Genomic DNA, 112,920 nt, shown 5'->3' with positions numbered 1-112,920 from the left:
CTGGCGCTGCTGCGGCACCCCGAGCAGATCGACGCGTTGCGCGGCGACGATCAGTCGGCGGACCGGGCTGTCGACGAATTGCTCCGCTACCTGACGGTCCCGTATGCGCCGACACCCCGGACCGCGATGGAGGACGTCACCATCGCGGACAAGGTGATCAAGGCGGGGGAGTCGGTCATCTGCTCCCTCCCGGCGGCGAACCGTGACCCCGCACTGCAACCGGATGTCGACCGCCTCGACGTCACGCGTGAGCCCATTGCTCATGTCGCGTTCGGGCACGGCATCCACCATTGCCTGGGAGCCGCGCTGGCCCGCCTCGAACTGCGAGCGGTCTATACCGCCCTGTGGCGACGTTTTCCCGCGTTGAGGCTCGCGGATCCCGACCAGGAAACGACGTTCCGCCTGACCACCCCCGCGTATGGCTTGACCAGCCTGATGGTCGCCTGGTGACCGCATTCCAAGGGAGACACAAATGGTAATCGTGATGGCGCCCGGAGCCTCGGCGCACGAGATCGACGCGCTCGTCTCGTTGGTGGAGAGAGCGGGCGGTACGGCGTCCGTCAGCCGAGGCGTCAGCCGGACGATCATCGGGCTGGTCGGTGACATCGAGCGGTTCGAGACGCTCGGCCTGCTCGGCAAACCGGGTGTCGCCGACGTGCTGCGCGTTTCGGTGCCCTACAAGCTGGTGAGCCGTGAGAACCATCCGGCGCGTTCGGTGGTCCGCGTCGCGGGGGTGCCCATCGGCCCCGGCACGATGACCTTGATCGCCGGACCGTGCGCGGTCGAGACGCCGCGGCAAACCCTTGCCGCCGCACGAATGGCACAGCAGGCGGGCGCGTCTCTGCTGCGTGGCGGCGCCTACAAGCCGCGCACTTCGCCGTATGCCTTCCAGGGGCTCGGCGAGGACGGCCTGCGCATCCTGGCCGACGTCCGGGAGACGACGGGGATGCCGGTGGTCACCGAGGTCGTCAGCGCGCACGACGTGTCCCTCGTGACCGAGTACGCGGACATGCTTCAGGTCGGCACGCGGAACATGCAGAACTTCGCGCTCCTGCAAGCGGTCGGTGACTGCGGCAAGCCGGTGATGCTCAAACGGGGCATGAACGCCACGATCGAAGAGTGGCTGATGGCCGCCGAGTACATCGCCCAGCGGGGCAACCTCGACATCGTGCTCTGCGAACGCGGTATCCGGACGTTCGAAACGGCCACCCGCAACACCCTCGACGTCTCCGCGGTCCCGGTCGCGCAGGGGCTGACCCACCTGCCGGTGATCATCGACCCGTCGCATTCCGGCGGACGGCGCGAACTGGTGCTGCCACTGTCCCGCGCGGCGATGGCGGCGGACGCGGACGGCCTGATCATCGATGTGCATCCCACGCCGGAAGAGGCGCTCTGCGACGGTCCCCAAGCGCTGGTCGCCGACGACCTCGCCGAGCTGGGCCGGGCCGTCCGCGAGTTCCCGCCGCTGGTCGGCCGCCACCTCACCGCGGGAGCCAGCCTCATGGCGTGATCGCCCGCCCGGCGCCGAACACGCGTGCTTGGAGCCGGAACTCGCGTGCTTGGAGCCGGAACTCGCGAGTTCCGGCTCCAAGCACGTGAGATCCGGCGGGAAGCACGTGAGATCCGGCTTTATCGAGGGGTGTGTGGAAATAGGGACGTTGAGTGTCCCTATTTCCACACACCCCCTCCGGATCCGGTGGTCACAGGGACTTTCGTGCGGGACTGTGTGGATTTCGGGTCAACTAACGCCCCAAAATCCACACAGTGAGGGCGCGGTCCGGCCTCGGGGCCGGTCATCGGCGCCGCACCGTGAGATCCAGCGAGTGTCGCGTGATCAGACGGCGGTTACGCGTGATCAGACGGAGATCTCGCGTGATAGGACGGATGACATCCGGCGGAATCCGGCCGCGGGTGTGTCCTCCCTCCAATCACGCGAGATCTCCGCTCAAGCACGGGAGATCGCCGTCCAATCACGCGTAAGGCCCGCAGGATCACGCGACAACGGAAGCACGCGAGTTCCGGGGCCGGTCATCGCCACCGCGCCGCCCCGTTCCGAAGGCCCCCGTTGTCCATGTGCGGTGCTGGACCTGCTGTCTGATTGCGGGTGGAATTGGGTCGCCAGAGTGTCCGGGCCGGTTGCGCCGGTGTCCATCCGGTGTCGTTCTCAGAACGCCACTCCTGGTCAGTGAAGGAGCTTCAGCTCGGTATGGATCACGTTATCGATGAGGTCGCGCCGATTTTGCGGCCGACGGCGAACTACATGATGAGAACGCTTTGCGATCCGCATGAGGACATGTTCGAACTCAGGGCGCACGGCCCGTTGTTCCGGACGGTCGGGGAAGCGAGCACTCAGCTGGGCGTCGACTTCGTCTGGCAGGCAATGGGCTATGACGTGGTGCGAAAGATCCTCGGTGATCACGAGAACTTCACGACGCGGCCCCGCCTGACCCAGTCGGAATCGGTGACCGGAAAAGGGAATCACGTGGCTTCCCAATTCGTCGGGCAGATCTCGACTTATGATCCTCCCGAGCACACCCGCCTGCGGAAAATGCTGACGCCGGAATTCACCGTCCGGCGGATCCGGCGGCTGGAGCCCGCGATCCAGGACCTTATCGACGAGCGGCTCGAGGCGATGGAGGCGGAGGGGCCGTCCGCGGACCTCCAGGGATTGTTCGCCGATCCGGTCGGCGGGGGTGTCCTGTGCGAACTGCTCGGCATCCCGCGTGACGACCGGCACGAGTTCATCCGCCGGATCAGGCGGAACGTCGATTTCAACCGCGGGTTCAAGGAGCGGGCGAACGACAGCGCGGCGTTCAACCGGTACCTGACCGGTCTCATCACCCGCCAGCGGAAGGATCCCGACGAGGGGTTCATCGGCATGCTCGTGCGAGAGCACGGGGACAACGTCTCGGACGAGGAACTCAAGGGCCTGTGCACGGCACTGATCCTCGGTGGCGTCGAGACCGTCGCCGGGATGATCGGTTTCGGGGTTCTCGCGCTCCTCGGCAATCCCGGGCAGATCGAAATGCTCCTCGCCGGTCGCGAGGAGGCGGATCGCGTGGTCACCGAACTGGTGCGTTATCTGTCGCCCGTGCAGCAGCCGAATCCCCGGATGGCCGTGAAAGACGTCGTCGTCGACGGGCAGTTGATCAAAGCCGGGGACTATGTCCTGTGCTCGATTCTCATGGCCAACCGGGATGAAGCGCTGACGCCGAATCCCAACGTCCTCGACGCGACCCGGCCGCCGATTTCGGACGTCGGATTCGGGCATGGAATCCATTACTGCATCGGCGCGGCGGTGGCGAAGGTGATGCTGCGGATGTCCTATCAGACCCTGTGGCGCCGGTTCCCCGGGCTGCGCCTGACGGTGCCCATCGAGGAGATCAAGCACCGCAACGCTTTCGTCGATTGCCCGGACCGGTTACCGGTCACCTGGTAGCGGACCGCAGGCCAAGTTCAACGACCACGACGAATTGACACTCGAACGAGGAATGGTGGGATATGTCGGCGGAAGAGTTCGATGTAGTGGTGGCCGGTGGCGGGCCTGGCGGCTCGACCGTCGCCACCTTGGTGGCCATGCAGGGGCACCGCGTCCTGCTGCTGGAGAAAGAGGTCTTTCCCCGCTATCAGATCGGTGAGTCGCTGCTGCCCGCCACGGTGCACGGGGTGTGCCGGATCCTCGGTGTCTCGGACGAACTGGCCAACGCCGGATTCCCGATCAAGCGCGGCGGCACGTTCCGCTGGGGTGCCCGCCCGGAGCCGTGGACGTTCCACTTCGGCATCTCGGCCAAGATGACCGGCTCGACGTCGCACGCCTATCAGGTCGAGCGGGCGAAGTTCGACCAGATCCTGTTGAACAACGCCAAGAGCAAGGGCGTCGTCGTGCGCGAGGGGTGCTCGGTCAACGACGTGGTGGAAGAGGGCGAACGCGTCACCGGGCTGCGGTACACCGATCCCGACGGCAACGAGCGTGAGGTGTCGGCGCGCTTCGTGATCGACGCGTCGGGCAACAAGAGCCGGCTGTATTCCAAGGTCGGCGGTACGCGGAACTACTCGGAGTTCTTCCGCAGCCTGGCGCTGTTCGGCTATTTCGAGGGCGGAAAGCGGCTGCCCGCGCCGGTGTCGGGCAACATCCTGAGCGTGGCCTTCGACAGCGGCTGGTTCTGGTACATCCCGCTGAGCGACACGCTGACCAGTGTCGGCGCGGTGGTGCGCCGGGAGGACGCCGACAAGATCCAGGGTGACCGCGAGAAGGCACTCATGGACCTGATCGGCGAATGCCCGTTGATCTCGGAGTATCTGTCCAACGCGACCAGGGTGACGACCGGCAAGTACGGGGAGTTGCGGGTCCGCAAGGACTATTCGTACCAGCAGACGACTTTCTGGCGCCCGGGGATGGTCCTGGTCGGCGACGCCGCGTGCTTCGTGGACCCGGTGTTCTCCTCTGGTGTGCACCTGGCGACCTACAGCGCGCTGCTCGCGGCCAGGTCGATCAACAGTGTCCTCGCGGGCGATCTGGACGAGAAGACCGTACTGACCGAGTACGAGGCGCGGTATCGCCGCGAATACGGCGTGTTCTACGAATTCCTCGTGTCGTTCTATCAGATGAACGTGAACGAGGAATCGTATTTCTGGCAGGCCAAGAAGGTCACGAAGAACGAGAACACCGACATCGAGTCGTTCGTCGAGCTGATCGGTGGCGTGTCCTCCGGTGAGACGGCGCTGACGGCCGCGGACCGGATCGCCGAGCGCAGTGCCGAATTCGCCGCGGCCGTGGATCAGATGGCCGGCGGCGACGGGGACAACATGGTGCCGATGTTCAAGTCGCAGGTGGTCAAGCAGGCGATGCAGGAAGCGGGCCAGGTGCAGATGAAGGCGATCCTCGGTGAGGACGCCGAGCCTGAAATGCCCCTGTTCCCCGGCGGGCTGGTGACCTCGCCCGACGGGATGAAGTGGCTGCCGTACCACCCGGCTTGAGCGGCCTAGCGGAGAGGGAACGCACATGCGTGTGCTGATTTCGGGCTGTGGATCACGCGGCGATGTCGAACCGCTGGTGGCCTTGGCCGTGCGGTTGCGGGAACTCGGTGCGGAGGTGCAGGTGTGCGCACCGCCGGATTACGTGGAGCGGTGCGCCGCTGTCGGGGTGCCGATGGTGTCCATCGGACGGCCGGTGCGCGCGGGGGCACGTGAGCCGGGAGTCCTGCCGCCCGGGGCGCCCGAGGTCGCGGCCGAGGTGATCGCCGAGCAGTTCGACCGGCTCCCGGAGGCCGCCGAGGGATGTGACGTGGTGCTGGCGACCGGTTTGCTGCCCACCGCGGTCGCCGCCCGGTCGGTGGCCGAGAAGCTGGGCATCCCCTACTTCTACACCGTTCTCTGCCCGGACCATCTGCCGACGGCGCACACTCCGGCGCGGCGGGCCCAGTACAACGAGGGCGCCGACAGGTTCGCCGGTGGCGCGGTCAACGAGCAGCGGGCCTTGATCGGCCTGCCACCGGTGAAGAACCTTTTCGACTACGGCTACACCGATCGGCCGTGGCTGGCGGCGGATCCGACCCTTGCCCCGCTGCGGCCGGGCGAGGAAGCGGTGCAGACCGGCGCGTGGATCCTGCCCGACGAGCGGCCCCTTCCGGCGGAGCTGGAGGCGTTCCTGAACGCCGGGCCGGCACCGGTGTACGTCGGTTTCGGCAGTTCGCTCAAAACCGCCGACGCCGACAAGGTGGCCATCGAGGCGATCCGAGCACAGGGCCGCCGGGTACTTCTTTCGCGTGGCTGGGCGGATTTGGCCCTGCCCGACGACGGGGACGACTGCTTCGCGGTCGGCGAAGTGAACCTTCAGGCGTTGTTCGGCCGGGTGGCCGCCACCATCCACCACGATGGCGCGGGCACGACGCACGTGGCCACGCGGGCGGGTGCCCCGCAGATCGTGGTGCGCCACATCATCGAGCAGGTCTACTACGCCGGGCAGGTGGCGGAACTCGGTATCGGTGCGGCACTCGACGGTCCGACTCCGACGTTCGAGTCCTTGTCGGCGGCGCTCGACACGGCTTTGTCGCCGGAAACCCGCGCGCGGGCGAAGGAAGTGGCCGCCGCGATCCGTACCGACGGGACCTCGGTGGCCGCGAACCTGTTGTTCCGCGCAGTCCGGGAAAAACCGTCCGTTTCCGTGTGAACCCTACTGAACTGAGGGCACGTAATGCGTGTGTTGTTGTCGACGTCCGGCAGTCGCGGGGATGTCGAACCGTTGGTGGCCTTGGCGGTTCGGTTGCGGGAACGCGGCGCCCAGGTGCGGATGTGCGCGCCGCCGGACGCCGCCGAGCGGCTGGCCGAGGTCGACGTGCCGCTGGTGCCGATCGGCCGTCCGGCGCGCCCGAAGGCGGACGGGGCGGCACGGCCGTCGCGCGAGGAGATGGCCCGGTTCATGACCGAGGCGATCACCTTGCAGTTCGACCAGGTCCCCGCGGCCGCCGAGGGATGTGACGCGGTGGTGACGACCGGCCTGCTGCCCGCGGCGGTCGGCGTCCGGTCGGTGGCCGAGAAGCTGGGCATTCCGTACTTTTACGCCTTCTACTGCCCGATCTACGTGCCGTCACCGCACTACGCGCCGCCGCCGCCGATCGGCGAGCCACCCGCGCCGGACGGAACCGAGATCCGGGCGCTGTGGGACCGGAACAACCAGAGTGCCCACAACCGGTACGGGGAGACGCTCAACAGCAGGCGGGCCGCGGTCGGCCTGCCGCCGGTGGAGGACATTTTCGGTTTCTGCTACACCGATCAGCCTTGGGTGGCGGCGGATCCGGTGCTGGCCCCGGCGCAGCCGACGGACCTCGACGTCGTGCAGACCGGCGCGTGGCTCCTGCCCGACGAACGGCCGCTTCCGGCCGAGCTGAAGGCGTTTCTGGACGACGGCCCGCCGCCGGTGTACGTGAGTTTCGGCAGTATGCGCGCGCAGGCCGACGCCGCCCAGTCGGCCATCGAGGCCGTCCGCGCACAGGGCCGCCGGGTGATCCTCGGTCGCGGCTGGGCCGAGTTGGCCCTGCCCGACGACCGGGACGACTGCCTCGCCGTCGGCGAGGTGAACCACCAGGCGTTGTTCGGCCGGGTGGCCGCCGTCGTCCACCACGGCGGTGCGGGTACGACGACCGTGGCCGCCGGTGCGGGCGTCCCCCAGGTGCTGGTGCCCCAGATCGCGGACCAGCCGTACTACGCCGGCCGGGTGGCGGAACTCGGTATCGGTGCGGCACTCGACGGTCCGGCTCCGACGTTCGAATCCTTGTCGGCGGCGCTCGCCACGGCCTTGGCCCCGGAAACCCGCACGCGGGCGAAGGAAGTGGCCGGGACGATCCGCACTGACGGGGCGTCGGTGGCCGCGGACTTGCTCCTCGACGCGGTCAGCCGGGAAAAGCCGTCTGTTCCCGCCTGAACCCAACCTACGGAACTGGGGATACGTAATGCGCGTGTTGTTGTCGACGTCCGGCAGTCGCGGGGACGTCGAACCGTTGGTGGCACTGGCGGTTCGGCTACGGGAACGCGGCGCGGAGGTGCGGATGTGCGCGCCGCCCGCCGCCGCCGAGCGATTGGCCGAGGTCGGGGTGCCGCTGGTGCCGGTCGGCATGCCGCAGCGCGTGATGTTGCAGGACGGGATGCCGCCGCCGTCGCCCGAGGACGAGCGACGGCTCGAGGCCGGGTTGGTCGCCATGCAGTTCGACCGGGTCCCGGCGGCCGCCGAAGGGTGCGACGCGGTGGTGACGACCGGAGAGCTGGCCGCCGCGGCCGCCGTACGGTCGGTCGCCGAGAAGGCGGGCATCCCCTACTTCTACGCCGCCTACAGCCCGGTTTATCTGCCCTCGGCGCATTTCCAGCCACCTCTGGACGAGCGAACCGAACCGGGCGTGACCGACAACCGGGTGCTGTGGGAGCAGCGGCACCAACGTTTCTACAAACGCTTCGGTGGCCCGCTCAACAGCCAGCGGGCCTCGATCGGCCTGCCGCCGGTGGAGAACCTCTTCGACTACGCCTACACCGATCAGCCATGGCTGGCGGCGGATCCGGTGCTGGCCCCGGTGCAGCCGGATCTCGACGCCGTCCAGACCGGAGTGTGGGGCCTGCCTGACGAACGGCCTCTTTCGCCTGAGCTGGCGGCGTTCCTGGACGCCGGGTCGGCGCCGGTCTACGTGGGTTTCGGCAGCGCGACCGGAACCGCTGACGCCGCGAGTGTGGCCATCGAGGCGATCCGTGCCGAGGGCCGCCGGGTGATCCTCTCCCAAGGCTGGGCCGACCTGGCCCTGCCCGACGACCGGGACGACTGCTTCGCCGTCGAGGAAACGAACCTTCAGGTGCTGTTCGGCCGAGTGGCCGCCGTCATCCACCCCGGCAGCGCGGGCACGACGCACGTGGCCGCGCGAGCCGCCGTTCCCCAGCTCGTGATCCCCCGGTACACGGACCAGCCGTACTTCGCCGGACGGGTGGCCGAGCTGGGCATCGGTGCGGCACATGAGGTCGCGGACCCGACGTTCGACTCCCTGTCGGCCGCGCTCGCCACGGCTTTGGCCCCGGAAACCCGCACGCGGGCGAAGGCCGTGGCCGCCACGATCCGCGCCGACGGGGCGGCGGTGGCCGCGGAACTGCTTCTCGACGCGGTCGGCCGGTAAGCCGCACGTTCTTTGGTGGGTACCGGCGCGATCTCGTGACGATGGAGGAACCGGGACACTGAGTGATGCTGTTGGTGAATTCGTGGCCACGCGAAAGGGGCCCCGGGTCGTCGCGTGATCTTAGGGAGGACACGCGTGACTGGATGGAGATCACGCGGCCCAGTCCGACCGCGGCCGAGTTCTCCGTCCAAACACACGTGATCTCCGTCCAGTCACGCGTGATCTCCCTAAGAACACGCCAGGAGAGCTTCGCGTGGCCACGAATTCGCCAACAGCATCACTGAACGTCCCGATTCCCACATCGTCAGCCTTCGGGCCGGTCCGGCGTAGGTAGGGAACCACGCCTTTGCTGTGCCGGGGTTTGTCCAGACTTCGCCGTTGTAACGTGGCACCGTTGTCGCCAAAGTTATCGCTATGTCTCACGACCCTGACGCGACCCGGCTACTGGCGATCTCCGCCCATTTGGACGACGCGGCCCTGTCCTTCGGGGCCGGGCTCGCCCAGGCGGTGCAGGACGGTGCGAAGGCGACCGTATATACGGTATTCGCCGGTACAGCAGCGCCCCCTTACTCCCCGGCGGCGGAGCGGATGCACTCGCTCTGGGGCCTCTCACCGGACCAGGACGCACCGCTACATCGCCGAAATGAAGATATCGCCGCGCTCGATCACCTGGAGGTCGACTACCGGCATGGCCCGTTCCTTGATTCCATCTATCGCAAGTTGCCGGACGGCCGGTGGTTGGCCGACAACGTGGAAGGCCGCCAGAAGCTGGCAATCAGCCGGCAATCGCCACAGAGCGATCCGGTTCTCTTTTCCGCGGTCAAGGATGACATCAAGTCGGTTGTCGAAGAGTGTGCCCCGACGCTGATCGTCACTTGTGCGGCTATCAGTAATCATATCGACAACGAGATCACGCGAGACGCCGCACTGTTCGTCGCATACGAGAAGGACATTCCGATACGACTGTGGGAAGACCTTCCTCATGCGACGTTCGGCTTGGGCGCGGCCGAACTGCCGGAGGGTTTTCATCTCGGCCCTCCCGATTTCGGCTCCGTCAAGCAGGAGGCGCGGACGCGGAAATTCGCCGCGCTGAAGCTCTATCCGTCACAGATGCTGATGCTCAGCGGACCCGACAAGGATCTGTTCGCCCAGTTGGAAGGGCACGCACGGAAAAGCTCGCCGTCCGGCGGATACGGTGAAACGACCTGGCCGGTGCTCCGCGGCGAAGACAAGTCCTGAGATCATGTCCGGAGGTACAGGCGTGTCCGTAACACTTGATTATCTGCCGTCGCCGTCTCAGGAATCCGTTCCCGACGACAGATCCACTCGGTGGGCGGTCTGGCGTTCGCCGTCGGGTCAGCCACCGTGGGCCAGGCCCGCGCTGTTGGGCATCGCGTTCGTGGCGGCGGTGCTTTACGCCTGGAACCTGTCGCTGGTCGACTACGCGCCGCTGTACTCGGAAGCTGTCAAAAGCATGTCCGGGAGCTGGAAAGCATTCTTGTTCGGCGCCATCGACATGGAGGCGACGTACACGCTCGACAAGCTCGCCGGGTCTTTTGTGCCCCAGGTCATCTCGGCCAAGATCTTTGGTTTTCACGCTTGGTCGCTGGCGTTGCCGCAGGTGATCGAGGGTGTCATCTCGGTGCTGGTGATGTACCGGGTGGTGCGGCGGTGGGCGGGCGTGGTTCCCGGTCTACTCGCCGCGGGTATTTTCACCCTGACTCCGGTCGCCGCGTCCATGTTCGGGCACAGCATGCACGACGGTCTCCTGACGATGTGCCTGGTGCTCGCCGTCGACGCGTATCAGCGCGCGGTGCTGGAAGGACGACTGCGGTCACTGGTGTGGGCCGGTGTCTGGGTCGGGATCGGCTTCCAGGCCAAGATGTTGCAGGCGTGGATGGTCCTGCCCGCCTTGGCGGTCGGGTACCTGCTGACAGCGCCGATCGAGCTGCGCCGCCGGGTGAAGCATCTGGGGATCGCCGGGGTGACGACGCTGGCGGTGTCGCTGTCGTGGATCGCGCTCTACACCTTCACCCCGGCCGACGACCGGCCCTACATCGATGGCAGCACGAACAACAGCGCCGCCGCCATGGTCTTCGGCTACAACGGTCTCGGGCGCGTGGGCATCGACCTGCCAGGGGCCAGGACAGTCTCCGACAGCGACATCCCGACGGCCAACCCGGACATGCCGCCTCCTCCGCTGGTGGACATTCGCCCCACCATCAGGGGGAATCCGTGGGAGGACCCGACGAAGGTCAAGAGCCGGGAGAGCCCGAGCGGGTGGGGCAAGCTGTTCGACGGTCACCTCGGCGTCGCGATCGCCTGGCTGCTCCCGCTCACGCTGCTGTCCCTGTTGTGCGGGCTCTGGTGGTGGCGCCGGGCCGAACGCACCGACCCGGTGCGTGGCGGGTTGGTGATGTGGGGAGTGTGGCTGGTGACATTCGGCTTGGTCTTCAGCGCCGGCGAAGTCGCGCATACCGCGTATGTGGCCTCGTTCGCGCCCGCGGTCGCCGCCCTTTCCGCGCTGGGCATCGTGATGTTCTGGCGGGCGTTCCGGCGTGGCGGCGGGCAGGCTTGGATACTGCCGGTCGCGGTCGCGGCCGAAGTGGCTTGGGGTGCCTGGCTGTGGTCCCATTACCCCAACTTTCTGCCAGGGGCGAGATGGGGCGCGCTCACGCTCGGCGTGATCGCCGTCGTCGTGCTGGTTTTGGCGCGAGTGCTCAGGACCGCTTCCACCGCACTGGTCACCGGCGCGCTCGCGCTCGGTGTCGCGGCCATGCTGGCCGCACCCGCCACGTATGCCGTCTCCGTCCTCGACCCCGATTACGCCGGTGCCTCCTACGACGCCAACGCCGGACCGGAGTCGGGCAAGATTCCCAGTGGACCGGGGGCAGGCAGACTGCCGGCCGGCCCGGGGCCGGGCGAACCGCCGCCTGGACCGGGCCCAGGCGGCACCCCAGGAGATGGTGGCGGTGGGTGAGCCGGTGCCTTACTTGTCCTTTGTGGACACGCCGGCTCCGTCCATCTTCCGCTCATGCCGGAGGCGACCGGCTGCCCGTATTCTGGCCTTATGAGTGAACGAATCCGGACCACCCGCTCGGACACCTTGCTCGCCTCGGTCGGCGGGCGAGGTGTCCTGTGCGGCATCTATGACGAGGACGCCGCGGACACTTATCACGATTTGATGCGGGATTCGGACGGCACCTCGGAAGCACAGGAGTTCGCGACCCTGATCCGCCCGGCGTCCGGGCCGGTGCTGGAACTCGCCGCCGGAACGGGACGGGTGACCTTCCCCCTCCTGGAACTGGGCTTCGAGGTGACGGCGCTCGAACTGTCGACCGCGATGATCGCCACTTTCCGGGAACTGCTGGAAAACGCGACGGTGGACGTCCGGAAACGGTGCACTGTGGTGCAAGGGGACATGACCGCCTTCGCGTTGGACGAACGCTTCGAAAGGGTGGTCGTCAGCTCGGGCTCGATCAATGTCCTGGACGCCGCGGACAGGCCTGGCCTGTACGCCTCCGTTCGCGAGCATCTCGCGCCCGGCGGGCGATTCCTGCTCGGCGTGGCCGTGGCGGAGGCCGTCAAGCCGGGGCAAGGGGAACGCCAGCAGGAGCTGCCTGGTCTCAGTGGCCGGCGGTATGTACTGCACGCGGCGCTGTTGCCGTCCGAGGAGATCCACGAAATCACCATTTACCCCGCCGAAGAAACGGCCGATCCCTTCGTCGTCTGCACGAACCGGATCAGGCTGCTGAAAGCGGAACAGGTCGTGCGGGAACTCGAAGAAGCCGGATTCGACATGGTCACGCGGACCCCGTTCGCGTCCGCCGGACAGAGTTCTCCGGACGTGTTGTTGTTGGAGGCCAAGGTGAGTGGGGCGTAGTGAGTCGGCGTCGTCCAGCTCGCGCTCGTGCCGGAGACAACCGCCCGGCCGTATTGTGGCCGTATGACCGAAAATTTCGTGTACGAACCGGTCCGGACCGCCTACGCGGACACCCTGCTTGCCTCGGTGGGCGAGCGAGGTGTGCTGTGCGACTACTACGCCGAGGAAGCCAAGGACATTTATCAGGACTTGATGGATGACGAAGACGAGTCGGCCATCGCGGAGGCGAAGGAGTACTCGACCCGTATCCGCCCGGGATCCGGACCGGTGCTGGAACTCGCGGTCGGAACGGGGCGGGTGACCTTCCCTCTCCTGGAGCTGGGCTTCGAGGTGACCGCGCTCGAACTGTCGGACACGATGCTCGACGTCCTCCGGAGGCGGCTGAGGAACGCGCCGAAGGACGTGCGGGATCGGTGCACCGTGGTGCAAGGGGATATGGGCGCTTTCAAGTTGGACAAGCGTTTCGGAACGGTGATCATCAGCCCCGGAACGCTGTCGGTCTTGGACGATGACGGCCGGGCCGGTTTGTACGCCTCGGTTCGTGAGCATCTCGCGCCCGGCGGACGATTCCTGGTCGGCGTCGGCCAGCAGGATCCCGCGAAGTCGGAGCCGGAGGAGCGCTCTCAAGAATTGTCGGGCAAGAGTGGCCGGGAATATGTGCTGCACCACGCGAGACTGTTCTCGGGGGGCGACGAGATCAACGACATCACCATTTACCCCGCCGACAAAACGGCCGATCCCTTCGTCGTCTGTACCCATCGCATGCGGATTCCCCCGATGGATCCGATCGTGCGGGAATTCGAACAGGCAGGTTTCGCCGTGACCGTGCGGCCGTTCACCGGCAAGCGTCCGGAAGACGTGTTGATGCTGGAGGCGTCGTTGTGAGGGGTTAAGGCGAGCGTGGCGTGTCGCGAAAGCCACTTTCGGGACGTCTGGTGTCCCGAAAGTGGCTTTCGCGACACGAGCATCGCATTCCCGTGGCGGTCAGGGCAGCCGTGAGGTGATCAGGTCAGCGAGCCGCGACACGCCCTCTTCGATCAGTTCCGGGGTGAGCAGGCTGATCGACAGCCGGAGCTGGTTGAACCCACCCTTGCCGCCGTAGAAGTGATGCATCGGGGTGAACAACACGCCGTGGTCGCGGGCGGCGTGCGCCAGCAGTTCGTCGTCGACGACGAAAGGCACCGTGACGGTGACGAAGAACCCGCCCGTCGGGGTGTTCCAGCCGACGCCCTCGCACGCGCCGAGCCTGCGGTCGAGTTCGCCGAGGGTGAGGCGCAGGTTGCGCTGGTAGATGTCGATCTCCCGCACGTTGGCCTTGACCAGGCTGAAGCCGTTGAGAAGGAGCTTCCCGGCGATCACCGCCTGCGCGATGGGGGAGGTGTTCACCGTGAGCATGCCTTTGAGCTTCGAAAGCTGGTCGGCGAACAGGCCGCCGTCCGCCATCCGCTGATCCGCCACCGCGTAGCCGACCCGGGCGCCGGGCATGCCGGTCTTGGCGAAGGAACCGAGATAGACCACGGTGCCCGACCGGTCGAGGGACTTCAGCGTGGGGAGCCGCTCGGAGCCGAAGAGCCCGTACGCGTTGTCCTCCAGGAGAAGGATGCCGTGCGCCTCGGCCACCTCGAGGAGACGGCGACGGGACGGCAGATCCATGCTGGTGCCGGTGGGGTTGGCGAAGTTCGGTGTCACGTAACAGGCCCGGACCCGTTTGCCCTGTTCGTCGGCACGCTTCAGCTGGAGCACGAGGTCTTCGGGGTCGATGCCGTTCTCGGTGGACCGGACCGGCCAAACCGGGGTGTCGGTGAGCAGTGCCGCGCCGGTCAGTCCGACGTAGGTGGGAGCGGGCGCGAGCAGCACGTCCCGGTCACTCGCCCGCAGTGTGCGGAGAACCAGGAACATGGCCTCTTGGGCGCCGACGGTGACGACCACGGACTCGGGGGCGGCGTCGATGTCCTCGTCTTCGGCGAGATTCCGCGCGATGAGATCGGCGATGACACCCTTCGTGGTGCCGTATTGAAAGATAGTGCGGGTGACCCCCGCCTCGTCCATTTTCCGATCGGTGCGGAGATGGTCGCAATAGGCGTCGATGTACTCGTGAACGAGACGGATGTCGAAGAACTCTTCGTACGGCCGTCCCGCCGCCATGGAAATGGCCACAGGGTATTCGTCGATCAACTCGTTGAGCAGGTTCATCGAAGAGATGGCCGGATCGGTGAGCGATCCGTGCAGCGTTTCCACGTTCAACTGGGTGGACAGACCGTTTGAATCCATGAATACTAGGATTTCCATAGGCCGTTGAGGTGTCAAGAATGGACCGTGGACGTCCGGGATGATTTCCCGGCGCTCCGGGGCGTCCATCGCCGAATACTCCGGACACTCGATCTCTGAAGGTACGGTCAGCCCAAACCGCACTCCCGGAGGAGCCTCATGCTGATGACGACCGAGAACGGGATCCGGTTGTCCTACAACGACTGTGGCGACGGTCCGCCGGTACTGTTGCTGACCGGCACCGGCGCACCGAGTTCGGTGTGGGACCTGCACCAGGTACCCGCGCTCCGCGCCGCCGGATTCCGGGTGATCACCATGGACAATCGCGGAATCCCGCCGAGCGACGACGGTACCGGCGGGTTCACGATCGACGACCTCGTCGCGGACGTGGCCGCCCTGATCGACTACCTCGACGCGATGCCGTGCCGCGTGATCGGCACCTCGATGGGCTCGTACATCGCGCAGGAACTGGCGCTCGCCCATCCGGAGCTGCTGCATTCGGTCGTGTTGATGGCCGCCTGCGGCAAGAGCAGTCTCGTCCAGCGGGAGCTCGCGGAGGGTGAAGCGAAACTCATCGAGCAGGGCATCGAGCTGCCACCGGGTTTCCTCGCCGCCGTTCGCGCCATGCACAACCTGGGGCCCGCGACGCTCGCCGACGACGACCTCGCCGGCGACTGGCTCGACCTGTTCGCGGCGACGGGGTCCTGGGGGCCGGGCGTCCGGGCGCAGCTGCTGCTGAGCGCGTTGCCCGACCGGATCGACGCCTACCGCGCGATCAAGGTGCCCAGCCACGTCGTCTCGTTCGAGCACGACCTCGTGGCGCCACCGGCGGCCGGGCAGGAACTGGCCGCCGCGATTCCCGGCGCGACCCACCGCACGATTCCCGGGTGCGGACATTTCGGCTACCTGGAGAACCCGGAGCCGGTGAACCGCGAGCTGATCCGGTTCCTCCGCACCGAATCCCGCGAGACACTGGGGGAAACCGCATGACCGTCCTTTCGGCGGCCACGACACCTGCCCTGTTCGAGGCGACCGCGGCCGTGCTGCCGGATCGGCCCGCGGTGGCGATGGACACCACGACGCTCACCTACGCCGAGCTGAACGGTGAAGCCAATCGGCTCGCGCGACGGCTCGTGGCGCACGGAGTCGGCCCGGAGCGGCTGGTCGCGCTGGCGATGCCGAGGTCGATCGAATTCGTCATCGCGATCCTGGCCGTGCACAAGGCGGGTGCCGCGTATGTGCCCGTCGACCCGGATTATCCGGAGGAACGCAAGCGGCACATGCTGGAAGACACGGCGGCGCACTGCCTGTTGTGCCTGCCAGGTCAGGATGTGGACGGCGCTCCCGTCGTCATGAGTGTGGAACGGGAGCCGGGCCGGACCGAACCGAACCTGGACGACCAAGACCGGCTCAGCCCGCTGCTTCCCGACCATCCCGCGTACGTCATCTACACCTCGGGCTCGACCGGGAAGCCGAAAGGCGTGCTGGTCACGCACCGCGGGATCCCGAATCTGGCCGACGACTACGTGCGCCGCCAGAAACTGGGGCCGGAGAGCAAGTTGCTCGCTTTCGCGTCGCCCAGTTTCGACGCCGCCGTCGCCGAGTTCTGGCCGATCTGGCAGGCCGGTGGTTGCCTGGTGCTGGCTTCCGCGCCGGATCTGGTCCCCGGCGAGCCGCTCGGCAGGCTGGTGCGTGAGCAGGGCATCACCCACGTCACGCTGCCGCCGTCCGCGCTGGCACCGCTGGAGGAGTCCGGCGGCCTGCCCGCGGGGCTGACCCTCCTGGTCGCGGGCGAGGCGTGCCCCGCCCCGGTCGCGAAACGCTGGGCCATGGACCGCGTGATGATCAACGCGTACGGCCCGACCGAGGTCACCGTCGCGGTGACCGCGAGCGAGCCGCTGACCGGTGAGGACACGCCGCCGATCGGCAGGCCGATCACCGGTGTCCGCACCTACGTCCTGGACGAGCGGCTGCGGCCGGTCCCGGACGGGGACGTGGGCGAGTTGTACACGGTCGGCCCCGGCCTGGCCCGCGGCTACCTTCGAAGAGCGGCCGCGACCGCGGAGCGTTTTCTGGCGGATCCGTTCGGAGAGCCGGGTGGCCGCATGTACCGCACCGGTGACCGGGTGCGGATGCGCCCGGACGGCCAGTACGTCTTCGTCGGCCGCGCCGACGATCAGCTGAAGGTGCGTGGCCACCGGATCGAGCCGGGTGAGGTCGAGGCCGCGTTGCTCGCGGTGGGCGGGGTGGCCCAGGCCGTGGTGACCATGCACGACAACAGGCTCGTCGCCTATGTGGTCGGCACCGTGGGGGCCGAAAACCTGCTTCCTCCGTTGCGGGAACGGATGCCGTCGTACCTGGTACCCGACGTGGTCGTCGGCCTGCCGCGCCTGCCGACCTCGCCGAACGGCAAGGTCGACCGGACCGCCCTGCCCGATCCCGACGGGGAGAGCGCCGGACGGGTGACCACGGGACGGGCGCCGAGCACGCCGACGGAGATCCTGCTCGCGGAACTGTTCGCCGAAGTGCTCGGCGTCGGCAGCGTCGGCGTCGACGACAGCTTCTTCGAGATCGGCGGCCATTCGCTGCTCGCGACCCGGCTGGTGAGCCGGATCCGTGAACGACTGAAGATCCGGCTGCGGGTGCAGGCCTTCTTCGACGCGCCGACCGTGGCCCGGCTCGCCAAGGTGCTCGACGGCGCCCTCACCTGATCTGGAGACCCTTTCATGCGGACGACGAACGCCGTCGATCTCGGCGACCCCGATCTGTACACGACCTTGGAGCGCCACGCCCGCTGGCGTGAACTCGCGCTGGAAGACGCGATGGTGTGGAGCGAGCCGGGCAGTTCACCCACCGGTTTCTGGTCCGTGTTCTCGCATCAGGCGTGCGCCGCGGTCCTCGCGCCCTCCGCGCCGTTCACCTCCGAGTACGGGATGATGATCGGCTTCGACCGCGACAACCCGGACAAGTCGGGTGGCCAGATGATGGTGGTCTCCGAACAGGAGCAGCACCGCAAATTGCGCAAGCTGGTCGGCCCGCTGCTTTCGAGGGCGGCCGCGCGGAAACTCTCGGAGCGGGTGCGGACCGAGGTGCGCGGCGTGCTCGACCGCGTGCTCGACGGCGAGGTGTGCGACGTCGCCGCGGCGATCGGCCCGCGTATCCCCGCCGCGGTCGTCTGCGAAATCCTCGGTGTGCCGGCCGAGGACGAGGACATGCTCATCGACCTGACCAACCACGCGTTCGGCGGTGAGGACGAACTGTTCGACGGGATGACGCCGCGGCAGGCGCACACCGAGATCCTCGTCTACTTCGACGAGCTGATCTCCGTGCGCCGCGCGAGCCCCGGCGACGACCTCGTCAGCACGCTGCTGACCGACGACGACCTCACGATCGACGACGTGGTGCTCAACTGCGACAACGTGCTGATCGGCGGCAACGAGACCACGCGGCACGCGATCACCGGTGCGGTGCACGCGTTCGCCACGGTGCCCGGCCTGCTGGAGGAGGTGCGGGACGGGAGCGCCGACGTCGACACCGTCGTGGACGAGGTGCTGCGCTGGACCTCGCCCGCGATGCACGTGCTCCGGGTGTCGACCGGCGAGGTCACGGTCAACGGCCATGACCTGCCGCCCGGCACACCGGTGGTCGCGTGGCTGCCCGCCGCGAACCGGGATCCCGCCGTATTCGACGACCCCGACACGTTCCGCCCCGGGCGGAAACCCAATCGGCACATCACCTTCGGGCACGGCATGCACCACTGCCTCGGGTCCGCGCTCGCGCGGATCGAGCTGGCCGTCGTGCTGCAAGAGGTGGCGGAGCGGGTGTCGCGGGTGGAACTGGTGAAGGAGCCGGCCTGGTTGCGCGCGGTCGTCGTGCAGGGCTACCGGGAACTTCAGGTGCGGTTCACCGGCCGCTGACCTGTCTGTCCGATGTGGACACCAACTGTCAACCGGACAACGTTGATGCGATATGGGGTTCGCGTCATCCTGTGAATGAGGATTACATCTATTCCACGGAGGAATGTCTTGTCTTCTCAAGAAACCACGCAGAATTTCGAGATCGACTATGTGGAAATGTATGTGGCCGACCTCGAGGTGGCCGCGTCCGGCTGGATGGACAAGTACGGCTTCTCCGTCGCCTCCACCGACCGCTCGGCCGACCACCGGAGTGTGACGCTGCGGCAGGGACCGATCGCGCTGGTCCTCACCGAACCGACGTCCGACCGCCACCCGGGGGCGACCTACCTGCAGACCCACGGCGAAGGGGTGGCCGACATCGCGCTGCGTACTCCGGACGTGGCCGCCGCTTTCGCGACCGCGGTGGCGGCGGGGGCCCAGCCCATCCGTGAACCGGGTGAGCGCGCGGAGGCGGTCATCACGGCCACCGTCAGCGGTTTCGGCGATGTCGTGCACACCCTGATCCAGCGCGACGGCGCGAGTGAAGCGCCGGAAGCCTTCCGCGGCAAGGGAGACCTGGAGCTGCTCGCGATCGATCACTTCGCGGTCTGCCTGAACGCGGGGGATCTCGGCCCCACGGTGGCGTTCTACGAGCGCGCCCTCGGGTTCAAGCAGATCTTCGAGGAGCACATCGTCGTCGGTGCCCAGGCGATGAACTCCACCGTCGTGCAGAGCGCGTCGGGCGAGGTCACCCTCACCCTGATCGAGCCCGACAAGAACGCCGACCCCGGCCAGATCGATGACTTCATCAAGGAACACCACGGTGCGGGCGTCCAGCACATCGCCTTCACCAGCCCGGACGCGGTCCGTGCGGTCGAGGAGCTTTCCGCGCGAGGGGTGGAATTCCTGAAGACCCCGGACACCTACTACGACCTGCTCGGCGAGCGGATCGAGCTGGAGACGCATTCGCTGGACGACCTGCGGAAGACGAAGCTGCTCGCCGACGAGGACCACGGCGGCCAGCTGTTCCAGATCTTCACCGCTTCCACGCACCCGCGTAAGACCATCTTCTTCGAGATCATCGAGAGGCAGGGCGCGGGTACCTTCGGCAGCTCCAACATCAAGGCCCTGTACGAGGCCGTGGAGCTGGAACGGACCGGGCAGAGCAAGCTCGGCCCCGCCCGTCGATGACACACCTCTGCCTCGACGACCTCGAACGTGCCGCCCGGGACGTTCTCCCCGGCGAGATCTGGGACTTTCTCGCCGGGGGCAGTGGCGCGGAGGCCGCTCTGGAGGCCAACCGCGCCGCGCTCGAGCGGATCTTCCTGGTCCCGCGGATGCTGCGTGACCTGACCGGCGGCACGGTCGAGGCCGAGGTGCTCGGACGGCGTGCCGCGCTGCCGATGGCGGTCGCACCGGTGGCGTACCAGCGGTTGTTCCACCCCGATGGCGAACTCGCGGCGGCCCGCGCGGCCAGGGACGCCGGCGTGCCGTACACCATCTGCACCCTGAGCAGTGTTCCGCTGGAGGAGATCGCGGCCGTCGGTGGACGGCCGTGGTTCCAGCTGTACTGGCTGCGTGACGAGAAACGATCGCTGGAACTCGTGCGCCGCGCGGAAGACGCCGGTTGCGAGGCGATCGTGTTCACCGTCGACGTGCCGTGGATGGGGCGGCGGTTGCGGGACATGCGGAACGGTTTCGCGCTGCCGGAGCAGGTGACGGCGGCCAACTTCGATGCCGGAGCGGCCGCGCACCGTCGTACTCGGGGGCACTCGGCCGTGGCGGACCACACCGCGCGCGAATTCGCCCCGGCCACTTGGGAATCCGTGGAAGCTGTCCGTGCGCATACGGACCTTCCGGTGGTGCTCAAGGGGATCCTCGCGGCCGAGGACGCGAGCCGTGCCGTCGACGCGGGTGTCGCCGGAATCGTGGTGTCCAACCACGGAGGCCGACAGTTGGACACCGCCGTACCGGGCATCGAGATGCTGGGTGAGATCGCCGACGCCGTCTCCGGGAGCTGCGAAGTGCTGCTGGACGGAGGGATCCGGAACGGCGGCGACATCCTCAAGGCGATCGCGCTGGGGGCGTCGGCCGTACTGGTCGGGCGGCCCGTGATGTGGGGGCTCGCCGCGGGCGGCGAGGACGGCGCCCGGCAGCTGTTCGACCTGCTCACCGTCGAATTCCGGAACGCGCTGGGCCTCGCGGGCTGCGACTCGGTGAGCGCGGCCCGGCGGCTGAGCACGAGAGTGAGTGGCGGGTAGTGAAGGACTCTTTCCCTACCTTCAGGGTAGGCAAGGAGACCTTCACGGCGAAGTCCCGGTCACGCCACAGGTGAATTGACCCTTAAAGACGCTGAAGGAGGAAAGTGCTTCTCTCGCTTCCCGCGCCGGTCGCCCCGATCGCCGCCCACAGTCTCCTGATCTTCTTGCTCCAGGCCGGCCTGCTGCTCCTGCTCGCCGTCGTCTTCGGACGGCTGGCCGCCCGGTTCGGGATGCCCTCGGTGGTCGGCGAGCTGTTCGTCGGGGTGCTCCTCGGCCCGTCGCTACTGGCGTGGGCGGTACCGGGGCTACACGGCTGGCTGTTCCCCTCCGCAGCCGAGCAGTACCACCTTCTCGACGGCGTCGGTCAGATCGGGGTACTGCTGCTGGTCGGTCTCACCGGTATGCAGATGGACATGCGCATGGTCCGGCGTCGCTTCGGCGCCGCCGCGGGAGTCGGCTTCGGCGGCCTTGTCATCCCTCTCGGCCTCGGTATCGGCGCGGGCTTCGTCCTGCCGAAGATGCTGATCCCCGAGGGCACCGACGTCACCGTCTTCGCGTTGTTCCTCGGCGTGGCGATGTGCGTCAGCGCCATCCCGGTCATCGCCAAGACCCTCATCGACATGAACCTGTTGCACCGCAACGTCGGGCAGCTCACGCTCGCCGCGGGCATGATCGACGACGTGTTCGGCTGGCTGCTGCTGTCCGTTGTCAGCGCGATGGCGGTCCACGCCGTGACCGCGGGCACCGTGCTCCTCTCACTGGCCTACCTGATCGCCATCGTCGCCTTCGCGTTCACCCTCGGCAGGCCGCTGGTCCGGGGAGCGCTGCGCGTCGCAGGCAAGTCCGACGGCCCTAGCGCCACCGTCGGCGCCGTCGTCGCCCTACTTCTCCTCGCCTCGGCCGGTACGCACGCCCTCGGACTGGAAGCCCTCTTCGGGGCTTTCGTCTGCGGCATCCTGATCGGCACCGCGGGCAAAGTGGACCCGGTCAAGCTCGCCCCGCTGCGCACGGTCGTCCTGGCGGTCTTCGCGCCGATCTTCTTCGCCACGGCGGGGTTGCGCATGGATCTCACCGCGCTGATCCGGCCACAGGTCCTGCTCACCGGCCTGGCGGTGCTCGCCTTGGCCATCGTCGGCAAGTTCGTCGGCGTGTACGCCGGCGCGCGGTTCAGTGGCCTGAACAAATGGGAAGGGCTGGCGCTCGGCGCCGGGCTGAACGCGCGAGGGGTCATCGGGATCATGGTGGCCACGGTCGGCCTGCGGCTGGGCATTCTCGGCGTGGAGATCTACACGATCGTCATCCTCGTCGCCATCGTCACTCCGTTGATGGCCCCGCCGATCCTGCGGTTCGCGATGAAGAGGATCGATCAGACCGCCGAGGAAGAAGTACGCGAGAACGAGCATCGGGCGTGGACGTCGCAACCGGCGACGAACCAGCAGGATCGGATTCCCTAGGGGACACGTCCCGCTCTTTCGCGCGCCACTACCCGACCGCAAGTAGAGGACTACTTGCGGTCGGGCACCGCGACACGACGACCCGAATTCCGTCCGCTAGGGGAATTGGACGATCTGGACCGGCGAGATCGGCCGAAGCTACCTTTCACGGTGTTCTCCGCTGCGCCCCGCGAAGGGGAGGTATCAGTGCCGGCCAATGCCCACTCAACGACCTGGAGCAGTGCGATGACCACCTACGTCCGGGACCAGCTCGGCGAGTACGACGAGGAACGACAACGCGTCCTCGAGGGCGTCGGTAGCCTGCCCATCCCCGCGGTACGCCCTCGTGACGACCGCGGCCACGCGGAGCGCATCGCGTTGTCGGCCGCGACGACCGACGGGGTGCACATGCGGACCGAGGACGTCCGTGCCTGGATCGCCGAACGCCGTGAGGCCAACGTCTTCCACGTCGAACGCATCCCTTTCGCGGATCTGGACCAGTGGGGGTTCGAGGACGCGACCGGCAATCTCGTGCACCGGAGCGGGCGGTTCTTCACCATCGAGGGTCTGCACGTGGTCGAGGCAGACGGCCCCCACGGCGACGGCCCCTACCGTGAGTGGCAGCAGCCGGTCATCAAACAGCCCGAAGTGGGCATCCTCGGCATCCTCGGCAAGGAGTTCGACGGAGTCCTGCACTTCCTGATGCAGGCCAAGATGGAACCGGGAAACCCCAACCTGGTGCAGCTGTCGCCGACCGTGCAGGCCACCCGCAGCAACTACACCAAGGCGCACGGCGGGACGAACGTCAAGCTGATCGAGTACTTCGCCCCACCCGACCCCGAGCGGGTCATCGTCGACGTTCTCCAGGCGGAGCAAGGGTCATGGTTCTTCCACAAGTCCAATCGCAACATGATCGTCGAGACCGTCGACGACGTGCCGATGTGGGACGACTTCTGCTGGCTCACGCTCGGCCAGATCGCGGAATTGATGCACGAAGACGAGACGATCAACATGAACGCCAGGAGCGTGTTGTCGTGTCTTCCTTACCAGGACACGGCTCCCGGCGCGCTGTTCTCCGACATCCAGCTCCTCTCATGGTTCACGAACGAGCGTTCCCGCCACGACGTGCGTGCCCGCCGCATCCCGCTCACGGACGTTCACGGCTGGAAGCAGAACGTCGAAGTGATCGAGCACGAGGACGGCCGTTACTTCAAGGTCCTCGCGGTCGCCGTGAAAGGCAGTAACCGCGAGAAGATCAGCTGGACACAGCCGTTGCTCGAATCCGTCGGTCTCGGCGTCGTCGCGTTCCTCGTCCGCGAGATCGACGGCGTGCCCCACGTTCTGGTGCATGCCCGCGCCGACGGTGGTTTCCTGGACACAGTGGAGTTGGCGCCGACCGTCCAGTGCACCCCCCACAACTACGCGCACCTGCCGCCGGAGAACCGGCCGCCCTTCCTCGACGCCGTCCTGGCCGCGCCGCGGTCGAGGATCCGTTACGAGGCAATACATTCCGAAGAAGGCGGCCGTTTCCTCAACGTCAGGGCCCGTTATCTCGCGGTCGACACGGACGAAACCGGCGATCCGCCACCCGGCTACGCCTGGGTCACCCCGGCCCAGCTGACCGCGCTCACCCGGCACGGGCATTACGTCAACGTCGAGGCGCGCACGCTTCTCGCCTGTATCAACGCCGCGACCGCACAGCCTCAAGGAAGTGCATGAAATGAAGCAGATCACCGTCCTCGGCGCGTCGGGCTTCGTCGGCTCGGCTGTCACGCGCGCACTGGCGCGGCAGCCGATCCGGCTGCGAGCGGTGGCGCGACGGCGGTTCACGCCCGCGCCCGGTCAAGCCGAAATCACCGTCGCCGCCGCCGATCTCACCGACCGTGCCGCGCTCGCCGACGCGGTCGCGGGATCGGACGCGGTCGTGTTCCTGCTCCTGGCGGACGGCGGCTGGCGCGCGGCCGAGACCGAAGAGGCCGAACGCGTCAACGTGGGGGTGATGCGGGACCTCATCGACGTCATCGGCGGCACCGGCGGTACGCCGCCGTTGGTCGTGTACGGCGGTGCCGCCTCGCAGGTCGGTGTGCCGCCTCGGGAGCCGATCGACGGGAGCGAGCCCGACCACCCGGCGACTCCCTACGACAAGCAGAAACTGACCGCGGAACAGCTCCTCAAGGACGCCACGACCGACGGCCGGGTGCGCGGCATCAGCCTGCGGCTGCCAACGGTGTTCGGTGAGGCCACGGCGCCGGACGCGAACCACGACCGCGGTGTCGTGTCCGCCATGGCGCGGCGAGCGCTCGAAGGCCAGGCACTCACCATCTGGGGCGACGGCACGGTGCGGCGCGACCTGGTCCACGTCGAGGACATCGCGGCGGCGTTCACGGCGGCATTGGCCACCCCGGATCCGCTGGTGGGCGGCCATTGGCTGCTCGGCGCCGGCCGGGGCGATCAGCTGGGCGAGGTGTTCCGGCTCGTGGCGAGGGAATTGTCCGAGCGCACCGGACAGGACCCGGTGGACGTGACCTGTGTGGAGCCACCGTCGCACGCGCCCGAGACGGATCTCCGGAGCGTCACCATCGATTCCACGCCGTTCCGGGCGATCACCGGATGGCGCCCGGAGATCTCGCTGTCCGAAGGAGTGCGTCGCACCGTCGCCGCATTGACGCCATCAGTTCAGGGAAAGGTTCGCACATGACCACGCGTGTTTGGGACTACCTGGTCGAATACGAGGCCGAGCGGCTCGACCTGCTGGACGCGGTCGAGACGGTCTTCAATTCGGGACAGCTCGTACTCGGCGCGAGCCTGCGCGGCTTCGAGTCGGAATTCGCCGCGTACCATGGGGTCGAGCATTGCGTCGGCGTCGACAACGGGACGAACGCGATCAAACTCGGTCTGCAGGCGCTGGGCATCGGGCCGGGCGACGAGGTGATCACGGTGTCGAATACCGCCGCCCCGACCGTGGTCGCCATCGACGGCACGGGCGCCACCCCGGTCTTCGTCGACGTCCGCGAGGACGACTTCCTGATGGACACCGGCCAGGTCGAGGCCGCGATCACCGAGCGCACCAAATGCCTGCTGCCCGTGCACCTGTACGGCCAGTGCGTGGACATGGCCCCGCTCAAGGAACTCGCCGCGAAGCATGGACTGTCCATTTTGGAGGATTGCGCCCAGGCGCACGGGGCCAGGCAGAACGGGACGGTCGCGGGTTCGACCGGCGACGCGGCCGCGTTCTCCTTCTACCCCACCAAGGTGCTTGGCGCGTACGGCGACGGCGGCGCGGTCATCACGTCCGCGGAATCCGTGGAGCGCCGGCTGCGGAGGTTGCGTTACTACGGCATGGACGAGCGTTACTACACGCTGGAAACGCCCGCCCACAACAGCAGGCTGGACGAGGTCCAGGCCGAGATCCTGCGGCGCAAGCTCAAGCGGCTCGACACCTACACCGCCGCCCGCCGGGCCGTCGCCCAGCGCTATGTGGACGGCCTCGGTGACACCGACCTGAAACTCCCGCGGACCGTCCCCGGCAACGAGCACGTGTACTACGTGTACGTGGTGCGGCATCCGCGGCGCGACGAGATCCTCGAGCGCCTCAAGGCGTACGACATCCAGTTGAACATCAGCTATCCGTGGCCCGTGCACACCATGACCGGGTTCGCCCACCTCGGTTACGAGACCGGCGCGCTCCCGGTCACCGAGAAGCTGGCCACCGAGATCTTCTCGCTGCCGATGTATCCCGCGCTCACCGCGGACCTTCAGGACAAGGTCATCCACGCGGTCCGCGAAGTGCTGTCCAACCTCTGACCAGTCCAACCTCAGGAGCAGCTGTGCAAGCACGTAAACTCGCCGTCGAGGGCGCGATCGAGTTCACCCCTCGCGTCTTTCCCGACGACCGGGGCCTGTTCGTCTCGCCGTTCCAGGAAGAGGCCTTCGTCGAGGCCCACGGCGGCCCGCTTTTCCCGGTGGCACAGACGAACCACAGCATGTCCAAGCGCGGCGTGGTACGGGGTATCCACTACACCGTGACGCCGCCGGGAATCGCGAAGTACGTTTACTGCGCACGCGGCAAGGCCCTGGACATAGTGGTCGACATCCGGGTCGGGTCGCCGACGTTCGGCAAATGGGACGCGGTCCTGATGGACCAGCAGGACTACCGGACGATGTACTTCCCCGTCGGCGTCGGCCACGCCTTCGTGGCACTCGAGGACGACACTGTCATGTCGTACATGCTCTCCGCGGGCTATGTGGCGCAGAACGAACTCGCCCTCTCGGCCCTGGATCCCGCACTGGGCCTGCCCATCGACGCCGGCGTCGAACCGATCCTGTCCGATCGGGACGGGGTGGCCATCACGCTCGCCGAGGCGGAACGGCAGGGCCTGCTGCCGGACTACGCCACCAGTGTGGAGCTTGAGCGGCAACTGTCCGGAACTCCTTTGTCCGCCTGATCTGGGTGTCGCGAAAGCCACTTTCGGGACGTCTGATGTCCCGAAAGTGGCTTTCGCGACATGCCCGGTGCGACACCTTTGCCTTACCTCTCAAGAGAATCGCCCTTACCGACCGGAAAGGTGAGATCAATGCCCGCTGCGAAGTTCAAGCAGCTGCTCCGAAGCAAGCTCAGAACATGGGGGTGGATGTATCGATGACTACCGTGGCCGAACCCGCTGAGGACCTTTCCGTCCTCACCGGACTCACCGAGATCACCAGGTTCGCCGGCGTCGGAACCGCGGTTTCCGAAACGTCTTACTCGCAATCCGACCTCCTCGAAATCCTCGACGTCGAGGATCCCAAGATCCGGTCGGTCTTCCTCAACAGCGCGATCGACCGGCGTTTCCTCACCCTGCCGCCGGAGGGTCCCGGCGGCGGCCGTGTAACGGAACCGCAAGGCGATCTCCTCGACAAACACAAGAAGATCGCCGTCGACATGGGATGCCGGGCCCTCGAAGCCTGCCTGAAGTCGGCGGGAGCGACGCTTTCGGACCTGCGGCATTTGTGCTGCGTCACCTCGACCGGTTTCCTGACCCCCGGCCTGAGCGCGCTGGTCATCCGTGAACTGGGGATCGACCCGCATTGCAGCCGGTCGGACATCGTGGGCATGGGCTGCAACGCCGGCCTGAACGCGCTCAACGTGGTCTCGGGCTGGTCCGCGGCGCATCCGGGTGAACTCGGTGTCGTCCTATGCAGCGAAGCCTGTTCCGCCGCTTACGCGCTGGACGGCACGATGCGGACCGCGGTGGTCAACAGTCTTTTCGGTGACGGCTCCGCCGCCCTCGCCGTCATCTCCGGCGACGGGCGCGTGCCCGGCCCTCGGGTCCTGAAATTCGCGAGCTACATCATCACCGACGCGGTCGACGCGATGCGGTACGACTGGGACCGTGACCAGGACCGGTTCAGTTTCTTCCTCGACCCGCAGATCCCTTACGTGGTGGGCGCGCATGCCGAGATCGTCATCGACAGGCTGCTGTCCGGGACGGGGCTGCGCCGCAGCGACGTCGGTCATTGGCTGGTGCACTCCGGCGGCAAGAAGGTGGTCGACGCGGTCGTCGTCAATCTCGGCCTGAGCCGGTACGACGTCCGCCACACCACCGGTGTGCTCCGCGATTACGGGAACCTCTCCAGCGGCTCCTTCCTCTTCTCCTACGAGCGCCTCGTCGACGAGGACGTCGCCCGGCCAGGGGAGTATGGCGTGCTCATGACCATGGGGCCCGGCTCCACAATCGAAATGGCGCTTGTCCAATGGTGAGGCAGAACGAAGTGAACGGCGGACTGGTGCTGCGGATCGACGGCTCTCGCCCGCTTTCGGCCGCGTCGGTCGAGGAGATCGACGGACTCTGCGATCGCGCCGAGGACCATCGGGGAGCGGGCCCGGTCACCGTCCACGTGACGGGGGTCCCGGCCGACGGCTGGGCGAAGGGGCTGACCGTCGGCCTGGTGTCCAAATGGGAACGAGCGGTGCGCCGGTTCGAACGGCTGGGCAGGCTCACGGTCGCGGTGGCGTCGGGTGACTGCGCCGGAGCGGCACTGGACCTCCTGCTCGCCGCGGATCTCCGGATCGCCGATCCGGGGACCCGGTTGCTGCTCGCCTCGGCGGGCGGCGGTTCCTGGCCGGGGATGACCCTTTACCGGCTCACTCAGCAGGCCGGTGCGGCGGGTATCCGGCGGGCCGTCCTGCTCGGAACCCCGATCGACGCCGATCGCGCGTTCGCGCTCAAGTTGGTCGACGAGGTATCCGAGGATCCGGCGAAAACGCTCGCCGAGCTCGCCGACGTCACGGACGGTGCCGAGACGGCGATCCGACGGCAGCTGATCTTCGAAGCGGGCTCGACCACTTTCGAAGAGGCGCTCGGTTCTCACCTGGCCGCGGCGGACCGGGCCCTGCGACGGGAAGCCAAGCCGTGACAACGGATTCCACGACTCTCTCGCCAGGGCTCGACCTTCGAGCCCTGGCGGGGGAGGCCCGCCGAGCCGACGACCTGCTCGCCGGACTGCCGTCACCTCCCGCCCGGGACGCCGAGCAGCGCGCGGCCGCGTTTTCGGCGCTGGACGGGATCAGGACGATGCGCGCGGACTTCGTGGAGGCGCACGCGGAGGAGATCTACGACGAACTCACCGACGGCCGGACCCGGTACCTGCGCATCGACGAACTCGTCCGTGCCGCCGCACTCGCCTATCCCGGCCTGGTGCCGACGGAAGAGCAGATGGCGGCCGAGCTTTCGTTGCCGCAGGTGGAAAAGGAAGGGCGCGAGATCGACCAGGGCATCTTCCTGCGCGGGATCCTGCGTGCCTCGAAGGCAGGTCCGCACTTGCTCGACGCCATGCTCCGGCCCACTGACAGGGCATTGAGACTGCTCCCCGAGTTCGTGGAGACCGGCGTCGTGCAGATGGAGGCCGTCCGGCTGGAGCGTCGTGACGGCGTCGCGCATCTGACCCTGTGCCGGGACGACTGCCTGAACGCCGAAGACGCCCAGCAGGTCGATGACATGGAGACCGCGGTCGACCTGGTGCTGCTCGACCCGTCCGTCCGGGTGGCGCTGCTGCGGGGCGGCGTGATGAGCCATCGGCGGTACGAGGGGCGCCGGGTGTTCTGCGCGGGGATCAATCTCAAGAAGCTGAGTTCGGGCGACATCCCTCTAGTCGATTTCCTGTTGCGGCGGGAACTGGGCTATATCCACAAAATCGTGCGCGGCGTGCGGACAGATGGTTCGTGGCAGTCGCGATTCGCCGACAAGCCGTGGATGGCGGCCGTCGATTCCTTCGCCATCGGCGGCGGAACCCAGCTACTGCTGGTCTTCGATCACGTCCTGGCGGCGTCCGACTCCTACCTCAGCCTGCCCGCGGCGACCGAGGGGATCATCCCCGGTGCGGCGAACTTCCGGCTTTCCCGGATCGCCGGGCCAAGGCTGGCCAGGCAGGTGATCCTCGGCGGCCGCCGGATCCAGGCGGACGAGTCCGCCGCGCGGCTGATCGTCGACGAGGTCGTCCCGCCGGAGGAGATGGACGCGGCGATCGACGCCGCGCTGGCCCGGCTCGACGGCGACGCGGTGCTGGCCAACCGGCGCATGATGAACCTCGCCGAGGAACCACCGGAGGAGTTTCGCCGGTATATGGCGGAGTTCGCGTTACAGCAGGCTTTGCGCATCTACGGCGCGGACGTGATCGGCAAGGTCGGCGGGTTCGCGGTGGGAGCGCGATGAGCGAAACCCGGGTGCGGTACGAAAAGAAGGATCACGTCGCCTACGTGACGATGGACCGGCCCGAAGTGCTGAACGCGATGGACCGGCGGATGCACGCGGAACTCGCCGCCATCTGGGACGACGTCGAGGCCGACGACGACGTCAGAGCGGTGGTCCTGACCGGCGCGGGGGACCGCGCTTTCTCGGTCGGCCAGGACCTCAAGGAACGCGCGCGGCTGACCGAAACAGGCGTGGAAGCCTCGACGTTCGGCAGCGCGGGTCAGCCAGGTCATCCCCGGCTGACCGACCGGTTCAGCTTGTCCAAACCGGTGGTCGCCAGGGTGCACGGGTACGCGCTGGGCGGCGGTTTCGAGCTGGTGCTCGCCTGCGACATCGTCATCGCCTCCGAGGAGGCGGTGTTCGCCCTTCCGGAGGTCCAGCTCGGCCTGATCGCGGGGGCCGGAGGTGTGTTCCGGCTGCCACGGCAGCTGCCGCAGAAGGTGGCGATGGGCTATCTGCTGACCGGGCGCCGGATGGACGCGGCGACCGCGCTGCGCCACGGACTGGTGAACGAGGTCGTCCCGGTGGCCGAGCTGGATCAGTGCGTCGCCGGATGGACCGACAGCCTCGTGCGCGCCGCTCCGCTTTCGGTTCGCGCGATCAAGGAGGCCGCACTGCGGTCGCTCGACCTCCCGCTCGAAGAAGCGTTCAAGGCTTCGTATCACTGGGAAGAACGCCGTCGCCGGAGCGCGGACGCGAGCGAGGGCCCCCGTGCCTTCGCCGAAAAACGGCCTCCGATCTGGACAGGGCACTAGTGCCTTTTCCGGATATTGTTGATGCATGCGGATGATATTCACGGCCCTCGGGGGCTACGGACACGCTTTTCCGCTCATCCCGCTCGCCGTCGCCGCGCGCGACGCCGGGCACGATGTCAGTTTCGCGACCGCCGCGTCCTTCCTGCCGAACATCGAAAGAGCGGGTATCACCGGTCTCCGGGCCGGAATCACCCCGCAGGAAGCGTTCATCGAGGAGTTGAACAAGGTCGACGGGGACCCGAGAGGGCTTCCGCCGGACGCGCTGCACCAGATCACCGGCCGGGTGTTCGGCGAGATCCTGCCACGGGCCGTCGTCGCCGACCTCGAGCCGGTCTTGGCCGAGCGGCCGGACCTGGTGATCTACGAGACGATGAACGCCGGTGGCGCGTTCGCGGCCAAACTCGCCGGGATCCCTTCCGCCAGCCACAACTTCGGTCGCGTGGCGGAATACGACTCCGGCAAGGAGATCCGCGAGCAGGTTCGGGCGACCGCCGCCACATTCGGTGTCGAGGGCGAACTGGAGACCGCGTTCGGCGACCCTGTCTTCGACATCTGCCCGGAGTCGGTGCAGTCACAGGAATTCCTCGCCACGGCGAAGCGGATCCCGCTGAGGCCGACCGGCTGGAGCACGCCGGGTGACCTGCCCGCCGGGATCGCCGACCGCGACCGGAGCCGCCCGCTCGCGTACCTGACACTGGGCACCCAGTACGGGAACACCGACGTGCTGACCGCGGCGATCACCGGCCTGGCCGCGCTCGACCTCGACGTACTGGTCGCCACCGGCCCGACCGTCGAGGTCGAATTGCTGGGAGACGTGCCGGGGAACGTGCGGCTCGAGAGGTGGGTGCCGCAGAGCGAACTGCTGCCGCATCTGGACCTCGTCGTACACCACGGCGGGAGCGGGACGACGATGGGCGCGTTCGGCGCCGGGCTGCCGCAGCTGTTCCTGCCGCAGGGTGCCGACCAGCTCGCCAACGCCGAGGCGTCGGTCAAGGCAGGCGTCGCCGCCCAGCTCGTCGATGAGGAGCTGACGGCCGAAGCCGTCACGGAGAAAGCCCGCACCCTGCTGACGGACACCGCGGTCCGCGACGCCACTCGCGCCCTCGCCAAGGAGGTCGCCGCCATGCCGGCCCCCGCCGAGGTCGTCACCACCCTGCCCGACTACTTCTAGCCGGGGTAACGCGACTGGACCATCCACAATGGACTGAGCGTCCCGGTTGACACCTTGCCCCCGTGTCCAGCCACCTGCGACCGTAAAAGAATGACACGGGTGGCGGGGGAAACCCGCGCGGCGATCGCTCAGCTCGTGCTGCGTCACGGCGAGGACGCAGTCTCATCGCATCTGCCGGGCGAACCCTCCGGAGCGGCGCCGGACGCCGTCGTCGAGCAGTCGCTGGCCGAGGTCGTGAGCGCACATCTACTGGCCTCCTTCGAGGCTCTTTTCCCCATGCTGCGTGATGGCGGCCTCGTGTTCGACGATCCGGCGACGAGCGTCGGCTTCCTCAAACAGCTTGTGGACGGGCTGAACCACGAGGACATCGAGAGGCGGCGGCCACGGTCGACGGACGCCACGATCGGCGGGCTGCACTTTTACCACAATCTGTGCTTCATCGAGAAAGCCACGAACCTGGACGGCAGGCCACCCGCGTGGATCTCGCGCTCCTGAGGACCTACGGGATCGCGTCGGCGCAGCCCATCGCCGGATCCGGCGCGGTCTCACCGGGAGTACGCCGGAGGTGTGCCTCGCCCCAGACCCTGACGCCTTCGACGACGGGCAGGACCGTGGTCCCGTAGGACGTGAGCCGGTAGAGGACGCGCGCCGGGACGGGGCCGGTCACCACCCGTTCGACGAGACCGTCGGCCTCGAGTTCGCGCAGTTGCTCGGCCAGCACCTTGGGTGTGATCGGCGTGCCCCGGCGGCGGAGGCCCGCGAAATGGGATTCGCCGTTGGCGAGCCAGTACAGCAGGGTCAGCTTCCATTTCCCGCCGATCGCGGCGAACGCCGCGGCCATCGGGCAGCCGGGCAGCGGGTTGGGGCGCGAGAGGTTACCTACAGGTGCCTTCTTGTCCATGGCCGTGCTCCACTCGGATAGTCGGACCATGACCGTGCCATACAGAAGGATCCTGATAGCGGGCCTTTCGGCTCTCATGCTGCTCGCGACGGCGGTGTCGGGCGACGCCTCGACGACCACCGACGGCCAACGTGCCTTCGACTGGGAAATCGGCACCTGGCGCTCCTCGGTGCGGGTCCTGGCCGAGCCGCTGTCGGAAACCGCGGACGAGTGGCTCCAGTTCACCGGCACCAGCACCGTGCGACCACTCCTGGACCGGCGCTCGAACGTCCTCGAATTCGAGGTCTCGGGGCCGAACGGGCGCATCGAAGCCCTCAACCTGAGGCTGTACGAGCCTCAGGCACAGCGATGGAGCCTGACCTTCGTCAACATCCGCGACGGTCTGCTCACCCCGGCGGTGTACGGCGGTTTCCGTGGCGGCGCAGGCGAGTTCTACGGCGACGACCAGCTCGGCGGTCGTCCGATCAAGGTGCGTTTCCTCATTTTCCGCCAGGGCCCGGACGAGGCGAGATTCGAGCAGGCGTTCTCGGCCGACGACGGAAAGACCTGGGAAACGAACTGGGTCGCGGTGGATCGCCGGATCCGCCGCTGACGGTCACCGGACCGAATCGGGGGAGTCTTCCCGGGTTTCGACGACCTCGGTCGCGCCTCGTTCGCTGAACGCCGCCCAGAGATTGAAGCCGATGATGGCGACCCCGCCTGCCACCCAAAGCCAGATGAAACCGTTGTTGCGGCCGATTCCGCTGAAAATGCCGAAGAGTAGAATCGCCGCACCGAATACGGCACCGAAAATCGCGACAGGCTTTGACGGTTTCACCTTGTAAGAGGCCATTCGCTGAATCTCCGATCACATCGAATCCGACGAGAGCGGACTGCCCGTGAAGTGGTCACGTCAAACCGGGGCCGCGAGCCCGGCGGCGATGTTGCGCCGAGTGGCGCAACGGGAAAGCCGCCAAAGGGACCAATAAAGCGGGTGGCGGGGCCCGGTCAGTGGCCGAACGGGTCGGGGACGTCGCCGGGCAGCCACGTGTGTCCAGGCGCCGTCCACCCGTTCCTCTTGAGCATGCGCTTCGCGCCTCGCGCGTGCCTGCCGACGAGGCGCTCCAGGTAGAGCTTTCCGGCCAGGTGGTCCGCCTCGTGCTGAAGGCAGCGCGCGAAGAACCCGGTGCCCTCGACGGTGATCGGCCGGCCGTGTCCATCGAAGCCGTCGACGGCCGCCCATCGCGCGCGGCCGGTGGGGAAGACCTCGCCGGGTACCGAAAGACAACCCTCGAGGTCGTCGTCCGGATGGGGCATGGTCTCGGGGATTTCGGACGTCCGCAGGACCGGATTGACGATGTGGCCACGGTAGCGGGTCCCGGTGTCGTCCGGACAGTCGTAGATGAAGACACTTCGGCCGTCCCCGACCTGATTCGCCGCCAGACCGGCCCCGTTGGCGGCGGTGTTGGTCTCGTGGAGATCCGCGATGAGCAGGCGGAGGTCGTCGTCGAACTCGGTGACGGGAACCGCCACCCTGGCCAGCGCCGGCTCGCCGCGGATGAGGATGGGGCGGATGGTCATGCGACGAGAGTACTCAAACGCGAGTACTCGTGTTGTACTAGGGACGTGAACCCGACAAGACTGTTCATCCTCGGCGCGCTGGCCAAACGCGGCCCCATGCACGGCCACCAGCTCCGGCGCGAGGCGCGGATGGACCGCACCGAGCTGTGGTCGCAGGTCAAACCGGGTTCGCTCTACGGCGCGTTGCACCGGCTCGAAGGCGAGAAACTGATCGAACCCGTCCGGACCGAGCAGCTCGGCGCGCTACCCGCGCGCACCGTCTACTCCATCACCGCCGAAGGCCACCGCGAGCTTCGCGCGTTGCGCGACGAGGCCTTCGCGGAAGTGGGCCTCAAACCCGATCCCGTCGACCTCGCGCTGGTCGTCAGCGGCGATCTCGATCGTGAGATGGTGCGGGGCTATCTCGAAGACCGGCTCGCCGCGCTCACGGCACAGGCGACCCAGTTCGGTCACCTGGGCGAGCGCCGGTGGCCCGATCAGTCCGTCGCCGACGACCTGGTCCTGGAGCACGCGCGCCTGCGGATCGAAGCCGAGCTGAAGTGGCATGAGCTGGTGCTCGCACGACTGGACAAACTGTCCGAAGTGGACAAAAGCTAGTCCCCGTGATCTTGTCTTCTCCCTCTAATCACGCGTGTTCTCCTTCCAATCACGCGTGTTCGCCCTTCAATCACGCGAGATCCGGGTTGGGTGCGATCCCGTCGAGCAAGGCCAGCTCGTCGTCGCTGAGCCGGAGGGCGCCCGCCGCGACTTTCTCCTCCAGATGTCCGGGGTGCCGGGGATGGCGAGAATCCGCGGTATTCGGCACCCCCCGCAGTTTTGGAAATGTAAATGTTTCCGCACCGGGTTTCGATTCCTGTGTGCGGCCCGCCGCGTCCGTCGTGAACAAAACATCAGTGCTTTTCGAATTCGAGTCGTCAACGCGATGAGCGCGGTCGAGCACACCTGCGGCGTCGCCGAGATCGCCGCACCACGTGCTCCGTGGCCGGCGCCAGGACATCGCAGATCAGGCTTCACCGCGCCGCTCCGACGTCCTCCTGGCCGGTACCGTCCCCGCCGCGCCGCCATCCAGGGCGTCGCGAAAGCCACTTTCGCGACGTCTGACGTCCCGAAAGTGGCTTTCGCGACACGGCCACCAGGCAGTCGCGAGGAGACTCCCTTCGGTGCCCAGCCAGGAGAGCAAATCTGCTCATGGCCGACCGGGGTGAGGTTCTGGAACACCGGCATCGCCTTGCGGGACGCGCTGGCCCGTGGTCCCCGGCCTGCACTCCGGCGGGTGGCAATCACCCGGCAAGCTCAGCCGGTACGGTCGAAGACCATGGCGCGCATGGCGTAGAACCGCTCGAAGTCCTCGTCCTCCACGCGGGCGCCGTGTTGACTACCTGAGCTGAACCCCGATGGATTGTTGATGTACAGCCCCGATTCGTCCACGGCGGTGACCAGGACCAAATGCCCGCCCCGGGCAGGAGGACTGCTCTTCGGCTCCCTGATCGTTTGATGCACCGACGCGATCACCGGATGCCCCTGTGAGACAAGATTCCGTAGCTCGGGCACACCGAAATCGACCCGCACTTCACCGGTGAGCCCGAACCGGTCCGCGACCCAGCTCAGAAAAGGCGCGTAGATCAAGCCCCGCACACCGTTCTCATGCTGCACGTACCCGCCGAAGCGTTCGCACTCCTTGGCCAGCTCGACACTCGGTGGTACCGCCTGCCCGCGCTGGGCCAGCAACATCCGCAGGCACGCCATCCCGCAGATCCGCCACGACCAGAACTCGTACTCCCGCGCGGAAACGGCCCCGGACTCGGGCCACCGCGGATCGTCGGCCGCGGACATCGCGCCGGTGACGATCGCCTTGACCAGGTCGGGGGATTCCCATTGGGAGAAATATGGAACGGGCGGAGCGGACATGAGCGCAGTATTCCACACCAAAATCGACGGGCAAGAGCGTCGCCGAGGGGTGGTGACCCACCGTACGCCGGGCCGGCACGCATTCCGCCTTTTCGGTGCGTTTCGTATGTGATCGGCCGTACGAATACGAAACATGTCGCGATAGTGCTCGTTGACACCGGATGATTTAGTGACAGTGCCCGGCGGGTAAATCGCAGTGCTCGCTTAATGTCGCCGCGAAGCATGAATGCGCATTCGAGAACAATCTTCGGGACAGTGACATGCTGTCACTCATCCGGCGGATGGTGCTCCGCAATCGTCCGCGACACCCTGGATGCCAGGCGAAACTGGGGATTCAATCGGCGTGTAGCAGATCGGCGCACGCCGTCGTCGAATCAAGGGGAATTCATGGAAATGGCGCGATCTGAAAGAGTGTCCGATCCTGCGAGAACTGATTGGCCAGGGGATGACCAGCAGTGGTGGGACTGGTACATGACACTGGCATCCCAGGCTCCGGCCGAGTCCGCGGCCGTGGCACCGGACCCCGAGCGTTCCGTCGAAATCGAGGCACCCGAATACGAGGTACATGCCAGCCTCGCCGCGCCGTACGCGCTGACCGAGGAAAGCATCTCCTTTTTCCGGCGGAACGGTTATGTGAGACTCCGGAACATGGTGCCGCCCTCGGTGGTCGCGGCGCTTTCCCGGCGAGTCGACGAACTCCTGGACGCGATGCACGGAACCGGGAATGACGGCCGTTTCCTGGCGGTGGAGCAGGTCTGGCTGACCGACCCGTTGGTGCGCGGCGTGACCCTGTCGCGCCGGCTCGGCGACGTCGCCGCACAGCTCATGGGCGTCGAGGGCGTTCGTCTGTATCACGACAACATCCTCTCGAAAGAGCCTGGCTGTGGCCGGACGCCATGGCACCGCGACCACGATCACTATCCGCTGGCTTCTCCCGCGGTCTGTACGTCGTGGTTCCCCCTCCAGCGCATCCCTGCCGCCATGGGCACCTTGACCTGCCTTCCGCGCACTTCGGTCCCCGGCTCGGTGCTGAAGATCCCGGTCTCCGTGGAAAACAGCTCCTATGACGAGCGAGTGGAGGCCGAACTGCGGGCAAACGGGGTGGTCCCGGATTCGAGCCCGTTCGAGCTGGGCGAAGTGTCCTTCCATGCCGCGGATTGCTTCCACACGGCAGGACCCAACCGGACCGGCATCCCTCGCCGCGTCCTGTCGTCCACCTACTATGCCGACGGGACCAACGTCGTCGACAGCCCCACCGTGCTGAGCGGAAAGTGGAAAGACTTCCTGCCGGGCGTCGCGCCGGGGACCCCGGCCGTATCCACCTTGAATCCCTTGGTCGGTTCGACGGCCGCCTTGGCCTCCGCGCGCCGATAGCTCGCGGGTCATGGCAAGCGCGGTAAGAATCGGACTGCTCGCCCTACTGTGGGGATCGACCTTCCTGTGGATCAAGATCTCGCTGAGAGGCTTCACCGCCGTTCAGGTCACCTTTCTGAGGATGGTCATCGGCGCCGCTTTCCTGCTGGTGGTTCTGTGGATCCTCCGCCGACGGCGGATGGCGCCGAGGTCCCTTCCTTGGAGACATATCCTGGTATCCGCCGCACTGGCGAACGCGATTCCGTATCTGCTGTTCACCATGGCGGAAAAGGAAATCGGCTCCTCATCGGCGGGAGTCATCAACGCCTCGACCCCCATGTGGACTTTCCTCGCCGCGTGGGCCTTCGACCGAGGGCAGCGCGATAGCCACGTTCGGCAGACACCAGGTCTGGTGATCGGATTCCTGGGCTGCGTACTCATCTTCAGTCCGTGGAAAGAAGATTCCGACTTGATGAGCTGGGGCGGACTCGAGTGCCTGATCGGGGCCATGTTCCTCGGAGTCAGCTACGTCTACATGTCACGTTTCCTGACGAACAGGGGAATTTCGCCACTGATCCTGTCGGCCGGGCAGCTCTCGGCCGCAAGCGTGCTGCTCGTGCCCGCTCTCGCCGTCGAAGGGGCGCCTATGCTCGAACCGCGAGCAGATGCTTTGATCGCCTTGGCGATTCTCGGTCTCTTCGGTACCGGAGTGGCGTACATTCTCAATTACCGCATCATCTCCGACGACGGCACCGTGAAGGCCTCGACGGTGACGTACCTGCTCCCGGTCGTCTCCATAATCCTGGGCGCGGCAGTGCTCGACGAGCGGCCCACCCCGACGATGCTGATGGGCGTGGTGACCGTCCTCGCCGGCGTGGCGCTGACCCGCCGGAACGAGGACAAGACCCATCGGCGCCTCGGAAAGGAAGTGGATTCCGTCGAGATGGCTCTACGACGTCCGGGGAAGTGAACTGTTCTGGCTCCACCGGATCATCGGCTCAACGGTGGCCTTCAGGACACGGGAAACGCCCCGCGGTCAGGGTTCCGACTCCGCCAGGTGATCCAGGATGGCGGCGGGTTCCGGCATCGCCGCGATCCGCGTGGCGAGGGACGCGGCCGAGTCGCGGTAGGCGGGGTCGGCGAGCACCGTGCGGACGGCGTCGCGGATCCCGTTCCGGGTGGGGGAGCCCGCATCGGTGAGCACACCTGCCCGGGCGCCGTCGACCTGGGCTGCCATGTCGAACTGGGCGAGTATCTCCCCCAAGCCTGACGGGCGGCGGCCTCGTCGACCGGTCCGTCCACGCCGATCGTCGGCCAGCCACTCGCCCGTGAGTGCTCGACCGCGTTCGACCCGGTCGCGAACACGACGTCGTGGCCATGGTCCCGTGCGGCGACGGCCAACGGCAGCAGCGGAACGATATGGCTGTAACCCGCACCGGCGGAGAAGAACAGACGCATTGCCGAAGGGTACCGATGTTCGGGCGACGAAGTGGTCCGGTGACTGATGAAGCAGGTATCCCGACGGGCTTGATCCTTTTGCCGCACTACGGATTTCGGAGCTGCCGCAGGTGCGACATGGCCGCTGTCGGCGCGGGTATCCGTATGTAGCGGGACCGAATTCTGTGGAATTCACAGAAGGCCGGGTAATTGATCTTTCGGGGGAGAATCCGGGTCTTGACACGGTGACATTCGCTGGGTAGACAAAGGTGTGTCAGTGGTCTCGACCATTAGGCGGCTGGGGCGAGAATCTGAAAATAAAGGGGGACTGGGGGAGCGAGTCTTTCTGACGGGATTCGTTTTGCGGCCATAGGTCGTTCTCTGGGGACTTCTTTCGTTCGATCCTGCTGGATCATTTCCGTGTCTCATGGGTTTTCGTTATCCGTCATTCCTCTCGACAAGGAGCTGTCATGGGCAAAATCGCTGTCATCACCAACGATCTTCAGGGTGACGTGGTCTACCTGACCCCCGAGCGCACCGCGGTGATGACCGACGCGCAGCCCCACTACATCGCCTTCCTCGACGAGATGCGGCGGCGGGGACACACGGTCTACCACCTGCAGCTGATCAACCTGCCCGACGACCCGAACGCGAACCGTCGCGCGGACGGAACCCTGCCGCTGCAACGCGAAACCGAGGGCGCTGCGATTCTTCCCGCGTTCCTCGGCGAGGGTGACGTCGTCGTGGAGAAGAACAAGGACAGCGGTTTCTACGAGACGAAATTGCACGATCTGCTCCAGGCGGAGGGCGTCGAGACCGTCGTGGTCACCGGATTGCAGACCCAGATCTGTGTCCAGACCACCGCCGCCGACGCGTTCTTCCGCGGTTACAACGTCTGGGTGCCCGCCGAATGCGTCGTTTCCGACAAGACAGAGGATCGCGATCGCTCTCTCGCCTGGCTGGCCGGTTATTGCGCCACGGTCGCGAGCTCGAAAGAGATCTTGGAAACCCTCGACGTCAAGGGTGAACTGCCCCGAATGGTCGTCAAGACCCTTCCTTGAGCCCTGTCCGAAAGGGCTTCCGGCCCTCGCTCGAAGAAAGGTAGGACGCCCGATGGCGAACTCGGTGACCGGCCTCGACGAGGTCGTCCTCGACCACGGAAGTGGAGCCAAACTCAGCGGCGAGTTGATCTCCTTCGTCGTCGAGACACTCGGGGAGGTGTACATCGGCGAGATGGAGGACAGCGCGATGCTCTCCATTCCCGCCGGGAAGATCGCGATGACCACGGACTCGTTCGTGGCCGACCCGCCGTTCTTCGGCAATGGGGACATCGGCAAGATCTCGGTCTGTGGCACGGTGAACGACCTCGCCGTGGTCGGCGCGCGGCCGCTCTACCTGACACTCGGGATGATCCTGGAGACGGGGTTGCCGATGGCCCGTCTCCACCAGGTGTGCACGTCGATCCGGGAGACGGCGCTCGAGGCAGGTGTCCAGATCGTCTGCGGTGACACCAAAGTGGTCCGTAAGGGTGAGGTCGACCAGATCTACCTCAACACCGCGGGTATCGGCGTCTTCGAGCGCGCGCCGCTGCGGATGCGTGACGTCCGGCCCGGTGACCGGGTGATCCTCAGCGGACCGATCGGCAATCACACGGTGCATCTGCTGTCGATCCGAGAGGGCCTCGGATTCGAGCAGCGGGTGCTGAGTGATTGCGCGCCGCTCAACGGGCTCATGGACGCGTTGTTGACGACGGTCGGCGAGGGTGCGGTGCATTCGGTCCGGGACGTCACCCGCGGTGGGCTGGCCGCCGTCCTGCACGAGTACGCCAGGGCGTCCGGGCACACCGTCCGGTTCGAGCAGAACCGGCTGCCCATTCAGTTCGAGACCGTGATGGCCGCGGACATGCTGGGAATCAACGCGATTCACGCCGCGAACGAGGGTTGTCTGTGCCTGTTCGTCGATCCCGCGGCGGAGCAGGACGTGCTGGCCGTGCTCCGCTCGCACAAGTACGGCGCCGAGGCGACGACGATCGGCGAGGTGACGGGGGACGCGGATCCGATCGTGCTCAGGCGCGACGCGGACGGGCGGGATTCCGTGGTCGAGGAACTTCAGGGTGCCGAGCTGCCGCGTCTGTGCTGATCAGTGAAGTGCTGAGCGGGGAGGTGACGAGATGCCGAGTAGCGATCTGAGTGTCCGGCGAAGTATTCGCGTGGCAGGGGTGGTCCAGGGCGTGGGGTACCGGCCCTTCGTCTACAAGCTCGCGTTGAACTGCGACCTGACCGGCTGGGTGCTCAACGACCCGGAGGGCGTGCTGATCGAGGTCACCGGCAGGCCGGAGGAGGTGCACCGCTTCACCGAAGGCCTCAGCACACAGGCACCGCCCCAGGCCAGGGTCACGGCGGTGCAGGTGAACGACCTGCCCGAGGCCGAGGCGCGGCCGGAAGGGTTTACCATCCGGGAAAGCAGGCACGGCGGCCTCCGGACCACGGTCGTGCCCGCCGACTCCTACGTCTGCGCCGACTGCCGCGCCGAGCTGCGTGATCCGGCCGACCGTCGCTACCGGTATCCGTTCATCAACTGCACCAACTGCGGCCCGCGGTACTCGATCATCCGCGAGCTGCCCTACGACCGGGCCGTCACCACGATGGCGAGCTTCACCATGTGCCGCCCATGTGCCACCGAGTACGGGGACCCGTTGGACCGTCGCTATCACGCCCAGCCCAACGCCTGCCCCGACTGCGGTCCCCGGCTGTTGCTGGCCGGCTCCGGCGGTGAGACGGCTTCGGGGGAGGAAGCGCTGGCCGCGGCCACGGCGGCGCTTACCGAGGGCGGGATCGTCGCGGTCAAGAGCGTCGGCGGATTCCACCTCGCGGTCAACGCCCGTGACGGCGAGGCGGTCGCCCGGCTCCGGACTCGCAAACGGCGCGATTCCAAGCCGTTCGCGGTGATGGCACGCGATCTGGGCACGGTCGAGGGTTTCGCCGAGGTCCGTCCGGCCGAGGCCGAACTACTGCTCTCCCCCGCCCGCCCGATCGTGTTGCTGCGTAAGCGTTCCCCGGGACTGCCGGGGCAGATCGCCCCCCGCAATCCCAATCTCGGCGTCATGCTCCCGTCCGCGCCGGTGCACCATCTGCTGCTCGACCACGCCGGACTGGACACCCTGGTCATGACCAGCGGCAACATTTCCGGCTATCCGATCGTGTTCCGCAACGAGGACGCGCTGGCGCAGCTCTTCGCCGTCGCCGACCTGATCCTCTACAACGACCGTGACATCGAAGTCCGGGTCGACGACTCGATCGTCCGGTACTCCGAGCATCCCGAACTCGGCGAGCCACTGGTCGGTTTCATCCGCCGGTCCCGCGGCTACGCGCCGTATCCCGTGGAGGTCGGCAGGCAGCTGGCGCCGCTGGTGGCCTACGGCGCCGAGCTGAAGACGACCGTCGCGTTGAGCAGCGGCTCACGCGTCTATGTCAGCCAGCACATCGGCGACATCAAGAACGACGAGACGTTCGGGGCGCATCGAGAGGCCGTCCGTCATCTCGCCGACCTGCACGAGCTGCGCCCGCGGCACGCCGCCGTTGACCTGCATCCGCAGTTCCGCGCGACCCGGTACGCCTTTCAGGAGCAGGGCGAATCCTTCGAACAGGTCGTCCCGGTCCAGCACCATCACGCGCATATGGCTTCCTGTATGGCGGAGAACCGGCTCGACGGCGAGACCATCGGTGTCATCTTCGACGGCACCGGATACGGCGACGACGGCACCATCTGGGGTGGCGAGTTCCTCGTCGGCGGCTATCGCGACGCACGCCGCGTCGCGCATCTGCGGACCGTGCCGCTCCTGGGCGGCGACAAGGCGGTCACCGAACCGATCAGGACGGGTTTCGCGCTCGCGCTGGACGCGTTCGGCGAGACTTCCGCCGCGGTCACCGCCTTCCCGGTGCTGGAGACCCTCGACGAGCAGCAGCGGCACGTCTTCGCCACCATGGCGCGGCGCGGGATCAACGCTCCACCCGCGTCCAGTATGGGCCGGTTGTTCGACGGCGTCGCCGCGTTGCTGGCCATCACCACGCACGCCGAATACGAGGCGCAGGGCCCGATCGAGCTGGAGGGTCTGCTCGAACGCGACTTCACCATGGCCGAGCAGCGGTACCGATTCGGCCTGAACGACCAGGAAATCGACCCTCGGCCGGTGATCCGGGCGCTCGCCGCGGACCGGGAGGCCGGGCTGGACTCCGCCACGTTGAGCCGTCGGTTCCACTCGGCCGTGGTCGACATGGTCGTCGACCGATGCCAGGCGCTGCGGGAGCCCGGAACGCACCGGGTGGTGCTCTCCGGCGGGGTCTTCCTGAACGAGTTCCTGCTGGTCAACTGCATGGTGGAGCTGCGGAAGGCGGGATTCGACCCGTACTGCCACCAGCAGGTGCCGACCAACGACGGCGGCATTTCGCTCGGTCAGATCGTGGTGGCCGACGCCAGGCTGGGAGACGACGCGCGATGAAGAAGTACCTGATCACCGGCGGACGGGGCTATATCGGATCGGTGCTGACCAGGAGACTCTGCCAAGCCGGGGCGGAGGTCGTGGTCATCGACAACGGTCTGGTCGCCGGTCCGGAACTCGAACTGCCCGGGGTCACCTACATCGACGGCGACGTCCTCGACACGGGGGCCTGGGACAAGGCCCTCGACGGCGTGGCCGCGGTGGTGCACCTGGCGGCGATCGTGGGCGATCCGGCCTGCGGTGTCGACACGGACACCGCGTGGGACGTCAACTATCTCGGCACCATCCGCGTCGCCGAGGCGTGCCGGCGGGCCGGGATCCGGTCGCTGGTCTTCGCTTCCACTTGCAGCAACTACGGCTTCACGGCGGACGCGGAGGTGGGCGTCCTGTCACCCATGTCGCCCCAGTCGGTCTACGCCGAATCCAAGGTGCTGTCCGAGCACTATCTGCTCTCCCTGCCCCGCGACGAGCTTTCCCCTCGCCTGCTGCGGTTCGCCACCATCCACGGCCTGTCCCCGCGGATGCGGTTCGACCTCGCCGTCAACATCATGACGGCGAACGCCGTGGAACACGGCAGGGTCACCGTGCACGGCGGGACCCAGTGGCGGCCCTTCCTGCACGTCGAGGACGCGGCCGCGGCGGTGCACCTGGTCTTGCGGGACGACCGGAGTGCCGCCCCGAGCATCTACAACTGTGGCTTCGGCGAAGAGAACTACCGCATGGACTCCATCGGCAAGCTGATCGCCGAGGAGATCGACGGCGTCCGCATGGAGATCCTCGAAGAGCACACCGATCCACGGAACTACCGGGTGAACTTCGATCCCATCCGGCGGGAGCTGGGCTTCACCCCGAGCCGCCGGGTCGTCGACACCGCCCGGGAAATCCGGGACGCCATGCGCGAAGGGAAGTACTCGGACTTCGCCTCCGCTCGCTACAGCAACTACCTGACCGCGGTGGCCCAGCGCGTGGACCCGGTCTCGGCGTGAGTTTCCGTCCTCCACCCTCAGGAGCCCGACCATGACCGACCTCAGCCCGAGACGTTTTCCCGAACTCGTCCCCATGGCCCGCCCGACCGTGGAAGCCGACGCCGAGATGGAGCTGGCCATCAAGGAGATCCTCCAGTCGGGGATGCTCACCAACGGGCGGTACGTAAGGGAATTCGAGGAAGCCGCGGGCGCGTACCTGGGTGTCGGCCACGTGGTCGCGGTCAGCAGCTGCACCACCGGGTTGATGCTCGTGCTCCGCTGCCTGGAGCTGACCGGTGACGTCGTCGTCCCGAGCTTCACCTTCATGGCTTCCGGCCATGCCATCGACTGGGCGGGACACGGGATCCGGTTCGCCGACTCGGATCCCCGCACCTGGACTCTCGACCCCGATGCCGTGGCCCCGCTCCTGCCGGGGGCGGCCGCCGTGCTGGGGGTGCACACCTTCGGGGTCCCGTGCGACACCGGCCCGCTGCGGGAATTGTGCGACTCGCGGGGGATTCCGCTGATCTTCGACGCCGCGCACGGCTTCGGCAGCCGCTACCCCGACGGGAGCATGGTCGGCGGCAACGGGGTGGCCGAGGTGTTCAGCCTCAGCCCGACCAAAACCCTCAGCACCGGTGAGGGCGGGCTGATCACGACGAACGACGCCGCTCTCGCCGCCAAGCTGAGGATGGCACGCGAATACGGCAATCCCGGCGATTACGACAGCCGCTTCGTCGGACTCAACGGCCGGATGACGGAGGTCTCCGGGTTCATGGGCGTGCACGCGCTCAAACGGTTCTCCCACTGGCTCGGCGTCCGGCGTTCCCTGGCGGAACACTATCGCTCCCGATTGGACGGACTGCCCGGCCTCGAATTCCAGACGGTTCCGGAGGGCGCCGCGAGTTCGTACAAGGATCTGGGGATCCGTGTCGACGCCACCCGCTTCGGGATGACCCGCGACGCGCTGGCCGAGCGGCTGGGGCGGGAGAACGTCAGCACTCGCAAGTACTTCAGCCCGGCCATGCACCAGCAGACCGCCTATCGGGGCGTCCCCGCCGTCACGGAACTGCCCGTGACCGAGGAACTGGCTTCGAGCATGATCACGCTGCCGCTCTACTCTCATATGCCCGCGCGGGTCGTCGACGAGATCTGCGACCTCATCCGCGAAATACACGCGACAGCACAGAAAGCAGGCGGTAGAGCATCGTGAACGACTACGTGGCGGAACTGCGGAAACTGGTCGGAACCCGGCCGCTGATCCTTCCCGGGACCTCGGTCGTGATCACCGATCCGGCCGACCGCGTCCTGCTGCTGGAGCGGGTCGACACCGGCGGCTGGGGACTGCCCGGCGGTCTGATGGAGCCGGGGGAGTCGTTCGAGGAGACCGGGCGGCGGGAGGTCAAGGAGGAGATCGGGCTGGACATCGGCGAGCTGAACCTGCTGGGGCTCTTTTCCGGCGCGGAGTACTACTACCGCTATCCGAACGGCGACGAGATCTACAACATCACCGCCGCGTACGTGGCCCGCCTGCCGGAAACCGCCACCATCGTCCTGGACACCGCGGAGAACAGCACGTGGCGGTTCTTCGGGCTGGACGAGATCCCGGACACCGTGATTTCTCCGGAACAGCCCATCATCGCGGAATACGCCAAGGTCGCGTCATGACCGGTTTCGCGGAGTTCATCGAAACCTGCTTTCGCGAAGCGTCCAAAGTGGCCGTGGGAATGCGGGGCACCGGCGAAGCGACGGTCAAACCGTCGGACGTCAACCAGATCGTGACCGACACGGACCTCGCCATCGGCGCGCTGCTGACCGGGCGGATCAGGGAACGGTATCCGCGGCACGCGATCCTGGAAGAGGAGAGCGGGCCGACGCCCGGCGACGACGAGGTCACCTGGATCGTGGACCCGTTGGACGGCACGAGCAATTACGCCGCGGGCAGCCCGCTCTACGGCGTGATGATGGCGGCGGTCGGCGCCGGGGGAGTCCTCGCGGGCGGCCTCGCGCTGCCGGCGTTCGACACCGTTTACGTCGCCGAATCCGGCAACGGGGCCACGCGCAACGGACAGCCACTCGGACCGCTCCCGGCCACCGGCCCGGAGAGGTCGTTGGTGGCCTTCGGCATGGACAAGGGCCCGCCCGGCCTGATGGCCGCCGAAGGCAGGATCGCCGCGGCACTCGGGACGGCGTGCCTCGGCGTCCGCATGAGCAACAGCGTCTTCGACATCTGCATGGTGGCCGACGGTGCCTACGGGGCGTTCGTGCATCGCGGCTGCCGGATCTGGGACGTGGCGGCCGCGTTGTGCGTACTCGGGGAGTGCGGCGGTGTGTGCACCGATCTCGACGGGCGGCCGCTGGATCTCACCGACCCGCTGACGAAGGCGGATCAGGTCTTCGAAGTCTGCTTGGCCTCGGCCAGCGTGCATCCGGCCGTGATGACCGCGCTGAAAGCGGTGGCCCCCGCGTGAGGGGCCGTTCGCAGGACACCAAGGTGAGTGTCTTCGCCCTGATCCTGGGGCTGACCTGCGGATACGATGCCACCGCGATGGCGGGCGCGCTGCTGCTGGTCACCGACCATTTCGGACTCACGACGACACAGCAGGGTTCGCTGTACGCCGCCACGGCCGCGGGCTGGATCGCCGGCGCCCTCCTGGGCAGCAGGCTCGTCAACGCACTCGGCCGCCGCAAGACCCTGCTCGGCTTGACCTTCCTGTACCTGGTGGCCACCGGCCTCGCCGTCACGGCGGCGAATCCGCTGTGGCTGGGCGCGGGCCGGTTCGGGCAGGGCACCGCGATCGGCATCGCCATCGTGACGACCCCGATCTTCATCGCCGAATCGGCCACGACGCGTGCTCGCGGCCGCATCGCGGTCCTCTACCAGGTGGCGACCTCCGTCGGGATCGCGATGGGCTATTTCGGCGGCTATTTCCTCGCGGACAGCGGGCAGTGGCGGCTGATGCTCGCCATTCCCGGCGTCCTCGCCCTCGCCACCGCGTTGTGGCTGCTGGGGTTGCCCGAGACCGAACGCTGGCGGCAGTTCCGGCAGGAGGGGGCAGCACGCCAGGTGGGCGTCGTGCGCGCGCTGTTCGGGCCCCGCTACCGGAGGCTCACGCTTTTCGTTGTCACGCTCGGGTTTTTCGTCCAGGCCACGGGTATCAACGCGATGGTCTTCTTCAGCCCGCGGATCTTTCAGCACATCGGCTACACCGACGACTTCGGCCTGCTCGTCCTGCCCGGTTTCGTCCAGCTCGCCGGTGCGGCCGCGGCACTCGTCTGCGCGCTGACGATCGACCGGTTCGGCAGGCGGCCGGTGCTGCTCACCGGCACCACCTTGATGGGACTGGGACACGCGCTGCTGGTGATCGGCTTCGCCGCCGATTCTCCCGGTGTGATCGGCTTTCTCGGTCTGATCGCCTTCATCGTCGGCTTCAACTCGGGCTTCGGGGCCCTGGTGTGGGTCTTCGCTGCCGAAGGATTCCCGGATCACCTTCGAGGCGCCGGGGCGTCGGTGATGCTTCTGACGAACCTCACGACGAACCTGTTCGTGGCCCAGTTCTTCCTCGACGTGCTCAACGCCATCGGCGGTTTGCTGACCTTCCTCGTCCTCTTCGCCATCACGGCTTTGGCCTGGATCTTCGTGTTCTTTCTCGCTCCGGAGACGAAGGGCCGGTCACTGGACGAGGTCCAGTCCTATTGGGAAGCGGGCAGACGCTGGCCCGTCTCCGACGACACCCATGCCGCGGCGTCCTGAGCGGCGGTCGGTGCTGGTGATCGGCTCCGGTCGGATCGTGCTCCGCGATACCGCCGCGGCGTGCCGGGTGCTCAAGGCGGAGGGCTTGCGGGTCACAATGGTCGACAGCGACCTGACGACGATGACGACCGACCCGGAGTTCGCCGATTCCACTTACCTGGAGCCGATCGACCCCGGCACGGTCGAGCAGGTCATCGCCAGGGAACGGCCGGACGCCCTGCTCCCGACCGTCGGCGGGCAGGCCGCGCTCGACACCACGGTCGCCCTGTACGAATCCGGTGTGCTGAGCCGGTACGGCGTCGAGCTGATCGGCACCGGTATCGACGCGATCCTGGCGGGTGAGAACCCCGAGGAACTCGCCCGGATCGTCGGGCGAGCGGGTGCCGAGATGGTGCCGGAAGCGTCCGTGCCCGGCTGGAAGAAGTTCGAGTTCGAACTCGTGCATGACCATGAAGGCAAGGTGGCTGTCGCCTGCTCGTCCGGCTCGCTGACCGACCAGGCGTACCGGCGGATATGCGACGTCGCCGTCGCGGTGACCCGGGCGGCCGGTGTGGGCCCCGGTGGCTGCACCGTCCGGCTCGCGGCCGACCCGTCCGGCGGCCGCGTGGTCGTGACCGGGTTCGACGCCCGGGTGGCCAGGTCCAGTGCACTCGCCGTCAAACTGGCCGTCGGTCACACACTGGACGACCTCGGTTTCGTGACGGCGACGCGGCGGCCGTCCGCTACGGGCGACGTGCTCGAGATCGACGTCGACGCCCTCTACGACGGCCACGAGTTGTATCTGGGCGGGGTCATGGAGCGCTTCGAAGCCCCCGGCGACCCGGCCTGCGTGCTGCCGCCGATCACCCTCGGCCGCGCTGATCTCGCCAGGATCCGTGAGTCCACCCGCGTCCTCGCCGAGAGCACCGGACTGCGTGGGCCACTGAACGTCCGGTACGCGCTCACGGCGGGTGCTTTGTCCGTCCTGGAAGCGAATCCGCGGGAAGACCGCACCATCCCGTTCGTGTCGAGGGCCACCGGCGTGCCGCTGGCCAAAGCCGCCGCACGGGTGCTCCTCGGAGCCTGCATCGCCGACCTGCGCGCCGAGGGTCTCCTGCCGCCCACCGGGGACGGCGGCATGCTCCCGCCGGACGCCGCCGTCGCGGTCAAACAGGGTGCGGTGATGGGGATCGACTCGGATTTCGGCACCGCCTACGCCAAGGCGCAGGCCGCCGCGTCCGGCCCGTTGCCCACCAAGGGCCGGGTCTTCGCCGCGTTCGCCGCCCGCGACAACCGGGCGATGATCTTCCCGGTGAAAGCACTAGCGGACAACGGTTTCGAAATCCTGGCCGCCGAAGGAACCGGCACCATCCTCCAGTATCTCGGTGTACCGGTCACGATCGCCCGCGAACACTCCATTGTGGACCTCGTGATGGCGGGTGAGATCGTTTTGGTCGTCGACACCCTGTCCGGGACACCGCGAGACGAGGTCCGTACCGCCGCGGCAGCCCGCGGAATCCCGTACCTCACGACGGTTCAAGGACTGGCCGCCGCGGTGCAAGGCATCGAAGCCGTCAACCGCGGGCACTCGAGTGTCGTCTCGCTTCAGGAGCACATCGCCGCTCTGTGGCCGGCTCGTTCCTGGTAGTGACAGACGCTCGCACGTCGACTACAAGGAGTTGCTCACGCGAGAGTTCTTCGGCGACGAAGACCTCGGCTACCTGCGAGGACGAGTGGCCGGTCGTCCACCACGATCGGGATGCCTGGCATGAGGAGTATCCCGGGTCGATGACAAGTGCCCTCCGCGATCTGCTGGTGAGTACCGGGGAAGACAACATCTTCGGCTGGAGCATCGCGGAAAAACCGGTGGATTTCAGCGGCTACTGGGGAAACCGGTTCATCGCCCATCCTGGCTGAGGCCCCGTTGCCGGAACCAGCACGGGGCGCCGAGCGTCGAATCACCGAAGGGTCGGCAGACCGCTCGACCCGGTGGACCCGGCGCCTTGCGCCGTGAAATAGGGAGGACGTGTCGATGCGCGAAAGCATCAGCAAGATCGGCCTGACCAAAGGAGCGGTGGTCATGATCGGAGCGTTCACCGTCGCGAGTCTTGCGCTACCCGCCACCGCGAACGCCGCACCCGCCGCAGGGTGCTCGGCGTTCATGAACTCTCCGGTCACCGGCGGCTACGAAGCCACCCTCACCTGCAACGGCATCGGGCTTTCCTTCATCGACGGTCTCGGCACCAACCTCACCGATGCCAGTAAGGAGGCACGTGCCCTGGCACAGATCGCGCTCGGCGGTGGCGACACCTGTAGCGCCTTCATGCACGCCACGACTCCAGGCGGCTACAAAGTCACCCTCACCTGCGTCGACACCGGGCTGGTATCCGGTGTGGGCACCACACTGACCGACGCCTCACGGGCTGCCCGCGCGTCCATCTAGTGAGGGAGTCCACCGTGGCGGGTGGCTGCCGGGGACAGCGGCTCTCGTCGGGGCGTGAGGGGTAAGGCAAAGGTGTCGTGTTCGGGCGCGGTCCTGATGCCGGACCGCGCCCCTCTTACCGTGGCCGCGTGATCCGAAACTGTCGGTGGCTGGTTGTAGGTTCCTTTGCGTGGACATTCACAAAGCCGCGTCTGTGGCACTACTTGAAAACACAACCGACCCGAGAGTCTTGGAGGAAATCAATACATCGTTGAAGTTCTTGGATGACACGGATTCTGTTGCTGTGGCGGTTGCGGCGTCGGAGGGGATCGCGCGTTTGGAAGCGGTCCGGTTCCGGGCTTTGGCGCAGCTGAACCGGCATCGTGAGGGCGCGCGGAGTGTCACACAGGAGGTCGCTTTCGCGTTGTCTCTTGTGGACAGTCATGCGGGTGAGATGGTCGCTGCCGCCGAGGCGTTGACCACCCGCCTGCCCCGCACCCTGAACCTGATGGACCAGGGGAAGGTGAGTGGTTTCGGGGCGATGAAAGTCGCCGCCGCCACCGCGTGGCTGTCGGACGAGAACGCCCTCGCCGCGGATGCTCTGCTGGAGGAACGGTTGCCGAGGAAGAATTCCGAGCAGATCCGGAAAGCGGCGAGTCACGCGGCGTCCACGGTGGACCGTGAGGGTGCGGATAAGCGGTGTGAACACCATCGCGAAGGCCGTCGGTTGGCAGTGCGGCAGGGTGAGACCGGGGTGGCGTCGATCGAGATCGAAGACGGCCCCGTCGAAAAGGTCACCGCCGCCTACCGTCGGATCGACCGTCAAGCCAGGGCGCTCAAAACCGGTGGCGAGACTCGCACTCTGGATCAGTTGCGTGCCGATGTCGCGCTCGATCTCCTGCTCGGTGGCCAGGGTGGGGTGAGTGAACGTACGGAGGTGTTCCTCTATATGGATCTGTTCACCTACCTCGGGTTGAATGATGATCCGGCGGAACTGGCCGGGCACGGCCACCTCCCCGCCTCACTCGCCCGCCATATCGCGACCGGCCCGAACACGGTGTTGCGCCGGATCATCACTGACCCGTTGTCAGGGCAAGTGCTGGATCTCGGCCGGGACCGGTACCGGCCCACCGCGGGACTCGATGAGTTCGTCCGGGTGCGGGATCGTGAGTGCCGAAGACCCGGCGTGCGCCACCCCGCCCAGGCCTGCGACCTCGACCATGCGGTGCCGTGGCAGTACGGCGGCCACACCGATGCCGACGACCTCGTCAGCTTCTGCCGCCGCGACCACCGGTTGAAAGACGAACCCGGCTGGACCTACCACCTCACCCCCGACGGCACCTTGACCGTCACCACCCCGACCGGACAGGCCTACGACAGCACACCACCGCCTCTTCACGAACCCCGCACAAGGACGCTCCTCGCCGACGAACCACCACCGTTCTGAACCCCGTCGCCAAAAAACGGCTACAGGATTCATCCGTGCGACTCAAGCCAGGGCTCGGGCACAGCCACCGTGTTGCCGAAAGTCGGCCACGCGTTCTTCCTCGTCACGCAAGGACCCGGTGCTGCCAGTTGCGCGGTTGTCGGGCTTCCGGTCGTTCTGACCCTATTGCCGAGAACCGACCACGCGTTCTTCTGCGCCGCTTGCGGACCCAGTGCCTCCGGCTACGCGGGCGTCGGTCGTCCGCCAGCGGAATCGTTGTCGGTGGATCGGCGCTCAACGTCCTATTGCCACACACCCCTTCCCCTCACTAAGCGACCGTGACCCGTTCGGCGAGGAACAGGTCGACGTTCGGGGCGACGGGTGCGCCGTCCGGCATGGTGTCGGGGGCGGCGGTGTGCACCGGTGGGATCCGTAACCGCATGTCGAGGTAGTGGATCTCACCAGTGCCGACGTCGCGGGCGAACGGCAGGAACGGGAAGCCGTCACCGTGGCCGGTGCGTTCGGCCAGGCCGCCGGGTGCGTAGAGCCGGTCCACCAGCGCGCGTGCCGCGCGGGTGTCGAGCAGTTCGGACGGCGCGCCCGGCACACGCGCGCCGTCGTGTACTCGCCACACCTCGAAAAGTGTCGCGGCGCGCTGACTGTCCACTGTGTCCAGTTGACCCTGGACGTCGTACCGGAGATAAGTGGCACGCAGGTAGTCCAGGTCTTCGTGGCTCGCGGGCCCGCTCCCGGCGAGGCCGTCGAGGATGTCCTTCAGCGGCGGGCAGTCACCGGGGTGGATCGCCGGGGGCTCGGCGACGAACACGAACCGGGGCGGCAGCGATTCCCTGATGTCGTCGGCCGTCGCGTCGATGAGATGCACTGGCAGCGGACCGCTCATCCTGCCATCCCGGTCGAACGCGGCCTGTTCGGCGGGCCAGGTCCAGAACCAGCCGAGCGGGAAGTCCGCGGTGGCCGCGAGCGTACGGGTGCGGTCCGGGGCCGTGCGCAGCGTCGTGGGCTGGCTGCCGAGCTGCCAGTGGTCCGCGGCCAGCTCGCGCAGCCGGGCACGGTCGCCGGCGATCACCGGCGCGTCCTGGCCGGCAGGCAGGTAGGCGCTGAAGGGGCGCGGTCCGAGCACGCGGACGGTGTCGAGCCGGTCCGCGAGATGCTCGTGCCCGCCGAGCGAGTCGACGACGGAAACCGCCAGCCCGCGCCAGAAAAGCGGCAACCGTTCGTCGCCCGCGAGGTCGAGCAGCCGGGCTGGAGCGACGTCGCGGTGGGCGCCGCCGTACAACCGCGACGCGAGCAGCCCGACTACTTCCTCCACAGTGGACAGTAGGTGTTCCCGCCGGAGCCACGGCGCCACCGCGGCGACGGCCTCGCCGGTGTCACGTGCCTGCCACAGTCGAGCAGCGGTGACCGCGAGCGCGTCGTCCGCGTCGGTGTCCAAGTCGGCGACGGGCTCTCCGAGAACGGCGGCGGCCAACGGATGCGCGGCGTACGGTGCCACGAGATCGGCCAATGCCTCGGGATCGACCTGCGTCACCGCGGTGAGCCACAGCCACGTGCCCGCCAGGTCCTCGTCGTCGGGCCCCGGCCAGTCCGCGAGGCGCGCGGTCACCAGGTCGCGGGTGAGCACGCCCAGGTCGCACGCCACCGCGAACGCGTCCTCGGCGACGTCGCCCGTCCCCGCCGCGACCGCGAGCAGCCAATCCCGCTCGTCGCCGGTGACGTCCTTGCCGACGGCGACCGTCCGCACCAGCCGCCGGATCGTGGGGCCGGTGGCGCGCCGGTCGCCGGTCGCCGGGAGTGGGAAGGGTTTGGTCATCACGAACGCCTGATCCGCGCCCGCGTCCACCACCGTGAAGGGCGCCGGTGCCGAGGCCAGCCGCCGCGCCACGTCGTCGTGCGGCCCTTGCCAGTGCACGAGCAGGTCGTCCACCAGCTCACCTTTGCTCGTGAACGCCCGCTGGTGGGACTGCCAGTGCCAGAACGCGTACGGGGTCGCCGCCGGCATGGCGCGGTCCGCCAGTTCCGCGACCGCGTCCTCTCGGCCGTCGGACTGGGTGAAGCGGCTCCGGGACGGCGGGGCCAGCGCGAGGAAGTCCGCGTCGTCGAGTGCGGCGAACCATTTCTTCAGCACCGTGAGGTCACTGGCGGGTCGTTTGGCCATGCCGCAGTATTCCCGGCTTCGGCGCGACGGCGTGCACCACCGTGCTGTTGGCGGGCCGATAGGGTTGACGGATGAGCGAAACGCTGGATGAGGCCGTCGCGAACATCATGGTGGGAGTGAGCACCACGATCGCCGACGGCGACAGCATGTTCGCCGGCAACAACACCGAGCACTACATGAGCGTGTCCAGGGACGCGTTGCGCGCGGTGCTCGCCGCGCTGCAGGTCACCGGACGGCCGGAACCCCAGCGGCTGCTGGACTTCGGGTGCGGCTACGGCCGAGTGCTGCGCTCGCTGCGTGCCGCTTTCCCATCGGCCGACCTGATCGCGTGCGACATGGACCAGGCGGCGCTGGCCAGCTGCGCCGAGGCGTTCGGCGCGCGGGCGGTCGTCGGCGCCCCGGACGTCGATGACATCGAGCAGGTCACCGATGTGGACCTGCTGTGGTGCGGTTCGGTGCTGACCCATCTCGATGCCCCGAATTGGGGCCCGCTGCTGCGCTACTTTTCGCGCGCGCTGGCTCCCGGCGGGGTCGCGGTGGTCACCACGCACGGCCGCCGGATGGCGATGCGCGCCGAGGCGGGCAAGGACTACGGCTTGGACGCGCGTGCCACCGACCGCATGCTCGCCGCCTACAAGGCCTGCGGTTTCGGCTACAACGACTACGCGGGCAACGACGGGTACGGCATCTCGCTCAGCTCGCCCGGCTGGGCGGTGCAACGCGCGCTGGAGACGCCCGACCTGCGCCTCGCCGGGTACGACGAGGCCGCGTGGGATCGCCATCAAGACGTGATGGTGCTGGTCAAAGACGCCAACGCGACGCTGAAGGCGGACCTCTGATCTCAGCAGAGCGGGCGGGTCATCGGCGGTGCCGGGTGTCGGTGCGGCGCTCGGGGAAATCGAGGCCGTGCAGGCCGGCGTACTGCGCGGTCGGCGGCGGTGTCCAGCCGTCGACCAGTGCCGGGTCGGGGCGGAGGATCTCGACGTCCAGCGGACGGCAGACCTCGATGGGGTCGCGGGCGTCGGTGCCCCACATGGGAACGGAAAGATCTCCCGCGGGGCAGGTGGACAGGGCGCACAGCAGGTCTTGCTCGGCGAAGAACTCGAAGAAATCTCCTGGCTTCGCCGGGGAAGGCTTCATGAAGTACTCCCCGTCCGGATTGATTCCCGTGACGGTGAAGATGTTGAGGACATCATGGACGTCGAGTTCGGTGAGTCCGTAAGGCAGGACGGCCCGGGTGAGGTTGGAGTGACAGTGGACGTCGGCGTCCTCGCCGGTGAGGATCCGGTTGATGTAGGGGTCGCATCGCGAACCCAGCAAGTCGTGGACGCGGCCGCCGTCGGCGTCGGTGCCGTAGTCCTCGTCAGCCCCGGCCGGTCGAAGCTCGAGGCCCTCGGCCGGCTGGTCGACCAGGGCGAACTTCGGCCGGTGATCGGCGCCGTGCTGCCGCTGGCCGACGTCGCGCAGGCGCACACCCTGGTGGAAGGTGGCTCCGCCGGTGGGCGCCCGCGCGGCAAGATCACCGTCGCCGTAGCCGACCCTAGTGGTCACCATCGGAAGTCCTCCGGGTGTCTCGACGGCCCAGCTTCCCGCTGGACGCACGGCCGCAAGGCCCGAGTACGACACCGGTACGAGGACCTCGCGGCCGCACACCCAGCGGAAACCTGGATCCGCCGAATACCCCCGAAGGACATCCGATGGCAACCACTTAGTCGATGAGGACGTTCTTGTAGAAGAGGTTCGCGTAGCGGTTGACATTCTCCATGCTGCTGCGCGACCCGAAACCCATATACAACCGAGTTTCCCCGGCCAGGCTCCGGTAGATCCCGAGGCCTTCCGGCTCGCGATACACCAGCGACTGCCCCGCCTTGGTCAGCGCGCGGCTCTTCACCTTGCCGGTGTTCATGTCGATGCAGGTGACGTAGGAGTTGATGTCGGCGGGGTTCGCGTGGCCCGTACCGTCCAATGTGTACAGATACTGGCCGTAGATGGTGTACCCCTGGAACACCACCGTCGTATCGGCCAGCGCGGGCTGCGGGAAGTGCGCCAGCGGCGAACTGAAGTCGCCGGCGGCGGCGGACGCGAGCGGATAGACGCTGATGTGCATCTTGCCGCCTTCCTTGCGGCGTACCGCCATCCGCTTGTTGATCGGATCGGTGGCACAGGTGATCGTGTCGCTGCCGGTGAGGAACTTCTTCACCGACGGCGTGCCACCGTTGACGAACTTGAACCTGGCCAGCGCCGTCCCGCGACCGTCGCCGGTGGGTCCGTTCGAGTCGCATTCCATCCAGATGTAGGAGTCGGTGCCCACCGGTTCGACGCCGATCGACACCCCGTGCCCGGCGTTGTTGAGATGCATCGAGCCCTGGATCTCACCGGAGAAGTTGACCTGGGTGACGCACAGGTCGTCCCCGGTCCCGCCGTTGCGGGCGTTCACGATGAAGATGCGCACATTCTGGTTGTCGAAGGCGAAGCCCTGCATCACGTGGTGCGACTCGTGCAGGAGCTTGCTGCGGAACTCGTCGTAGGACGGCTCGGTGAGGTTGAAACGCTTGGACGTCGGCACCGAGGTGATCGCGGCCGAAGCCGGTCCGGCGAACATCGCGCCGGCGCCGAGCAGTGCCGTCGTCGCGGCGAGACCGCCGCCGGTGCGCAGCAGCGAACGTCGGGAGAACGTGGATCGGACGAGATCCTGGGGCACTTGCTCGGACATGAGCGCTCGCCTTCGTCAAGTTTCGCGGACCGAGCGAAACTTCTTCAAGCTCGTACAAGATCCGTACAAGCCCAACTAAGTTTCCGGGGTGGAAATTTTGCCAAGCCGGAAAGTTTGCTAGGGTGAGTGTCATGACAGCGGACGAAGGCGGGCTGCGTGAACGCAAGAAGCGTGAGACCCGGCTCGCGTTGAGCCAGGCGACCATCCGGCTCGCTCTGGAGCGTGGGTTGGACGCGGTTTCGGTGGAGGACATCGCGGCGGAGGCGAACGTCTCCGATCGCACCTTCCGCAATTACTTCGCCAGCAAGGCCGAGGCCGTCGTCGCCGCACACGTCGAGCGGGGGCAGCGCATCGGCGAGGTACTGCGGGAACGTCCGGCGAGCGAATCGCTCTGGGACGCGCTCGTCCACGCGGTCGTCTCGCAGTTCGAGCCACCGCCGGACGCGGCCGCGCAGCCACCGGACTACGGAACGGCACTCCAGAAACTGCTCGCCGAACCCGCTGTCCAGCACGAGGTCTTCCGCGCCCACGCCACCGCGCAGGACGAATTGACCGCCGCCATCGCGGACCGCGCGGGGACCGGCACGGACGACCTGTACCCGCAGATCGTGGCCGCGGTGGTCAGCGCCGGACTCGGTACGGCAATGGCGAATTGGACACGCGACCCCGGTCGGTCGCTCGTCGTTCTGCTCCATGAGGTCTTCGACGTGATCCGCGCCGGATTACCCGAACCTCGCTGACATTCGCTCCCTGAACCAAAACCCGCTCGACGGGCTGTTCGTCATGCCCGAAAAACCCGAACCCGGAGGAGGAACGGCCATGGACGTGGTCATCGTCGGTGGTGGACCCAACGGTCTGATGCTCGCTTGTGAACTCGCGCTCGGTGGTGTCCGGCCGATCGTGCTGGAACGGCTCACCGCGCCCAGTCGAGTGCCCAGGTCGAACGGCCTTGTCGGACAGATCGTCCGGATGATGGACCGCAGGGGACTGTGGGAACGGCTCAGTGGCCAGGCAGGACCGCCGCGGCCCAACAACGGCTACTTCATGTTCGCCGCGATGCCGCTCGATCTGAGCCTTCTCGAGGACAGCCCCATCTACAACCTTCCGGTACCCGAGGTGAAAACCGTGGAGGTGCTGGAAGAACGCGCGACCGAACTCGGCGCCGACATTCGCCGCGGGCACGAGTTCCTCGGCCTCACCCAGGACGACGACGGTGTCACACTCACCGTCGACGGCCCTGAGGGTACCTACGAGTTGCGCACCCGGTACGTGGTCGGCGCCGACAGCGCGCACAGTCCCGTCCGGAAGGCCGCCGGCATCGGCTTTCCCGGTGTCACCTACGACCGATCGACCAACCGGACCGCGCAGGTGACCGTCCCTTCGGAATGGATCGACCCCGCGACCGGCGCGCTGACCGTGCCGGGCCACGATCCGATCCTGCCGTTCCTGCCCATCCGCACCGCCAACGGCGGCTTCTCGTATGCGCCGCTGCCCGGCCGCCAGCCGTTGGTCTCGACCGTCGAGTGGGACGAACCCGCGACCACCGAACCCATGACGCTCGACGAAATGCGGGCCAGCATCGAACGCGTTCTGGGCGCCGCCGTCCCGATCGGCCGGCCGTCCGGCGATGGCCCGCACGTGCTGCGCAGGATCAACGGCGGCAACACCCGCGTCGCGGACCGGTACCGGGACGGCAGGGTGTTCCTCGTCGGCGACGCGGCGCACGTCTTCGCCGCCGGCGGCACCGGCCTCAACGTGGGCATGCAGGACGCGCTCAACCTCGGATGGAAACTCGCGGCCGCGATCGACGGCCGCGCCGACGTCCTCGACACCTACGACACCGAACGTCGCCCCGTCGCGGACCGGACGATCACCTACTCCCGGGCACAGGCCGCGTTGCTCTCACCCGGCGACGACGTCACCGGCCTGCGCGGACTGTTCGGCGAGCTGCTGACCCAGCCAGGCGTCGTGCGGGTGCTCGCCGACCTCGTCGCGGGCGCGGACATCCGCTACCCGGTCGGCGACGGCGCCCATCCGCTCGCCGGACGGCTCGCGCCCGATCTGGACCTCCGCACTCCCGACGGCACGATCCGCCTCGCCGAGCTGGCCCGCGGCGCGAAACCGCTGCTGATCGACCTCACCGAGGACGGCGGCCTGCACGTCGAAGGCGTCGAGATCGTCCGCGCCTCGGCGGACACCGACGTCCGCGCGCTCCTGCTCCGCCCGGATTCCTATGTCGCGTGGGCCTCGTCCGACCCGCACCCCAGCAAGGCCGAACTGCGGGACACCGTCGAGCACTGGTTCGGCGTCCCGGTCCACGCTTGAACGTTCGGGCAACCCGAGGGATCCGTTCGGGCAAGTTCGGGAGACGGTGCATCCGGCGTCGTGGTGGATCACTATCCTGATTTTTGATCTTCTACAAGGGTTTCTTGGTCTGATTGTCGGGGTTGGTCGGTTTTGGGTAATCCATTGGTCGCACCGGTGCAGGATTCGACGAAGGCGTACTCAGGTGTGCCGCTGGTCGAGAGCGCCATGGACCTCAAGTCCGCCATCGAGAGCGGCGACTGGGCGGCGGTCGCGATGGGCGCGGTCGGCACCGCGCTGGACGCGCTGACGACCGCGATGGACCCCTTCGGCGCGGTGTTCGCCGCGGGGGTCGGCTGGCTGATCGAACATGTCGGCCCGCTGAAAGAGGCCTTGAACGCCCTGACCGGCGACGCGGACGCGATCGCGGCGCAGGCGCAGACTTGGACCAATATCGCCAAAGAGCTCGGAGACGTCGCGGTCGAGCTGACCGATTTGGTCAAAAAGGACCTCCAGGAATGGAAAGGCGACGCCGCCGACGCCTACCGCAAACGCGCCGAAGACGTCTCCGGCCTGCTGACCGCGGCACAAAAGGGCTCCGAAGGCGCCGGGAGCGGAGTGAAAACCGCCGGTGAGGTGGTCGCCGCGGTCCGCACCCTGGTCCGCGACATCATCGCCGAACTGGTCGGCCACCTCATCTCCTGGGCGCTGCAGGTCGTGTTCACCCTCGGCATCGGCCTGACCTGGGTCGTCCCCCAGGTCATCGCGGCGGTGGCCAAGACCGCTTCGAAGATCGCGGGCCTCACCACCAAACTGGTCAAGGCCCTCAAAGCACTGATGCCCTTGCTGAAACGCGCCGACTCGCTGTTCGACCATGTGGGCAAGGCCTTGAAGGGCCTCAAAGGCGGCGACGTCAAGCCTCCCGGCAAACCCAAGGACATCAAGGACACCCCCAAATCCGGCCCCAAGGACAAGGACGGCGAGACCACCGCGTCGGGCGATCACTCCGGTCCGCCGAAGAACAACAACAACGAGCACACCAACCCCTCCGGCGACCACAAACCGCCACCGAAGAACGAGACGGATCCGCCGGGCGGCGCACCGAGGAGCGGTCCCTCCAACGACGGCGGCGGTTCGCCCGGCGGCGGTGGCCGGAACGGGAACAGCGGCCCGAAGACGAACAACCCCGGCAACCCCCGTGACACGTCGAAGTGCACTCGCGTCGGCGACCCGGTCGACATAGCCACCGGCGACGTCATCGTGGAAGAGCGCGATCTCGCGTTGCCCGGCACCCTCGGCCTGGTGTTCGATCGCACGCACACCTCGTCCTACCGGGCGGGAAAGTGGTTCGGCCCGAGCTGGGCCTCCACCATCGACCAGCGGCTGGAACTCGACGGCGACCGGGTCTGTTACTACGCGCCGGACAGCATGGTCCTGGTCTACCCGCACGCCAACGCCGGGGTGCCGGTGCCGCCGGTGGACGGGCCAGGCCTGCTGCTGACCCTCGCCGGGAACAACGGTTACACCCTGACCGACCCCGTGCAGGGGCAGGAACTGCACTTCGGCCCGCCTGACGGAGAGGGCCGCACCGAACTCGTGCTGCGAGCGATCACGGGGGCGGGCGGCGAACGTATCGACATCGACTACGACACGCTCGGCGCACCCCGGCTGATGCGGCATTCAGCCGGCTACCAGGTGGCGCTGGAGACCGACACCGGCCGGGTCACGGCGATCCGGGTCCTCGATCCCGCACAGGGTTTCGAGGTGCGGGCCCGGAGTTTCGGTTACGACGAGCAGGGCCGCCTGACCCAGGTGGTCAATTCCTCCGGAACACCTCATCTGTACAGCTATGACGCCGACGGCCGGATCACCGGCTGGCAGGACCGGAACGGGACCTGGTACCGCTACGTCTACGACGCTGACGGACGCTGCGTGCGCAGCACCGGCGACCAGGGCTTCTACGACAGTGCCTTCGCCTACGACCGCGAGCGCCGGGTCAACAGCTACACCGATTCCCTCGGTCACACCAGCGAATTCCACTTGAACGAGGACGGCCAGGTCGTCCGCGAGATCGACCCGCTCGGCAACGTCACTGCGTCCACTTGGGACCGTTACGACCACCTGCTTTCCCGCACCGACCCACTCGGGCGCACGACGTCGTTCGCCTACGACGAGCGGGGCGTGCTCGAATCCGTGACCCGGCCCGATGGCTCGGTCCTGCGTGTCACGGAGGAGGCCGACGGGCTGACGATCGAGACCGACGCGGACGAGGGCACCGTGGCTTCCCGCTTCTATCCGCGAAGCGACAAACCGGACCCCTTCACCGAGACACTCGGCGTCGCGAAACCGCTGACGTCCGAGCAGGCCGCCTGGACACGCGGTGACGAGGATCCGGTGCCGGTGGACCGGGACATGTTCGGGCGGCCCCAATCGGTGCTCAACCGGTCCCAGCAGAACGTCGTGCTCGGCTGGACCGTCGACGGACACGAACGGTTGCGGGTGCGGCCCTCCGGGGTGCGCGAGACCCGCGGCTACGACGCGGAGGGCAACGAGGTCGAGCGCGTCAACGGCGCGGGGCTGACCGCGCGAACCGAGTACGGCCCGTTCCACGTGGTCACCGCGACGATCGACCCGTCGGGAGCCAGGACGAGTCACACGTATGACACCGAGCTGCGCCCCCTCACGGTCACCAACCCGCTCGGGCAGAGCTGGACCTACCGCTACGACCCGTCCGGGCGGCTGATCGAGGAAACGGACTTCGACGGCCGCACACTCCGCTTCGGTTACGACCGGGCGGGCCAGCTCGTCTGGTCGTCGAACGGGGCGGGCGAGAGGACCGAATACGACTACGACGTGCTCGGCAATGTCGTCGAACGCCGTTCCCCCACCGGAACGACGCGGTTCACCTACGACGCGGTCGGCCGGATGACCGCCGCGGTCATGGCCGACGTCGAGCTCCGCGTCACCTATGACGGCGAGGGCAACGTACTCAGCGAGTCCGTGGACGGCAGGACACTGACCTGCGCCTACGAGGCCGACGGCACCGTGCGACGGCGCACACCGTCCGGAGTGGACAGTGTGTGGAGCTTCGACGAGAACGGGCGGCCCGTGTCGCTCGTCATCGCCGGGCACACCGTGCGCTTCGAACACGACGCGGGCGGCCGGGAGATCTCTCGCACCGTCGACGGCGGTGTCGCGCTCACGCAGGCCTTCGACATCGACGACAACCTGGCAGTCCAGTCAGTGCAGGTCGCGGGAGTACCGCCGCGGCACCGCCGGTTCAGCTACCGGCAGGACGGGCTGCTCACCGGGATCGACGACGACGTGGCCGGGCAGACCCGGCTCGTGCTCGACGCCACCGGGCGGGTGGTCGAGGCGCACAGCGCGACCGGCAGCGAGGCTTATCGTTACGACGCGGGCGGAAACGTGCTGGAGACCCGTGAACCCGGCTACGTGCCGAGCGCGGGTGTGCGCCGGTACGTCGGCAACCGGCTGGTGTCCGCGGGCACCGTCTCCTTCGATCACGATCCCCAGGGCAGGGTGATCGCACGGAACGAGGGCGGCCGGATCTGGAAATACCTGTGGGACGGCGAGGACCGGTTGCTCGCGGTCTTGACCCCCGAGGGCGACCAGTGGTGGTACCGGTACGACCCGATCGGCCGCCGGATCGCCAAGCAGCGCATCGTCACCTCGGCGACCGGCGCGCGTGTGGCCGCCGAGTCCTACGAGTTCACCTGGAGCGGTCCGCTGCTGGTGGAACAGGTCTACGTGGACTCGGCGCAGACCCGGCACGTCACCGCCTGGACGTATCACCCCGACGACGACCGGCCGGTCGTCCAGGTCGAGCGCTCGGCGACACTGCGGGAACGGTTCTTCGCGATCGTCACCGACCTGATCGGCAGGCCGACCGACCTCGTCGACGCCGCGGGATCGCTGATGTGGCACGGGAACGCGGGGCTGTGGGGCCGGGAGTCCGGTGCGGCGGCCACTCCGCTCCGTTTCCCCGGGCAGTACGCCGACGCCGAATCGGGGCTGCACTACAACGTCTTCCGTTACTACGACCCGTCGACCGGCCGGTACCTGAGCCAGGACCCGCTCGGGCTCGGCCCCGCTGCCAACCCGGCCACCTACGTCGACAATCCACTGGCGGACCGCGACCTGCTCGGCCTCGCGGGCTGTGGGCCGAAGGGTGAGGGCGGCGGCAAGAAAAAGAAGAACGATCAGCCGGGCGGCGGCAACAACGCGGGCAACGTACCCGGCGGCAACAAGAACGACAAAACGCAGAGCAGCGGTGCCGGCAAGGGCGACACCCACTCGTTCGGCAAGAACGATGGCGTCGAGGTGCAGGTCGACTCTCACCAGGGCAAGCACCAGGAAGGCAACACCAGCTTCGGCATGAAGTACACCGGCGGCTCGGGGACGAAGTTCCCTGGGAACGTCAACGACAAGTGGCACAAAGAGTACTTCTCCAAGGAAGCCGCGAAGTACAGCAACGACCCCAAGTACGCGAAGCACGGCACGGAGGGCAAGAACCCCGGCTCGATCGACCAGAACATCAATACGAAGAAGGACGATTTCGACTCGCGACAGGAAAGGGTCAACGAACTCGAGGAAGAACTCAAGGCGAAGACGGCGGCCTACAAGCACGCCCCGGAGCACGAGAAGCCGGCGCTCATGGAAGAGGGCAGGAACCTCAAACAGGAGTTCAACCAGGCCAAAGCCGACCGGGACCAGGCGCAAGCCGACTACAACGAGGCCAAAGCGGAGCGGGAGAGCTACGACGGCAACAGGAAATCAGTCCAGTACGACAAGGACGCGAAACCCGACGGCGTCCAGTACGACATGACCTCCTATTGGAAACCGGACGGAAGAGGCGACGGTAACTGGGTTACGACCTACCACTGCAACCCGGACGTTCCGAAGGGCGGGAACGTGATGAACGACTGGTGGAAACCACACGGTAAGGACATCGAGAAGAAGCACGGGCTCTGATCAGGCGAGCGCGGCTCACCGGCGCAGGCCGGACGGCCATCGCCGCCGCCGCTCCCGCGCACGTCGCCGCCGTCCTGAGCTGGGTGCCGGACGACAGAAACCCGTCGCGACTCTCCTGGCCTTGCTCGTCCGAGTTCCGGCTCAGCCCATCACCGTGCCCGAGTTCGCGGTGTTTCGGCTGCGCTTACGAGAGAACGCGCCCAGGTCGATCTCCAGGCCGGTGCGCGGGGCCCGGAACCGGATGGGCGACGCGTCGTGGTCGACGCCGTTCTCCACCTGGTTGATCAGCTCCGTCATCAGCTGCCCCACGACCGGCGCGTTCTTGAACTGGTTGCCGCTCGTTCCGATCGCGAGGTAGAAGCCCTCGAGTTCGGTGCGGTCGTAGATCGGAGTCCAATCGTCGGCGACGTCGTAAACGCCCACCACGCCGCGCGTCCGGTTGGGCACCGCCAGGTCGGGCAACCGTCGCGCGGCCCGCGTCACCTGAGCCTCGAAGACCGCGGCCGTCGGGTGGATGTCGACGGCGTCCGGGTCGTCGGTCCACTGCATCGGATCACACTCCGGTTCCGTGCCGCCGACGAGCAGGCCCCCTCCTGTTTCACCGCGGAAATAGGTGCCCAGATCCATGTCCGCCACCACGGGCCCTCCATAGCCCTCCGGGACCGGCACGTGCGCTACTTCCTGTCTCATCGGGCGCACACCGACCGTGAAGTCGGAACCCACACCGGCCAGCCGATTCACCGCGCCCGACCACGGACCGGCCGCGTTGACCACGACGGCACAGGGAATCCGGGTGCCGTCCGACAGTCGCACCGACGTCACGCGCCCGCCGGCCTTCTCCACCGCTGTCACCGTGCTGCGAAAGCGGAACTCCGCCCCGCACGCCGAGGCCGCGGTGGCGAGGTTCACGGCGGCGATGCTCGGGTCCGAGACGTAACCGGCATCCGGGGTGTACACGCCACCGAGCGAGTGTTTCGCGTCTTTCCAGAATTCCTCGTCGTCGAGCCGCTTCGGCGGCCAATAGCGGCCGGTGTCGATATCGGGAACGCGCTCGGCCAAGGTCGCGCTGTCCCATTCCTCGTAGGGAACACCGATCTCATCGAACAACGGAAGCCACGACGTACGCGGAGCCGCCTCGACGTCCAGCATGACCAGCCCACTCTTGCGGAACATCGCGAGGTCGCCGACATCGTGCCCGAGGTGGCCGGCCCAGTCGAGCCAGCCGAAATGCGCCTCCCACGCCGTCGCCACCCCGGCGGTGGTGGAGAAGTTGAATCGAACGATCGCACTCGACGCCGAGGTCGACCCCTGTCCAGCACCCGGGGCCCGATCGAGCACGATCACCCGGTGCCCCGCCCGCGCAAGCTCAAGGGCGATCGACGAACCGATCACCCCTGCCCCGATCACGACCACATCGGTACTCGGGCGCTTACCGGGCACGGCAGGTCCTGAGGTAGCTGAGGAACGAGGCCTGCAGGCCGGTCACGTGCGTTTCGCGCAGGACCGCGCTGGTGACGGCTCCGCCGCGTGAGGTGAGGCGGTGAAGGACGGTGGCCGCGTTCTTCGCGAGGTTTTGGTAGACGGCCAGGTTTCCGACAAGCTCTTGGTCGTTGAAGGTCATGTGAAGCTTGGCGGCAGGCCGGCCCTCACCCAGCTCTCGGAGCTGAGCGAAGACTTGACTGTCTTCACCGATAACGCCGGGGCTGCCCGCTCCGACGCTCTCGAAGAGAGTGCTGCCGGTGAGCCAGGCGTAGAGACTGAAAAGCCCGCCGTAGGAGTAGCCGAAGAGGCCGTGACCGCTCGCGGCTGTGCCGTAGTCGCGTTCGATCCGCGGGTGCAGTTCCGCGGTGAGGAAGCCCAGGAACGCGTCGGCGTGGGTGTCGCGTAATTCGGCGAGGTAGGCGTCGGCCTCCTCACGGGTCATCGCGCCCGTTTGAATTCCCATCTCCACGGCATCGATGAACTCCTGGGCGATGGGTTCGCCGGGTGGCACGAGGTCTCTGTTGCGCAGCCGTGCCCAGTGCTGTGCGTCTTCGCCCGCGTAGCCGACGCTGACTTGGATGTAGGGCTGGATCTCTTGCATGGGGTCCCGCTGGGTGACGATGAGCGGAGCCGTCATGGCCATGGCCCAGTTGCCGTCGAGCACGTACACGGCAGGCGCTTGCGCCGTGGCGGGGTCGTAGCCCGGCGGCGTGGTGACCCAGACGCCGTAGTCGTGCCCACTGCTGGAGCGCATCTCGAAGTAGTCGGTGTCGGCGAGGCAGCCGTGCCACATGGTGCTCATCGGAGGTCCTTCACAACACGTCCGGCTTGGACGACGAGTACGGCGTTGGCGGGGTCGGCGAAGAGCTTCGGATCTTCGAGCGGGTTGCCGTTCCAGAGCACGAGGTCTGCCTGCATGCCGGGAGCGATGATCCCCACTTGGCCGGATAGGCCAAGGATCTCGGCGTTGGTCTTGGTGGCCGCCACGAGTGCTTCCATCGGCGTCTCCAGCTCCGCGCGCAACGTGAGTTCTTCGCCTCGACGGCCCTGAGCCGGGCCGAGGAGATCGGAACCCAGCCCGATCCGCACTCCGGCCTCCTTGGCGACGGCGAGCGCCTCGGTCATCCGCTCACGAACACCCAGCACACGATCGCGGGTCGACTCGTCGAGGCCGGCTCCAGCGGTGTCTCGCAGCAGTTGCTCGACGACAGCGAACGTGGGCACCAGGGCGACCTCGCGAGTGGCCATCAGGGTGGCCGTGGCCTCGTCGAGGTCGGTGCCGTGTTCGACACAGCGCACCCCGGCCTCGATAGCGTTCCGAATGCCTTCGTTGTTGTGGGCGTGAACCGTCACGTAGGTGCCACGGGCCGCGGCTTCCTGAACAGCGACGGCGATCTCTTCCACGGTGAACTGGGTGTCGGTCAGCCGGTCGTGCGCGCCGACCACTCCGCCGGTCACACAGAGCTTCAGGAAGGAGGCTCCGCGACGGAAAGCCTCGCGCACGTTGCCTCGCAGCTCGTCCGCGTTGCCCGACATCATGGACAGTGCGCACAGACCCGGAACGTGATGGCTGCTCCACAGCTCGGTGGGTTCCCAGTCGGCTCCGTAGTAGCCGTGCCCGCCGGTCTGGCACTGAACAGGTCCGCATGACAGGACGCGTGGCCCTCTGACCTTGCCCTTGGCGATCGTGGTGACGACGCCGCCGTCGATCCCGCCGGTGTCCCGAACGGTCGTGAAGCCGGCGTCGAGTGTCGCGCCGGCCGTGGCGAAGATGTCCGCCGCGATCTCAGCGGCACTGATCCGAAACGAGAACTGCGGCTGGATCAGGCTCGACAAGCCCAGGTGAACGTGAGCGTCGATCAGGCCGGGCGTCATCGTCAATCCCCCGGCATCGAGGCGCTCGCCGGAGGCGCCGAGCTGGGCGATACGCCCGTCTTCGACGGCGACGGTGACGTCGACGGGGTCGCGTCCCGACCCGTCGACGACCGCCGCGCCGGTTATCTGAAAAGGTCCCACGAGTCGTTCCCTCCACCGTTGCGAGCTGACTGCGACCATGTGTGACGCGACACGACACCGTCAGTCCTTCTTTTCCAATGGATAAACTGTGGGAGTGATCCTGTCAAGCACAGAACGCACCGGCGACGCACGCGAGCGTCTCCTGGCTCGGCTCCTCGACGCCTTCGACGAGACGCTTCCCTCACCGGAGGTGTCGCTCCGTGAGATCGCCGCCCGGGCCGGGACCAGCCACGCCCTGCTGCGATACCACTTCGGGTCACTCCCGGGCGTCTTGGCGGCCATGCTCAAGGCACAGCGATCCCGTGACAACGAGGCGCTTTTCGAGGCCGCCCAGCAGGGCACCTTCGACGACCTCGTCCTGGCGATCTGGCGGACCTACACCCGCCCGGAGCAGCTGTCGCGTGTCCGCGGCTTCTTCCACGTCGTAGGACTGGCCGCGTACAGCCCAGACGACTTTCGCGAGTTCATCGACTCGCTCGACGACCTGACCAAGATGCTGGCCTCACTCGCGGAACGCGAAGGGCACGACACCAAGGAAGCGCTGACCGTGGCCACCGTCACCGTTGCCGCGATTCGTGGCCTGCTCTTACAGGAAGTTCTGACTCCAGCGGTCCCCTCCGAGGACGCGGTCGCCTTGATCCTGCGCATGAGCAAGGGCTAATCCGTTCCAGCCAGGTTCAGCGGACCGCTGGCCGCGGTGAGGTGCAGGAGCATGTGCAGCTCCAGCGCCCGCTGCGGAGAACGCCAGCCCTCGCCGAGCAGACTGTCGACCGCGGCCAGTCGCTGGTAAAGCGTGTTGACGTGGATCGCCAGTGCGGTGGCCGCCGGGCGGGGGCGGCAGCCATGGTCGAGGAACACGCGCAAGGTCTCCACCAGCGGCACACCCCGGCGTTCTTCCTCGGCGAGCACCGGGCCCAGCAGCTCGTCCGGGTAGGCCGCCGCACCGCCAAAGGCGTCGCCGGCTACGACCTCGCCGGGCTCATGGTCGGCTCCGAAGGCACGCTCGGCGTCATCACCGAGGTCACCGTCCGGCTGCGCCCGGCCCGCCAACCCGAACACACCGTCGTGGGCTACTTCTCCTCGATCGTCGACGCCGGGTACGCGGTCGCCGCCGTCGCCGAAGCCGGGCTGGAGCCCTCCGCGCTGGAACTGATCGACCGGCACTGCCTGGCCGCCGTCGACGAGTGGAAGCACATGGGCCTGTCGACCGAGGCCGACGCGGTGTTGCTGGGCCGCACCGACAGCGCTGGTCCGGCGGGCGAACGAGAAGCCGACGCGATGCTGGCCTGTTTCGAGAAGGCGGGTGCGACGTTCGCGGTGCGCTCGACCGACCAGCAGGAGTCCGACGCGCTGTTCGACGCGCGGCGCCTGGCCTACCCCGCGCTCGAACGGCTGGGGCCGGTGCTGACCGAAGACGTCTGCGTACCCAAGGGCGCCGTCCCCGACATGCTCGCCCGGATCGAGGAAATCGCCCTCCGGCACGACACGCTGATCGCCAACATCGCGCACGCCGGCGACGGCAACCTCCACCCGCTGCTGATCACCCAACCCGGCGACGACGCCGCGAAGAAGCGGGCGCAGGCGGCGTTCGACGACATCATCGCGGCGGCGCTGGAGTTGGGCGGCACGGTGACCGGCGAGCACGGAGTCGGTCTGCTCAAACGGGAAGGGTTGGCCGCCGAGGCCGGGCCTGCCGTGCTGGCGCTCAGCCGGGCGGTCAAGGACGCGCTGGACCCGCACGGGATCTTCAACCCCGGCAAGGTAGTGGCCACCGAGCGGGAAGGGGCATCCGTCCGCGGCCGGGATGCAGGTCAGTAAAGCCGGGACACCGCGTGGGCGGGGCACACGAATGATCACTGGTCAAGATCGTTGCGCGTGTCGAGATCTCAGCGCCGACTGACCGTCCCCACGACCAGCAACGTCCGAACTGCCCGCAACCCGACGAGACTCAGCCGGCAGCCGATCGGACCACGCGCCTGGCGATCTCCGCGTCCAGCGGGCCCATATCCGCGCTCACCGGTTCCGATGGCGGCCACCAGCGGAAGTCCAGCGCTTCATCGTTCACGGTCAGCCGAGGCACGTCCCGGAGCTGAACCCGATATACAGCCAGGAGTTCCCGACGTTCCGGATTCGTGAGATCGAACTCGGCCACGGCGGCGAACGACAGGTCCGCTCCGTGGATACCGGTCTCCTCACCCAGCTCCCGCACCGCGGCCTCGCGCGGGCTCTCTCCCGTCTCTCGCATCCCTCCCGGAAGCTCCCACTGCCTCCGCCAGCTATCGAAAATCATCAGGACGGCGTCCGCGTGGGTGGCGACAACCAACGACGCGGGCACGGCCACCTGCTCGACCAGACGCCCCAACTCCTCTTCCGCCACGAAACGAAAGTCGACGAGGGTGTTGCCGGCACGATCACGGATCGGAAGTTCAGCCACGACGCCATTCAAACCGCAATACCGACAGAATGCACACGAGACCTGATCGTTCCGGAGGCCTAGCCCACGATCCAATGTCTCCGGCGACCGCGGCCGGGTGCTCCTCTGACCATTCACCGTGACGCGTCGGTGGTGCTTTGCGCTCGTTGCAGCGGTGTACCCAGGGGATCACCCGCGGCGCCACGAGTAATCCCCGGATACGTGTCAGCCTGATCGAGTGGGCGGGAACGGATGAGCGGGGCCCGGGTGACGCCGGTTCAGCCCGCTAGTCGGTTGAACTCCTCGACGACCCGAGGAACGGCCATGCGCACACTCGTGTTGTGGTCGACGTCGCCGAGTTCGATCAACTGTTGCTCGGCGCCCTTGGCGACCAGTTGCTGCTGACAATGCCGAGCGTTGTCCGGCAACACATCCCGGTCACCCGAAGCCTGGTAGAGGTGTACCGGAACGTCCGGGCGCCAATCGCAAGTGGTGTCCAACGGGCGCAAATGCCGCTGCCAAACCTCGGTCGGTTTGCGCACCGAGTCGAGGAATTCGTCGGTGAACAGTTCCTTGGCCGACTTCGGCAGCGACGTCACGATCTCCTTCTGCTGGTGATCGCCGTCGAAAAGGGCTTCCACGCGCGCCGCGTAAGGCTCGCGGAACGCTTGCTGCGGTGAGTCGTAGATACCGAACATGCGATCCCATGCGGTGGCAAGATAGCCGAGATAGAGGTGTGAGTTCGAGAGCTTGTCATCCGCCGCGTCCGCGACGAACTTGGTCAAATTGAACGGCCCGTCGATCGGCGCGAGCGCGCCGAGCGTGAAAGAGGAATCGGCGCGATCCTGGAGGGCGCGGCCCACCATCATCGTGGCAGGCCCGCCCTGCGAGAAACCGCTGACCAGGACGCGTTCGTCGAACGTTCGGCCCTGCCTTCCGGCGAACTCTCGTGCCGATCGCAGCGCGTCGACCGGTGCCGAAGCGGTGACCTCCGGGTGACCGTAGGGGTGACTGCCGGGCCCCTCCCCGAGTCCGAGATAGTCCGGCGCGGAAACGGCCCGCCCGGTCGAGGCGAACAGCAACGCGACCGCCCGGTCGGTCGACGTGTCCTTCATCGACGCGACATCGCCCCGGAAGCCGGTCGTGCCATGTAGCCAGGACACCACGCTCAGGTCGTTCTTGTCGGTCTTCGGCAGCGCGACCAACTGGCTCGCCGTCGTCGGCTCGCCTTTGGTCCCCACCGTCCGATACACCACCCTCGACGCGGTCACACCGTGCCGGACCTGTGCCGGGTCGAACTTGGCCGCCCGCAGCACCGCCGACACCTCGGCCGGTTGCAGGTCGACAAGCGGCATCACCGAGACAATGGCGCCCCGCCCGTCCGGTGACGGCGGGGCGCCCGCGTCAGGCGTTTCGTCCGCGCCGCAAGCAACCGTGGCGGCCGCGACGGTGACTGCCGCGAGCGCGACCGCCGAAAGAGATCTGGCGGACCGCCAGGAAAATCGTTTGATTGGCATGATCAACACCATGTCAAGCGGTCGGACTTCACGGTATGGAGTGGCCAGGTGTCCTCGTCCTGGGGTTGGCCTCACCTCGCGGTAAGGGGGGTTAGCCCTACCTCGCGGTAAAGCGCATCAGGTCGCTCGTGCCTGCCCGAAGCAACCGGCCGGTCCCCTGTAACTCGTCCACTTCGAAATAGAGGAGAAACACCGCCGCGGTGCCAGCAGAACTCCGATGAACGAAGGGACCGTGACCGCGTAGCGGGCTGCTGTGGACTATTCGCGACCGTCGATGTCCTGCCGGCGTTGCGGGGCCGATGGGTTGGCTGTTCGGGTTGTCACCGCGCGGTTTTGGGTCGCTCGCCTTGCCGTTCTGTGGAGCGGCCCGGCGGCCACCTGGTACGGCCGCCGGGCTCGGAACTTGATGTACCGGCTAGGTGCAGTTGACTACTTCACCGATGCTGGCGGGGGTGAAGACGCAGGTGTCGTTGCCGAGGCCGGCGTTGACAAAGCCCTCTTCGTCGTTGCTGGGCGCCTGGTTGCCGGAGTCGCTGTTGAGTCCGCCGGTCAGGGTGATCTTGTCGTTGCCGAGGCCGCCGTAGACTTTTCCGGCCAGCTCCTCGTCGGCGGCGTCCATGCCGTTGGCCACACCTGTCGCGGTGCCGTTACAGGTGGAGAGCCGGGGCTCCCCGCCGACGAGGGTGATGGTGTCGTCGCCTGGCCCGCCTCGGACGGTGCCGGAATTGGCGGCGTCGCCGCATTTGGTGGCTCCGCTTTGTCCGCCTTGCAGGTAGATGGTGCCGATCTGCCGGGCCAGGGTCAGTCCGTCCACGCCGGGGAGGTCTATGTCGAGGACGGCTCTGAGGTCGACAAAGTCCTCGCTCTCAGTTTAGTGGGCTCGAAAGTTGTAGTAGAACCACGCTGGTGGGTGTTGCCCGGCGTACCGGGCGACGGCGTCGAACTTCCGGCCGCCGCCCACGGCGGCGCAATCTACGACGATTGGGCCTGTTGGTCTCCTTTTGGGGTGTTCGACAGCCAGCACAAACCTAGGCCGGCGGACCAGTCGACTGCCTGGCAGTCGCGGACGACCCGCTCCACGGTGTCCTCGATGGATGACGTCCACGGCTCGAACCCGGTGTCGCCGATGTCTCCTACGACCATGAGGTCTTCGCGGAGCAGATAGTCGAGCACGGAGGTGAAGAATCCCGCGAAGCGGTCGCTGTCTCTGGGGACGATCTGGAAGGTGTTCCAGATCAGTGAATCGACCGGGACCCAATCGTCGAGTCCTTCCTCGATCGTCGGGGTCACGGCCAGTTCGATCTCGCGCAATTCCTGCGCTCGCGGCTCATCCATCGATATGCACCTTCAATCGCTTGTCGTCCGCCGTGGCGATGTCGATTGTTTCGCCGCTCGTCTTGGACGTCTGGCGCCATTGGATCGTCGCGCCGTCTTGCAGCTTGAACACGTCGGGAATCTTGTCTCCCCGCGGCGGAAGCTTCTGTGCGCCTGTGGTCCAGTGGTCGAACAGTGTCCGCAGTTCGGCGACGTTCGATACAGTTTTGACGCCGCTGTTCTTGACACGCGGACCCGCCCTGCCCCGCAGGGTGGCGCGAGGCGACGGTAGGCGGCCGTCGTCCCGGTGGATCGTGATGAGAGGGGCCAGCCACATGGCCGATCCGACTGACCTTGACCTGCCCGACAACTGGGACCGGTGGGGATCCGACGACGAACTCGGCACACTCAACCTCATCACCGACGACGTGCGCGCGAAAGCGGCTGCGGAGGTGCGGACCGGTCGATGGGCGTCGCTGGCACAGCCGATCACGCCCAACCCGATGATCAGCAGCCCGTTCGCGCCCACGACGGTGGATGTCTCTCCCGTGCAGCAGATGATGTCCCACACCGGGGCGGGCGTGGCGGCCGATCTGGTGTTGCTCACGAACCATCACGCGAAGTCGACGCACATCGACGCACTGGCGCACTGGTCGACCGGCAACGAGGTCTACCCCGGTCGTCCGAGGGACCAGGTCGTGACGGCCGCGGGCGTCACCTTCGGCTCGACGACGGCCTTCGCCGCCGGAATCGTGACGCGGGGGGTTCTGCTCGACCTGGCGGCCGAGGAACCGCTGCCGTCCGGGCACGCGGTGACCTCGCGCGACCTCGAAGACGCCGAGCAGCGGCAAGGCGTCGAGGTGCGGCCGGGCGACGCGCTGGCGGTGCGGTTCGGCTGGCCCGCCGACCCGCTTCTTCCCGGCAGGCCGACACCGGGGATCAGCCTCGACGCGGTGCGCTGGATGCACCGTCGCGGGGTCGCCCTCTACACCGGCGACCGGGGCGACGCCTACCCGGCACTCGACCCTGATGGACCGTCCCCGCTGCACGGCGTCGCGCTGGGCCGCATGGCGATGCCGCTGATCGACGGGTCGCAGCTCGACGACCTCGCGGCGCTGTGCACAGAGCTGAAGCGCTACAGCTTCCTGCTCACCGTCGGCCCGCCGCGCATCCACGGCTTGACCGGTGTCGCGGTCAACCCCATCGCCGTGTTCTGATCGCGCAACCGCGTCGATCACTGCTGAAAGTCACGGACCGATCGACGCATTTCGCGCCCCAGTGGTCCGTCGTCAGACAGTTTGTCAACACACTCTCCTGCCGCGATGAGAAAGTCCGGCAGGCGAAATGGCGCGTACCTGCGAGTGTGGGTTCTGGCGTCGTACGCGTTCGGGTGGACGACCGGGTCGGACCCGTATGTCGCTCGCTTGTCGGTCGGGATCGGCGCGGGCAACCCCGGCGGCGGTACCTTCCATGCCGTCATCTTCGACCACGAGGACGGGCATGCGTTCTCGCTGACCGACGACCCGTTCGAGCGGGTGCCGCAGGGCGGCCCGGACCTGACCGCGGACGAGGCGCGTGCCCATGAGGATCTGCCGTTCATCTGGTGGGTCGCCGACCAGATCATGCAGCGCGATCGACGGGCGTGGTGGATGAAGCACTGGCTTCTGCGCACCACCTGTATCCAGACCCTTGAGGTCTTCGAGCGCAGCGAGCCGATCCTCCTTGTCCAGCACGACGCCGATGACGGCATGTGGCAGCTGCTCGGTCCTTCCGACGCGAACGGCCACACCGGCAAGATCGGACACCTGCACCACGCCATCGACGAAGACCAAACCCTGATCGACGCCCTCGACCTGCCACCAGGCGGCAACGCGACACGAACAGGCACCGGACGTGCTTGGAACCGTCACTTCTAGACCTGCAACGCACTCTCTTGCCGCGAAGCGCACGTTGGGCGGTTCCCTGCCTCGTGTCCCTTGTGGACGGTCATCGGGATGTGCGTGAGCGTTTTGAGTCGTTCTCTTGAAGGGAAAGGCGGAGCCCGGTCACCCGAGGCGCGCGCTGTCCGCGATCCTGGTGAGGTCCTCTTCGGCAGGCGAGTCCGGCATCTGCAGGTCACCCCACACCACGACCAGCAGCGTCCCCTGCGCGGTGGGCAAGGCGACCACCCGGTAGGTGGTCGACGGCGGGTCGCACTCGTCCCTGCCGTGCGGGGTGACCGTGCCCTGCACCTGCGCCCCGCCGTCCGGGCGGCGTCCGACAGGGCCGGAAGACACCTGACCGCCGCTGCGGAAAGCCCGCGTTCCCCGATACATCAACGCGTCCGCCGCGGCCGCCATCGGATCGGTGGTACGCGCCCGGTCGAGGTACAGCTGGCCGAGGATGGCCTTCGGATTCGCTGCGCAGTAGCCCGGTTTGTACCGCGCGCCTCGGGTTCGAACGTCCGGGATGTAGGTTCCATCGACCGGCTGCCAGGTGGGTGGCACCTCGACGAACACGCCCAGCCCGAGCTCCAGCGTCTTCCAGCCGGGCGCCGGCGGGGTTCGGGAGGTACTGCTCTCGCTGATGGGCCAGGATGAGGCAGCGCTGTCGTCCTTGCTGTTCAGGAACACCAGCAGCCCGGCCACCAGACCGGCGATCACCACCAGCACGCCGACGGTGATCCCGGCGATCATCCCCGTGCGACGCCGTTTCGGCGAAGGCGCCGGGTAACCGGGCTGGGACGGGAAATCCGGAAACCACTGCTGCTGCCCCTGTCGCTCCACGAGCGCAGGCTAGCCCTCCGGCACGCGGTTCCGGCGCTGCTGTCCGCATCCTGCCAACGTCCTGTCATGCCGATGTGCGAATGCTTGTGGGGTCTGGGGATGGGCGAGTTGCTCGTTCTCGCCGTGTCACCTCGTACGGCCCCGTGCGACCGGAACAGATCCGTGGTGAACAGGTCATCGTCGCCGAACGCGGGGAGAGATTGCTTGGGTACTACCAGCTTGGCGGTACGCCGCCGGCTGTGGGACCATGCCACCAGTGCGGCCGGGAAACGCGGCTTCGGCAACATCAAATGTTTCTTGAACATGGAATTATTACGAGAATGAACCCGGGTGGCATGATGTGATTTGACGGAGCCGCGAAGGAATTATTGGATCGCCTGCAAGGAAGACTGAACTCAATAGGCGCCAAAATCTCCTCCCTTGGAGAGTCTTCGCGCGCAGAGCTTGGTATTCAAGCGTTGGAAAATCGGAAAGAGTAGTCGCGGGTCCGCGCGTCTGCGGTCGCCGAATACCACCGGATCCCTTGGTGTACCGTGAAACCCTTAACGCTCTCCCGCGCAGCAAGGATTCGTACGCCACCGGCGTGGAGCATGTGCACGATACCGGCTCGGCCGACCTCGTCGGCTGCCTCGATCAATACCGCAACGTTGGACACTATGTCTCTTTCGAGCTGCTACTGCTCAAGTGTGCAGCGGTTCTACATGCCTGCCCTGCTACCTCGGTCTTCTGACGCTTTACGGTGGCCATCTGCTGCATCTATTTCTGCATAGGCCGCTCAGATGAGCGAGAGGTGTATGCGCAACGACTCGAATACTGAGCGTTCGCCGTTCGATAAAGGTCCACCCTGGGGTCCTGATGATTGGCCGATCGCCGTCCTGGGGTGGCCGATCGGCTGATTGGCCCGGTCCCGGCGGGCTGCCACCATGAGCCGCATGTCGATCAAGAAACTCGCCGGACCGGTACTTGTCGGCCTGCTGCTCGTACCGCTGGTGCCGGGAACAGCGACGGCTGTGGACGGCTTGTCTTGGCAGCCGTGCCGGACCATCGCGGACGGCTGGCCCGCGGAGGACCAGCGCACCGAATGCGCCATGATCACGGTGCCTGTCGACTACGCGAAACCGGACGGGCGCACGTTCGAGCTGGCGGTGAGCCGGATCAGTGCCACCGGCAGCCGGGACGGGATCATCCTGGTCAACCCGGGCGGCCCCGGCGCGTACGGCATGAGCATGCCGCGGGAACTGCTGGCCTCGAAGGCCGCGGGACTCGGCGTGCACCACGACATCGTCGGTTTCGCCCCGCGCGGAGTCGGCTACAGCGCCGGGCTGTCCTGCCCGCAGGACAGCACGCCGCCGGATCCTTCCCTGTCCGACAAGGAAAAAGCCCGCTTCAAGTCCGAACGCGACGCCCGGCACTACCAGGACTGCGTGGCACGGGACCCGGAGTTCACGGCGAATCTGACCACCGCGAACGTCGCCCGCGACATGGACCGGATCCGGCAGGCGCTTGGCGAGGAAAAGATCGGCTACTACGGGATTTCCTGGGGCACCGCGCTGGGCGCCCAATACCGCACGCTGTTCGACGACCACGTCGCCGCGATGCTGCTCGACTCGGTCGTGACATCCACTTTCGACCTCACCGCGGTCGACCACGACCAGATGACGGCGCTGGAGAACTCGTTCCATGACTTCGCCGGCTGGCTGGCAGGCAACGACCGCGTCTACCACTTCGGCGCCACGAAGGAGGCGGTCACCAACGCGCTGCTGGACCTACGGACGAAGGCCCCCGACCGGAACACGGTCGACAGCCTGCTCCTCGGCGCCCGCCGCAAATGGCCGGCCTCGGCCCAGGAGTTGGTGAAGCTCCGCTCCGGCGGCAAGGTGCCCAGTGCGGCCGCGCCCACCCGCACCGGCTTCGGCTGGGACGATCCGAACCCGGCCTTCAACCCGGACCAGCAGAACGCGTTGATCTGCAACGAATCAAGCGGTCCCCGCGACTTCGAAGCGCACTGGCGCAACCACCTCGCGCTGTCCGCCGAACTCCCGGTCGCCGGCAGCCACGGCTCCTACGACGGCTACTGCGTCGGCTGGCCGTTGCCCGCCACCACGTGGCACTTCAAGCCGGGTAAGAGCCCACTGCAGCTTGTGGGTCACGCCTACGAATCGGTCACGCCACTACCGTGGGCCCGCGACCTGCGCGCCCACATCGGCGGCTCGCTCCTCACCGTCGAGGACGACATGCACGGCTCACTGTCAATCCTGCCGTGCGCCTCGAAAGCGGTCGAGTTCTTCGACACCGGCAAGACCTCCAACGCCACCTGCCCAGGTGCTCCGATTCCCCCGGCGGCCTAAGACTTAATCAGCCATGGCCGGCCGACATCGGCGCGCCGCATCGGGCCGTCGAGGGCTCCGCCCGCTCCCGTGCTCAGGACGCAGGGGTGAAGGTGAGCCCGAGTTGGAGGGCGAGACCGAAGTGGTCCTCCAGGTGCCTGCTCCACACGATCCGGCCGTGCTCCAGCCGGTGGACATCGATGGCCTGGAATTCGACGTTCCTCCCGGTCCTGGCCACGCCCAGCAGTTCGCCGGTGTGGACCCCGCGGCACGTGCTGCTCACGGCGACCCGGTCACCGTCCACGACGACGTCCTCGATGATGAGCTCGAGGTCGCTGAGCGCCGCGCGCAGGTAGGTGACGGTGGCCTTCCAGCCCTCGGGGCCGTCGGTGCTCAGCGCGGGCACGGCCTCCCAGTCGGGCGCGAGCACGGTGTCGACGAGCGTCAGGTCGCCGGTGCTCAGTGTGGCGTAGAACTGCCTGACCACGGTGGCGGCTTCGGACGTGGTGGTGTCGGACATGCTGGTGAACTCCTTGAGTGGTCTATAGTCGAGACGATTAGTAAACCCTACCGTTTACTTATGAGGTTGCAGGCGGATGACACACGCAGACGGAGCGCCCGCCCGCGGGAAGCAGCGCCGCGGCGAGGAACTACGCCGCCACATCCTGGTCACGGCCAAGGAAGTCCTCCTTGAGACCGGGTACGAGCAGACCTCGATGGACACGGTCGAGGCCCGCGCCGGTACCTCTAAGCGGTCCCTGTACGCGCATTTCGAGAACAAGGACGCGCTGTTCTGTGGCCGGTTCCTACACCTGATGACCTGGGAGCCCCAGGTGCGAACCTGCCGCCTGAACATCGCCGAGGCCGAGCGGCTGCCCGGCAGCTCCACGGCGTATTTCGACGCCATGTTCGCCACGACCTACGCCCGGCTGGCCGGCTACCTGACCGAGCACTTCGACACCGATCGCGCGGACCCGCTCGCGCAGGACCTGCTCAGCCGCACCGTGCTTCCCCGGCTGATCCGCACCCTGCTCACTGCCGATGCTGTCCTCAAGAGTCCCGAGTCCCCCAGCGAGCACACCCTGGCCGACGACGTCGACCTGGCCGCCATCCGCGAGGTGGTCTCGGCCGCGCTCCCGTCCTGAGCCGCGCCTGCAGTCAGTCGTGCTCCCTGCGGGGCCGACCGACGATCGAGCGAACGCCTCGATTCCGCACGGTCAACCCCTGCCGACGTCATCCGGCCGTGCCCTCGAGGTGTGCCTTGATCAGTTCCAGGCCGGGTTGGATGTGGGCCGGGTCCTCGACCGGGTGCGGGCCGGGCGGCTCGGTGTCCGGGACCAGTCGTTCGAACAGGCGGCAGAACAGGGTCGTTCCGTCTCCGAGGTCGAACGTGGTGAAGGTGGCGATCGCGTGCATCGCCGGGGCCAGGGAGCCGTCGTCGAGCACGTCCCGGCCGACCACCGTCCACAGCTTTCCGGGGACCCGAGCCACCACGGTGTAGAGCTTCGGCTTCTCGTTCAGTTCCGGCAGGATGGTCTCGAGCAGTACGTCGCCCATCTCGGCGGGGACGCCTTCGGTGCCGCGTCGCACCTCGGTGCCGAGGGCCGTCGGCAGCCATTTCGGCAGGTTCGACCAGGTGGTCACCCAGTCGTACACGGCCTGTGCCGGGCGGTCGATGACGATGCGGTTTTCGACGAACCGGATGTTCAGATTGTCCGGGATTTGGGGGGCATACAATTCCACTGGCACGACTTTCTCCTTTTCTGATCGGGTGAGAGGTCTTCCGGCGCGGTCACCGGGAGGGTGCGTGTTGTCCGGTCATGAGTGCGGCGAGGTCGTCCGGTTCCAGGAACGACGGTGGCGGTGGCGGGCCCCAGCTGAAGAGGCCTTGGGCGCCCTCGAAGACTTCCGGGGTCCAGATCTCGTCCTCGGGGATGCAGTCCATGTCGGCGTAGTACTCGCTGAAGTTCCCCGCCGGATCCTTGAGGTACCAGAAGAAGTTGGATCCCGCGTGGTGCCTGCCGAGGCCCCAGACATGTCGCTCGGGGTTGCCTGCCAGCATCGCCGCCGCACCTCGTCCGACGTCGTCGATATCGTCGACCTGCCAGGACGTATGATGCAGGAAGTTCACCGGTGCCGCGAGCGCCAGCACGTTGTGGTGATCGACCGAGCAGCGCATGAAGGCGCCCTTGTTCCCGATGTAGTCGCTGACTTTGAAACCGAGTCCCTCGGTGAAGAACCCCATGGTGGCTTCGAGATCGGTCGTGCCCACCACGCAGTGGCCGAGTTTCTTGGGCCGGATCGGGTCCTCACGCAGCACTCCGGGCGCGCGGCCGAACCGCTCGATGCGACCGGGCCCGTTGTAGGGGGTTGCCGGGACGGGCCGCTGCACGATCCTCGGCGCGATTTCGACGCGGACGGTGAACCCGGAGACCGGCTCGATCGCGGTGACCGCGGTGCCGTCCGTGCCGCCCGCCACGCCGAGGTGATCCAGCCGCGACGCGACCCGCGCGATGTCGTCGACATCGTCGACCCCCACCCCGAGTTCGAGCACCCGTCGGGATACGGCGTACCGGACCTGCAGCTGCTCGCCGCCTTCGCGAGTGCTGAAGGCCCCGTCGCCGAGGTGGGTGAGCCCGAACTCGGAGTAGTAGGCGATGGTTTCCGCGACGTTCGGGACACCCATGGTGACCCGGGTGAGGCGGTGCATGCCCATGTCAGTCCTCCTGTGCGGTAACGAATGTCTGGCGCATCTCACCGATGCCTTCGATCCAGCTGACGAGGTGTTCGCCTGCCCGCAGGAACCGCTTCGGCGTGCGGCCCATGCCCACGCCCGCAGGGGTCCCGGTGAAGACGAGATCGCCCGGATAGAGGGTGATGGTCCGCGACAGCGCGGATACCAGCCGGGCGACCGGGTAGATCAGTTCGCGGGTGCGGCCGTCCTGCACGGTCTCGCCGTCGATCGCGCAGCCGAGCGCCAGGTCGTCCCGGTTCGCCAGATCGTCCGGCGTGACCAGCCACGGCCCGACCGGCGCGAAGTTCGGGAAGGATTTGCCCAGGCTGAACTGCGGGGCGGGGCCGGCCAGTTGCGTGACGCGCTCGGAGAGGTCCTGTCCGATCGTCACCCCGGCGACGTGGTCCCACGCGTCGGATTCCGCGACGCGGGTGGCGGTCCGGCCGATGACGGCGACGAGTTCCACCTCCCAGTCCACGTCGCCGCCGGCCGGTAGCACGACCTCCGCGTCGGGGCCGGTCAGCGCGGAGACGAACTTGGTGAACGTCGGGGGAAGTCCTTCCGGCGCCTCGAAACCGGACTCGGCGGCGTGGGCGTCGTAGTTCAGGCCGATCGCGACGATCTGCCGCGGGGCCGGTGAGGGAGAGCCCAGCTGCGCGCGGGTGAAGACGACGCCGGGTTCGGCGGGCGGCTGTTGCGCCCAGGCCCGGAACGCGTCCCAGTTCTCGTAAACGGACACGAGACCGGGGCCGAACTTGCCGCCCGACGCGGTTTCGACGTCGATTCCGGTGTCGTCGGCGGTCAGCAGGACCGCGCGTCCGTCCACATTGGCCAGTTTCATGACTGCACCTTTCGGGATCCGGCCCGTGCACGACTCCTCGTGCGGCTGAGGGGGCTGTGGGTTAAATTCGAAACTAGACCCAAACTTTCGAAAGTTCAACCAAGATTCGTAAAGTGCTAGGCTGGAGGGCATGACCAAGAGCGGCGGAGCGACCCGCACCGACGGCATCCACCAGGCGTTGCGCGCCGACATCCTCGCCGGTCGGCTGGTTCCGGGCGACCGGCTCAAGTTCCCGGACCTGGCCGACCGCTACCAAGTGAGCGTCGGTGCAACCCGCGAGGCGCTGACGAGACTGGTCGCCGAAGGGCTGGTGGTGGCCAGGCCGCGTCAGGGTTACCTGGTCCGGCCGCTGTCCCATCAGGATCTGGCCGAACTGACACAGGCGCGGGCGGAGATCGAGTCCCTGGTATTGGGGCTGTCGGTGCGGGAAGGCGACACCCGCTGGGAGGCGGATGCCGTTGCCGCGCACCACTTTCTGGAACGCGCGCCGTATCGCGACCCGGCCGATCCTGGCCACCTGTCCGACGAGTGGTCGCAGGCACACGCGGCCTTCCACCATGCGCTGCTGGCCGGCTGCCGCAACCAGCGGCTGCTCGACGCGGCACGGTCGCTGCGGCAAGAGGCCGAGCTGTACCGGCAGTGGTCGGTATCCCTCGGCAACGAACCCGGCCGCGACGTCGTCGCCGAGCATCGAGCACTACTCGACGCCGTTCTCGCGCGCGACGCCGATCACGCGCAGGAACTGCTGCGTGACCACATCGCGCACACCGCCCGGCTGTTGATCAGCTGTGCGCCCGATCAACCCAACCAGGTCGGGGGAGAATCGGCCTCGCGGTCCTCGGTGACGAACACTTCGTGAATCACCTCATGCGCGCCGCAATAGGTCGCCGTCCATCCGGTTGGGAGGGTGCCGCACACCCGGCCACCACACGTCCTGTCGTTAACGCCGCCGGCGTTTCCGCATCTTGAAGGCCATCACGCCCACCACGGCGAGGACAACCACGGTCAGCCACACCGCGGTGGGCACACCGGACAACAGGCCGGTGACAGTCAGCAGGGATCCGATCAACATGAGTGGCGCTCCTTCGATGGTCACTATCGCGACGGCATAACCGTTGATGACGACGCTACGAACACCGCCCCGGGTGTGTCGTCGGTTCGCGGTAGGAGACCGCGGTGGAGATTTCCCAGGCAGGTATCCACCCGATCTCCACCTCCAGCCCGAGGACACCCTGCCCGGAAACCGGCTAGCGTCACCGCCGATCGCCTCAGTGACCGCACGGATCAGGGAGGGTGTGATGGCGAGCATGCATGCCACATCGGCGCCGGCAGTGCGCCAGGACGGTGACCGATGACCGACGTCCTGATCGCGGGCGCCGGACCCACCGGGCTCACGCTGGCCATCGAGCTGGCCCGCCGGGGCGTCGACGTGCGCATCGTCGACCGGGCCGGCGAGCACTTCCCCGGTTCGCGCGGCAAGGGGCTCACCGCACGCACCCAGGAGGTGCTGGACGACCTCGGTGTCGCCGACGAGGTGCTGCACCACGGGTTCCGGCACCTGCCACACCGGCGGTACCTCGACGGCGACCTGGTTGCCGAGACCGACCCGCACGCCCAGCGGGCACCCACACCGGATCGGCCCTACGACGGCGGGCTGCTGATCCCGCAGTGGCGGATCGAGCAGATCCTGCGCGCGCGGCTCGCCGAGGACGGCGTGCGGGTGGAACTGGCCGCAGGCCTCGCCGAGTTCAGCCAGTCCGCGAACGGTGTGCATGCGGTGCTGGACACCGGCGAGCGGGTGGCCGCGCGCTACCTGGTCGGCTGCGACGGCGGCCGCAGCACCGTGCGCAAGGCACTCGGCGTGCGCTTCGAGGGCGAGAACAGGGAGCAGGCCATGCTGCTCGGGGACGTAGAGCTCAGCGGGCTCGAACCGGACGCCTGGTACCAGTGGACCGTCCGCCGGCGCGGGTTCCTGGCCCTGTGCCCGTTCCGCCACGAGCGGTCCTGGCAACTGCAGGCCGTACCGTTCAGCGACTTCGGCGCGGAGGGCAGCCTCCCCGAACCCTCGCTGCCGTACTTCCGGCGGATCGTGGACGATCTCGCCGGCGAGCACGGCATACGGCTCTCGAAGGCAAGCTGGCTGTCCACGTACCGGGTGAACGTGCGGATGGCCGACCGGTTCAGGGTGGGCCGGGTGTTGCTGGCCGGGGACGCGGCGCACGTGCATCCGCCGGCCGGCGGTCTCGGCATGAACACCGGCATCCAGGACGCGTACAACCTCGGCTGGAAGCTCGCCATGGTGTGTTCCGGCGCGCGGCAGTCGCTGCTGGACAGCTACCAGGAGGAGCGGCTCCCGGTCGCCTCGTGGACGCTCGGCGTGAGTGCTGAGGGGCTGCGCAGGGTCGCGGAGCGGTTCGTCAACGGTGGCAGCACGGACATCGTGGACGGCGCGCCCCCGGACGGCCAGCAGCTCGGGCTCGGCTACCCGGCCAGCTCGCTGTCCGTCGACGGCGACGCCGGGAATGGACCGCGCGCCGGTGATCGTGCGCCCGACGCGCCCTGCGCGGACAGCTCCGGTATGCCACGGCGGCTGTTCGACGCCTTCCGCGGCCCGCATTTCACCCTGCTCGGCTTCGGCGAGTCCTGCGCCGGTCCACTGCAGGACGCCGGCACCGCCCACAGTGGACTCATCAAGCCGGTGTCGGTCGGCGCGCCGGGCAGCGGTGCCGATCTGGTGGACGTCGAGGGGCACGCGCGGACCGCGTACGGCGTCACCGGGGACACCCTCGTCCTGGTGCGACCCGATGGCTACCTCGCGCTGCGCGCACCCGGCGCGAGCAGGACCGCCGTGCGGGACTACCTGGACCGGGTCGGCGTCAGCCGGAGCGCCTGACCGCCGAGACGTCGACTTTTTTAAACCGAGGGAATCTGCAACTTATCGGCGTTGGCGGGTTCGTACGGCTGCGGGGTCACGGGTAGACCACCCGGTCGGGTTACATAGCTGGAGCAGACGATGTGACCCCATTTGGCGGGGGTGGGACGGCGTGCTCCAGATTTGCTCCAGCTACTGAACAGTAACTGAAGTTCGTCATGTCAATTCTCAAAGTGAGGTGGAACGAAAAAACCGCCCTACCTCGGCTTATTTGCCAGGTGGGCGGTGTTTCGTCACTGTGGAGCTAAGGGGACTCGAACCCCTGACCCCCTCACTGCCAGTGAGGTGCGCTACCAGCTGCGCCATAGCCCCGAAGCGAAGTCGTACTCCGCATCTCGTGTGTCCATACATTACACCGCCCGCGGAGGCCGTTCGCGCGGGGGTCGCCCTGTGCGGTCTCGCTCGTCGAAAGTGGTGCTGACCTGCATCTTTGCGACTTATTTTTAGCCGTGTATTGACTCCGAGTGTGACCGCCGTTACGTTTTTGACCATCGTGACGCCGAGGTCCCCGCCCGCTACGCCGCGTCTCCACTGGGCTCCGCCTCAGCTCGCCCTGCCCGAATGACGCGGAGGAGGTCCTGATGAGGGCCAGAGCAGCCCTGATAGCCCTGTTTTCCCTGGTCGGAGCGCTGATCGTGGTGGCTCCGGCGGCGCAGGCGGCCATCGTTCCCCATACCTGGTACACCGTGACGGCCACCAGCGGGAAATGCGTCGACGCGCGGGCCGCCGGGTCGGCGAACGGGACGGTCGTCCAGCAGTACGCCTGCAATCAGACCTTCTCCCAGCAGTGGCAGTTCCAGCCGACGTCGGGTGGCTACTACCGGGTCAACACGCGCAACGACCCGGCGCAGGTGTGGGACGTCGCCGACGTGTCGACGGCCGACGGCGGGCTGATCCATCTGTGGGCCTACGGCGGCGGGAACAACCAGCAGTGGCAGCCGGTCGAGGAAACCGGTGGTGCGTACCACTTCGTCAGCCGCAACAGCGGCAAGTGCCTGGACATCCCCGGTGCCTCGACCGCGGACAGCGCGCAGTTGCAGCAGTACGCGTGCAACGGCTCCGGCGCGCAGTCCTTCCGGCTCATGCCGGTCACCGGCACCGCCAACCCCGACCTCGGGCCGAACGTGCTCGTCTTCGAGCCCGGCATGTCGCAGTCGGCGATCCAGTCCCAGGTCAACAGCGTGTTTTCGCGCCAGGAGACCAACCAGTTCGGGACGAGCCGGTCCGCGTTGCTGTTCAAACCGGGCTCGTACAACGTCGATGTCAACGTCGGGTTCTACACGCAAGTACTGGGCCTCGGGCTCTCTCCGGACAACGTGACGATCAACGGCGCGGTGCACGCGGAGGCCGACTGGTTCCAAGGTAACGCGACGCAGAACTTCTGGCGTGGCGCGGAAAACCTGTCGGTCAACCCGGCGGGCGGCACCGATCGGTGGGCCGTTTCGCAGGCCGCGCCCTACCGTCGGATGCACGTCCGCGGCAATCTGCAACTCGACGACGGCGGCTGGTCCAGCGGCGGCTGGATGTCCGACGTCAAGGTCGACGGCCAGGTCCGGTCCGGCTCGCAGCAGCAGTGGATCTCGCGCAACTCGCAGTTCGGCGGCTGGAGCGGCTCCAACTGGAACATGGTGTTCGCCGGCGTCGACGGCGCGCCGTCGACCAGTTTCCCGAATCCGCCGTACACCACGGTGAACACGACGCCGATCGTGCGGGAGAAGCCGTTCCTCTACGTCGACAACGCGGGGGCGTACCAGGTCTTCGTGCCTGCCAAGCGAACTAACGCGTCGGGCATCACATGGGGTGCCAACCAGCCGGGATCGTCGCTGCCGATCAGCCGGTTCTTCATCGCGAAGCCTGGTACGACGGCGTCGCAGATCAATGCCGCCCTCGCCGAGGGCAAGGACCTCCTGATCACGCCGGGCGTCTACCACCTGAACGAGACGCTGCGCGTGACCCGGCCGGACACCGTCGTGCTCGGCCTCGGCCTGGCGACGCTGATCCCGGACAACGGCATCACCGCCATGACGGTGGCCGACGTCGACGGCGTCAAGGTGGCGGGCGTGCTGATCGACGCGGGCACCACGAATTCGGCCACGCTGATGGAGGTCGGCCCGGCCAACTCCGCGCAGGACCACGCGGCCAACCCGACTTCGCTGCACGACGTGTTCTTCCGCGTCGGCGGCGCGGGAGTCGGCAAGGCCACGAACAGCCTGGTGGTCAACAGTGACGACGTCATCGGCGACCATCTGTGGATCTGGCGGGCCGACCACGGCAGCGGGGTCGGGTGGAACACCAACACCGCCGACACCGGGCTGATCGTGAACGGCGACGACGCCACGATGTACGGCCTGTTCGTCGAGCATTACCAGAAGTACCAGACGATCTGGAACGGCAACCGCGGCCGGACGTACTTCTACCAGAACGAAATGCCTTACGACCCACCGAATCAGGTCGCCTGGATGAACGGAACGACGAGGGGTTACGCGGCCTACAAGGTGGCGAACTCGGTGACGGACCACGAGGCGTACGGGCTCGGCAGCTACTGCTACTTCAACGTGAATCCGAGCGTGGTCGTGGATCGCGCCATCGAAGCGCCGAACAACCCGAACGTGCGGTTCCGCAGCATGGTCGCCGTCTCCCTCGGCGGGAACGGGACCATCAGCCGGGTCGTCAACGACCGCGGCGGGCCGGCCAATTCGGGTACGAACGTGGCGAACCTGGTCGCGTATCCCTGATAGAGCCCCGGTGCGCGCCGTGATGGCGGTCTCGGCGCGCACCGGCCTCACCCCAACGGGTGGCGTGCCGCGCGCTCTCCCGCCAACGCTTCGATACTCGGCACATGCCTCTCGTCGGACTCACCGTCGTCGAACCCCGCCTGGCCTGGCCGCTCGCCGCCGTCCGCGGGGTTTTCGCCATCCTGTTCGGCGTGCTCGCGCTGATCTGGCCGGGAGCGACCGTCCTCGCCCTGGCGATCATCTACGGCATCTACGCGATCTTCGACGGCATCGGCGGCCTGATGCAGGCCTTCCGGCCGGGCGACGCCGCTCATCGCGCCGCCTACGGAGTCCTCGGCGCGTTCGGCATCATCGCCGGGGTGCTGGTCCTGATCTGGCCGGGCATCACGGTGCTCGTGCTGGCCCTGCTGGTCGGTTTCTGGGCGATCTTCACCGGCATCATGGAGATCGTCGCCGCGATCCGGCTGCGCAAGCAGATCGAGGGCGAGGTCTTCCTCATCGCGGCCGGCGCGCTCTCGCTCGTCGCGGGCATCGTGATCGTGTTCAACCCGCTGGCGGGCGCGTTCGGAATCGCACTGCTGGTGGGGATCTACGCCCTGCTGCACGGCGTGATGCTGCTCGTCCTGGCCTTCCGCCTGCGCAAACTCACGCAGGCCTGAAAGCGTGTCGCAAGTGGACCTGGGCTCCGGCACGGCGTAGCCGTCCAGCAGAGGTGCCGGGGAGCCCCGCCATCGTGGCCGCCTCGCAGGCGACGACCGCACGGTCGTGGAGCACGCGCTCCGCCTCGGTGAGCATCGCCCGACGTTACGCCGGATCGCTTAGGCTGGGCCGGTGAGCCAGCCGATCCTGTTGACCGTCGACGACGATCCCGCCGTATCCCGTTCGGTCGCCCGCGACCTGCGCAAACGGTACGGGAAGGACTACCGGATCATCCGGGCCGATTCCGGTGCCGACGCGCTCGACGCGCTGCGCGAGATCAAGCTGCGCGGCGACGCCGTGGCCGCGATCCTCGCCGACTACCGGATGCCGCAGATGGACGGCATCGTCTTCCTTGAGAAGGCGATGGACCTGTTCCCGAACGCCCGCCGCGCGCTGCTGACCGCCTACGCCGACACCGACGCCGCGATCCAGGCGATCAACGTGGTCGACGTCGACCACTACCTGCTCAAGCCGTGGGATCCGCCGGAGGAGAAGCTCTATCCGGTCATCGACGCGCTGGTGGAGACCTGGCGCGCGGTGGGGGAGCGGCCGGTCGACGAGATCAAGCTCATCGGCCACCGGTACTCGTCGCCGTCATTCCACCTGCGTGACTTCCTGGCGCGCAACGCCGTGCCGTATCGCTGGTACTCCGTCGACGACGACGAGGGCCGCCGGATCCTGGACGCGGCGGACGCCGCACCGCACGACATCCCGGTGCTGGTCACGCCGGACGGCACGGTGCTGCGCCAGCCGTCCGGGCCGGAACTCGCCGACGCGGTCGGCCTGTCCACGCGGCCCGCGCAGGAGTTCTACGACCTGATCGTCATCGGCGGCGGGCCCGCCGGGCTCGGGGCGGCCGTGTACGGCGCGTCGGAGGGACTGCGGACGGTCATCGTCGAGCGCAAGGCCACCGGCGGGCAAGCGGGCACCAGTTCCCGCATCGAGAACTACCTAGGCTTCCCCGACGGCGTCTCCGGCGCCCAGCTCACCGATCGCGCGCGGCGGCAGGCGCTGAAGTTCGGTGCCGAGGTGTTGACCACGCGTGACGTCGTGGGCCTGGAGGCGCGCGGTTCGGCGCGGGTCGTGCTGTTCGGTGACGGGACCGAGATCGCCGCGCATTCCGTGGTGCTGGCCAGCGGCGTCAACTACCGCGCGTTGGAAGCCAAGGGCATCGCCGACCTCGCCGGCCGCGGCGTCTACTACGGCTCCGCCGCCACCGAGGCGCCCGAGTGCAAGGGCGAGCACGTCTACATCGTCGGCGGCGCGAACTCGGCGGGCCAGGCGGCCGTCTTCTTCTCCAAACACGCCGCCGAGGTCACCATCCTCGTCCGCGGCCAGTCGCTCGAAGCGTCGATGTCGCATTACCTGATCGAGCAGATCGCGGCGATCGGGAACATCCACGTCCGCACCCGGACCACGGTGGTCGAGGCGCACGGCGAAGACCACCTCGAACAGCTGACCCTGTGCGAGAACGGTGGTGCGACCGAGACCGTGCCCACCGGTCACCTGTTCATCTTCATCGGCGCGGCACCGCGCACCGACTGGCTGGGCACGGAAATCCAGCGCGACGACCACGGTTTCGTGCGGACCGGCCCCGATCTGCTCACCGACGGCACCCCGCCGCCGGGCTGGCCGCTGGACCGCGACCCGCACTACCTCGAATCGTCCGTCCCAGGAGTGTTCGTGGCGGGCGATGTCCGCGCGGCGTCGGTGAAACGCGTCGCCTCGGCTGTAGGCGAAGGTGCCATGGCGGTCACCCTGGTTCATCGCTATCTGGAGGAACATTGACGTCCTCCCCACGGTCGGACAACCGGGGGATTTCACCTTCACGACTTCTGCCGGATGGCCGAGGTCGCGAGTTGGAGTTCGCGGTTCGCAGGCCGGGCCGATGCCCCGCCTCCTCGCGCAGTCACCGCGGGGTTCCAGATGAACCGCGCGTGCGCGCAATGCTCAAGCAGCCGGGCCTCCTGCGCGGCTGTCGGCAACAAACGAAAACGGGACACAACGAAACCGTAGCCCGACCCACCGACAAAAATTCGGAGGAGCAATGAGCGTTCTGCCCAGGGAGGAACTGCGCGGGCTCTTCCTCTTCGAGCACCTCAGTGAGGACCAGCTCGACTGGATCGACGAACACGCCGTGCTGGAGCAGTACGACGGCGGCACCACGGTCATGCGTGAGGGTGAACCGGCCACCTGTTTCTACATCCTGCTGTCCGGCGCGCTGAGGATGACGCGGCTCGTCGGCGGGACCGAGGTCGAGACGATCCGGTCCGACCAGCGCGGCGCGTACTGCGGCGCGACCCAGTTCTTCGTGCACCAGGAGACCGAACACACCTACGGCGGTTCGGTGCACGCGGTCAGCGACCTCATCTTCCTGACCCTGCCCGCGGCCGAGTTCGCCACCGAGTTCCGCCGCTGGTTCCCGATGGCGACGCATCTGCTGGAGGGCATGTACCTCGGCTGGCGCAACAGCGACACCGTGATCGGCTCGCGGCGGCGGCTGCTCGCGCTCGGTGAGCTTTCCGCCGGGCTGACCCACGAACTCAACAACCCGGCCGCGGCCGCCGTGCGGGCGACGGCCTCGCTGCGGGAGCGGGTCGCGGGGATGCGGCACAAACTCGCGATGCTGGCGAAGAAGAACGTCGACCCCACGTTGCTGGAGCAGTTGCTCGAGATCCAGGAGCAGCTGGTCAAGCAGGTCGCGTCGGCGCCGAAGCTGACCGCGATGCAACAGGCCGACCGTGAGGACGAGATCGGCGACTGGTTCGACGGCCACGACATCGACCAGGGCTGGGATCTCGCCGACATCTACGTCCGCGCCGGGCTGACCGTGCCCGATCTGGACCGGCTGCTCGACTCGGTCGGGGAGACCTTCCTCGACGGCGCCGTCCGCTGGCTGGCGTACGCGCTCGAGACCGAGATGCTGATGGGCGAGATCGAGGATTCGACGACGCGGATCTCGGTGCTGGTCGGCAAGGCCAAGCAGTACTCCCAAATGGACCGGGCGCCGCACCAGTGGATCGACGTCCACGAAGGACTCGACTCCACGCTCGTCATGCTGGCCGGGAAGATCGCGCCGGGGATCACCGTCGTGAAGGAGTACGACCAGACGGTACCGAGGATCCCGGCGTACGCGGGTGAACTGAACCAGGTCTGGACGAACATCATCGACAACGCGCTCGGTGCCATGGGTACCGAGGGCTCGCTGACCCTGCGGACGTCCAGAGTGGACGATCACGTGCACGTCGAGATCGGCGACACCGGGCCGGGGATCCCGGCGGAGATCCGGCAGCGGATCTTCGAACCGTTCTTCACCACGAAACCGGTGGGGCAGGGGACCGGGCTCGGCCTGGACATCTCCTGGCGCATCGTCGTCGAAAGGCACCAGGGCGACCTCCGGGTCGAGTCGGCAGCCGGGGACACGCGGTTCACCGTATGCCTGCCGGTCTCGGAGCAGTCCGTGATCTGACGGGGAGCTCGTCTGAAGTACATGAAGGCCCCCTTCCTTGCGCCTAGGTACAGGAAGGGGGCCTTCATGTACTTGGGGAACCACGCAACCCGCGCCGATTTTCCTTTTACCTCACCATTTCGTCAGGATCTGACGACGTCTGCCGTTCATTGACCGTTCACTTCGAAATGGCTCGCCCGCGCGTCAAAAGAGGTGAACGGGCTGAAGGATCAGGCTTGTGAACGAGGGGGGTGGGGTCGGTGAAACGCCGTCTGTCGATCGGCCTGGCTGTGGTGCTGCTGCTGGCCGTGGTGGCCGTGATCGTCTGGGGCCGGGGCGGTGACGAAAACACCGCGCAGGGTACCGATCTGACCACGGTGCGTGGAGTCATCGGCTCGGAGAAGCTGGCGTTCTTCGCCGACAAGCGGGTGGCGGACGCCTTCGCCAAGCACGGGCTGAAGGTCGAGGTCGACACCGCCGGTTCGCGGCAGATCGCGAGCATGGACCTCGGCAAGTACGAGTTCGCGTTCCCGTCGTCGTCGCCCGCCGCACAGCGGATCCAGCGCGACCACAAGGTGACCGGCGTCCACACGCCGTTCCAGTCGCCGATGGCGGTCGCGACCTTCGAGCCGATCGTGAACCTCTTGAGCGCCAATGGGATCGTGCGCAAGGGCGCCGGGGACTACCAGGTGCTCGACATCGCGAAGTACCTCGAACTCACGCAGAAAGGCACGCGCTGGGACCAGTTGCCCGGCAACACCGCCTTCCCGGCACGCAAGAACGTGCTGGTCACGACCACGGATCCGCGTGAATCGAACTCGGCGGCGATGTACCTGTCGATCGTTTCCTTCGTCGCCAACGGGAACAACGTGGTCAGCACGCCCGAAGCCGAGGCGAAGGTGCTGCCCGGGGTGTCGAAGCTGTTCATCGACCAGGGTTACACGCAGAACACCACCGAAGGCCCGTTCGAGGACTACCTCGCCGCGGGGATGGGCAAGACGCCGTTGGCGCTGATCTACGAGTCGCAGTTCGTCGACAGGCTGGTGCGCGCGGACGGTTCGATCCGGCCCGACATGCGCCTGCTCTACACCGCGCCGACGGTGTACTCGAAGCACACGCTCGTGCCACTGAAGGAACGCGGTGATCAGGTCGGAAGGCTGCTCGCGACCGACCCGGAACTGGGGAAACTCGCCGCCACCTTCGGTTTCCGCACCGGCGACCCCCGGTTGTTCGCCGACGTCGTCGCCGCGGCCAAGGCGCCGGTGCCCGCCGATCTGGTGGACGCCGTCGAACCGCCGTCGTACGAAACCCTGGAGCGCCTGCTCGACGCCGTGAAGAAACAGTACTGATGGACGATTTCACGCTCACTCCACCCGAACCGGTGGAGGCGATCCCGGCCGAGCGGGCCGCCGGCCTGGTCACCCTCGGCCCGGAGGTGCACGCCGAAGTCGCGCGCCGCGCGGAGAAGTTCGCCGAGCGGCTCGAAGCGCTCGACGTCCGATCGCCGGAATTCACCCGGGTCATGGACGAACTGCTCGCGGTCGGCGAGTCCGACATGCGCGCGGCGGCGTCGGTCGCGGGGGCGCTGCTCGACCGGTCGACGCGGGCGCTCGCCGGGACTCGCGGGGAAATCGCGTCGCCGCAACAACAAGCGACGGTGAGCCTGGCCGGATTGCGGCGGGCGGTCGCGGAGATCGACCCGGCGAAACTGCCGATCACCGGCCGCAAGCTGATGGGACTGATCCCGGTCGCGGGCAGCGCGAAGAAGGCGCTGGACCGCTATCGCGCGGCCAACGAACCGGTGAACGCGCTGGTCTTGGACCTGCGTGCGCGGCAGGACGTGCTGCGCCGCGACAACGCCGCGCTCAAGGGCGAGCGGGAACGACTGTGGGGGACGCTCGGCAAGCTGTCCGAGGCGGCCGCGTTCGCCGAGGCCGTCGACACGGCGGTCGACCGCCAGGCGGGGATCTTCGACTTCACCGATCCCGCGCGGGCCAAGTCCCTGCGGGCCGACGCGGTGCACCCGATCCGGCAGCGGCACCAGGATCTGCTGACCCAGCTCGCGGTCAGCGCGCAGGGTTATCTGGCGCTGGATCTGGTGCGGCGCAACAACGACGAGCTGATCCGGGGGATCGAGCGGGCGGTGTCGACCACGGTCGCGGCGCTGCGGGTCGCGCTGCTGGTGAGCGGCGCGCTCGCCGGGCAGCGCGACGTCCTCGACGAGATCCAAGCCGTGCAAGCCACTACTGACGGGCTGATCCGGGCCAACGCCGAGATGCTGGAGCTGCGCAGCGCCGAGATCCAGCGCGCGGGCAGTGATCCGGCGGTCGCGGTGGCGACGATCCGCGAGTCGTTCGAGCGGATCTACCGCAGTATCGACGCGATCGACGAGTTCAAGGCGGGGGCCGTCTCGACGATGGCGGCGACCGTGGAGGCGTTGTCCGGCGAGATCCGGCGGGCCGAAGACCATCTGCGCCGGTCTCACGAGACGGCGACGGCCGAGGGGGCATCGTGAAACGCTGGACGGTTTTGGCGATCAGCGCGATCTGCGCGCTGTCACTCGTTTCCTGTGATTCGAGCGAAGGCGACACGCGGAACCTGGGGGAGGCCGAGCCGGGCACGCTGCGAGTGCTCGCGGGCAGCGAACTCGCGGACATGCAGCCGTTGCTGGAACAGGAAGCGGCGGCGACCGGGGTCAAGGTCAAGTTCCAGTTCACCGGGACGCTGGAAGGCACCGAATCGCTGGGAGGAGGGAAGGCGGACGGCCAGTACGACGCCGTCTGGTTCTCGTCGAACCGTTACCCCGCGGCGGTTCCCGAAGCGGCGAAGCGGCTGGGTGAGCAGGTGAAGATCATGAGCTCGCCGGTGGTGCTCGGGCTTTCCGCGTCGGCGGCGCAGCGGCTCGGCTGGGCCGGGCGACCGGTGAGCTGGGGTGAGATCGCCGAACAGGCCGGGAAGAAGGCCTTCACCTACGGCATGACCGATCCGTCGGCGTCGAACTCCGGCTTCTCGGCACTCGTCGGGGTCGCGTCGGCGCTCGCGGGCGCCGGGAACGCGATCGACGCGCAGCAGATCGCTTCCGTCACCCCGAAACTGACCGAGTTCTTCAGCGCGCAGGCGATGTCGGCGGGTTCGTCCGGCTGGCTTTCCGAGGCCTACCAACGGCGCGCGACCGGAGCGGACCCCGGCAAGAAGGTCGACGGCCTGATCAACTACGAGTCCGTCCTGCTGTCGATGAACGCGAGCGGCAAGCTCCCCGAACCGCTGACGCTGGTGTACCCCTCCGATGGCGTGGTCACCGCCGACTATCCGCTGACGTTGTTGCAGAGTGCGAACTCCGACGCGCGGGACGCGCACCGCAAGCTCGCCGAGCGGCTCCGGACGCCGGACACGCAGCGGAAGATCATGGAGACCACGCAGCGCCGCCCCGTCGTCCCGGGAGTCCAATTAGGACAGCAGTTCGCACGGAAAGACTTGGTGGAACTGCCGTTCCCCGCGACACAGCAGGCCGTCGACGCGCTGCTCGGCGCCTACTTCGACAAGATCCGGCGCCCGTCGCGGACGCTGTACGTGCTCGACACCTCTGGTTCGATGGCGGGTGACCGGATCGAATCACTGCGCACCGCGCTGATCGGGCTGACCGGCGCCGACGGCTCGCTGACCGGGCGGTACCGCCGGTTCCGCAGCCGTGAAGAGGTCACGATGCTGCCGTTCGACACCGTTCCCCGCAGACCGGAGACGTTCGCCGTGCCGGAAGGCGATCCCCAGCCCGCGTTGGACAAGATCAAGAACTTCGCGGAGGGCCTCGACGCGAACGGCGGCACGGCGATCTACGACAGCCTTGAGCGTGCGTACAGCATCATGGGCCCGCTGGTCGCGCGCGATCCCGACCGGTTCACCTCGATCGTGCTGATGACCGACGGGGAGAACGCGAGCGGGTCCACGTTCGCGGACTTCCAGCGGAAGTTCCCGTCGCTGCCAGAGGCGATGCGGCAGATCCCGGTGTTCACCGTGATCTTCGGTGAGGGCGACTCCGCCGAACTCGGCGAGGTCGCGAAACGCACCGGCGGCAACGTGTTCGACGCACGCGGTGACGTGCTGCCCAAGGTGTTCCAGGAAATCCGCGGGTACCAATGATCCGGTACCTCGGCTCCACGAAGAACCTCGCCGGCTGCGTCGGCGGGCTGATCGGGCTCGCGCTGTACCTGACCGGCGTCGTCGGCGGGCTCTGGCCGGTGGTCGTCGCCGGGCTGTACGGGGTCTTCGCCCTGCTCGCGCCGCCCGAACGGGTCCGGCTGGTCTCGGTGGACGCCGTCGCCGAGGCCGGGCAGCTTCGCGCGGACCTCGTCTCGTTGGTGGACAAGGTGACCGCGCACGCGCAGCGGATGCCGGAGTCCTCTGTGGACGGTGTACGGCGGATCGCCGAGGTGCTCGACGACCTGCTCTCGCGGCCGGATCGACTGTCCGGCAATCCGGACGTCCAGCACGCCGTCACCAGGCTGGCGCGGACGGATCTGCCGCTTTCCGTGCAGACGTACCTCAACCTGCCGTGGTGGTTCGCCGCGAAACGGCGGGCGAGTGGCGCGCCGAGCGCGTCCGACGAACTCCTCACGCAGCTGGAACTGCTGGAGACCGAAGCACACCGGGTCGCGGAACGGTTCTACGCCGGCGACGTCAACCAGTCGGCCGACCACACGCGTTATCTGCGGGAGCGGGACCAAGAGGCCTAGCGTCGCGTGATCAGTTCTTGTGGGGCTGAAGGGGACTTTCACCGCATGCGATGCGGGTAAAGCACCCTTCACCGCGTGAGACGAGGGGAAAATCCCCTTCAGCCCCACGCGGACTCAAGGCACGAACTTCCGGCGCAGGACACTGGTGTCGCGTGATCCTGCTTGCTTGACGTTTGGTTTCGTGCCACAGACGGAGATCACGCGTGATCAGACGGAGGTTACGCGTGATTGGACGGAGATCTGCGTGATCTCCGCCCAATCACGGGAGATCTCCGTCCAATCACGGGTAAGGCCTGCGGGATCACGCGTGATAGGGCGTCCCGTTCATCGGTTACCGGTCTGAGTCTGCCGGTTGTTCTGCATGGGCAAGCCGGGGTTTCCTGCGCTGGACTGGGCGACGCCGATCCGGTCGTGGTCGGATTCCGTCTCTCCTAAGGAGCTCAGACGTGCGTAAGTACAGATTTGGGGCGGCCGTTCTGGCCGCGATGATGGTATGCCTGGCCGGTGGTGTCCCGGCGAACGCCGAGCAGCGCGACGACCACTGCGTCGCGGACACGGCGAGTGAAGCGTTCCGGTGCTTCGGCAGCGTCGAGGAATCGCTCGCCGCGGCGTCCGCGGGCAAGGTGGGTGTCTCCGCCACGGTGATCAGCGTGCTGTACGAACACGCGAACTTCGGCGGCGCGAGCGTCGCCGTCACCGGGTCGCCGTGCGTCGAGGGGACCAACCAGACCATCGGCTTCCTCGGCGGCTGGAACGACAAGATCTCCTCGTTCCAGACCTTCAACAACTGCTACATCACGATGTACTCGGACGCCGAATACCAGGGCGCCAGCCAGGAGTGGTACGCCAACGACAGCGGCAACTACGGGTCGAACATGAACGACCTCGGCAGCTCGGTGGTGTATTCGCGCGGACCCTCCCGCGCCGAACTGCTCAAGGACTGCGGCCGCGCCACCAAGAACTGCAACGCGCACGTCGACCAGCGCGGCCAGGACTTCTACGGCGACTGGGGCCGCGTGGACACGGTGTTCAACTGCAGCTCCAACAAGATCACCCAGGTGATCGGCAAGCGGGACACCCGCAGCGGGAAGAACACGGTCTCGAACGAGATCAGCGTGAGCGCGGGCTTCGAGTTCCTCGTCCAGTGGACGGTCGCCTACAAGCGGACGTGGGGCCAGGAATGGGGCTGGGAGACCAGCGAAAGCGTCGAGACCCGGATCGAGGTCAACCCCGGCTACTGGGCGGGCCTGGACCGCTCACCGGTGATGCGGGTGGCCAGCGGTTCGTACGACATGTGGTACGACAAGCGCAAATGGGGACACCACCAGTGGTACGTCTGGAACTTCAGCGGCGAAGGCCCGGCTCCTGGTGTCGTCGGCCAGACCAGGACCGTCGGCAAGAAGATGACCTCGGACGAGAAGAAGAAGGTCTGCGGGAAGTCGGCGGGCCTCGTGCGTTCCGCCGGAACGCAGGCGGAAAGCGCCGCGGCCACGCCCCCGGTGCGCGTCGCGGAGGGTTCACTGCACAGCTGATCCTCTGATCGCCGATGCTGGCCCTCGCCACCCCCGCGGTGGCGGGGGTCAGCGCCCGCCGAGTTTCGGCAGGGTCAGCGTGGTGACCGCCGTCGTCACCCAGCCCAGCAGGTCGCCGAGCGGGATGGTGGACAGCTTCTCCGGCCATTCTTCGGCCAGCGCGTGCAGAACGAGGTGGCCGTCGTGTGCCTCGACAGCGGTGAGCCGGATCCCTCGCGGGAGTTCCGGCAGGGGCAGCACGATCGGCTTGAGGCGGGACGGCGGGCCGAACCGGCGCCGTCCGATGTGGACGGCCATCGGCCGGAGGACGACCGAGTCATCCTCCACTGTGGACTCCAGGGCGAGATGTCCCCAATGGGGCCGCTTTTCCCAGCGGACGTGGAAATGCCCGTCCTCGCCGGGGGTCACGATGATGCCCGGCCGGATCTCGGCCACCCGTGCCCGCAGGATTTCGGGGGCCACCCGGATCGCCAACTTCACCTGTTCGGGGATGGCGGCGGGGGAGGGAAGCGAGCGGAGGCGGACGTTCGACGCCAGCACGGTGATACGACTCAGCGGGGTCTCCGGCCAGTCGACGTCCTCCACGACGATGCGGACGTCGCCGATCCGGCCGGTGGCGGCCAGGCTGAGGCTGTCGGCCTGGTAGTCGAGTTCGGTCAGGGTGAGCCCGACGTCGTGCCCGTCCACCTTCGTCGTCAGTCGTCGCCCGACCAGCTGTTCGGTCACGGTCTTCAGTACCGCGGCCGGGGTCACGGGCACGTTCGGCAACAGCGCCCGTCCGGCGGCGGCCAGGCCGAACAGCTCGGGAAGGGGGTTCAGGTCGAACCATCTGCCTTCGCTCATCCGACCAGTGTCGCCGAACGGGACGCCGATCGCTGCCGCAGGGGGGTCAGCGGGCCGCGAAACGGGCGATGACACCCGCCAGGATCACCCAGAACGCCGCGGCCAGACCGTAGTCGAGGATGACCGCGAGATTCGGGTCACTCACCGGGAAAAGCCCCGGCCAGAACAACGCCAGCGGCTTCGCCAGCGCCTGGATGAAGATGAAGAAACCGTTGCCCGCGTTGGCTCCCGCGAGCACCATGACCATGTACAGCAGCTCGATGAAAGCGAACAGCGCGCCGACAGCGGTGATGACGCGTACGGCGGTGTTGCTCCTACTGGTGGTTCGCCATCTGGACATGGCTGAAAAGTTCCCCGATCGGGCGATGACAAACGTTTCATCGGCCAAGTTGCGCCGATCGGCCGTACCTCGCCTACCCCTTGGAGGTGAACCGTGACGCAGTGGGACCAAAGTGGTATCGATTATCATTGTCATCATGACTGGAGACCAGTGGAATGACAGCTGGGAACGCCTCATGGCGAGGTATCAGCCAGGGCGCGCACAAGCGATCGAGCGGATGATCGAGCTGATCGCGACGCGGTGCGAAGGCTCGGCTCCTCGGGTGCTGGACGTGGGTGGCGGCACGGGCACGCTCTGTTCCCGTCTGCTCGAACGCGTGCCGCGGGCGGAGGTCACACTGGTCGATCTCGACCCGGTGATGCTGAAGATCGCAGGCTCGTCCCTGCCGTCCGCGGTGAACGTGGTCCGGGCCGATCTGCGGGATCCGGAGTGGACCACCTCGCTGCCCCACGTCGGCTACGACGCGGTGCTCGCGGTCATGGCGTTGCACTACCTGCCGCCCGCCCGGCTGACCGAGCTGTACACCGAACTCGCCGGTCTCGTGCGCGCCGGTGGATTCGTGGCCAACGTGGACGACATGCCGGAGGCGGAGGCCGTGGCACCCCTGGGTGACCACGGAATCCCGGACGACGGCGGAGTCTCCTGGGACGCTTGGTGGGGCCAGGTCGCGGCGGATCCGGTCCTCGGCCCGGCAGTGGCGGAACGGGCCAGGTTGTTCGGCGACGCGCCTTCGGCCGAATGGCACCCGCCGGCCGCGTGGCATCTGAGGGCACTGGGTACCGGGTCGTTCGACGAGGCCGGTGTGGCGTGGCGGGACGGTGATCAGGCCGCCGTGGTGGCCTTCAGATCCCGCTGAATGGCGCCGTGCTTCCGCGCAGGACGACGTGGCCTGGTACTCGTTCGATCCTGGCCCGTCCGGCGCGTTCCGGCAGCATCGCCAGCTCCAGCACCCGCTCGCCGAGGTCCTCCAGCGGCAACGCGACCGTGGTCAGCGGCGGGGTCAGGTCGCGGATCATCTCGATGTCGTCGAACCCGGCCAGCGAGACGTCGCCGGGCACACCGATCCCGCGCTCGCGCAACGCCGCGAGCGCGCCCGCCGCCATGACGTCGGTCGAGGCGAAGACACAGCTGGCACGCAGACCGCGGTCGATGAGCCGCCGAGTGGCCGTGTAACCGCCCTGGCGGGTGAAGGGGTCCTCGACGATGTCTTCACGCTCCACCGTGACACCCGCATCGGCGAGGGCTTCGAGGAAACCGCCGACCCGGTCGACGACCGTGGTGAGCAACGGGGGACCGGACAACACGGCGAACCGGCGGTGCCCGAGTTCGAGCAGGGCCCGCGCCAGATCGGCGGCGCCTTCCCGGTTCTCCGGCAGGACAGCGTCAGCCCGCAGGCCGCGGTGCCTGCTGATGACCGCGACCCGGCCGCCGGTCGCGCGATAGCGGTCCAGTTCCCGGCGCAGGCCCTCCTGGCGCTCGCGATCCTCGAAACCGGAGCCGATCAGCAGCATCGCCCGCACCCGGTGGCCACGCATCATCGAGGTGTAGGCGACTTCGCGGTCCGGGTCGCGGAACGTGCTGCCGAGGACGACCTGGAGATCGTGGCGGCTCGCCGCGCGCATCACCCCGCGCGCGATGCCGGCGAAGTACGGGTCGCCGACGTCGTGGCAGATCACCCCGACCGTCCGGCTGGACGACCGGGCCAGTGCCTGCGCGTGCGCGTTGGGGGAGTAGGCCAGGCTTTCGGCCGCCCGCACCACGCGGTCGCGCAGCGCCGGGCCGACGCTCGCGGTGCCGTTGAGCACCCTGGACGCGGTCGCGAGTGAGACTCCGGCCGCCTTCGCGACGTCGCCGAGGGTGCTCTGGGCCTGTTGGACCATTCGTGCTCCTCCCCCTTGACCGTGTGGCGGGCGGATTCTACGGTACGCCTGAAAGCGCTTTCAGAAAGCGTTTTCATTCTGGGGCGGCGCGGGAGGTTCGATGAAGATCACTCGCCGGGGCACGGCGGCGGAAGGCCTGCTCGAACGCACGTGGAGGCCGGTCGCCCTGCTCGCCGTTCTCGTGCTCGGCTGGCAGCTGGTGACGGCCACCACGGGGCTCATCGAGCCGTACCTGGTGCCCTCGCCCGCGGCCACTTTGGACGTCCTGATCGGTCAGTGGCCCTATCTGTGGCAGCACACGTGGGTCACCACCTACGAAACGGTGCTGGGTTTCGTGCTCGCCGCGCTCGTCGGCGTGCTCACCGCGGTGACGCTGGTGTCCTCGCCGACGGTGGAACGGACGGTCTACCCGGTCCTGCTGTTCGCGCAGGTGATCCCGAAGATCGCGATCGCGCCGCTGTTCGTGGTGTGGCTGGGGTTCGGGCTGGAGCCGAAGATCCTCGTCGCCGTGCTGATCGCGTTCTTCCCGGTGGTGATCTCGATGGTCACCGGGCTGAAATCGGTCGACCCGGAGATGCTGCAGCTCGCGTCCGTGATGGGCGGCGGCCCACTCAAGACGTTCTGGAAGATCCGGTTCCCCGCCTCGCTGCCACAGCTTTTCGCGGGCCTCAAGGTCGCCGTGACACTGGCCGTCACCGGCGCGGTGGTCGGCGAGTTCGTCGGCGCCAACGAGGGGCTCGGCTACCTGATCTTGCAGGCCAACGGAAATCTCGACACCCCGATGCTGTTCGCCGGGCTGATCGTGATGTCCGTCGTCGGCGTCGTCCTGTTCGTCCTGCTCGAAATCGTCGAACGCCTGGTACTGCCGTGGCACGCGAGCCGCCGGGCCGAGGCCGTCACCACCACCATCTGACAAGGGGTCGCGATGAGGAAACCAGCGATACTCGCCCTTCTGCTCGCCGCGACCCTGGTGATCGCCGCCTGCGGGACCGGGTCGGACACCAAGGCGGTGACGCTGACCCTCAACTGGTATCCGTACGGCGAACACGCGCCCTTCTACTACGGCGTCAAACAAGGGATCTTCGCCAAGCACGGGATCGACCTGAAGATCCAAGCGGGACAAGGCTCCGGCAAGACCGTGCAGGCGGCCGCGGCGAATCAGACGGACTTCGGCTGGGCCGATACGTCGGCACTGGCCGTCGCCGTCGAACAGGGTGTCGCGGTGAAGAGCGTCGGCGTGTTCCTGCAGACCACTCCCGCGTCGGTCCAGTTCTTCCGGGAGAAGAACATCACCAAGCCACAGGACCTCAAGGGACTCAAGGTCGCCACCACCGCCGGCGACGCGCTGACGAAGACGTTCCCCGCCTTCCTCAAGCAGAACGGGATGGCCGAGACCGACGTCCAGGTCCAGAACATCGACCCGGCTGGCAAGATGGCCGCGGTCCTCGCCGGGCGCGCCGACGTCCTGCTCGGCTTCGCCTCCGACCAGGGGCCGACGATCCAGGAGAAGGCCGGGAAACCGGTGTCGTATCTGCGGTTCTCCGAATTCGGGCTGAACTACTACAGCAACGGCCTGATCACCTCGGGCGGCACGCTCGCCAAGGACCCGGATCTGGTCAAGCGCATGGTCGCGGCCACGGCGGAAGCCTGGTCGGCCGCGGAGAAGGACCCGCAGGCCGCCGTCGACACGATGAAGGGGGCGTCGCAGCAGTTGCCGTCGCCCACCGTCCTGCTGGAGCAGTTCAAGACCACCTTGACGTTGCTGCACACCGACACGACCAAGAGTTCCGGGCCGGGCGTGAACTCCGCCGCGGACTGGAAAGCGACGATCGACACGTTCCTGCGGACCGGCGTGATCTCGAAGGCGCAGGATCCGGGCGCGTACTGGGAAGAAAGCGTGGCACCCCGAGGATGACCGTGACCATCGGCACGGCCGCGGTCGAACTCGACTCCGCCGCCGTGCGCTTCCGCTCCAAGAAGATCGACGTCACCGCGATCCGTGAGGTCTCCCTGTCCGTCGAGCCCGGCGAGTTCGTCTCGATCGTGGGGCCGTCGGGCTGCGGGAAGTCGACGTTGCTGAAACTCGTTTCCGGGCTGCTCAAGCCGTCTTCGGGCGTGGTGCGGCTGCTCGGCGAACCGGTCACCGGGCCACGGCACGACATCGGCTACGTCTTCCAGCGCGCGGCACTACTGGAGTGGCGTTCGGTCCGGCGCAACATCCTGCTCCAGGCCGAGATGCGCGGGATGCCCGCGGCCGAGGCGGCCCGCCGGGCGGACGAACTGATCGCGATGACCGGGCTCGCCGGTTTCGAGAATGCCTTGCCCCACGAGCTTTCCGGTGGGATGCAGCAACGGGTCGCGTTGTGCCGCGCGCTGTTGCACCGGCCGCGGGTGCTGCTGATGGACGAACCGTTCGGCGCGCTGGACGCGCTCACCCGCGAGCGGATGAACGTCGAACTGCGGCGGATCTGGCGCGAGACGGGCACGACTGTCCTGCTCGTCACGCATTCCATCGCCGAGGCGGTTTACCTGGCGAACCGGGTGGTGGTGATGACCGCGAGGCCGGGGACGGTGCGGGAACAGCTCCCGGTGGACCTGCCGGAGGAGCGGGAGTACTCGGAAACGTTGGCGCGGCCGGAATTCAGTGCCGCCACCGCGCATATCCGGCGGTTGCTCGATTAGGCGGTGTCTCCCGAATCGCCACTCACGACCCACCGGCAGAAGCGGGACTCAGGCGCTGAGCGCGGCCGCCATCCAGGGGGTGTCGCGAAAGCCACTTTCGAGACGTCTGACGTCCCGAAAGTGGCTTTCGCGACACGGCCGTTCCGGGCTGGTCCCGTCACGCTAGTCGTCCCGCTAATCACGCGACACCGCCACCAGCACGACCCCGACACCGATCTGGGAGACGCGCTCTAGTCGCCGAGCGGCGCGCCCCGCCATTGCCAGCCGGCGCGGGAAGGCCGCCCGGGAAGGTCCGTGCGGTCGGTCGCCCACAGCAACGCGGTCCAGGGGTCGACGTCGGTGGCGTCGACGTCCGAGAACATCCGTGCGAGGACGCGAGAACAGACGTCGCGGGGCGGATCGAGGGTGACGTCGAGGCCCCTGGCCATGTCTTCGCCGTGCACCAGGACCTCGACACAGCCCATGCCAGCGAAGCCCTCGGTGTCGGCACGGCCGCTCGGGTGGCATGCGCGGACATCCGGGGCCGCCGTGCGCAGGGTGGCGCCCAGGATGCCGGTGCCGACGGTGATGAACTCCAGCATCTCCGAGGGCGTCGCCGCCTTGTCGGCGACGGATTCGAAGCAGACGAAACGCGGCGTCGACGGCCGGGCGATCAGCAGTCCGGCGTAGGAGATGAGGCAGTCACCGAGGTGCTCGGCCGTCCGCCAAGCGTTCAGCTCACCGGTGCCCGGCGCTGACGACCAGTCACGGCTCGACGCCTTGTCCAGGCCGCTCACCACACTCGCCACCGCCGCGTCGAGATCGTCGGGCGTGATCGTCATCAGGCATCAGCTCAAGGGTGTCGGAAACGCGACCGGGGAACGGCGACCGTTCTTCCCGACCGCGCGAACGCCGAAGAACACGTTGTCCTTCGACAGATCCACCTTAGCCTCGGTCTTGTCGCCGACCCCGATCGAGCGTGTCCATTCGGCCTCCGTCGTCTCCCGCCAGACGACCTCGTAGCCAGCGAGATCCGGGTCGGTTCCACGCCGCCACACCAGATCCGTGTCGTTCGTCAGCTGGTTCGTCCGGATGCGGACGTCCTCGGGGGTGCCGGGCGCGGTCGCCAGCGACCACAGCGTGGCCGCGTTCACCCGCGCGACCCTGGTGATGAACGGGAAGTCACAGAACTCCGGCAGGTCGCCGAACTGCTTGCCGTTCTCCACCCGGACGTCCTGGTGCTGGTGCGCGTAGTCCTCGTGCGGTTCGGTGAACCGCGCCGCCGGATACCCCTGCTCCAGGAACGGGATGTGGTCGCCACCTCGGAGGTACCGGTCGCGCCGGTAGATCACCCGCACGGACATGCCGGTCGAGTCGTTCTCCGCGACCGACCGCACGAACCGCGCCAATTGGCGGGACGGCGAATCGTTCTCGCCACCGACCGCGCGCCGGATTTCGGCCTGCGCCGGGGTTTCCGACGTCGGCACGCCCTCGGCGAACAACCGGATCGTGCGTGGATCCCGCGTCCCGTCGTCCGCCCGGCTCGACCCGACGATGTCGTTGGTGAACATCGCCTGCACGTTCGTGCCCGCCGCCTTGTAGAGCGTGGCCAGATGCCGCGCGCCGAACAGACCCTGTTCTTCGCCCGCGACAGCCGCGAGCACGATGGTCGCGGCCGGGCGGCGAGTGGCGAGGACGCGGGCGAGTTCCATCGCGACGGCCACTCCGGAGGCGTCGTCGTCGGCGCCCGGCGCGTCCTTGGTCGCGTCGAGGGGATCCGAACACCGCGAGTCGTAGTGACCCGACACGACGTAGACCCGTTCAGGTGTGGCCGATCCGCGCAGCGTGGCGACGACGTTGGTGATCGTGGTGGCGACCGGGATCCGGGGCGGGGTGGGCGGCTGCACGTACGACTGCAACTCGACCTTCATCCAGCCGCCCGACCTTTCCGCGGACTTCCGCATCTCCGCGAAGATCCAGTCGCGGGCGGCGCCGATTCCCCGGACCGGATCGGTCTGTGAGGACAGCGTGTGCCGCGTCCCGAAGGCGGCGAGCCTGCGCACGGTGGCCTCGATGCGATGCTCGTCGATCTCCCGCAGAATCGCCCGCAGTTCCGCGTCGGGTCGTTGCGGTGGAAGGGATCCGCCGGGCCCTCGATCACCCAGCTGTTCGGCACCGGCCGGGACCCCGGTTAGGGCGACCGCCGAGAGCGCGGCCGACGTGGACAGGAACACTCGTCTGGACCTCTCCTGAGCCATCCTTCGTTCCTACGCGCCCCGCCATCGGGCGTCTACCCGCGAAAAGGATGAGCGCGGCGGGCGGTGATCCAGGTCAGGCATCGGACGGCCTCCGGTCCTGGACTCGGCGGGCGATGGCGAGTGCGATCGGCGCCGCGAGCCAGCACAGGTACGCACTGGTGTCCTCGGTGAGGAACGAGACGGGAATGGATACTCCGAACACCGTGGCCAAGCAGATGCTGCGCGTCAGGCTTTGGGCGAACACCCGGGGCGGGCCGTCCGTTCGGTACAGGTGCTCGCGCCGGATCTCCCGGATGATCAGCGCGAACGACGCGGACGCCAGGACCTGCACCATCGCGTACAGGCTGAACCGGAGCGGGAAGGCGCCGTCGGCGGTGATCACCCGCGTCGCGAACGGCATCAGGACCTGCATGAACAGCCAGACGAGGGTGAGGCTGATCAGGCGGCTGCTCAGCGAGCGGACGTAGGGGAAGATCTCGTGGTGGGCGCGCCAGTGGGCGGCGATCACCACGAAGCTGAGCGCGAAGGCGATGTATTCCTTGCCGTGGGCCGACACCGAACTCAGCATGGCGTCGGTGGTGTCGCCCTGAGGGATGGGGAGATCCAGGGCCAGCAGGGTGAGCGCGATCGCGATCACCGCGTCGACGAAGATGGTGAGCCGCTCGGCGGCGGCCGCTCGCGTCTGCCCGATCGCGTCGGGGCCGGTGGGGGTCGTCACGCCGCGACCGGTCGTGGGGTGGTCGCGAGTCGCCGCGATCGCACGGCCAGGACGATCATGACCGCCGGGATCAGGAGGTCGGTGACGAGGACTCCGCCGGTGTTGCCGGGGGCGTGGTCACCGTTGGCGAACCATTGGTAGACGTGGCCGATCAAGGCTCCCCAGAGGAACATCCCGGCGCTGATGCCGATGGTGATGCGTTCGCGTGCGGACGCCGAGGCGGCCCGGAAGCCCAAGATGGCCAGGCCGAGGTTGGCGAAGGCGATTTCGAACATGAAGGGCGTCCGCTCGAAGCCGATCGCCGTGGCCATGACGTCCGGGAAGGCGAGGAAAGCGACCGTCATCCACAGGCTGCCGCAGCCGAAGGCGCCGATGGCCCACCAGCGCTGCCAGATCTCGAGTCGTTCTTCGGATGACGTGGCGTGGCGGGCCCGGATGAAGGCTCCAATGGAAGGCACCACGATCCAGACCAGCGGGAAGGCGGATTGGGCGAGGTAAGCGAAGTTGTCCATGCCTCCAGTCTTACCTGGTTAATATTAACGTGTCAACACTCTGGTATGGTGAGCTGGTGGACGACGGACTCGCAGACCTGCTACACCGCGTGGTCATGCTGATGGGCGAAGCTGCCCGGCGGCGTGCCGATGACCCCGACGGTTTGACCTATAGCCAGATACGCCTTCTCGGCACGCTTGAGGAGATCGAACCGGCGACGCAGCACCGGCTCGCGCAGGCGCTCTCGATATCCGACCCGGCGATCAGCCGGGCGCTGCGGCCGCTCGAAGCGGACGGCCTGGTGCGGATCACTGTCGACCCCGAGCACGCGCGGCGGCGGCTGGTCCGTCTCACCGAGTCCGGCCGGAAAGCCTTCCACGCCGCCGGAAAGCCGCTCTACGACGAGTTCCGTGCGGGGCTCGTCGCGGCTGGTTTTCCTTACGAGCGCTACCTCGAAGACACCCTTCGGCTGGCTGAAATCCTCGCGCCCGACTGAAGCGCTGAATTCCGGCACGACCTCGATCTGGCTCCGCTGTTCGAGAAGCCAGCCACACCGCCGCTCTCGCCGAGGTCGCACAGTCCGGGCAGATCCGGGAACGGTTGATCGCCAAGGATTCGCTACTGTTGAAAAGATGAACACCATCGAGTTCCGGGTGTTCCGGCGTTCCGTTTCCGCGACGCCGGGCACACCGTCGCCGGTGGGCATCGTCGTGGACGGTGTTCCGCTGGTCCAGCTTGTCCGCGAGCTGGAGCTTCCGTATGCGGAAGCCGAGGAGGCCGAACGTGCCGGTGATTTTCCGGACTACCCGCCCGGCAAGTTCGCACAGGAACTCGCGGGAGATTACGCGTCTCTTTCAACGAAGTTCAATTGGCCGAGTCGCCACTTTCTCGGTGAGCCGCTGGAGCTGCCTCATGGCGGGGATGACGGCGAAACCATGCTGTTGGGCTGCACCTGCGGGATCAATGATTGCTGGGCTCTCCTGACCAGAATCGACCTGGCGGAAGAAACGGTGACCTGGTCGGGATTCCGTAACAACTCCCGCGACTGGGATCTGAGCGGGCTCGGGCCGTTCGTTTTCAGTCGCTCGCAGTATGAAGCCTCACTTCGAGCGACTGGTCAATGACAGCGGGGTAGGCCGTAGGTTGCATTCACCGTGCCAGGCAGGTGAGCGCGTCTGGCGCCTTGGCGAGCCGACACGGCAACGACCGCGGCCACACCTCTCGAACCACGTCAGCCTCATGGCCGTCGCGAAGGATCGTCCCGATTGACGTGGCCGGATCCACCAAGTCCCACGGAGTGTCGTCCACCAACCAGTGGACAGCGTTGGTGAGGTCTGGCCATCGCGTGTCTCGGTCCGCACCATCGCGTCACGGCCGGCGGTCGGGCGCCTATGTCGGATCCGTCGCCGACGCCTTCGCGGACATCGCGCACTTGATCGACCGTTCCCACCACATCGGGACGTTGCGGGCCGGGCGGCTGACGTCCGCTCAGGCCGACGACAGTTGGTCGCGGCGACGGGTCAGGTAGGCGGTCTCGGCGGTGTTGCCCGCCAGCTCGATGGCTTTGTCGTACGCCGCGCGCGACTGCTGACTCCGGCCCAGTCGGCGCAGCAGGTCGGCGCGGGTGGCGTGAAAGGCGTGATAGCCGTCCAGTGCTTCGGCGAGGCTGTCGACGATGGCCAGCGCCACCTCCGGGCCGTCGAGTTCGGCGACCGCGATGGCCCGGTTGAGGGCGACGATCGGCGAGGGATCGAGGCGGACGAGCTGGTCGTAGAGGGCGACGATCTGTGACCAGTCAGTGTCGCGTACGTCGCGGGCGGAGGTGTGCACGGCGTTGATCGCGGCCATGATCTGGTAGCCGCCCGGAGCGACCCCGGCGGCGAGACGCTCACGCACCAGCCGGTGGCCTTCGGCGATCAGCGCCTTGTCCCAGGCCCCGCGATCCTGCTCGTCGAGAGTGACCAGCTCGCCGTTTGCCGAGACCCGGGCGGTGCGGCGGGCCTCGATGAGCAGCATCAGCGCCAGCAGCCCGGCCACCTCACCGTCGTCCGGCAGGAGGCCGCGGATCAGGCGGGTGAGCCGGATCGCCTCGGCGGTCAGGTCGTGACGGACCGGGTCGGTGCCGGGGCCGGTCGCCAGGTAGCCCTCGTTGAAGACGAGGAAGAGGACGGCGAGTACCCCGGAGACCCGCGACGGCAGATCCTCCGCGGTCGGCACGCGATAGGGGATGCGGGCCGCCTTGATCTTGCCCTTAGCGCGGGTGATTCGTTGCTCCAACGTGGTTTCCCGCACCAGGAAGGCGCGGGCGATCTCGGGCACCGTCAGCCCGCCGAGCATGCGCAGGGTCAGCGCCACGCGGGCTTGCATCGCCAGCGCAGGGTGACAGCAGGTGAAGATCAACCGGAGCCTGTCGTCGTCGATGGCGCCGAGAGGCTCGTGCGGGTCGTCGTCGTACACCATCCGAGCCTCCTTCTCCTTGTCGTCGCGTTTGTTCTCACGCCGGATCCGGTCGATGGCCTTGCGGTTGGCGGCGGTGGTCAGCCAGGCGCCGGGGTTGGGGGGCACGCCGTCGGACGGCCACCGCTCGACGGCGGCCGCGAACGCCTCGGCGGCCGCCTCCTCGGCGATGTCGAGGTCACCGAAGCGCCTGGTCAGCGCGGAGACCACCCGGGCCCACTCCTCGTGGTGGACCCGGGCGATCGCCTTGTCGACGTCGTTCACCGGAACGGCCGCACCTCGATCTTCCGATCGCAGATCTTCGACGCCTCGGTGGCGAGTTTGAGCGCCACGTCCAGATCGGGGGCCTCCCACACCCAGACGCCGGCCAGGTATTCCTTCGACTCCACGAACGGCCCGTCGGTGAACACCGCCCGCTCGCCCCGGTTGTCGATGACCGTGGCCGTGTCGGTGTCCGCGAGCCCGCCCGCGAAAACCCAGTGGCCGTCGGCGATCAGTCGTTCGTTGAACTCGCTGATGGCGGGCTGCCTGTCCGTGCTGCCAGGATTGCTCTTGTCGTCGATCACGGAAACCAGGTACTTCATCGGCAGATCATCTCCTGTGGTGTCAAGACAACGGGGTCGTTCAGGCCGTCGCATACCGCGGGCGCCCGGCGAACAGCTCGTTCATGATCGCGGTTCCTTCGCTTGGGCGCCGCCCCTCGCGGGCGGCCTCACCCCTGCTACGAACGCCACTGGCCCGATCCGACAACTCCGCTCAGACTTTTTTCAAGAGCCCAGCACGCCGAACCACTGCTCGGCGAAGTGGAGTGAACGCATCCCCCGGGATTCATGGAAACCCTTTCCGGGTAGTAGAGGGCCATGAAAGCCGACGCGTCCAAGGACTTCGACAGCCGGTCGCCCTACACCTGGAGGGCAACGACATCGGCGGTGATGGCCGTCATGTCGGTGGTAGCGGGCATCAGCATCGTCGCCTCCAGTGGCCAGGGAATCGGGTGGTTCTTGCTGGTGATCGGACTGGTCACTGCTCTGGTCGCCGCCGGGCTCTTCCACCTCGCCCGGAAGTCCCGCCACCCGCGGGACTGAGCCGACCGGCTCTAATGTCCCGAGTCCGATGTTCGCCGAACTCGCGAGATACGGCTCCGAGCACGCGAGTGCGGCACCGATGTACGGACGGGCGCGCTCAGCGGATTCGCGTGTCCGCTTCGGCGGCCGGAAGTATTTCCCGCAACATCGCCAGCAACTCACGCCGGTCACTGGCCCCGAGTTTCCCCCGGATCCGGGCCATATGGTGCTCCACGGTCTTCCCCGAGATGAACAGCTTGCTCCCGGCCTGCTTGTACGTCAGCCCGTCGACGACGAGCCGCGCGACCTCCAGTTCCCGTTCGCTCAAAGCGTTCAGCCCGGTGGCCGCGACGGGTTCCGGAGCGCGGCCCTGGAACTGCCTGGCGGCTTCGAGCAGCTGGACCATCGCCTTGCGGTCCGAGGTCCGGATCGCCGCCTGCCCGGCCAGCCGGGAAGCGTCCCAGCAGAGCCCGAGTTCGTGCAGTTCCGACGCGGACGCGGTGATCGCCTCGGGGTCGAAGGTCCCGGTCAGGACCGCGAGCCAGCCTGTCGCGGCGGAGGCGAGCGCCGCAGGATACCGTCCGCAGGAGGCGAAGTCGTTCAGCGCGGCCAGATGTTCACCTGCCAACGCGTGATTTTCGACGGTGATGGCGGCGTGCAGTTCGTGCCAGCGCAGCGTGGCTGTCCACAGTGGAGGGTTGCCGAGCGCGTCGAGCACCGTGTGCGCCCGCTCCAGCTGTCCGGCCAGTTTGGCGCTCGCGCCGCCCCGTGCGGCCGCGATCGCGAGTTCTCCCAGCGGCAGCAACGAATACAGGTCCGGCTGCTGCCGCATCGAAGCCTGGTACGCCCGGTCCCAGGACCGTTGAAGCCCGGGAAGGTCGCTCGACCGTCGCGCCAGGCCCAGTTGAAGGGTGGCGGCGAAAAGTTCGTCGCGGGCTTCGAGACCCTCTGGTGGCATCAGGGCCTCGGCGGCCGTCTTGAGGTCGCCCGCGGTCATCGCGACCCAGCCGAGCAGCAGCCGGTGCCGTTTCGCGAGCAGGTCGCCGCCGATCCGCCCGCTCACCGCGCGGCTCAGCACCGACTCGGCCAGTGCGAGTTCGCCGGAATGCAGGCCCACCAAGGCCGCGAGGGCCGCCGGGCTGTCCGGAAGCGGCGCCGTGGCCTCCGCCGATTCCAGCATCGACGCCGCGCCCAGCAGGGCCGACAGGGTTTCCGCGCCGCAGCCGGACACCGAATCGGTGATGGCGCGCGCCATGCGTGAGGCGGCACCCGCGAACAGCGTCGGGACTTCGGGGGTCTCCAGCACACCGCGGGCGGTTTCGAGCTTTCCGGTGCCCAGCAACGCGATCGCGGCGAACGCCTTCGAACCGGCCCGGCCGGACCATTGGTACAGCTCCGCGCTGTGCGCCAGTTCGCCGCGATGCGCCAGCACCGTCGCGGCCACCTCGGCGCCCGCGGCCCTGGCGTCCGTATCCGACGTGCTGCCGAGCATGCCGTCACCGAGCCGGAGCGCGGTGTCGAGGTCCCCGGCCAGCGCCGCGGCATGAGCCCAGCCGACGGTGAGCGCCGCGCCGCGCCCACCGGCCTCGGACGCGGCTTCGTAGAACCGCGCCGCGAGTTTCGTGTCGTCCGGCATCGCCTCACGTGCGGCCGCCTCGAAGGCCGCCGCCGCGCTCGCGCCCGAACTTCCCGTCCCCAGCAGGGAACGAGCGAGATCCAGTACCGGAAGCCCGTCGCGCAACTGGAGTTCCACCAGGCGTTGCAGCACCGTCAGCCGCCGCCCCGGCGAACCCCAGGTGCGCAAGGCTTCGGCGGCGATCGGCAGCAGGACGTCGTCCTCGCCGAGGAGTCCGGTCGCCCTGGCGCCGTCGAAGATCTCGGGCAGGCCCTCGCGATCGCGGTTGAGCAGCGCCGCCAGCAGATCGAGATTCCGGCCCGCACCGGCTTCGGCCGCGATCAGGAAGCGGTGCACGTCGTCGTCCAGCTGTTCCAGCTCACCGCGGAAGTCCGCGAGCCTGCCGGTGACCGCGCGGAGCACGAGTCCCGGCACGCCACCGGTTCTGGCGTGGACGTCTTCGGCCGCGGCCGCGTCGCCACCGGCGTATTCGACGAGCCGCCGGACGTCGTCGACGCCGAAAGCGCCCAGCGACACCGATCTGCCGAAGGAGTCGGCGAGTGCGCGCAACGCCTTGGTCCGCGCCGTCGCCCGGCAGGCCAGTACGACGGGCGTGGTCGTTTCTTCCGCCAGTGCCTTGATCTTCGCGATCTCGTCGTCGCCGAGCTGGTCGG

At 67.6% G+C, this 112,920-nt stretch carries 106 protein-coding genes, 1 tRNA gene and 2 pseudogenes (2 of these 109 running past the window's edge); 72 read left to right on the top strand and 37 right to left on the bottom strand.

The window, feature by feature from the left end; genetic code table 11:
* The 11 genes from ACLARN_RS10650 to mpaM (ACLARN_RS10600) all read left to right on the top strand — a co-directional run.
* A protein-coding gene (locus ACLARN_RS10650) for a cytochrome P450 (protein ID WP_409491284.1) crosses the window boundary here: on the top strand, positions 1-450 show its end. It extends 747 nt beyond the left edge of the window; only the last 450 of its 1,197 coding nucleotides appear in the window; the start codon falls outside the window, past its left edge; the stop codon is at positions 448-450.
* 22 nt (positions 451-472) lie between these two features.
* The gene (gene aroF, locus ACLARN_RS10645) at positions 473-1,510 is read left to right on the top strand and encodes a 3-deoxy-7-phosphoheptulonate synthase (protein ID WP_409491163.1); all 1,038 of its coding nucleotides are present in this window, start codon (positions 473-475) and stop codon (positions 1,508-1,510) included.
* A gap of 696 nt (positions 1,511-2,206) precedes the next feature.
* Positions 2,207-3,439 carry a cytochrome P450 gene (locus ACLARN_RS10640; RefSeq protein ID WP_409491162.1) on the top strand — a complete coding sequence of 411 codons (1,233 nt, stop codon included), beginning with the start codon at positions 2,207-2,209 and terminating at the stop codon, positions 3,437-3,439.
* Positions 3,440-3,501: 62 nt separating this feature from the next.
* On the top strand, positions 3,502-4,977 hold the full coding sequence (locus ACLARN_RS10635; RefSeq protein ID WP_409491161.1) for a tryptophan 7-halogenase: 1,476 nt from the start codon (positions 3,502-3,504) through the stop codon (positions 4,975-4,977).
* A gap of 25 nt (positions 4,978-5,002) precedes the next feature.
* Positions 5,003-6,169: a glycosyltransferase gene (locus tag ACLARN_RS10630; RefSeq protein ID WP_409491160.1), complete on the top strand. Its 1,167-nt coding sequence runs from the start codon at positions 5,003-5,005 to the stop codon at positions 6,167-6,169.
* A 24-nt stretch (positions 6,170-6,193) separates the two neighbouring features.
* Entirely contained in the window at positions 6,194-7,420 is a 1,227-nt protein-coding gene (locus tag ACLARN_RS10625; protein WP_409491159.1) for a glycosyltransferase, read from the top strand.
* Between the two features lie 28 nt (positions 7,421-7,448).
* The gene (locus ACLARN_RS10620; protein ID WP_409491158.1) at positions 7,449-8,648 is read left to right on the top strand and encodes a glycosyltransferase; all 1,200 of its coding nucleotides are present in this window, start codon (positions 7,449-7,451) and stop codon (positions 8,646-8,648) included.
* A gap of 414 nt (positions 8,649-9,062) precedes the next feature.
* On the top strand, positions 9,063-9,887 hold the full coding sequence (locus tag ACLARN_RS10615) for a PIG-L deacetylase family protein (protein WP_409491157.1): 825 nt from the start codon (positions 9,063-9,065) through the stop codon (positions 9,885-9,887).
* Between the two features lie 22 nt (positions 9,888-9,909).
* Positions 9,910-11,628 (top strand): ArnT family glycosyltransferase, encoded by a 1,719-nt coding sequence (locus ACLARN_RS10610; RefSeq protein ID WP_409491156.1) that lies wholly within the window; start codon positions 9,910-9,912, stop codon positions 11,626-11,628.
* 90 nt (positions 11,629-11,718) lie between these two features.
* Positions 11,719-12,531 carry a daptide-type RiPP biosynthesis methyltransferase gene (mpaM, locus tag ACLARN_RS10605; RefSeq protein WP_409491155.1) on the top strand — a complete coding sequence of 271 codons (813 nt, stop codon included), beginning with the start codon at positions 11,719-11,721 and terminating at the stop codon, positions 12,529-12,531.
* 63 nt (positions 12,532-12,594) lie between these two features.
* Positions 12,595-13,416 (top strand): daptide-type RiPP biosynthesis methyltransferase, encoded by an 822-nt coding sequence (gene mpaM, locus ACLARN_RS10600; protein ID WP_409491154.1) that lies wholly within the window; start codon positions 12,595-12,597, stop codon positions 13,414-13,416.
* A gap of 99 nt (positions 13,417-13,515) precedes the next feature.
* Here the strand turns inward: mpaM (ACLARN_RS10600) and ACLARN_RS10595 are convergent, their stop codons facing one another.
* Positions 13,516-14,802: a PLP-dependent aminotransferase family protein gene (locus ACLARN_RS10595; RefSeq protein ID WP_409491153.1), complete on the bottom strand. Its 1,287-nt coding sequence runs from the start codon at positions 14,800-14,802 to the stop codon at positions 13,516-13,518.
* A 156-nt stretch (positions 14,803-14,958) separates the two neighbouring features.
* Between ACLARN_RS10595 and ACLARN_RS10590 the strand changes: the two genes are divergently transcribed.
* The 16 genes from ACLARN_RS10590 (at position 14,959) to ACLARN_RS10515 (ending at position 32,540) form a co-directional block, all read left to right on the top strand.
* Positions 14,959-15,789 (top strand): alpha/beta fold hydrolase, encoded by an 831-nt coding sequence (locus ACLARN_RS10590; protein WP_409491152.1) that lies wholly within the window; start codon positions 14,959-14,961, stop codon positions 15,787-15,789.
* A complete protein-coding gene (locus ACLARN_RS10585; RefSeq protein WP_409491151.1) occupies positions 15,786-17,510 on the top strand; it encodes an amino acid adenylation domain-containing protein in 1,725 nt (574 codons plus the stop codon). Before ACLARN_RS10590 ends, ACLARN_RS10585 begins: the two co-directional genes overlap by 4 nt.
* A gap of 15 nt (positions 17,511-17,525) precedes the next feature.
* Positions 17,526-18,716, top strand: coding sequence for a cytochrome P450 (locus ACLARN_RS10580; protein ID WP_409491150.1), 1,191 nt, complete (start codon positions 17,526-17,528; stop codon positions 18,714-18,716).
* A gap of 108 nt (positions 18,717-18,824) precedes the next feature.
* Positions 18,825-19,886: a 4-hydroxyphenylpyruvate dioxygenase gene (gene hppD / locus ACLARN_RS10575; protein WP_409491149.1), complete on the top strand. Its 1,062-nt coding sequence runs from the start codon at positions 18,825-18,827 to the stop codon at positions 19,884-19,886.
* Positions 19,883-20,956, top strand: coding sequence for an alpha-hydroxy acid oxidase (locus ACLARN_RS10570; RefSeq protein ID WP_409491148.1), 1,074 nt, complete (start codon positions 19,883-19,885; stop codon positions 20,954-20,956). The genes hppD and ACLARN_RS10570 overlap by 4 nt, the downstream gene beginning before the upstream one ends.
* A gap of 104 nt (positions 20,957-21,060) precedes the next feature.
* Positions 21,061-22,410 (top strand): cation:proton antiporter, encoded by a 1,350-nt coding sequence (locus ACLARN_RS10565; protein WP_409491147.1) that lies wholly within the window; start codon positions 21,061-21,063, stop codon positions 22,408-22,410.
* A gap of 387 nt (positions 22,411-22,797) precedes the next feature.
* Positions 22,798-24,108 (top strand): NDP-hexose 2,3-dehydratase family protein, encoded by a 1,311-nt coding sequence (locus ACLARN_RS10560; RefSeq protein WP_409491283.1) that lies wholly within the window; start codon positions 22,798-22,800, stop codon positions 24,106-24,108.
* A gap of 1 nt (position 24,109) precedes the next feature.
* Positions 24,110-25,087, top strand: coding sequence for an NAD-dependent epimerase/dehydratase family protein (locus ACLARN_RS10555; RefSeq protein ID WP_409491146.1), 978 nt, complete (start codon positions 24,110-24,112; stop codon positions 25,085-25,087).
* Positions 25,084-26,193: a DegT/DnrJ/EryC1/StrS family aminotransferase gene (locus ACLARN_RS10550; protein ID WP_409491145.1), complete on the top strand. Its 1,110-nt coding sequence runs from the start codon at positions 25,084-25,086 to the stop codon at positions 26,191-26,193. Before ACLARN_RS10555 ends, ACLARN_RS10550 begins: the two co-directional genes overlap by 4 nt.
* Positions 26,194-26,216: 23 nt before the next feature.
* On the top strand, positions 26,217-26,834 hold the full coding sequence (locus tag ACLARN_RS10545) for a dTDP-4-dehydrorhamnose 3,5-epimerase family protein (protein ID WP_409491144.1): 618 nt from the start codon (positions 26,217-26,219) through the stop codon (positions 26,832-26,834).
* A 194-nt stretch (positions 26,835-27,028) separates the two neighbouring features.
* The gene (gene dpgA, locus ACLARN_RS10540) at positions 27,029-28,129 is read left to right on the top strand and encodes a 3,5-dihydroxyphenylacetyl-CoA synthase DpgA (RefSeq protein WP_409491143.1); all 1,101 of its coding nucleotides are present in this window, start codon (positions 27,029-27,031) and stop codon (positions 28,127-28,129) included.
* Positions 28,123-28,785, top strand: coding sequence for an enoyl-CoA-hydratase DpgB (gene dpgB / locus ACLARN_RS10535; RefSeq protein WP_409491142.1), 663 nt, complete (start codon positions 28,123-28,125; stop codon positions 28,783-28,785). Before dpgA ends, dpgB begins: the two co-directional genes overlap by 7 nt.
* Positions 28,782-30,080 (top strand): (3,5-dihydroxyphenyl)acetyl-CoA 1,2-dioxygenase DpgC, encoded by a 1,299-nt coding sequence (gene dpgC / locus ACLARN_RS10530; protein ID WP_409491141.1) that lies wholly within the window; start codon positions 28,782-28,784, stop codon positions 30,078-30,080. The genes dpgB and dpgC overlap by 4 nt, the downstream gene beginning before the upstream one ends.
* On the top strand, positions 30,077-30,874 hold the full coding sequence (dpgD, locus tag ACLARN_RS10525) for an enoyl-CoA-hydratase DpgD (protein ID WP_409491140.1): 798 nt from the start codon (positions 30,077-30,079) through the stop codon (positions 30,872-30,874). Before dpgC ends, dpgD begins: the two co-directional genes overlap by 4 nt.
* Before the next feature lie 25 nt (positions 30,875-30,899).
* Positions 30,900-32,045: a glycosyltransferase gene (locus ACLARN_RS10520; protein ID WP_409491139.1), complete on the top strand. Its 1,146-nt coding sequence runs from the start codon at positions 30,900-30,902 to the stop codon at positions 32,043-32,045.
* A 90-nt stretch (positions 32,046-32,135) separates the two neighbouring features.
* Entirely contained in the window at positions 32,136-32,540 is a 405-nt protein-coding gene (locus ACLARN_RS10515) for a hypothetical protein (RefSeq protein WP_409491138.1), read from the top strand.
* 4 nt (positions 32,541-32,544) lie between these two features.
* Here the strand turns inward: ACLARN_RS10515 and ACLARN_RS10510 are convergent, their stop codons facing one another.
* On the bottom strand, positions 32,545-32,976 hold the full coding sequence (locus ACLARN_RS10510) for a winged helix-turn-helix transcriptional regulator (RefSeq protein WP_409491137.1): 432 nt from the start codon (positions 32,974-32,976) through the stop codon (positions 32,545-32,547).
* On the opposite strand from ACLARN_RS10510, the gene ACLARN_RS10505 reads away from it, so the two are divergent.
* On the top strand, positions 32,975-33,538 hold the full coding sequence (locus ACLARN_RS10505) for a hypothetical protein (protein WP_409491136.1): 564 nt from the start codon (positions 32,975-32,977) through the stop codon (positions 33,536-33,538). The genes ACLARN_RS10510 and ACLARN_RS10505 overlap by 2 nt on opposite strands.
* 3 nt (positions 33,539-33,541) lie before the next feature.
* On the opposite strand, the gene ACLARN_RS10500 is transcribed toward ACLARN_RS10505, so the two are convergent.
* On the bottom strand, positions 33,542-33,778 hold the full coding sequence (locus tag ACLARN_RS10500) for a hypothetical protein (RefSeq protein ID WP_409491135.1): 237 nt from the start codon (positions 33,776-33,778) through the stop codon (positions 33,542-33,544).
* Between the two features lie 155 nt (positions 33,779-33,933).
* Positions 33,934-34,506 carry a peptide deformylase gene (locus ACLARN_RS10495; protein ID WP_409491134.1) on the bottom strand — a complete coding sequence of 191 codons (573 nt, stop codon included), beginning with the start codon at positions 34,504-34,506 and terminating at the stop codon, positions 33,934-33,936.
* Positions 34,507-34,551: 45 nt separating this feature from the next.
* Between ACLARN_RS10495 and ACLARN_RS10490 the strand changes: the two genes are divergently transcribed.
* Positions 34,552-35,103, top strand: coding sequence for a PadR family transcriptional regulator (locus ACLARN_RS10490; RefSeq protein WP_409491133.1), 552 nt, complete (start codon positions 34,552-34,554; stop codon positions 35,101-35,103).
* Between the two features lie 70 nt (positions 35,104-35,173).
* Here the strand turns inward: ACLARN_RS10490 and ACLARN_RS10485 are convergent, their stop codons facing one another.
* Together ACLARN_RS10485 and ACLARN_RS10480 are read right to left on the bottom strand one after the other, a co-directional pair.
* Positions 35,174-35,311: a hypothetical protein gene (locus tag ACLARN_RS10485; protein WP_409491132.1), complete on the bottom strand. Its 138-nt coding sequence runs from the start codon at positions 35,309-35,311 to the stop codon at positions 35,174-35,176.
* A gap of 488 nt (positions 35,312-35,799) precedes the next feature.
* The gene (locus ACLARN_RS10480) at positions 35,800-36,414 is read right to left on the bottom strand and encodes a C39 family peptidase (RefSeq protein ID WP_409491131.1); all 615 of its coding nucleotides are present in this window, start codon (positions 36,412-36,414) and stop codon (positions 35,800-35,802) included.
* Positions 36,415-36,885: 471 nt separating this feature from the next.
* Between ACLARN_RS10480 and ACLARN_RS10475 the strand changes: the two genes are divergently transcribed.
* Positions 36,886-37,788 (top strand): phytanoyl-CoA dioxygenase family protein, encoded by a 903-nt coding sequence (locus tag ACLARN_RS10475; RefSeq protein WP_409491130.1) that lies wholly within the window; start codon positions 36,886-36,888, stop codon positions 37,786-37,788.
* 10 nt (positions 37,789-37,798) lie between these two features.
* Positions 37,799-38,737: a DMT family transporter gene (locus tag ACLARN_RS10470; RefSeq protein ID WP_409491129.1), complete on the top strand. Its 939-nt coding sequence runs from the start codon at positions 37,799-37,801 to the stop codon at positions 38,735-38,737.
* A 66-nt stretch (positions 38,738-38,803) separates the two neighbouring features.
* On the opposite strand, the gene ACLARN_RS10465 is transcribed toward ACLARN_RS10470, so the two are convergent.
* Complete coding sequence (locus tag ACLARN_RS10465) at positions 38,804-39,004, bottom strand: hypothetical protein (protein WP_409491128.1); 201 nt, start codon at positions 39,002-39,004, stop codon at positions 38,804-38,806.
* A 670-nt stretch (positions 39,005-39,674) separates the two neighbouring features.
* Between ACLARN_RS10465 and ACLARN_RS10460 the strand changes: the two genes are divergently transcribed.
* The 12 genes from ACLARN_RS10460 to ACLARN_RS10405 all read left to right on the top strand — a co-directional run bounded on the left by ACLARN_RS10460 (position 39,675) and on the right by ACLARN_RS10405 (position 52,269).
* A complete protein-coding gene (locus tag ACLARN_RS10460; RefSeq protein WP_409491127.1) occupies positions 39,675-40,265 on the top strand; it encodes a cysteine hydrolase in 591 nt (196 codons plus the stop codon).
* Positions 40,266-40,317: 52 nt separating this feature from the next.
* On the top strand, positions 40,318-41,343 hold the full coding sequence (gene hypE / locus ACLARN_RS10455; RefSeq protein WP_409491126.1) for a hydrogenase expression/formation protein HypE: 1,026 nt from the start codon (positions 40,318-40,320) through the stop codon (positions 41,341-41,343).
* 31 nt (positions 41,344-41,374) lie between these two features.
* On the top strand, positions 41,375-43,702 hold the full coding sequence (hypF, locus tag ACLARN_RS10450) for a carbamoyltransferase HypF (RefSeq protein ID WP_409491125.1): 2,328 nt from the start codon (positions 41,375-41,377) through the stop codon (positions 43,700-43,702).
* Positions 43,699-44,688 carry an NAD-dependent epimerase/dehydratase family protein gene (locus ACLARN_RS10445; protein ID WP_409491124.1) on the top strand — a complete coding sequence of 330 codons (990 nt, stop codon included), beginning with the start codon at positions 43,699-43,701 and terminating at the stop codon, positions 44,686-44,688. The genes hypF and ACLARN_RS10445 overlap by 4 nt, the downstream gene beginning before the upstream one ends.
* A 31-nt stretch (positions 44,689-44,719) precedes the next feature.
* Positions 44,720-45,880: a DegT/DnrJ/EryC1/StrS family aminotransferase gene (locus ACLARN_RS10440; protein ID WP_409491123.1), complete on the top strand. Its 1,161-nt coding sequence runs from the start codon at positions 44,720-44,722 to the stop codon at positions 45,878-45,880.
* A complete protein-coding gene (locus ACLARN_RS10435; RefSeq protein ID WP_409491122.1) occupies positions 45,877-46,335 on the top strand; it encodes an NUDIX hydrolase in 459 nt (152 codons plus the stop codon). Before ACLARN_RS10440 ends, ACLARN_RS10435 begins: the two co-directional genes overlap by 4 nt.
* Positions 46,332-47,138 (top strand): inositol monophosphatase family protein, encoded by an 807-nt coding sequence (locus tag ACLARN_RS10430; protein ID WP_409491121.1) that lies wholly within the window; start codon positions 46,332-46,334, stop codon positions 47,136-47,138. The genes ACLARN_RS10435 and ACLARN_RS10430 overlap by 4 nt, the downstream gene beginning before the upstream one ends.
* Positions 47,139-47,161: 23 nt before the next feature.
* Positions 47,162-48,421, top strand: a complete 1,260-nt coding sequence (locus tag ACLARN_RS10425; RefSeq protein ID WP_409491120.1) for an MFS transporter — start codon at positions 47,162-47,164, stop codon at positions 48,419-48,421.
* Positions 48,405-50,048: a hypothetical protein gene (locus ACLARN_RS10420; protein WP_409491119.1), complete on the top strand. Its 1,644-nt coding sequence runs from the start codon at positions 48,405-48,407 to the stop codon at positions 50,046-50,048. The genes ACLARN_RS10425 and ACLARN_RS10420 overlap by 17 nt, the downstream gene beginning before the upstream one ends.
* Positions 50,049-50,188: 140 nt before the next feature.
* Entirely contained in the window at positions 50,189-50,317 is a 129-nt protein-coding gene (locus ACLARN_RS10415) for a hypothetical protein (protein WP_409491118.1), read from the top strand.
* 115 nt (positions 50,318-50,432) lie between these two features.
* Positions 50,433-50,843, top strand: coding sequence for a hypothetical protein (locus ACLARN_RS10410; RefSeq protein ID WP_409491117.1), 411 nt, complete (start codon positions 50,433-50,435; stop codon positions 50,841-50,843).
* A 193-nt stretch (positions 50,844-51,036) separates the two neighbouring features.
* Positions 51,037-52,269, top strand: coding sequence for a DUF222 domain-containing protein (locus ACLARN_RS10405; RefSeq protein ID WP_409491116.1), 1,233 nt, complete (start codon positions 51,037-51,039; stop codon positions 52,267-52,269).
* Positions 52,270-52,576: 307 nt separating this feature from the next.
* Here the strand turns inward: ACLARN_RS10405 and ACLARN_RS10400 are convergent, their stop codons facing one another.
* A complete protein-coding gene (locus tag ACLARN_RS10400; protein WP_409491115.1) occupies positions 52,577-54,424 on the bottom strand; it encodes a hypothetical protein in 1,848 nt (615 codons plus the stop codon).
* 71 nt (positions 54,425-54,495) lie between these two features.
* On the opposite strand from ACLARN_RS10400, the gene ACLARN_RS10395 reads away from it, so the two are divergent.
* Positions 54,496-55,263: a class I SAM-dependent methyltransferase gene (locus ACLARN_RS10395; RefSeq protein ID WP_409491114.1), complete on the top strand. Its 768-nt coding sequence runs from the start codon at positions 54,496-54,498 to the stop codon at positions 55,261-55,263.
* A gap of 19 nt (positions 55,264-55,282) precedes the next feature.
* Here the strand turns inward: ACLARN_RS10395 and ACLARN_RS10390 are convergent.
* Positions 55,283-55,780 (bottom strand): annotated as a pseudogene (locus tag ACLARN_RS10390) (DUF1989 domain-containing protein); the annotation flags it as partial.
* Here ACLARN_RS10390 and ACLARN_RS10385 point away from each other — a divergent pair.
* Positions 55,673-56,143, top strand: coding sequence for a zinc-binding dehydrogenase (locus tag ACLARN_RS10385; RefSeq protein ID WP_409491282.1), 471 nt, complete (start codon positions 55,673-55,675; stop codon positions 56,141-56,143). The pseudogene ACLARN_RS10390 and the gene ACLARN_RS10385 sit on opposite strands and share 108 nt — an antisense overlap.
* Here ACLARN_RS10385 and ACLARN_RS10380 read toward each other — a convergent pair.
* Complete coding sequence (locus ACLARN_RS10380) at positions 56,133-57,137, bottom strand: teichoic acid biosynthesis protein C (RefSeq protein ID WP_409491113.1); 1,005 nt, start codon at positions 57,135-57,137, stop codon at positions 56,133-56,135. The genes ACLARN_RS10385 and ACLARN_RS10380 overlap by 11 nt on opposite strands.
* 131 nt (positions 57,138-57,268) lie before the next feature.
* Between ACLARN_RS10380 and ACLARN_RS10375 the strand changes: the two genes are divergently transcribed.
* The 3 genes from ACLARN_RS10375 to ACLARN_RS10365 all read left to right on the top strand — a co-directional run bounded on the left by ACLARN_RS10375 (position 57,269) and on the right by ACLARN_RS10365 (position 64,433).
* Positions 57,269-57,877: a TetR/AcrR family transcriptional regulator gene (locus ACLARN_RS10375; protein WP_409491112.1), complete on the top strand. Its 609-nt coding sequence runs from the start codon at positions 57,269-57,271 to the stop codon at positions 57,875-57,877.
* Positions 57,878-57,956: 79 nt separating this feature from the next.
* Positions 57,957-59,462, top strand: coding sequence for an FAD-dependent monooxygenase (locus ACLARN_RS10370; RefSeq protein WP_409491111.1), 1,506 nt, complete (start codon positions 57,957-57,959; stop codon positions 59,460-59,462).
* Between the two features lie 156 nt (positions 59,463-59,618).
* Positions 59,619-64,433 (top strand): DUF6531 domain-containing protein, encoded by a 4,815-nt coding sequence (locus tag ACLARN_RS10365; RefSeq protein ID WP_409491110.1) that lies wholly within the window; start codon positions 59,619-59,621, stop codon positions 64,431-64,433.
* A gap of 141 nt (positions 64,434-64,574) precedes the next feature.
* On the opposite strand, the gene ACLARN_RS10360 is transcribed toward ACLARN_RS10365, so the two are convergent.
* The 3 genes from ACLARN_RS10360 to ACLARN_RS10350 are packed head-to-tail and all read right to left on the bottom strand — an operon-like array spanning position 64,575 to position 67,931.
* Positions 64,575-65,873: an NAD(P)/FAD-dependent oxidoreductase gene (locus ACLARN_RS10360; protein WP_409491109.1), complete on the bottom strand. Its 1,299-nt coding sequence runs from the start codon at positions 65,871-65,873 to the stop codon at positions 64,575-64,577.
* On the bottom strand, positions 65,863-66,717 hold the full coding sequence (locus tag ACLARN_RS10355) for an alpha/beta hydrolase (protein ID WP_409491108.1): 855 nt from the start codon (positions 66,715-66,717) through the stop codon (positions 65,863-65,865). Before ACLARN_RS10355 ends, ACLARN_RS10360 begins: the two co-directional genes overlap by 11 nt.
* Positions 66,714-67,931 carry an amidohydrolase family protein gene (locus tag ACLARN_RS10350; RefSeq protein WP_409491107.1) on the bottom strand — a complete coding sequence of 406 codons (1,218 nt, stop codon included), beginning with the start codon at positions 67,929-67,931 and terminating at the stop codon, positions 66,714-66,716. The genes ACLARN_RS10355 and ACLARN_RS10350 overlap by 4 nt, the downstream gene beginning before the upstream one ends.
* A 94-nt stretch (positions 67,932-68,025) precedes the next feature.
* On the opposite strand from ACLARN_RS10350, the gene ACLARN_RS10345 reads away from it, so the two are divergent.
* On the top strand, positions 68,026-68,592 hold the full coding sequence (locus tag ACLARN_RS10345; RefSeq protein WP_409491106.1) for a TetR/AcrR family transcriptional regulator: 567 nt from the start codon (positions 68,026-68,028) through the stop codon (positions 68,590-68,592).
* On the opposite strand, the gene ACLARN_RS10340 is transcribed toward ACLARN_RS10345, so the two are convergent.
* Positions 68,589-68,804: a helix-turn-helix domain-containing protein gene (locus ACLARN_RS10340; protein ID WP_409491105.1), complete on the bottom strand. Its 216-nt coding sequence runs from the start codon at positions 68,802-68,804 to the stop codon at positions 68,589-68,591. The two genes, ACLARN_RS10345 and ACLARN_RS10340, sit on opposite strands and share 4 nt — an antisense overlap.
* 45 nt (positions 68,805-68,849) lie before the next feature.
* Here ACLARN_RS10340 and ACLARN_RS10335 point away from each other — a divergent pair.
* Positions 68,850-69,749 (top strand): annotated as a pseudogene (locus tag ACLARN_RS10335) (FAD-binding oxidoreductase); the annotation flags it as partial.
* A gap of 130 nt (positions 69,750-69,879) precedes the next feature.
* Here the strand turns inward: ACLARN_RS10335 and ACLARN_RS10330 are convergent.
* The 5 genes from ACLARN_RS10330 to ACLARN_RS10310 form a co-directional block, all read right to left on the bottom strand.
* On the bottom strand, positions 69,880-70,365 hold the full coding sequence (locus ACLARN_RS10330) for an NUDIX hydrolase (RefSeq protein WP_409491281.1): 486 nt from the start codon (positions 70,363-70,365) through the stop codon (positions 69,880-69,882).
* Positions 70,366-70,622: 257 nt separating this feature from the next.
* Positions 70,623-71,861, bottom strand: a complete 1,239-nt coding sequence (locus ACLARN_RS10325; RefSeq protein WP_409491104.1) for a hypothetical protein — start codon at positions 71,859-71,861, stop codon at positions 70,623-70,625.
* Positions 71,862-72,276: 415 nt separating this feature from the next.
* A complete protein-coding gene (locus ACLARN_RS10320; RefSeq protein ID WP_409491103.1) occupies positions 72,277-72,675 on the bottom strand; it encodes a hypothetical protein in 399 nt (132 codons plus the stop codon).
* 158 nt (positions 72,676-72,833) lie between these two features.
* A complete protein-coding gene (locus tag ACLARN_RS10315) occupies positions 72,834-73,196 on the bottom strand; it encodes a hypothetical protein (RefSeq protein WP_409491102.1) in 363 nt (120 codons plus the stop codon).
* Complete coding sequence (locus ACLARN_RS10310) at positions 73,189-73,512, bottom strand: hypothetical protein (protein WP_409491101.1); 324 nt, start codon at positions 73,510-73,512, stop codon at positions 73,189-73,191. Before ACLARN_RS10310 ends, ACLARN_RS10315 begins: the two co-directional genes overlap by 8 nt.
* On the opposite strand from ACLARN_RS10310, the gene ACLARN_RS10305 reads away from it, so the two are divergent.
* On the top strand, positions 73,511-74,392 hold the full coding sequence (locus ACLARN_RS10305) for a cyclase family protein (RefSeq protein WP_409491100.1): 882 nt from the start codon (positions 73,511-73,513) through the stop codon (positions 74,390-74,392). The two genes, ACLARN_RS10310 and ACLARN_RS10305, sit on opposite strands and share 2 nt — an antisense overlap.
* A 105-nt stretch (positions 74,393-74,497) precedes the next feature.
* On the top strand, positions 74,498-75,091 hold the full coding sequence (locus ACLARN_RS10300) for a hypothetical protein (protein ID WP_409491099.1): 594 nt from the start codon (positions 74,498-74,500) through the stop codon (positions 75,089-75,091).
* A gap of 129 nt (positions 75,092-75,220) precedes the next feature.
* Here the strand turns inward: ACLARN_RS10300 and ACLARN_RS10295 are convergent, their stop codons facing one another.
* A complete protein-coding gene (locus ACLARN_RS10295; protein WP_409491098.1) occupies positions 75,221-75,940 on the bottom strand; it encodes a hypothetical protein in 720 nt (239 codons plus the stop codon).
* A gap of 932 nt (positions 75,941-76,872) precedes the next feature.
* Between ACLARN_RS10295 and ACLARN_RS10290 the strand changes: the two genes are divergently transcribed.
* A complete protein-coding gene (locus ACLARN_RS10290) occupies positions 76,873-78,288 on the top strand; it encodes an alpha/beta fold hydrolase (protein WP_409491097.1) in 1,416 nt (471 codons plus the stop codon).
* 73 nt (positions 78,289-78,361) lie between these two features.
* Here ACLARN_RS10290 and ACLARN_RS10285 read toward each other — a convergent pair whose 3' ends face one another.
* Positions 78,362-78,787: an ester cyclase gene (locus tag ACLARN_RS10285; protein WP_409491096.1), complete on the bottom strand. Its 426-nt coding sequence runs from the start codon at positions 78,785-78,787 to the stop codon at positions 78,362-78,364.
* Between the two features lie 76 nt (positions 78,788-78,863).
* Here ACLARN_RS10285 and ACLARN_RS10280 point away from each other — a divergent pair, with 76 nt between their 5' ends.
* A complete protein-coding gene (locus ACLARN_RS10280; protein WP_409491095.1) occupies positions 78,864-79,412 on the top strand; it encodes a TetR/AcrR family transcriptional regulator in 549 nt (182 codons plus the stop codon).
* Positions 79,413-79,500: 88 nt separating this feature from the next.
* Here ACLARN_RS10280 and ACLARN_RS10275 read toward each other — a convergent pair whose 3' ends face one another.
* From ACLARN_RS10275 to ACLARN_RS10265, 3 genes are read right to left on the bottom strand one after another with little or no spacing between them, the layout of a single operon-like run.
* Positions 79,501-80,016 carry an SRPBCC family protein gene (locus tag ACLARN_RS10275; RefSeq protein ID WP_409491094.1) on the bottom strand — a complete coding sequence of 172 codons (516 nt, stop codon included), beginning with the start codon at positions 80,014-80,016 and terminating at the stop codon, positions 79,501-79,503.
* Between the two features lie 43 nt (positions 80,017-80,059).
* On the bottom strand, positions 80,060-80,983 hold the full coding sequence (locus ACLARN_RS10270) for a VOC family protein (protein WP_409491093.1): 924 nt from the start codon (positions 80,981-80,983) through the stop codon (positions 80,060-80,062).
* Between the two features lies 1 nt (position 80,984).
* The gene (locus tag ACLARN_RS10265) at positions 80,985-81,842 is read right to left on the bottom strand and encodes a fumarylacetoacetate hydrolase family protein (RefSeq protein WP_409491092.1); all 858 of its coding nucleotides are present in this window, start codon (positions 81,840-81,842) and stop codon (positions 80,985-80,987) included.
* A 130-nt stretch (positions 81,843-81,972) separates the two neighbouring features.
* On the opposite strand from ACLARN_RS10265, the gene ACLARN_RS10260 reads away from it, so the two are divergent.
* Positions 81,973-82,701: a GntR family transcriptional regulator gene (locus tag ACLARN_RS10260; protein ID WP_409491091.1), complete on the top strand. Its 729-nt coding sequence runs from the start codon at positions 81,973-81,975 to the stop codon at positions 82,699-82,701.
* Between the two features lie 81 nt (positions 82,702-82,782).
* Here the strand turns inward: ACLARN_RS10260 and ACLARN_RS10255 are convergent, their stop codons facing one another.
* Positions 82,783-82,914: a hypothetical protein gene (locus ACLARN_RS10255; RefSeq protein WP_409491090.1), complete on the bottom strand. Its 132-nt coding sequence runs from the start codon at positions 82,912-82,914 to the stop codon at positions 82,783-82,785.
* A 279-nt stretch (positions 82,915-83,193) separates the two neighbouring features.
* On the opposite strand from ACLARN_RS10255, the gene ACLARN_RS10250 reads away from it, so the two are divergent.
* Positions 83,194-84,735, top strand: a complete 1,542-nt coding sequence (locus ACLARN_RS10250) for an FAD-dependent oxidoreductase (RefSeq protein ID WP_409491089.1) — start codon at positions 83,194-83,196, stop codon at positions 84,733-84,735.
* A 278-nt stretch (positions 84,736-85,013) separates the two neighbouring features.
* On the opposite strand, the gene ACLARN_RS10245 is transcribed toward ACLARN_RS10250, so the two are convergent.
* Positions 85,014-85,086, bottom strand: a tRNA-Ala gene (locus ACLARN_RS10245).
* Positions 85,087-85,355: 269 nt separating this feature from the next.
* On the opposite strand from ACLARN_RS10245, the gene ACLARN_RS10240 reads away from it, so the two are divergent.
* The 3 genes from ACLARN_RS10240 to ACLARN_RS10230 all read left to right on the top strand — a co-directional run bounded on the left by ACLARN_RS10240 (position 85,356) and on the right by ACLARN_RS10230 (position 89,996).
* A complete protein-coding gene (locus ACLARN_RS10240) occupies positions 85,356-87,509 on the top strand; it encodes an RICIN domain-containing protein (protein ID WP_409491088.1) in 2,154 nt (717 codons plus the stop codon).
* 104 nt (positions 87,510-87,613) lie between these two features.
* Entirely contained in the window at positions 87,614-88,168 is a 555-nt protein-coding gene (locus tag ACLARN_RS10235; RefSeq protein WP_409491087.1) for an HdeD family acid-resistance protein, read from the top strand.
* 172 nt (positions 88,169-88,340) lie between these two features.
* Positions 88,341-89,996 (top strand): FAD-dependent oxidoreductase, encoded by a 1,656-nt coding sequence (locus ACLARN_RS10230; protein WP_409491086.1) that lies wholly within the window; start codon positions 88,341-88,343, stop codon positions 89,994-89,996.
* A 38-nt stretch (positions 89,997-90,034) separates the two neighbouring features.
* Here the strand turns inward: ACLARN_RS10230 and ACLARN_RS10225 are convergent, their stop codons facing one another.
* Positions 90,035-90,211: a helix-turn-helix domain-containing protein gene (locus tag ACLARN_RS10225; protein WP_409491085.1), complete on the bottom strand. Its 177-nt coding sequence runs from the start codon at positions 90,209-90,211 to the stop codon at positions 90,035-90,037.
* Between the two features lie 44 nt (positions 90,212-90,255).
* Here ACLARN_RS10225 and ACLARN_RS10220 point away from each other — a divergent pair, with 44 nt between their 5' ends.
* The 6 genes from ACLARN_RS10220 to ACLARN_RS10195 all read left to right on the top strand — a co-directional run bounded on the left by ACLARN_RS10220 (position 90,256) and on the right by ACLARN_RS10195 (position 97,918).
* Entirely contained in the window at positions 90,256-91,677 is a 1,422-nt protein-coding gene (locus tag ACLARN_RS10220) for an ATP-binding protein (RefSeq protein ID WP_409491084.1), read from the top strand.
* 239 nt (positions 91,678-91,916) lie between these two features.
* A complete protein-coding gene (locus ACLARN_RS10215; RefSeq protein WP_409491083.1) occupies positions 91,917-93,005 on the top strand; it encodes a hypothetical protein in 1,089 nt (362 codons plus the stop codon).
* Positions 93,005-94,171 carry a toxic anion resistance protein gene (locus ACLARN_RS10210; protein ID WP_409491082.1) on the top strand — a complete coding sequence of 389 codons (1,167 nt, stop codon included), beginning with the start codon at positions 93,005-93,007 and terminating at the stop codon, positions 94,169-94,171. Before ACLARN_RS10215 ends, ACLARN_RS10210 begins: the two co-directional genes overlap by 1 nt.
* The gene (locus ACLARN_RS10205; protein WP_409491081.1) at positions 94,168-95,793 is read left to right on the top strand and encodes a VWA domain-containing protein; all 1,626 of its coding nucleotides are present in this window, start codon (positions 94,168-94,170) and stop codon (positions 95,791-95,793) included. The genes ACLARN_RS10210 and ACLARN_RS10205 overlap by 4 nt, the downstream gene beginning before the upstream one ends.
* Positions 95,790-96,386, top strand: coding sequence for a hypothetical protein (locus ACLARN_RS10200; RefSeq protein WP_409491080.1), 597 nt, complete (start codon positions 95,790-95,792; stop codon positions 96,384-96,386). The genes ACLARN_RS10205 and ACLARN_RS10200 overlap by 4 nt, the downstream gene beginning before the upstream one ends.
* A 446-nt stretch (positions 96,387-96,832) precedes the next feature.
* The gene (locus tag ACLARN_RS10195) at positions 96,833-97,918 is read left to right on the top strand and encodes a peptidase inhibitor family I36 protein (RefSeq protein ID WP_409491079.1); all 1,086 of its coding nucleotides are present in this window, start codon (positions 96,833-96,835) and stop codon (positions 97,916-97,918) included.
* Positions 97,919-97,966: 48 nt separating this feature from the next.
* Here ACLARN_RS10195 and ACLARN_RS10190 read toward each other — a convergent pair whose 3' ends face one another.
* Positions 97,967-98,761 carry a hypothetical protein gene (locus ACLARN_RS10190; RefSeq protein WP_409491078.1) on the bottom strand — a complete coding sequence of 265 codons (795 nt, stop codon included), beginning with the start codon at positions 98,759-98,761 and terminating at the stop codon, positions 97,967-97,969.
* 46 nt (positions 98,762-98,807) lie between these two features.
* Positions 98,808-99,101 (bottom strand): hypothetical protein, encoded by a 294-nt coding sequence (locus tag ACLARN_RS10185; RefSeq protein WP_409491077.1) that lies wholly within the window; start codon positions 99,099-99,101, stop codon positions 98,808-98,810.
* 136 nt (positions 99,102-99,237) lie between these two features.
* Here ACLARN_RS10185 and ACLARN_RS10180 point away from each other — a divergent pair, with 136 nt between their 5' ends.
* Positions 99,238-99,957 (top strand): class I SAM-dependent methyltransferase, encoded by a 720-nt coding sequence (locus ACLARN_RS10180; protein WP_409491076.1) that lies wholly within the window; start codon positions 99,238-99,240, stop codon positions 99,955-99,957.
* Here the strand turns inward: ACLARN_RS10180 and ACLARN_RS10175 are convergent.
* Complete coding sequence (locus ACLARN_RS10175) at positions 99,944-100,981, bottom strand: LacI family DNA-binding transcriptional regulator (protein ID WP_409491075.1); 1,038 nt, start codon at positions 100,979-100,981, stop codon at positions 99,944-99,946. The two genes, ACLARN_RS10180 and ACLARN_RS10175, sit on opposite strands and share 14 nt — an antisense overlap.
* A 100-nt stretch (positions 100,982-101,081) precedes the next feature.
* Here ACLARN_RS10175 and ACLARN_RS10170 point away from each other — a divergent pair, with 100 nt between their 5' ends.
* Genes ACLARN_RS10170 through ACLARN_RS10160 form a run of 3 tightly spaced genes read left to right on the top strand, consistent with a single transcriptional unit; the run spans position 101,082 to position 103,663 of the window.
* Entirely contained in the window at positions 101,082-101,894 is an 813-nt protein-coding gene (locus ACLARN_RS10170; RefSeq protein WP_409491074.1) for an ABC transporter permease, read from the top strand.
* A gap of 12 nt (positions 101,895-101,906) precedes the next feature.
* Positions 101,907-102,896, top strand: a complete 990-nt coding sequence (locus ACLARN_RS10165; protein ID WP_409491073.1) for an ABC transporter substrate-binding protein — start codon at positions 101,907-101,909, stop codon at positions 102,894-102,896.
* Positions 102,897-102,904: 8 nt separating this feature from the next.
* Positions 102,905-103,663 (top strand): ABC transporter ATP-binding protein, encoded by a 759-nt coding sequence (locus ACLARN_RS10160; RefSeq protein WP_409491280.1) that lies wholly within the window; start codon positions 102,905-102,907, stop codon positions 103,661-103,663.
* 230 nt (positions 103,664-103,893) lie between these two features.
* Here the strand turns inward: ACLARN_RS10160 and ACLARN_RS10155 are convergent, their stop codons facing one another.
* The 4 genes from ACLARN_RS10155 to ACLARN_RS10140 form a co-directional block, all read right to left on the bottom strand.
* A complete protein-coding gene (locus tag ACLARN_RS10155; protein ID WP_409491072.1) occupies positions 103,894-104,484 on the bottom strand; it encodes a hypothetical protein in 591 nt (196 codons plus the stop codon).
* 6 nt (positions 104,485-104,490) lie between these two features.
* Positions 104,491-105,900: a M20/M25/M40 family metallo-hydrolase gene (locus ACLARN_RS10150; protein ID WP_409491071.1), complete on the bottom strand. Its 1,410-nt coding sequence runs from the start codon at positions 105,898-105,900 to the stop codon at positions 104,491-104,493.
* A 73-nt stretch (positions 105,901-105,973) separates the two neighbouring features.
* On the bottom strand, positions 105,974-106,618 hold the full coding sequence (locus tag ACLARN_RS10145; RefSeq protein WP_409491070.1) for a TMEM175 family protein: 645 nt from the start codon (positions 106,616-106,618) through the stop codon (positions 105,974-105,976).
* Positions 106,615-107,130: a DUF6790 family protein gene (locus tag ACLARN_RS10140; protein WP_409491069.1), complete on the bottom strand. Its 516-nt coding sequence runs from the start codon at positions 107,128-107,130 to the stop codon at positions 106,615-106,617. Before ACLARN_RS10140 ends, ACLARN_RS10145 begins: the two co-directional genes overlap by 4 nt.
* 56 nt (positions 107,131-107,186) lie before the next feature.
* Between ACLARN_RS10140 and ACLARN_RS10135 the strand changes: the two genes are divergently transcribed.
* Positions 107,187-107,606, top strand: coding sequence for a MarR family winged helix-turn-helix transcriptional regulator (locus ACLARN_RS10135; RefSeq protein ID WP_409491068.1), 420 nt, complete (start codon positions 107,187-107,189; stop codon positions 107,604-107,606).
* Between the two features lie 136 nt (positions 107,607-107,742).
* Positions 107,743-108,234, top strand: coding sequence for a hypothetical protein (locus tag ACLARN_RS10130; protein WP_409491067.1), 492 nt, complete (start codon positions 107,743-107,745; stop codon positions 108,232-108,234).
* A 364-nt stretch (positions 108,235-108,598) separates the two neighbouring features.
* Here ACLARN_RS10130 and ACLARN_RS10125 read toward each other — a convergent pair whose 3' ends face one another.
* Complete coding sequence (locus ACLARN_RS10125; protein WP_409491066.1) at positions 108,599-109,831, bottom strand: RNA polymerase sigma factor; 1,233 nt, start codon at positions 109,829-109,831, stop codon at positions 108,599-108,601.
* A complete protein-coding gene (locus ACLARN_RS10120) occupies positions 109,828-110,151 on the bottom strand; it encodes a YciI family protein (RefSeq protein WP_409491065.1) in 324 nt (107 codons plus the stop codon). Before ACLARN_RS10120 ends, ACLARN_RS10125 begins: the two co-directional genes overlap by 4 nt.
* A gap of 276 nt (positions 110,152-110,427) precedes the next feature.
* Here ACLARN_RS10120 and ACLARN_RS10115 point away from each other — a divergent pair, with 276 nt between their 5' ends.
* Entirely contained in the window at positions 110,428-110,652 is a 225-nt protein-coding gene (locus ACLARN_RS10115) for a hypothetical protein (protein ID WP_409491064.1), read from the top strand.
* A 97-nt stretch (positions 110,653-110,749) separates the two neighbouring features.
* Here the strand turns inward: ACLARN_RS10115 and ACLARN_RS10110 are convergent, their stop codons facing one another.
* A protein-coding gene (locus ACLARN_RS10110; RefSeq protein ID WP_409491063.1) for a LuxR C-terminal-related transcriptional regulator crosses the window boundary here: on the bottom strand, positions 110,750-112,920 show its 3' portion. Its footprint extends 196 nt past the window's final position; 2,171 of the gene's 2,367 nt are visible here — the last part of the coding sequence; the start codon falls outside the window, past its right edge; it ends in the stop codon at positions 110,750-110,752.

The sequence above is a fragment of the Amycolatopsis sp. cmx-11-12 genome, assembly GCF_046269425.1.
Classification (GTDB): Bacteria; Actinomycetota; Actinomycetes; order Mycobacteriales; family Pseudonocardiaceae; genus Amycolatopsis.
Note: the sequence above shows the minus strand (reverse complement) of the source record. Positions and strands in the feature narration are given on the sequence as shown.

What these genes read in the sequence shown, in the direction of transcription:
- ACLARN_RS10500 (WP_409491135.1), bottom strand. Translation starts at nt 33,778, where the DNA reads ATGGCCTCTTACAAGGTGAAACCGTCAAAGCCTGTCGCGATTTTCGGT.
- hypF (WP_409491125.1), top strand. Translation starts at nt 41,375, where the DNA reads ATGCCGAGTAGCGATCTGAGTGTCCGGCGAAGTATTCGCGTGGCAGGG.
- ACLARN_RS10130 (WP_409491067.1), top strand. Translation starts at nt 107,743, where the DNA reads ATGAACACCATCGAGTTCCGGGTGTTCCGGCGTTCCGTTTCCGCGACG.
- ACLARN_RS10290 (WP_409491097.1), top strand. Translation starts at nt 76,873, where the DNA reads ATGTCGATCAAGAAACTCGCCGGACCGGTACTTGTCGGCCTGCTGCTC.
- ACLARN_RS10470 (WP_409491129.1), top strand. Translation starts at nt 37,799, where the DNA reads ATGGCAAGCGCGGTAAGAATCGGACTGCTCGCCCTACTGTGGGGATCG.
- ACLARN_RS10475 (WP_409491130.1), top strand. Translation starts at nt 36,886, where the DNA reads ATGACACTGGCATCCCAGGCTCCGGCCGAGTCCGCGGCCGTGGCACCG.
- ACLARN_RS10620 (WP_409491158.1), top strand. Translation starts at nt 7,449, where the DNA reads ATGCGCGTGTTGTTGTCGACGTCCGGCAGTCGCGGGGACGTCGAACCG.
- ACLARN_RS10505 (WP_409491136.1), top strand. Translation starts at nt 32,975, where the DNA reads ATGACCGTGCCATACAGAAGGATCCTGATAGCGGGCCTTTCGGCTCTC.
- ACLARN_RS10465 (WP_409491128.1), bottom strand. Translation starts at nt 39,004, where the DNA reads ATGGCAGCCCAGGTCGACGGCGCCCGGGCAGGTGTGCTCACCGATGCG.
- ACLARN_RS10200 (WP_409491080.1), top strand. Translation starts at nt 95,790, where the DNA reads ATGATCCGGTACCTCGGCTCCACGAAGAACCTCGCCGGCTGCGTCGGC.
- ACLARN_RS10410 (WP_409491117.1), top strand. Translation starts at nt 50,433, where the DNA reads ATGCGCGAAAGCATCAGCAAGATCGGCCTGACCAAAGGAGCGGTGGTC.
- ACLARN_RS10355 (WP_409491108.1), bottom strand. Translation starts at nt 66,717, where the DNA reads ATGAGCACCATGTGGCACGGCTGCCTCGCCGACACCGACTACTTCGAG.
- ACLARN_RS10550 (WP_409491145.1), top strand. Translation starts at nt 25,084, where the DNA reads ATGACCACGCGTGTTTGGGACTACCTGGTCGAATACGAGGCCGAGCGG.
- ACLARN_RS10370 (WP_409491111.1), top strand. Translation starts at nt 57,957, where the DNA reads ATGGACGTGGTCATCGTCGGTGGTGGACCCAACGGTCTGATGCTCGCT.
- ACLARN_RS10520 (WP_409491139.1), top strand. Translation starts at nt 30,900, where the DNA reads ATGCGGATGATATTCACGGCCCTCGGGGGCTACGGACACGCTTTTCCG.
- ACLARN_RS10495 (WP_409491134.1), bottom strand. Translation starts at nt 34,506, where the DNA reads ATGACCATCCGCCCCATCCTCATCCGCGGCGAGCCGGCGCTGGCCAGG.
- ACLARN_RS10150 (WP_409491071.1), bottom strand. Translation starts at nt 105,900, where the DNA reads ATGGCTCAGGAGAGGTCCAGACGAGTGTTCCTGTCCACGTCGGCCGCG.
- ACLARN_RS10120 (WP_409491065.1), bottom strand. Translation starts at nt 110,151, where the DNA reads ATGAAGTACCTGGTTTCCGTGATCGACGACAAGAGCAATCCTGGCAGC.
- dpgD (WP_409491140.1), top strand. Translation starts at nt 30,077, where the DNA reads ATGAGCGAAACCCGGGTGCGGTACGAAAAGAAGGATCACGTCGCCTAC.
- dpgA (WP_409491143.1), top strand. Translation starts at nt 27,029, where the DNA reads ATGACTACCGTGGCCGAACCCGCTGAGGACCTTTCCGTCCTCACCGGA.
- dpgB (WP_409491142.1), top strand. Translation starts at nt 28,123, where the DNA reads ATGGTGAGGCAGAACGAAGTGAACGGCGGACTGGTGCTGCGGATCGAC.
- ACLARN_RS10235 (WP_409491087.1), top strand. Translation starts at nt 87,614, where the DNA reads ATGCCTCTCGTCGGACTCACCGTCGTCGAACCCCGCCTGGCCTGGCCG.
- ACLARN_RS10640 (WP_409491162.1), top strand. Translation starts at nt 2,207, where the DNA reads ATGGATCACGTTATCGATGAGGTCGCGCCGATTTTGCGGCCGACGGCG.
- ACLARN_RS10310 (WP_409491101.1), bottom strand. Translation starts at nt 73,512, where the DNA reads ATGTGGCTGGCCCCTCTCATCACGATCCACCGGGACGACGGCCGCCTA.
- ACLARN_RS10165 (WP_409491073.1), top strand. Translation starts at nt 101,907, where the DNA reads ATGAGGAAACCAGCGATACTCGCCCTTCTGCTCGCCGCGACCCTGGTG.
- ACLARN_RS10140 (WP_409491069.1), bottom strand. Translation starts at nt 107,130, where the DNA reads ATGGACAACTTCGCTTACCTCGCCCAATCCGCCTTCCCGCTGGTCTGG.
- ACLARN_RS10555 (WP_409491146.1), top strand. Translation starts at nt 24,110, where the DNA reads ATGAAGCAGATCACCGTCCTCGGCGCGTCGGGCTTCGTCGGCTCGGCT.
- ACLARN_RS10595 (WP_409491153.1), bottom strand. Translation starts at nt 14,802, where the DNA reads ATGGATTCAAACGGTCTGTCCACCCAGTTGAACGTGGAAACGCTGCAC.
- ACLARN_RS10480 (WP_409491131.1), bottom strand. Translation starts at nt 36,414, where the DNA reads ATGTCCGCTCCGCCCGTTCCATATTTCTCCCAATGGGAATCCCCCGAC.
- ACLARN_RS10260 (WP_409491091.1), top strand. Translation starts at nt 81,973, where the DNA reads ATGACCAAGAGCGGCGGAGCGACCCGCACCGACGGCATCCACCAGGCG.
- ACLARN_RS10585 (WP_409491151.1), top strand. Translation starts at nt 15,786, where the DNA reads ATGACCGTCCTTTCGGCGGCCACGACACCTGCCCTGTTCGAGGCGACC.
- ACLARN_RS10615 (WP_409491157.1), top strand. Translation starts at nt 9,063, where the DNA reads ATGTCTCACGACCCTGACGCGACCCGGCTACTGGCGATCTCCGCCCAT.
- ACLARN_RS10630 (WP_409491160.1), top strand. Translation starts at nt 5,003, where the DNA reads ATGCGTGTGCTGATTTCGGGCTGTGGATCACGCGGCGATGTCGAACCG.
- ACLARN_RS10210 (WP_409491082.1), top strand. Translation starts at nt 93,005, where the DNA reads ATGGACGATTTCACGCTCACTCCACCCGAACCGGTGGAGGCGATCCCG.
- ACLARN_RS10440 (WP_409491123.1), top strand. Translation starts at nt 44,720, where the DNA reads ATGACCGACCTCAGCCCGAGACGTTTTCCCGAACTCGTCCCCATGGCC.
- ACLARN_RS10570 (WP_409491148.1), top strand. Translation starts at nt 19,883, where the DNA reads ATGACACACCTCTGCCTCGACGACCTCGAACGTGCCGCCCGGGACGTT.
- ACLARN_RS10115 (WP_409491064.1), top strand. Translation starts at nt 110,428, where the DNA reads ATGAAAGCCGACGCGTCCAAGGACTTCGACAGCCGGTCGCCCTACACC.
- ACLARN_RS10430 (WP_409491121.1), top strand. Translation starts at nt 46,332, where the DNA reads ATGACCGGTTTCGCGGAGTTCATCGAAACCTGCTTTCGCGAAGCGTCC.
- ACLARN_RS10265 (WP_409491092.1), bottom strand. Translation starts at nt 81,842, where the DNA reads ATGAAACTGGCCAATGTGGACGGACGCGCGGTCCTGCTGACCGCCGAC.
- mpaM (WP_409491155.1), top strand. Translation starts at nt 11,719, where the DNA reads ATGAGTGAACGAATCCGGACCACCCGCTCGGACACCTTGCTCGCCTCG.
- ACLARN_RS10285 (WP_409491096.1), bottom strand. Translation starts at nt 78,787, where the DNA reads ATGTCCGACACCACCACGTCCGAAGCCGCCACCGTGGTCAGGCAGTTC.
- ACLARN_RS10420 (WP_409491119.1), top strand. Translation starts at nt 48,405, where the DNA reads ATGCCGCGGCGTCCTGAGCGGCGGTCGGTGCTGGTGATCGGCTCCGGT.
- ACLARN_RS10590 (WP_409491152.1), top strand. Translation starts at nt 14,959, where the DNA reads ATGCTGATGACGACCGAGAACGGGATCCGGTTGTCCTACAACGACTGT.
- ACLARN_RS10515 (WP_409491138.1), top strand. Translation starts at nt 32,136, where the DNA reads ATGACACGGGTGGCGGGGGAAACCCGCGCGGCGATCGCTCAGCTCGTG.
- ACLARN_RS10155 (WP_409491072.1), bottom strand. Translation starts at nt 104,484, where the DNA reads ATGACGATCACGCCCGACGATCTCGACGCGGCGGTGGCGAGTGTGGTG.
- ACLARN_RS10250 (WP_409491089.1), top strand. Translation starts at nt 83,194, where the DNA reads ATGACCGACGTCCTGATCGCGGGCGCCGGACCCACCGGGCTCACGCTG.
- ACLARN_RS10400 (WP_409491115.1), bottom strand. Translation starts at nt 54,424, where the DNA reads ATGGCCAAACGACCCGCCAGTGACCTCACGGTGCTGAAGAAATGGTTC.
- ACLARN_RS10375 (WP_409491112.1), top strand. Translation starts at nt 57,269, where the DNA reads ATGACAGCGGACGAAGGCGGGCTGCGTGAACGCAAGAAGCGTGAGACC.
- ACLARN_RS10220 (WP_409491084.1), top strand. Translation starts at nt 90,256, where the DNA reads ATGAGCGTTCTGCCCAGGGAGGAACTGCGCGGGCTCTTCCTCTTCGAG.
- ACLARN_RS10280 (WP_409491095.1), top strand. Translation starts at nt 78,864, where the DNA reads ATGACACACGCAGACGGAGCGCCCGCCCGCGGGAAGCAGCGCCGCGGC.
- ACLARN_RS10510 (WP_409491137.1), bottom strand. Translation starts at nt 32,976, where the DNA reads ATGGTCCGACTATCCGAGTGGAGCACGGCCATGGACAAGAAGGCACCT.
- ACLARN_RS10270 (WP_409491093.1), bottom strand. Translation starts at nt 80,983, where the DNA reads ATGGGCATGCACCGCCTCACCCGGGTCACCATGGGTGTCCCGAACGTC.
- ACLARN_RS10240 (WP_409491088.1), top strand. Translation starts at nt 85,356, where the DNA reads ATGAGGGCCAGAGCAGCCCTGATAGCCCTGTTTTCCCTGGTCGGAGCG.
- ACLARN_RS10460 (WP_409491127.1), top strand. Translation starts at nt 39,675, where the DNA reads ATGGGCAAAATCGCTGTCATCACCAACGATCTTCAGGGTGACGTGGTC.
- ACLARN_RS10305 (WP_409491100.1), top strand. Translation starts at nt 73,511, where the DNA reads ATGGCCGATCCGACTGACCTTGACCTGCCCGACAACTGGGACCGGTGG.
- ACLARN_RS10255 (WP_409491090.1), bottom strand. Translation starts at nt 82,914, where the DNA reads ATGTTGATCGGATCCCTGCTGACTGTCACCGGCCTGTTGTCCGGTGTG.
- ACLARN_RS10445 (WP_409491124.1), top strand. Translation starts at nt 43,699, where the DNA reads ATGAAGAAGTACCTGATCACCGGCGGACGGGGCTATATCGGATCGGTG.
- ACLARN_RS10170 (WP_409491074.1), top strand. Translation starts at nt 101,082, where the DNA reads ATGAAGATCACTCGCCGGGGCACGGCGGCGGAAGGCCTGCTCGAACGC.
- ACLARN_RS10180 (WP_409491076.1), top strand. Translation starts at nt 99,238, where the DNA reads ATGACTGGAGACCAGTGGAATGACAGCTGGGAACGCCTCATGGCGAGG.
- ACLARN_RS10635 (WP_409491161.1), top strand. Translation starts at nt 3,502, where the DNA reads ATGTCGGCGGAAGAGTTCGATGTAGTGGTGGCCGGTGGCGGGCCTGGC.
- ACLARN_RS10395 (WP_409491114.1), top strand. Translation starts at nt 54,496, where the DNA reads ATGAGCGAAACGCTGGATGAGGCCGTCGCGAACATCATGGTGGGAGTG.
- hypE (WP_409491126.1), top strand. Translation starts at nt 40,318, where the DNA reads ATGGCGAACTCGGTGACCGGCCTCGACGAGGTCGTCCTCGACCACGGA.
- ACLARN_RS10190 (WP_409491078.1), bottom strand. Translation starts at nt 98,761, where the DNA reads ATGAGCGAAGGCAGATGGTTCGACCTGAACCCCCTTCCCGAGCTGTTC.
- ACLARN_RS10380 (WP_409491113.1), bottom strand. Translation starts at nt 57,137, where the DNA reads ATGTCCGAGCAAGTGCCCCAGGATCTCGTCCGATCCACGTTCTCCCGA.
- ACLARN_RS10185 (WP_409491077.1), bottom strand. Translation starts at nt 99,101, where the DNA reads ATGTCCAGATGGCGAACCACCAGTAGGAGCAACACCGCCGTACGCGTC.
- ACLARN_RS10625 (WP_409491159.1), top strand. Translation starts at nt 6,194, where the DNA reads ATGCGTGTGTTGTTGTCGACGTCCGGCAGTCGCGGGGATGTCGAACCG.
- ACLARN_RS10560 (WP_409491283.1), top strand. Translation starts at nt 22,798, where the DNA reads ATGCGGACCGAGGACGTCCGTGCCTGGATCGCCGAACGCCGTGAGGCC.
- ACLARN_RS10300 (WP_409491099.1), top strand. Translation starts at nt 74,498, where the DNA reads ATGAGAAAGTCCGGCAGGCGAAATGGCGCGTACCTGCGAGTGTGGGTT.
- ACLARN_RS10315 (WP_409491102.1), bottom strand. Translation starts at nt 73,196, where the DNA reads ATGGATGAGCCGCGAGCGCAGGAATTGCGCGAGATCGAACTGGCCGTG.
- ACLARN_RS10325 (WP_409491104.1), bottom strand. Translation starts at nt 71,861, where the DNA reads ATGCCAATCAAACGATTTTCCTGGCGGTCCGCCAGATCTCTTTCGGCG.
- ACLARN_RS10580 (WP_409491150.1), top strand. Translation starts at nt 17,526, where the DNA reads ATGCGGACGACGAACGCCGTCGATCTCGGCGACCCCGATCTGTACACG.
- mpaM (WP_409491154.1), top strand. Translation starts at nt 12,595, where the DNA reads ATGACCGAAAATTTCGTGTACGAACCGGTCCGGACCGCCTACGCGGAC.
- aroF (WP_409491163.1), top strand. Translation starts at nt 473, where the DNA reads ATGGTAATCGTGATGGCGCCCGGAGCCTCGGCGCACGAGATCGACGCG.
- ACLARN_RS10415 (WP_409491118.1), top strand. Translation starts at nt 50,189, where the DNA reads ATGACAAGTGCCCTCCGCGATCTGCTGGTGAGTACCGGGGAAGACAAC.
- ACLARN_RS10175 (WP_409491075.1), bottom strand. Translation starts at nt 100,981, where the DNA reads ATGGTCCAACAGGCCCAGAGCACCCTCGGCGACGTCGCGAAGGCGGCC.